This window comes from Burkholderia sp. Ax-1724 (genome assembly GCF_011752995.1).
GTDB lineage: Bacteria > Pseudomonadota > Gammaproteobacteria > Burkholderiales > Burkholderiaceae > Paraburkholderia.
This window is the reverse complement of the sequence record NZ_VWWL01000011.1, coordinates 112,526-215,595: the sequence shown is the minus strand read 5'-3', so window position 1 is coordinate 215,595 and position 103,070 is coordinate 112,526. Positions and strand designations below refer to the sequence as shown.

Below are 103,070 nucleotides of genomic sequence, written 5' to 3'. Positions count from 1 at the left end.
GCTCATCAGGACGAGGTACGGAGCGGCAAAGCTCCACTCCTCGTCCGATACATCTGTTGGGTACGGTTTGCGTTCTGGCATTGCGCCAGGTTACCAGGTTTGGCACAAAGTGCCTAACACGCTCTAGATTTTTCCAAGAACGAAGATACGTCAGATTCATGTACTGATGCCAAGTTGCCTCCAAACGCGATGGATCTGTCCAATGCAGCGCTGCGCCCGCAGTCCCCATTGACGTGCAGCATCTGACGTTTTGCTTTCCAAAATCACATGCCCGTTGGAGACGGTTGCAATTACAGTTGGTTCGTAATCTGCTATCACTCGGATATGGTAGCCTTCACGCAGAATATTTGCCAACTCGCTGAGTGCTTGCCTAGCAGACTGCACTAACTGGCTTGCCTGTCCGTCAGACAATATGTTGCGCTTTTTCAGCTTGGATGCCTCTTGCTGAATCCTTTCTTGGACTTTCCCGATCAGCAGATCAGGCAGTTCCTTATGCTTGAATTGCTTTATTTCTGGATGGCCGATACGAACCATTTGACGCGTAGAGAGGTAGACAGAATAATAATAACGATTGAATGCGCTCCGCCCAAAGAGATTCGCATCCCTCTCGTCCTTGACCGAGATCGCCTGTATCGTCAATGCTTCCGCTACACGCTCCATTCGTTACCTTTTAATACTCCAGACTGGTACCGTAACGACCTACATTGCACCCCTATACCTTCAGTGCCATCAAGATAGCGGGCTTTATCTAGTTAACTTGGTCCTCACGTACTGATTCCATCGGCATAGGAAGTGTGCCACAGAGCGCCAACGGCGTGAATTGAATTCCGGCGGCAACCAACTTCCCCACTATCATATTCTTCATTGATGTTGGAGCATGACGCTAGTTCACTCAAGGTCGTGACCGTTAGGCTCTTGGCGCAGTCGATGCAAGTGGCTTTAGTGAAATATCGGCTAAAGCCGAACTGCTCTCGGCGGACGGTCGGGTTGGATGATGGGACCATTCAGTTATCCACAATTGTGCTCCCCGTTCGAGGCAGACTGAATTTCTCCATCTACCTCAACAAACATTTAACTTTCGAGATAGAAGGAAACCAACGTCTCCTGCCTTATACTTACCAAGTCGCCGGGAAACACCCGGCGACCGGGTTTAGCAGCCCGTCGTTCCAACCGCACACCCGCTCAGGCGGGTGTGCGTCTAACCCTGCACGTCTATATCTCAATGGGCGGGCTATGGTTGAGGAGCCGCAAGGCTCGCCGGATTGTTGGAACGCCGGTCTGCTAACTCGATCATGTGCCCGCTCACCCGTCTCAAAAAAAGCGGTTGTCCAGGCATCCCCATGAAGCAACAGGGAGATCGCACAATGACCAGGTCCGTCAAAAATCGACCAGCTTCGCGTCCGCCCGTCGACGCACTCCAGTACGAAAAGCTCGCTCTTTCCGCATTCGATCTGTGCGACCGGCAGGTAGCTCAAATGGATACGCTCATCACACTCGTATCTTCGATATGTAGTAATCCTGCCATTACGCGCGACGAAAGACGGCGTCGTCAGAAGCTTCTCGAATTGCTGCTGGACACAGCGGAGCAGTATCAAATGGAACTCGAATTCGACCGCGAACTGTTCCAGGTGATCGCGCTCGATGCGAAGGGTGTCCCGCTCAGCCGCATCACCGCACAGCATGCGACGAACTTGCTGACCGAGGCATCGCAGAGAGCGAAAGCGCCTATCGCTTGTGCAAAAGGATCGCGCGGCAGGAATGCATCCGCGAAAACCACGGTCACGTTGACTGCAGACGCCGGACAACAACCGATAACCGGCCCACACTAGAGCGTGTTAGGCACTTTGTGCCAAACCTGGTAACCTGGCGCAATGCCAGAACGCAAACCGTACCCAACAGATGTATCGGACGAGGAGTGGAGCTTTGCCGCTCCGTACCTCGTCCTGATGAGCGAAGATGCGCCGCAGCGCCGATATGAACTGCGCGAAATGTTCAACGCATTGCGCTGGATAGCGCGAGCGGGTGCATCGTGGCGCATGCTGCCGACCAACTTCCCGCCGTGGGAGCTGGTCTACCAGCAAACACAGCGCTGGCTCAACGCGGGTTGCTTCGAGGCGATGGTCAGCGATTTGCGTTCGGTGCTGCGCGTGGCACAGGAGCGCCAGGGCCAGCCCAGCGCGGTGATTCTGGATGGACGCACGTTGCAGTCCACGTGCGAAAGCGGACCGCGCGCGGGCTATGACGGTCACAAGCGCAAGCGAGGCAGCAAAGTCCATATGGCCGTCGACACGCTGGGCCTGCTGCTCGCGGTGCACATTACGCCGGCCAGCGAGCAGGAGCGTGCACAGGTGGGCGAGCTTGCGCGTCAGGTTCAGCATGTCACCGGTCAGACGGTAAAACTCGCCTTTGCTGACCAGGGCTATACGGGCGACACGGCGGCGCAGGCAGCCCGCGACGAAGGCATGGAGTTGCAGGTCATCAAACTGCCCGAGGCGAAGAAAGGCTTCGTGCTGTTGCCGCGTCGCTGGGTGGTCGAGCGCAGCTTCGGATGGCTCAATCGCTTCCGGCGACTGGCACGCGACTACGAACGCCTGCCCGAAACCCTGGCAGGCTTGCATTTCGTCGTCTTCGCTATGCTCATGCTTGTTCATGCCGTGCCCATTATCCAAAGTGCCTAACACGCTCTAGACGATCGCATCAGGCCGAAGCAGATCGAATCAAATCGCGCAAAGCCGATGAGCGCCAAAGCAATTCCTTAGTACAACGGAGCCGATGGTAGTAATCGCTACGATCGGCTCCGCACGTGCTGCGCATAATCGACAAGGCCATGCGAGCGTCTGACGCCGCAAGTATCCGTACATCGCCACCCAACAAGCCATACCCGAAGCTCACGCCGAAAATAAACGCAGAAAAATCCCCACCGAACCGCCTCAATCATCCGGCAACGCCGACTTACTCCGCCGCTTGCGCGGCTTCGGCTCTACCCCCACACGCGGATCGCGAGCCAGCACGAGCTCCGTCATCCTCTCCACAGTACTTTCAAACGCCAGATCATCCTGCGGCACATAAAGCCATTTCCCGAGCACCGGATGCGGCCGCAACGCGGGTATATCGGCGATGAGCGCGGCATGGCGTTCGTGCGATGTACAGACCAGCAGACCATTCCAGGGTTTGTCGCGATCGGCGGCGATCAGACACAACAGGCCGTCGATATAAGCGGCGTCACAGCCGAACATCCGCCGGCGGACGTAGGTCGGATTGCGCTCGAATGCGTCGAAGATCCAGAGGAGCGAATTGCTGATCGAAGAGGGCATCGACGGAAAGTCTCTAGTGGAGGAGGCGAAGCCAAGTTTACGCAAATTCGCGCGGTCTGGCAGCGGCACCGATCGACAATCGAGCAAGCGCGGCTAGGTATGATGTGCCCAACCTCGGCGACCATATCGGAACTCGCACAAACCAGACCATGCAAGCTCACACCGACGCCACCACTGCCTATACGAAGCGTTTCGACGCCGTCCTTGCCTATATCGACGCGAATCTCGAGGGCGATCTGTCGGTCGACGCGCTGAGTCGCATCGCGAACTTCTCGAAGTTTCATTTTCATCGACAGTTCGCCGCGTATGTCGGCGTGCCGGTCGTGCGCTACGTGCAGCTGATGCGCTTGCGTCGAGCGGCCCGCCGCCTCGCCACGCAAGCGTCCTGCTCGGTGCTCGATGCCTCGTTCGACGCGGGCTTCGACAGTCCCGAAGCCTTCAGCCGTGCGTTCAAGCGTGTGTTCGGCGCGGCGCCGAGCGCGTTTCGGCGGCATCCGAAATGGCATGTCTGGAGTGCGAATTTCGTTGTTCCCTATCTTTCAAGGAAGCTGACCATGCAAGTGCAAATTGTCGATTTTGCTGAAACCCGCGTTGCCGCGCTCGAACATTGCGGCGCGCCAGGACTTGTCAACGAGAGCGTGCGCAAGTTTATCGACTGGCGTATGCAAAGCGGACAATCGCCGGTATCGTCGAGCAGGACTTTCGGCATCCCGCACAATAACCCGGATACGACGCCGGCCGAGGAATTCCGTTTCGATATCTGCGGAGAGATCGGCGAAGCGGTCGCGCCGAATGGCTATGGTGTGCGCGAACTGCTGATTCCGGCTGGCCGGTGCGCGGTGGTGCGGCATACGGGATCGACCGACCATATCGGCGAGACGATCTATCCGATCTATCGCGACTGGCTTCCTTCGAGTGGCGAAGAGTTGCGGGATCAGCCGCTGTTCTTTCAGTACTTGAGTGTGTATCCGGAGACGCCGTTGGATCAGTGGCAGACGGATATTTATATTCCGTTGGTGTGAGGGGCGGAGCCGACCTTGACGGGTCGGCTTCGATATTTTTCAAATTCTCGGTAAGTAGTTTAGGTGCTGCTCGAAGGAAAATTTCTATCACTTCGCCATGTTGTCTGTTTCAATAGGTTTGGGATCGAAGGCCAGCGACGAAAGACAATTCGGATTGCGCTCCTTGAAGCTGAAAGACAGATCCCCCCAATGGAGCGAGGTTGTGTATGAGGTGACTTCATCGAGTGATCTGCCGCGCGGACGGTCCGTAACTCTGAGGCTGCGGTAATGCGCGCGCACCATATCGAGCGTAATACAGCTACCGCTAAGGTTAAGCACGAGAAAACCGGGGTGTCCTGCCCGATACCGGATACGTAAATCTACATTGCTGATTACAACATCGTCAGCCAGATTGACCGGTCCGCCTGTGTAGAACTGAAATGCGGTGTTCTGAATAGGGCTCTTGCTGTTATCTTTCACGACAAGATGAGTCGCGAGGACGTTCTCAATCTTATCTGTGGTGAAGGGAGCCTGTTGCGTTAGCGTATCGATAGCCTGCCATAGCGTCCTCGACGATTGCGTCGTCCGCGAATCCTTTTCGTACTGTCCAGTGGTCGATCCACATCCGGCAAACCAGATTGTCAGGCTGAACATGGCAATCGTCTTGAACGAGCTATGTGAGCAGAGCGGATTTCTATAATTAAAAAACATCTGGTAAGTACGTTAGGATTGAGCTCAAGGGTAAATTTCTCTATTGTGCAATGTTGTCCGCATCGTACTTCGGGTTGAGGACAACATATGCCAAGCAATTGCGATTACGTTCCAGGAACCCGAACGACAGTTTTCCCCATTCCAGGAAAGCCGAATACGATGTGGCCTCATCGAGCGAATGCCCATGAGGGTGTTCGGTGATTCTAAGGTCGCGATAGTGCTCTCGAACTGCATCGAGAGTGGTGCAACTGCCACCAAGATTGAGTACGAGAAAACCGGGGTGCCCAGGACGGTGCCGGATGCGTAAATCTACGTTACTGATAGTGATGCCATCCGCTAACCTGACGGGGCTACCTGTGTAGAACTGGAATGCAGTGTTCTGAATCGGGTTCTTGCTGGTATCTCCCTTGACGAGATGAGTCGAGAGGGCGTTCTCAACCTTGTTTCTGCTAAATGGGATTTGCTGCGCTAGCGTATCAATAGCTATCCACAATGTCATAGATGGTTGCGCGACCTGTGAATCCATCCGGTGTGATTCAACTGTTTGAACGCATCCAGCGGACAATATTGTCAAGCCGAGTACGGTAAGTGTCTTGAGAAAGATGGTTGAAAAACGAATGAACATTAGCAATACCGGCTTCTCGTAGTTCAGTTAGCTTGCGTCAATCGAAGAGATTGACGACGAAGTTCAGCGTAAAGCAGATATCGACCTCGTTAAATCAGATTGCAGGTACATTTCCTGTGCTGAAGGCGGACCTCTATCGACGAGTTGCCGAAGGCCATGCGCAGTTCTTGATTCATGTTGACTCTATGTTGAGTTCATCGAACTCAACGGCAACTTCTAGGACAACTGTTGAAGGGACGTATACAACGTGTTCGGCGTGTCGACCTAGTCTTCTTTGCTGGTCGCGAGCGTATCGACGTACCGGTCGTGACATCGGCCGAATTGTTCCAATGCTTTTACGATTGCCATATGGTTTTGCCTTGGAGAATCTTGAGCGCTGGTTTGGGCTCCGGTGCACCGCTTAAAGCGTAAGAGCGACTCGCTCATACGCGAGGCAGGCCGTGTTCCCAACCCCGCGTTTTGCCATGGTTGCTCACTTCATCATGTTGCCCGCTTCGATAGGCTTGGGATCAAAAGACAATGATGAAAGACAATTTGGATTGCGCTCCAGAAAACTAAATGACAATCTCCCCCACGATGGGAAGGTCGAGTATCCTGTAAAGGCATACGTTGAATCGGGGCGAGGTGGATATGTTAGTTTGAGGTCACTATAGTGTGAACGTACCTCATCAAGACTGACACATCTCCCCTTCATGTTGAGTACAAGAAAGCCAGGATGTCCTGCCTTGCGCCGGATACGTAAATCCACGTTGCTGATTACAGCACCATCAGTCAGATTGACGGGACCGCCTATATAGAACAGAAATGCCGTGTTCTGAATAGGACTCTCACTGGTATCCTTCTCAGCAAGATGAGCCGATAGTACGTTTTCGACATTATTTTTGCTAAATGGAATATGCTGAGCGAGTGCATCGATGGTTTGCCACAGTGTCATAGATGTTTGCATAATTTGAGAATTTTTCCTGTGGTCTTGGGTCATTTTTGCACACCCAGTGAGCCCAATTGCGAGGCAAAGCATTGCAGACGTCCAGAAAAAATTATCTGAACGGGTGGGAATTTTCATACCAGCTTCCATAGTAGTCGACGTAGGTCTGTCGTGTGTTCGAGGTGGTTTCGTTGCCGAATGCAGCTCCGATTGCATCCAGACAGGTAGCAGTGTTCCCATCTTTCAGGAACTGATCATAAGCTTGACTGTAGGCAGCATGGTTGACTCCAAGTATTCCGATGTCTGGACCACCGTGTTCAAGAATTTCGCGTTCAGTCCGAATATTGTTCATGGTCGCCGCCGCCTCGTCCTTTAGCGTTCCGCTTACGTAAGCGGCTTTTGATGAGTAATCTGGTTTGTACGAGTACATCGCATGCCCAACTTCGTGGGAGAGGGTTTCTGTCAATGTCCTGGGATTATTTTTGAGAGTAGAGTCTAGCCAGATAAAGCTATTTGATCGATCGGTATCTGAGCCTTTGCCCGCCTCCCTATAGTTTATCTGCCACCCCGCATCCCCCAACTTCTTCAAATCCGCCTGCAAACCCGGAGACATGCCAACCAGTTTGTCAACATCCTCACCCACTTCGTTAGCCATAAAATCAGCCACAGGCGATGGTGCCACCGGACCACGCGACGCATTGCCGTAGGATGTGACAGCACGCGAGATGGAAAGAGCCACGGCCTGTTCTTCAGGCACAGCGGATCTTCCTCTCCCCATCACCTGCTCACGCCTCCTCCGCGCGTTCTCGATGTACCGTCCAACCGCCTCCCGTGGCGGAATAAAAATCAGCTGACCGCTTCTGAGTTTCTCATGTACTGCCCGGGCGACCTCATGATTGCTCATAATATGGATAAGCAATGTGTGATCGGTGCTTCTCAACAGATGCCGCAGCTGGTGCATGTCCGCACAATTCGTTGTCCACGAATCAGGATCGAACCACTTCACGAAGTCTTCATGCGCAATTCTCAATACCTCCTTTATTTCATCCTGTTCCTCGCGCGTAAGCTGCTTACGGCCCCAAATCAACCAGGAGTCGAAGGAGAAGTCTGACTTCTCGTATATGTACAAAGTTTCTTGTCTGAAAAACATTAGGAGTCCGGTGCGTATGCCTGAATAGAAGCGCAGATCGTATCAGATAGAAGCGCGCTAAAAAATAGCGTTGAACGAAAACCTTTACAAACTGTTAAACCTGTCCGAATATTGATGCGGCATCGAATGCCGGTCACTACGTTGAGAATCAGATTCGGCATCCAGAACTTCGCGACATAAAGCCGAATAAGGTCACAGCTGTGATTCAACCTCAAATAAGAATCTCACCAACAAAAAACCACACGCACGAGTATTGGCAATCCGCTTGGGTCATCCTGTCGAGCATCGAGTCGACATTCACTATCAGGACTAAATCAGCCCGAAAACCCGGTATAACGCAGTCGGATGTACCATTCGAGGGTTCTCCTTGGAATTCCCCTAAGCAACCCGAATCCCTCGTTCATCCGTCTTTAACGCGGCCAGCCGCCAGGAACATCCACCGAACCACCGGAGGTACCGACGTGAAATACCGCACGCTATTACTGCCGCTCGCTTTAGCCGCCTGCGCGCATTCGCCTGAAGCGACGAATCCGGCTCCATCATCGTTCGCCTCGTCCGCCGCTGTGGCGAGCACGACATCGACCAGCGGCACTACCATCCTCGGGCGGTACCATTGGCAACTTAACAACGCGATCGACAGCCAGGGCACGCACATCGATGCGCTGTTCGTGAGACCGGACCAGCCAGTGCAACTGGACTTCAGCGCTGACCGGCTGAACGTGGTGAATAGCTGCAATAACCTGGGCGCCGCGTACAGCATCCGGAAAGGCCGCATGCAAATCGGCTCGATGGCGAGCACGATGATGGCCTGCACCGATCCGAATCTCGCCGCACTCGACGACGCCATTTCGCAGCGCCTGCGCGGTAGTGTCAGCGTGAACCTGCTGGCTCGCGGCAATGTGCCCAGCCTGCAACTGGTCATGGATAACGGTGATACGCTGAGCTTTACCGGTGTGCCCACCGCGCAAACACGCTTCGGCGGTCCCGGCGAAACGGCCTTCCTCGAAGTCGCCCCGCAGACTGTGCCATGCAACCATCCGCTGATTCCGAACAGGCAATGTCTGCTGGTGCGTGAACGCCACTTCGACGAGCATGGGTTGTCCACCGGCACGCCTGGAGAATGGCAGCCGCTGAATCAGGATATCGAGGGTTATTCGCACACGCCGGGTATTCGCAACGTGCTGCGCGTGAAGCGCTTTACCGTCAATAACCCACCCGCCGATGGGTCGTCGGTCGCTTACGTGCTGGACATCGTCGTGGAGTCGGAAAAAGTCGAGCAGTAGCGCCATTCATATCAGGGAAATCCGCATGGAACTGTTATCCGTCGCTATCTTTGCAGGTGCATTGCTGCTCAACGCGGCGACTCCCGGCCCGAGCGTCGTCGCACTGGTCTCGCGCGTTATCGCGAGAGGATGGCGCGGTGTGATTCCTTTCGTTGCGGCGATGTGGATCGGCGAGGTGATCTGGCTCAGCATGGCAATGGCCGGGCTCACGATGCTGGCCCAGACCTTCCAGTTCATCTTTCACGCAATCAGATGGCTGGGCTGTGCTTACCTGTTCTGGCTCGCAATCCGGATGTGGCGGCAACCCGCAACGGAAGCCGAAGATACGCTGCCGCGCCGATCTTCCGCACTGTCGATGTTCGGTGCGGGCATGGCCGTTACCTTGGGTAATCCGAAGATCATGGTTTTCTATATTGCGTTGCTGCCTGCGTTGATCGATCTCCCGTCGGTGGGTGTGCGGCAGTGGGCGATTCTTGCGTCGGTCACTCTCGTGACGCTGGCCGCGATCGACCTGAGCTGGATATCTTTGGCCCATAAGGCGCGTTTTATTCTGCGTACGCCTCGCGCGGTTCGCTTTACCAATCGTGTTGGCGCATTTGCGCTCGGCGGTGCGGCGGTGGCTATTGCGAGCCGCAATTGAGCAAACCATAACGAGGTGAGGCAGGCAGATGCAAACCGAAATCAGAAATGCGACGCCGCAAGATATTCCCGTCGTGCGGCGAATCACCGAACGTGCCTACGCAGCGTGGTTACCGGTTCTCGGCTTCCATCCGCAGCCCGTTGTGGAAGATCACGCGCCACACATCGCGCGCGGTGAAGTGATGCTGGCGTGTGTGCATGACGAAGTCGCGGGTCTTATCGTCGTCGAATCCGGCGATGCACATGATCTGATTTTCAATGTCGCGGTAGACCCCGATCATGCCGGCAAGGGAATCGGCGCTCGCCTGATTGCGGAGGCCGAGCGGCGCGCCAAAGCGAACGGCAAGTCGAGCATGAAGCTCTACACGAATGCGTTGATGAGCAGGAACATCGCGCTCTATTCGAAACTCGGCTATGTTGAAACAGGGCGACGGCCGCACCCGTCGCGCACGAATTCCACAATCGTCGATATGGCGAAAGAACTTTGATCTGACGGCGCGATTTCTTTTCAACCGCATTCTGTTATGCGAGTGACGGGCGGTGAATTCAGTAGTTCTCTGTCGCCGTTGTATTGTCCGCGCCGCGCGAATGTTCTGTAGAAGAGGTGGCCGCAGTCGAATCAGACGCAGGTCCGGAGTCCAACTGAGAGGCCGCTTCAGCACCACCAGCCTGCCCCGGCCTCAACAACAAGCCACCCAGCACACCAGCCGTAGCCGCAAAAACCGCTCCAAACAGAAATGCCACGTGATACCCGCTATTGAGCGCGGCCGCCGCGCTCGCCGTGGCCTGCATCGCTTCACTGCGCGCCGCGGCGAGACTCGCGAGCACCGCGAGTCCAAGCGCTCCGCCCATCATGAAAGACGTGTTGACGATACCCGATGCGAGACCCGAGTCGGCCGCATCGACGTCGCTCATCGCGGCAAGCAGCAGCGGATTGAACGCGATGCCCGCGCCGAAGCCGAGCAGGATCATGCCGGGCAGCACGTCGGGCACGAAGCCGCCGTCCACGGGCGCACGCGCGAATAGCGCGAGGCCGCACGCGGCGACGAGCAGGCCAACCGCGAGCGGACGACGTAGCCCGAAGCGCATCACGACGCGCGCCGAGAGTCCGAGAGAGAAAAATCCCATGATCAGGTTGGCGGGCAGAAACGCGAGCCCGACCTGCAATGGTCGATAGCCGAGCACGCGTTGCAGGTACAGCGCGGAGATGAAGAACCACGCGAACATCGCCGCGGCCCACAACACGCCGACCACGTTGGCGGTCGCGACATTGCGCAGACGCAGGAGGCCGAGCGGCATCAACGGATGCTCGACTTTCGCTTCGATCGCAAGGAACGCGCCGAGTAGCGCGAGCGCGGCGCATAGCAGGCCGAGCGTTTGCAGCGAGGCCCATCCCGCTTCGTTGCCGTTCACGACCGCGTAGACGGCAAGCATCAGCGATACGGTGACGGTGACCGCACCGGCCACGTCGAGCCGCTCGCCGTGCGCGTGTCCGCGTGCGGCGGGCAGCAGCGCGAGGCACAGTGCATACACGGCGATGCCGATCGGCAGATTGACGAGGAAGATCCAGTGCCAGCTCAAGAGGTTCGTCAGCAAGCCGCCGAGCAGCACGCCGATGCTGCCGCCGCCCGCGCAGACGAAGCCGTACACGCCCATCGCTTTCGCGCGTTCGCCGGGTTCGGTGAACAGATTCATGATTAGCGACAGCGATACCGCCGAGACGATCGCCCCGCCCAAGCCTTGCACGGCGCGCGCGGCGACCAGCAGCACTTGCGAGTTCGCCATGCCGCACGCGAGCGAAGCGAGCGTGAAGAGCGTAATGCCGCTGAGAAACAGCTTGCGATGCCCGTATAGATCGCCGAGCCGTCCGCCGAGCAGCAGGCAGCCGCCGAACGTGAGCATGTACGCGTTGACGACCCACACGAGCGAGGTCTCGCTAAAGCCGAGATCGGCCGCGATGGAGGGCAGTGCGACGTTCACGATGGTGGTGTCGAGCACGATCATCAGTACGCCGAGGCATAGAACGATTAGCGCGAGCCAGCGTTGTCGGCCGTGAATGGCATGGGTCATGCGGGCGCTCCTGTGGCGCGGTGGATCGGGTTTGCAGCGAGTCGGCCGGGGGCTGTCGGATGCCGGACGGGGCCGCGAGCAGGGGTAATGCGTCGGCGGTCGTAGTTTGGCGATATTTGCTGGCCAGGTTCAAAGGGCCGAACCCTGCGGTCGTTTGTCGATTGTAAGGGGATGGTCGAGTCTAGCCTGATGAGTTATGCGACACAACTACGAAATGATGGGCGGGGTGTCGGGGTGATTGCGGAGGGAGAATGCTACGCTTGCCGCCGTGTTCGAGTACACGCTTCGCGCTCGTACTGTCAATGTTGACGCATCGTTATTGATGCGAGAAGTCGCCACAATAGATGGGAATTTTCAGCGTATTCCGATTGTGGCAGATTGCCTTATTCGTCGAGAATCGGCTGGAGTGGAAGGTAAGACTTTCCGCTTCGGCATTTCAATGTCGGAAGTTCCGTGAACAATCAAGACGACCAATCCATAACGAAGTCCACTTATGAAATTAAGCTCTCTGGCAAAGTGGTGGATACCCATATTCCTGTTCGGGTTCGTCATTCTCCGACTCGCCACCCACACGACCGACCTCAGTGCGAGCGAATGCATTAGACGCATGTCCGAAAACCGCCACTACATCGCAGAGCGATGCCTGCTTCAATGGAGAGGCGGCAACAATCCGGACTACGTCGGCCGAGTCTACGACGCCGGCTCAGGCGAGTTACTCGTGCGCAGAACCTTCAGCACGCCAGTTCCCGAACTGGTTTGGCTGAATAACGACGCGGTTTCTTTTTCTCGTGGCGGCGACAACACATCGTTTGTGAAGCTGCCGCCGTCGCTTTATGACCGGCTCGACGCGAAACTTTCCTTGCGCGTGTTCTGAGTCAAGTAACAGCGACGTCGGCGGCCACCACTCACACCTTCGACTTCCCACCCATCAACCGATTCGAAGGCAACGTTTCATCGAGCAACTTCCGCGCACTCTCGATTCCCGCCACCGGCAACCCCTCAGGATCAAGCAATCCCACCTGCACCAGCACCGAAGCCTGATCCCAATAGATGTGCTCGTTATAGAGCTTGTCGCCGCGGAAGCACACCACCGCGAGCATCGGCACTTCGAAGTACTTGCCGGTCGGCGCAACGCCCGGCAGCAGCCAGTCGATTTCGCAGCTATGCGTGCAACTGAAAATGAATTCGTCGACAATGCGGTCCGCGCCGATCGTGCGCGAAATCGGAATCAGCCTGGTATCGGGCGGATTCGAGTTGACGAAGTGATGCGTGTAGAAGCGTTTGAGATTGTCGTGGCCGACACCGCCCGTCATCGTTGGCACATGATTGACATACGGTTGCGCGACCATCGTCGGCATGACCGCATCGACGTCGCGCGTCGCGAACTCGTGATAGCAATGCGCTTCCCACAGCGCGTTGAGATCGTAGACGGGGCCGAGCACCTTGCGCAGCAGCGCGAGCGTGCGCGAGTACGCCATCATTGCGGCGGGCTTGTCGTATTGCTTGCGCGCCGGCGCCGCGAACGCGTGATCGCAGCCGGGGTACAGGTATTGCTCGATGTGCGGCCGCGTGCGCAATGCCGCGCCGATGCGCTCGCGCGTTTCAGGCGGGCAATGCGCGTCGTTCTCGGGGAAGTGAAACACCATCGGGCAGTGGATCGACGGCACTTCGTTCAGATGGGCGTCGAGGCCCACGCCGTAGTAACTGACCGCACAGTCGACGTCGGTGCGCGCTGCGGCGAGAAACGCGAGCTTGCCGCCGAGGCAGTAGCCGACTACGCCGACCTTACCCGCCTGTTCGGGCAGCCCGCGTAACGTGGCGATGGTGGCGGCGATGTCCTTGACCGCGAGGTCGGCGTCGAACTGGCCGAGATAGCCGAGCGCCTGTTGCATGTCGGTTTCGCCGTAGCCGAGGTCGATGCCCGGCTTGATGCGCCAGAACAGGTCCGGCACGAGCACAACGTAACCTTCTTCAGCGTAGCGGTCGGCGGTCGCTTTCATCGAGTCGTTGACGCCGAAAATTTCCTGCGGCAGCACGAGCCCGGGGCCGGAGCCCTGCGCGGGCCGCGCGACATAAGCGTTGAAACAGCCGCCGTCTTCGGCGACGACTTCGATGAAAGAGCCTGTCATGCGATTTCGATCCCATGAAGTGGGTTACGTCATCGTACGCAACTCGAAACGTTTGAGCTTGCCGGTTTCGGTGCGCGGCAGTGCGCCGACGAAAGTGATGACACGGGGATATTTATAAGGCGCCACGCTATTCTTCACGAAATCCTGTAGTTGCGCGACCGTTTTGTCATCGGCGGTATAGCCGGGGTTCAGCACGACGAATGCCTTGACGATCTGTCCGCGCGTTTCGTCGGGGATGCCGATCACGCCGCATTCGGCCACCGCTTCATGTTGCAGCAGCACGCTTTCCACTTCGGGTCCGGAGATGTTGTAGCCGGCCGAGACGATCATGTCGTCGGCGCGCGCCTGGTAGAACACGTAGCCGTCCGTGTCGAGATAGACCGAATCGCCGGGCAGATTCCAGCCGTCGCGCACGAAGCGCAGTTGCCGGTCGTCGGCGAGATAGCGGCAGCCGGTCGGGCCACGCACCGCGAGCTTGCCGATCGTGCCGGGCGGCACCGGCCGCATGTCGTCGTCTACCGCTTGCACGACGTAGCCGGGCACCGCGCGGCCGATCGCGTTCGCGCGAATCTCGTCGCCCTGCGCCGCAATGAAAATATGGATCAGCTCGGTGCCGCCGATGCCGTCGATCATGTCGATCCCGGTCGCGTCATGCCATAGCCGGCGTGTCGAATCGGGCAGCGCTTCGCCGGCCGACACGGTTTTCTTCAGCGTCGACACGTTGTGTTGCGCGACGAGCGGCGCCATTTGCCGATAAAAAGTCGGTGCCGTGAACATGACCGTTGCGCCGAAACGTTCGACGAGCACGAGCAGGGTTTCGGGCGCGAGCTTTTCGACGAGCACCGTCGAGGCGCCGACGCGCAGCGGAAAGCACAGCAATCCGCCGAGGCCGAACGTAAACGCGAGCGGCGGCGTACCGCAGAAGATGTCGTTCGAAGACGGCTTCAGCACATGGCGCGGAAACAGATCGCACATCGCGATCACGTCGCGATGGAAATGCATGCAGCCCTTCGGCGCGCCGGTCGTGCCGCTCGTGAACGCGATCAGGCAGACGTCGTCGGCGGCCGTATCGCATGCGGTGAAGTGCGCGGGCTTGCTGGCCGCGAGCGTGTCGAGCGAATCGGCGGAGTCGTCGTGAAAGCGGCGCGTTTGCGTGAGCGTCGGGCAGTAGAACTCGTCGGCGGGATCGGTGCAGCGCGCGAGTTCGCCGGTCAGGCGCGCATCGCATAGCGCGGCGCTGATCCGCGCTTTTACGATAATCTGCTTCAGTTCTTTCGCGCGCAGCAGCGGCATGGTCGGCACGACGACGAGCCCGGCCTTCAGCGCCGCGAACATCGCCACGGCCATCTGCAAGGTATTCGGTCCGCGCAGCAGCACGCGGTTGCCCGGCTGCAAACCCATTTCATCGACGAGCACATGGGCGCTGCGATTCACGAGCGCGAGCAGTTCGCCGTAGGTCGTCGCGTGCGGCTTGCCGTCCACGTCGGACCAGATGGCCGGCCGGTCGCGATAACCGGCTTCGATGGTCCGTTCGAGCAGTTCGGTCGCGCAGTTCAGCCGCGCCGGATAGTCCACGTCCGGGTTGTCGAGCAGAAAGACGGGCCATTGATCCTGCGGCGGAAGATTGTCGCGCGCGAAAGTATCGACGTGTGCTGACGGTTCCATCATGGTCTCCCGGTGTCGTTGAGCCGGTTAATGCACTGCGTTTGGCGTGTGGGGCGGCGCGGCTTTCAATGAGGAATCATGGCGGTGGCCTCGATCTCGACCTTGGCGCGATCCTCGATCAGCGCAACGACCTGCACCGCGCTCATCGCAATGTCGTAATCGCCGATCAGTTCGCGAAACGCGCGGCCGATGTCCTTCAGCGCCGCGAGGTATTCGCGCTTGTCGGTGACGTACCACGTCATGCGCACGAGGTGCTCGGGCTTGCCGCCCGCTTCGCGCAGCACGGCGAGCAGGTTCTTGATCGCCTGCACCGCTTGCGCGGCGAAGTCGTCGGTATGGAACTGGGCCTGTTCGTCCCAGCCGATCTGACCGGCGATGAACACCTGCGTGCCGGTGGCCGCGACGCCGTTCGCATAGCCGCGTGGTTTGATCCAGCCGGCGGGAAGGAGAGCTTTTTTCATGAGCGTTGCGCCTCGGTGCGCTTCGATGGATGGGACGATGGAGCGTATGCCGCGAGCGCGCTCGCGATGTCGTCGGGAATCCCGATGGATTTGCCGGTCTCGAACGACATCGTCACGAGCACCTGTTTTGCGCGAAAGCGCGTTTCGCCGTTGCAGTGACCGACGATGTCGAGGCCGATCGAACTGCGGCCGATCACGGTGACGCTCAGCGTCAGCGTGATCGTCTCGCCCATCTGGCTCGGCCGCGAGAATTCGCAATCGAGCTTGACGATCGGCAGGCCGATGCGGCGCTGGCCGATCATGTGCGCGTAGTCGATCAGCAGGCCCTCGTTGAACCAGTCTTCGACAAGCGCATTGGTCATCACGAGATACTGCGGAAAGAACACGATGCCGGCCGGATCGCAGTGCGAAAAGCGGATGCGTACGGGTCTTTCGAACGAAGCGCTCATTGGGCGTGCTCCCCGGCGACGGCAACGGTGGCGGCGTACGCTTTCAGCAGATCGCGGCCGACGATCAATTGCTGCACTTCGGTCGCGCCTTCGTAGATGCGCAGCGCGCGAATCTCGCGATATAGCATCTCGACCGCGGTGCCGCTTTGCACGCCCATGCCACCGTAAAGCTGCACGGCGGCGTCGATCACCTGCTGCGCGCCTTCGCTCGAGTGCCACTTCGCGAGCGCCGCTTCGCGCGTGACGTTCTCGCCCTGATCGCGCAGCCACGCGGCGCGATAGACGAGCAGCGCACTGCTGTCGATGGTCAGCGCCATCTGCGCGAGCTTGGCCTGTGTGAGCTGGAAGTCGCCGAGCGTCTGGCCGAACATCTTGCGCGACGACGCGCGTGCGAGACCCTCGGCCATTGCATGACGCGCGAAGCCGAGCGAGGCCGCCGCGACCGACGTGCGGAAAATATCGAGCGTGCGCATTGCGAGCTTGAAGCCTTCGCCGGGCACGCCGAGCATCTGGCTCTTCGGCACGCGCGCGTTCGTGAAGCGCAGGCGCGCGAGCGGATGCGGCGCGATCACGTCGATACGCTCGGCAATGTCGAGCCCCGGCGTATCGGCATCGACCACGAACGCGCTGATGCCGCGTGCGCCTGGTGCTTCGCCGGTGCGCGCGAACACGACGTAGAAGTCTGCGATGCCGCCGTTCGAGATCCACGTCTTCTCGCCGTCGAGCACGTAGGCGTCGCCGTCTTCGCGAGCGGCGAGCGCCATCGCGGCGACGTCGGAGCCCGCTTGCGGCTCCGACAACGCGAATGCGGCGATGGCCGTGCCGTTCGCGACGCGCGGCAGATAGCGCGACTTCTGCTCATGCGTGCCGCCGAGCGAGATCGCGCCCGAGCCGAGCCCTTGCATGGCGAGCGCGAAGTCCGCGAGACCGGAATGCTTCGCGAGCGTTTCGCGCAGCAGGCAGACGGCGCGCGTGTCGATCGTGTCGCCGTGGCCGCCGTATGCAACGCCGCCGACGCCGTATTTCAGCCAGCCCGCCGCGCCGAGTTCGCGCACGAGACGGCGGCAGGTCGCATCGGTATCCTGATGATCGTCATGCGCGAGATTGGCGCGGCACCATGCTTCGATGCGGGCGGCCAGTTCGCGATGACGCGGCTCGAAGAACGGCCACGCGAGTGCGCTGTGCATGTCGATCTTATGGTCCTGAGTGGCGGCGCTCAACTCAATCTCCTTCGAACACGGGGCGCGACTTCGCCGCGAACGCGTTGTACGCGCGCTCGAAATCGCGCGTGCTCATGCAGATCGCCTGCGCCTGTGCTTCCGATTCGATGGCTTCGTCGATGCTCATGCTCCATTCCTGATGCAGCATCTTCTTCGTCATGCCGTGCGCGAAGGTCGGGCCTGCGGCGAGATCGGCGGCGAGCTTCTGTGCTTCTTCGAGCAGCGCCGCCGGCTCGCAGAGGCGGTTGTAGAAGCCCCACGCATGGCCTTCGTCGCCGCTTGCCGAGCGCCCCGTGAACAGCAGTTCGGCGGCGCGCCCCTGGCCGACGATGCGCGGCAGCATCGCGCAGGCGCCCATGTCGCAGCCCGCGAGGCCGACGCGCGTGAACAGGAACGCAAGCTTGCTGCGCGCGGTGGCGAGGCGCATGTCCGAGGCCATCGCGAGAATGGCGCCGGCGCCCGCGCAAACGCCGTCGATGGCGGCGATGATCGGCTGCGGGCAATGGCGCATGGCCTTGACGAGATCGCCGGTCATGCGCGTGAACAGCAGCAGTTCGGGCATCGGCAGATCGATCAGCGGCGCGATGATGTCGTGTACGTCGCCGCCGGAACAGAAGTTCTCGCCCGCGCCGTGGAGCACGACCGTCTTCACGTCGGTGGCGTAGGCAAGCTGGCGGAACAGGTCGCGCAACTCCGCATACGATTCGAACGTGAGCGGGTTCTTGCGCTCGGGGCGGTTCAGCGTGATCGTCGCGACTTTGCCCGTCACCGACCAGCCGAAGTGTTTCGCTTCGTATCCGGCGAGCGTGAGACGGTTGCCGGCCAGCAGCGCGTCGGCGTTGGATCGTGTCATGTGTGTGTCCCCTGCAAGGTAATGGCGGCGGGTCGGTATGGGTCAGTTCTTGAGACTGTCGAGCAGATGTTGCTTCAGTTTGCCGAGGCGGTCATGCGTGCGCATCTTTTCGTCGATGCTCAGGCCACCGAACATTTCGACGACCCATTGCTCATGCGCGGCCGCCATGCGGTCGAACGCCTTGCGGCCGGCGGGCGTGAGGCACACGCTGATCGAGCGGCGGTCGTTCGGATCGGCGCTGCGCAAGACGAGCCCTTCTTTTTCGAGCTGATCGGTAATGCCGGTGACGTTGCCGCCCGTCACCATCATGCGGCGCGACAGTTCGGTCATCTTCAGGCCTTCGGGATGGCGTTCGAGTTGCGCCATCAGATCGAAACGCGGCAACGTCGTGTCGAATTCGTTGCGCAGGCGTTTGCGCAATTCGGCCTGCACGAGATTCGTCGTGGTCAGCATGCGCAGCCAGAGACGCAGACCCATGTGGCTGTCCGCGCCCGTACTCATTTCGAGGTCCACGACGTTCTCCGCGGGTTGGGCGACACCTTTGCGCGACGGCTTCTTTTCTACGGCTGCGGCGGTGGCCGCCGCGGGCTTGCCTGCGTGTGTCGATTTGCTCACATCACTTCTCCGCCGGAGATCGAAATGGATTGGCCCGTGATCGCGTCCGAGCCGGGCTGGCACAGCCACAGCACCGAGTTGGCAACCTGCTCGGGACTGACGAAGCGGCGCTGCGGGTTCGAGCGCAGCAGCGCTTCGCGTGCCTGCTCTTCGGTGCGCGAAGTTTTGCTCGTAATCTGTTCGAGCGAAGCGTGCAGCAGTTCGGTTTCCGTATAACCGGGACACACCGCATTGACCGTGATGCCGCGCGTCGCGACTTCGAGCGCGAGCGAGCGCGTGAGGCCGATCACGCCGTGTTTCGCCGCGCAATACGCGGCCACGTAGGCATAGCCGATCTGCCCCGCGGTACTCGCGACGTTGACGATGCGCCCGTACCCACGTTCGAGCATGCCCGGCAACACCGCACGCGTGCCGAGAAAAACGCCGGTGAGGTTCACGTCGAGCATGCGCTGCCAGAGCGCCATGTCGGTATGCGCGAACGGCGCGGCCTGCGCCTGCCCCGCGTTGTTGACGAGCATATCGACCGCGCCCGCTTCGTGGAACGCACGCGCAACCGAGTCTTCCTGCGTCACGTCCACGCTGATACAGGCCACGTTGCCGAGTGCCGCGCATCGTTCGCGCTGCGCTTCGAGCCGTTGCGCGTTGCGGCCCATCAGCGTGACGCGCGCGCCCGCGCGTAGCAGCGCCTCGGCGACCGCCGCGCCGATGCCGCTGCCGCCGCCCGTGACGACGGCATGCTGTCCAGTGAGCCATGAGGTTGGCGTGTTCACGTCGTTCCTTCCGCGCGCTGGGCGCGTTGTTGTGCGGTGAGGCCCGCGTTCGCGATGGCCTGCGCGCGTTCGCGTTCGAGATTGCGTTCGAGCTGGACCTTGGCTGCCGTGTAGGGCTTCGGCCACGCGACGTCGAGATAGCCGATCTTCGCGGCTTCGTTCAGCGTCCACGCCGGATTCGCGAGATGCGGACGCGCGATCGCGCAGAGGTCCGCGCGGCCCGCCGCGATGATGCTGTTCACGTGGTCCGCTTCCGAGATCGCGCCGACCGCGATCGTCGCGATGCCGGCCTCGTTGCGCACGCGATCGGCGAACGGCGTCTGGAACATGCGGCCATACACGGGCTTTTCTTCCTTGCTGACCTGGCCCGACGAGACGTCGATCATGTCCGCGCCCGCTGCCTTGAAGGCCTCGGCGATCTTCACGGCGTCGTCGGGCGTATTGCCGCCTTCGACCCAGTCGTGCGCGGAAATACGCACCGAAATCGGCTTTTCTTGCGGCCATATCGCGCGTATCGCCTTGAACACACGCAGCGGATAACGCAGACGGTTTTCGAGCGAACCGCCGTATTCGTCGGTGCGCCGATTTGTGAGCGGCGACAGGAAGCTCGACAGGAAATAGCCGTGCGCGCAGTGCAGTTCGAGCCAGTCGAAGCCGGCTTCGACCGACATGCGCGTTGCCTCGACGAATTGCGCCTCGATCTCGCGCAGTTCCTCACGCGTGGCTTCGCGCGAATGCTGGCTGATGCCGCGCAAGTACTGTTGCGGCGATGCCGAGATAAGCGGCCAGTTGCCTTCGGCGAGCGGCTGATCGATGCCTTCCCACGCAACGCGCGTCGAACCTTTTGCGCCCGAGTGGCCGAGTTGAATGCCGATCTTCGCATCGGACTGGCTATGCACAAGATCGACGATGCGCTTCCATGCGGCCAGATGCGCGGGCGCGTACATGCCGGGGCATGCGGGCGTGATACGCGCTTCGGGCGACACGCAGGTCATTTCCGTCATGACGAGCGCGGCGCCGCCCATCGCGCGCGCGCCGAGATGCATGAGGTGATAGTCGCCGGGCACGCCGTCGACGGCCGAGTACTGCGCCATCGGCGAGACTACGACGCGGTTTTTCAGCGTGACGCCGCGCACCGTGAACGGCGTGAACATCGGCGGAATGGAGTGCTTTTCCGGCGCGTGCTCGATGCCGGAACGCTGCGCGAGCCAGTCTTCGAAGCCCGACAGATAGTGCGCGTCGCGCTCGCGCAGGTTCTCGTGCGAGATGCGCTGCGAGCGCGTGAGCAGCGAATACGCGAACTGTTCCGGCTCGAACGACGTATAGCGGTCGACGTGTTCGAACCACTCCGTCGAATTGCGCGCGGCGTTCTGAATCCGCAGTACGTCGATGCTGCGCACTTCGGTGTAGTGCGCGAGCGCAGCGGCGAGGTCGCCGGGATGCGCGCTCATGCTGTTGGCGAGCTCGATGGCGTCTTCGAGCGCGAGCTTGGTGCCCGAGCCGATCGAGAAGTGTGCGGTGTGCGCGGCGTCGCCCATCAGCACGACCGGGGTTTGCGTGCCGTTCGCGTTCGCGCGCCAGTGCACCCACTCCTTGTTGACGACGCGCGGGAAGCGAATCCATTGCGACGAGCCGCGCAAGTGCGCGGCGTTCGACATCAGCGCATGGCCGTCGAGGTACTTCGCGAACAGCTTCTCGCAGAATGCGATGCTGTCTTCCTTGCTCATGTCGTCGAGACCGGCGGCGCGCCATACGCGCTCGGGCGTCTCGACGATGAAGGTCGAGGTTTGATCGTCGAAGCGATAGGCGTGGGCCTGAAACCAGCCGAATTCGGTTTCTTCGAACGCGAACGTGAAGGCGTCGAAGAGCTTTTTCGTGCCGAGCCAAACGAAGCGGCAGTCGCGCACGTCGATGTCGGGCTCGTAAGTGGCCGCGTACTTTTGCCGGACCATGCTGTTCAGGCCGTCGCATGCGATGACGAGGTCGGCGTCGTAGGCGGTGTCGTCCATGACCTGCGTTTCGAACACGAGCTTCACGCCGAGTTCTTCGCAGCGCGCTTGCAGGATATTGAGCAGACGTTTGCGGCCGATGCCGCAGAAGCCGTGACCCGACGAGCGAACCGTCCGGCCGCGGAAATGAATTTCGATGTCGTCCCAGTGATTGAACGCGTCGAGAATCGCCTCGGCGCTCGGGGCGTCGGCCGCGCGCAGATTGCCGAGCGTCTGGTCGGAGAATACGACGCCCCAGCCGAACGTATCGTAGGGGCGGTTGCGCTCGACGACCGTGACGTCATAGCCCGGGTTGCGTTTTTTCATCAATAGACCGAAGTACAACCCGGCCGGGCCGCCACCGATACAGACGATGCGCATGCTGGTTCCCCAAAAAATGGACTCTGCGGTGAGATTAATTTAGGTTTTGATAGTTTAGATGTCAAGTAAATTTCGAGGAGAAGGGCAAGGACCTGAAAGACAAACACCCCGAAAGCCGGACCTATGTCCAGCCTTCGGGGTGCGGTTCAGCTCGAAGCGCGTGCTCGCCTTGCGCCTATGCGCGCCTCGCTGTCATTCGCGATAACTGTTACTGGCCGGCCGGCGACGCGACGGACGGGGTCGCCAGCGTGTTGTGGCTCCCGTACGCGTTGCCGCCGGACGTCGTGCTGCTCATGCTCTTCTGCACGTTCGAGTTCTGCGAGCCGGTGCCCATGCCGCTGTCCGAGCCAGTGGCGCCGGGCGTGCCGTAGCCGCTCGTCTGCTGCGGGGCGGCCGGCGATACGACCGAGGGGGTGGCGAGCGTGTTGTGGCTCTGTGCGTATGCGCCGCCCGACAGCGCAAGTGCGGCGACGGCCGCGATTGACATGCTGATTGCCTTGTTCATGATTCGTGCCTCCACGATTGGACTGGAATGTCGACGCAGCCGATCGTCATCGGCTTGATCGTGAATCGAGCAATTATCGTGACTGGTGCTCTTATTCACCTTGAGACGAGGTGCGTCGTGCAGAGCGTTTCGTTTGTACCTGGCAGAGCCGCCGCCCCGTTCAGCCGCGTCCGCCCTATGCGATTCCGTCGCGGGACAGATGCGGGAGACGCCGCGTGACCGGAATCGACGCGAACGAATTGATGCAACCAGCATGCACCATCGAATCGATCGAGATCGTGATGACTGGCGGCTGCGGCGACATGACTGCTCGATACCAGGAACAATGGAAAACATCGAATGGATCGATTTCCTGAAGCGCTTGCAACAGTATAGGCGAAGCAGCGATTTCGCGGCGCCGGTGCCGCCGCAGTGCCGGCAAAGCATGCTTCGATGGTTGACCGGACCCAGTTGACCCGTGTTTGCGCCGCGCAGTCGACGGCCGCTTATGCGGCGCATTGATCGACCCCGCCGCAATCCAGTTCGTGGAGACAATGGGCGAAACGAAGCCCCTCACTTGAGCAGACCGACGTAATGGGCCCGTGGCCGAAGCAGCGTCCCGTCGGCGATCTGCTCGATGGCATGCGCCATCCAGCCCACGCTGCGGCCGATCGCGAACATCGAGAACACCGAGTCGTCCGGCAAGCCGCAGTACCTGGCCAGCGCGGTGAGCGCGATGTCGATCGTCGGCGCGAGGCTGCTCGTCCGATGCACGTATGCGGTCAGTTCGCGCACATCGTCGGGGGCGTCGAACGCGGCCAGCAGGTCCGCCGCACGCGGATCGCCCTGCGGATACAGCTCGTGACCGAAGCCGGGCAGCGGGCCGTGAGTGGCCCTCCAGTGCTCGACGGCCGTGGCGACACCGTGTTCGCGCACTTCGCCGAGCAATGCCTGCACGCGGGCCGGGGCGCCGCCATGCAGCGGTCCCGACAACGCGGCCAGGCCCGCCAGCATGCAGGCGCCGAGCGATGCGCCCGTCGATGCGGTCACGCGCGCGGCAAACGCCGAGGTCGTCAGCTCCTGGTCCGCCAGCCACACCAGCGCGCGGCGCAGCAGATCCGCCTGCGCTTCGCAGCGCCACGCACGCGCGATGCGCAGATGCAGGGGACCGTCGCCGTTCAGCGCGACGAAGCTGCTGGCGAGCCGGCCCACCAGGCTGGCCGCTTCGTCGTGCAGACGCCGCGGATCCGTCGTGAGATTCGAACCCGGGTTGGCGGCCGCGAGCGAGATCGATACATACGCTCGCGCGAGTGGCGTGGTGTCCGGCGTAGCCGGCAGCGCGTCGCGCAGCGTCGGAAAAAGCGGCGAGTGCTCGCAGTCCCACAGGCATTGCGCGGCGTCTTCGAGCGTGGCCCGCGCGGCGAGTTCGAGCGCATCGGTGCCGCGGTAATAGAGCCGCCCGCGCTCGATCGTGGAAATGCGCGTGTTGATGATGGGCTCGCCCCACGCCATCGTGCTCGCGGCAATATTCTTGTGGGCACGCCCGAGATTGCGTTTCTTCATCAGCGCGGCGACATCCGACGCGCTATAGAGCTTGCGGCTCACATGCTCCGGGTCCCAGCGCACTTCGATGCGCCCGCGGCTGACATACGCATACAGGGTCTGCTTGCGCACACCCAGCGCGCGGCAGGCCTCCTCCTGAGTCATCCAGCTTTGCACGTTGATTGTCTCAATCAAGATTGACGCCCGGTGGCAGCGTGCGTCAAATTCGCTCCACACGTTCGCATGCGCCCGTCGCGCACGAGCGCGGATACCGGCAATCATAGCGCGCCGCCGCCCCCGAGCCGTCGTGGCGGCGCGGCCGCGCCAACAGGAGACAACGATGTTCACGCAAAGGACGGGTGGCTATGCCGCGACGGACGCGGTTCGCGTCACGCGCACCCGCTTCACGATTCTGGCGGTGATTCTGCTGCTCGCGACGGTCGCTTATGCCGATCGCGCGATCCTCTCGATCGCCGGCCCGGGCATCGCCAAAGAGTTCGGGCTCGACCATGTGCAGCTCGGCTATGTGCTGTCGGCGTTCAGCTGGGCCTATGTGGTCGGGCAGATTCCCGGCGGCTTGCTGCTCGATCGCCTCGGCACCAAGACCATGTATGGCGCCACGCTTGTTCTCTGGTCCATCGCGACGATACTCGTCGGCTTGATTGGCCATGTGACCACGGACCTCTCGGTCGCACTCGGCTTGCTGTTCGCGCTGCGCTTCGCACTCGGGCTGATCGAGGCGCCCAGTTTTCCGGCCAATAGCCGCGTGGCGGTCATGTGGTTTCCGAAAGAAGAACGCGGGCTGGCTACCTCGCTGTTTGCGTCCGCATCGTATTTCGCAGTAGCGATTTTCTCGCCGCTGGCCGGCTGGCTTACCGCGAAGTTCGGCTGGCCCGCGCCGTTCTTCGCGCTCGGGTTGATCGGCATCGCGTCCGCCGGGGTGTGGGCCGTCGTGATGCACGAACCGGGCAAGCACCCGCGCGTATCGCAAGCCGAACTCGACCGGCTCGTCGCGGGAGGCGCGATGATCGACATCGACTCGGCCCACGAGCGTCTTTCGCGTCCCGTGATGTCGGGCAAGGCGCTGCGCATGCTGCTCGGCAATCGCATGCTCTGGTGCTCGTACATCGGCCAGTATTGCGTGATTGCGCTGAGCTATTTCTTCATCACCTGGTTTCCGATCTATCTGGTGCAGGCGCGTGGCATGAACGTCATGCAGGCGGGGCTCGCGACGATGCTGCCGGCCGTGTCGGGTTTTCTCGGCGGCATTGCGGGCGGCGTAATTTCGGACTGGCTGATCCGCAAGGGCTGGAGCGTGTCGTGGGCGCGCAAGACGCCGTATATCGTCGGCATGGCGGTCGGCTGCTGCATCGTGTTCTCGGCGTTTACGGAAAGCAATACCGCCATCGTTCTGCTGATGACGCTCGCGTTCTTCGGCAAGGGCGCGGCGGCGGGCGCGGGCACGTGGGCCATCGTCAGCGATACGGCGCCGCGCGAGGCCGTGGGTCTCGCGGGTGCGATCTTCAACTGCGTCGGCAATATCGGCGGTATCGTCACGCCGATCGTGTTCGGCTATATCGTGCAGGCCACCGGCGGCTATACCGCCGGACTTTATTTTGTTGCGGCACACTGCCTGATCGCCGCCGTGGTGTATCTCGTGTTCATGGGCCGCATCGAGCGCGTGAAGGTGAACTGAGCGCGGCGAAACGCACGCGCATCGCAACGTATAACGGATTGATCCATCATGTCGAAACCCATCATTCTCAATGCCGCCGAGTTGCCGGCGCGCACCCAGGCGGAACTCGCCTCGCTCTTTACCGTGCTGGACCTGCCGCAGCAAGCGGACGAAGCCGCCGCGCTGCTCGCGCGACACGGCGCCTCGATTCGCGGCATTGCGCTGCGCAAGACGAAGATCGACGCGGCGTTTCTCGCTGCACTGCCCGCGCTGGAGATCATCGCGAGCTATAGCGCCGGGCTCGACAATCTCGACGTTCAAAGCGCGCAGGTGCGCGGCATTCGCATCGAGAACGCGTCGCGCGTCCTGGCCGAGGACGTTGCCAATACCGCGATCGGTCTCGCGCTCGCCGTCACGCGCGATCTCGTGCAGGCGGATGCCTACGTTCGTTCCGGCCAATGGCCCGAGCAGGGCGCGCTGCCTCTCGGCCGCTCGATCTCGCGCATGAGGATCGGCATCGTCGGGCTCGGCACGATCGGCGCGGCGATTGCGAAGCGCCTGCAGGCATTCGGTTCACGGCTTGCGTACTATGGCCCGAACCGCAAGCCGGTCGATCTGCCGTATTACGACGACGTGGCGCGCCTCGCGGCGGATAGCGACATGCTTATCCTGACCTGTCCGCTCTCGCCGCAAACGCATCATCTGGTCGACGCGCGAGTGATCGACGCGCTGGGGCCGCAGGGCTTTCTCGTCAACATCGCGCGCGGGCCGGTGGTCGACGAGGCGGCACTGATCGCGGCGCTCGCGGACAAGCGGATCGCGGGCGCGGCGCTCGACGTGTTCGAGCACGAACCGCATGTGCCTCGTGCGCTGATCGACGATCCGCGTGTCGTGCTCACGCCGCATATCGGTTCGGCTACCGAAGAAACGCGCACGGGCATGGCGGATAACGTTGTCGATATGCTTGCGAGCCACTTCGGCATTGCCGGTCCGCGCAGCACGTCGACGCGTGTGGCCGAGGCCGGGAATGCGGCGCCGGCGGTGCCGGCACTCTGAACGTAGATAAAGGGCGTCGCGGAAGAGTCTTCGCGGCGCCTGTTTGGTTGAATGCCTCTCTGGGGCGTGCAGCCGCCAGTCACCCGCGATCTAGCGATAGTTCACAAAGTCGATGATGTCGTTGAGGAACCACGGCAGGATCAATTGGGTGTCGGAATAGCTGGTGCCGACCGTGAGTCTCGGCGGTCGCGAGGCGCCATCGCCGGGCCTGGCGCCCTCGGGCGTGTGCAGGATGTAGCTATTCGCATGGGCCGGGCTCGACCACCCAGCCTGATCGCTCGCGGACGACGACGTCGAGGTGCAACCGGCAGTGAGTACGAAAAGAACTGCTGCGAAGCAAAGGGACTTCATGGTGGTTTGAACTCCAGCAACACGACTTTGGCGATGTGCCGATGGCGAATCCAGTGCGGATCAATTCGCCGTGGTGAATCGATTGTGCCAAAAGCGGCGCTGTACGTGTCGAAAACCCTTGTGTCGTCCGGCATCCCGAGCGGGTCTGCCGATAGATGGTCCCAGTCGTGACGCGCAGTTCTTTCGGTGCGATGCTTGCCATATGAGTCAGCGTGGGTCCGCGATCGTTTCTCGCTTCACGTGCGTGACTTTTCCGCCCGAAAAGATCAGGTAACTCACGACGGCGAGAGTGCAGACCGCGATGCCGCCATAGAGCATGAGCCACTCGAAGCCATGGACGAGCGCGCCGCGGCTGATGGCCGCAAATCCGTCGCTGGACAAAGCCGGCCATTGCGCCGCCGCCGCGGGATGCAGGTCGCCGATGGCGATGCGGTTTGCCATGGCGTCCCACGAGATGTCGAGCGGCGCCGCGGGCAGCGCATCTTGCAGACGATGCGCAACGCCCTTGACGAGAAGGAGCCCCATCATCGCGATGTTGATGGCGAGCGTAATCATGCGGGCGCTCATGTCGATGCCCGATGCCATGCCGGCGCGCGTGCCCGAAGCCGAACCGGTCGTCGTATTGGTGACCGGCGTATTGGTGATGCCGAGTCCCGCGCCGGCAACGAAGCAGCCCGGAAGAATCGCGAGCGCGCTCGTGTGATCGAAAGCACTGCCCATACGCATCAGAAAGAACCCGAGTCCGATCGTGAACAGGCCTGCGGGAATGACAATAGCCGGCGAATAGCGCAATGCCAGACGCTCGCCTATCGGCGGGAATACGAGAGTCGGCAATGTATAGGCCAATAGAAACAGTCCCGCCACCATGGGGCTTGCGCCCAGTGCATGCTGGAAATAGATCGGCAGATAGATGATGAACGGCCAGAAGCTGAAGTTCATGCCGACCGAGCCGAGCAGCGCACCCGAGAAATTGCGGATTCGGAACACGGAGAAATCGAACATCGGATGCGCACTGCGCATTTCCGCCACGAAGAACGCCACGAGACTCGCAGTACTCGCGACGAAAATCGCGATGCCCGAGCGACTCGTGAAGCCGATATCGGCCCCCTGCGTAATAAACGAAACGAAGCCGAATACGGCGCCCGACAACGTCACCATGCCGGCGACGTCGAGCTTGCTCGCGTGCGGGTCGCGCGACTCGCGCACGCCGGGTACCGCGAGTACCAACGTCACGATGGAAATGAGCACGTGAACCCAGAAGACCCATTGCCAACTCGATAGTGCGACGATCGCGCTGCCGATCAACGGCCCGAAGCCCAAACCGATACCGAGGATGATGCCCCACGCGCTGAATGCCCGGGCGCGTTCGGCGCCTTGCGGAAACTGATGCGACAGCACGGCGACGAGACAGATGAGCATCGCGCCGCCGCTGGCGCCCTGCAGAAAACGGCTCGCGATCAGCACGGGCGCACTCGATGCGAGTCCGCACCACAGCGAGGCGATGCCGAACAACACGATCGAGACAATGAACATGCGCTTGCGGCCGAAGCGATCCGCGAGCGTTCCGGTTGCCATGAGTACGGTCGTACACGCGATGGTGTACGCGTTCATGATCCACTGCATCTGCTTGAAATCGGCGTGCAGCACGCCTTCCAGTGTCGGCAATATGGCCGGCACGCTCGAAATTTCGAGGCCGAACATCATCGCCGCGAGACACACGGCGAATAGCGCGAGGATATTTCGTCGAGCATCGGACGGAAGGCATTGCTTCGTGGCTGCTTGCGGTTCGAGGTCGCATACCTGCATGTTTGACTCCAAAGGGTGGCGCGCCATTGCGATGGCATGGCGGTGAACGACCCAATCCAGTTTAGGGGAATAAGATTCCCTTATTGGTCCATTAAATTCCCATGATAGATTCCTGTTTGGAACCAATGAAGGGGCATCCAATGACAGATAATCTGGACGGCGTGGCGACGTTCGTGCAGGTGGTCGAAGCCGGCAGCTTTGCGCTGGCGGCCGAGCGCATGAACCTCACGCGCTCGGCGGTCGGTAAGGCGATTAGCCGGCTGGAAGCGCGGCTCGGTGTGCGGCTGCTTCATCGCAGCACGCGCAGTCAGACTCTCACGGCTGAAGGGCAGGCCTATTACGAGGGATGCGTGCGGGCACTCGCGGAACTCGATGTTGCCGAGGCCGCGCTCGATCATGGCCGGGCTGAGCCTGCCGGCAGGTTGCGAGTGAGCGTGCCCGAAGCGTTCGGGCATTTTTGCGTCGCGCCGATTCTGCTCGATCTCGTGCGGCAGTATCCGAAGTTGCAGATCGATCTTTCGTTTACCGATCGCTTCACGGATCTCATCGAAGAAGGCTTCGATCTTGCCGTGCGAATAGGCGAGTTGCGCGACAGCAGCACACTCGCGGCGCGGCGGCTCGGTACGCAGCACGTTGTGATCGGCGCGTCGCCCGCGTATCTCGAGCGCTACGGAACGCCAACCTGTATCGAGCAACTGGAGAACCACGTCGGCATTGCGCTCTCGCGTGCCGGCGCAGTTGCTCCATGGAACGCAAAAGACGCGGACGGCAGCGCGCAGCCGGTACGTATCCGCTCGCGTGTCAGCATGGACGACATTCAGGCGATTGCGGCGGCGGCAATCGACGGCTACGGACTGGCGTGGCTACCGTGCTGGCTGTTGACGCGTTACGCGAAAAGCGGGGCGCTGGTGCCGGTTCTCGATAACTATCGGGTCCGCTCTCAGGAGGTCTATGCGATTTGGCCGAAAGCGCGTCATTTGCGGGCGAAAACGCGGGTTGCCATCGATGCGTTGAAGGAGAAAGTACCGGAGATGATTGGGGAGTAGTGCGGCAGTGTTCGACCGTTCATATTATAATTTCATGTCGCTTACATGAAACTGCCGTAAGCCAATTGCGCAGTGCCGGGTGTCATGCACTGCTTCGCATCTTCCGCGGTCTTCTCGAATGCAACGATCGATTCGCCTGCCCGCTGCGATGTGGCGGCAGCGAGCGGTTTCGCTATGGCTGCGAGCGGGGTTTGTCACGGCAGGGGTTGCCACGGCATTTCGCAGCGACGCGATAAAACGACAAGGCAATAAGACAGGCACGCCGGTGGCTAGCCCATGCGTTGCGTAATAACAGTGTTATTTGAAATATGACCACGCCCATTGAGACCATCCAACCGCGCGATTCCGCGCGTTTCTTTACGCAACCCAAAGTACTCGTTATCCTCGCGACCGTATGCTGCCTGCTGTGGGGCAGCTCGTATCCGGCAATCAAAATCGGCTATTCGCTGCTCGGCATTACGCAAGGCGACATTCCGTCGAAACTGGTTTTCGCTGGCTACCGGTTCGTTCTTGCGGGACTGTTTCTGCTGATTCTCGCTGCACTATCGAAGAAGTCGCTTTTCAATTTGACCCGCCGCAACGCGGGACAGTTGATGCTGCTGGGCGTTACGCAAACGGCCATTCAATATGTGTTCTTCTATATCGGCCTTGCATACACCACTGGAGTGCGCGGCTCGATCCTGAATTCGACGACGACCTTCTTCAGCGTGCTGCTCGCTCACTTTATCTATAAGAACGACAAGATCTCGCCGCGCAAGGCGGTTGGGTGCCTGTTGGGATTCGTGGGCGTCATGGTGGTCAATTTCAGCGATAGCTCGTTCGAGTTTGCGTTTACGCTGCTCGGCGAAGGCTTTATCGTGATCGCCGCATTCGTGCTGTCGGCCGCGTCGATCTACGGCAAGCGTATTTCGCAGGGCATGGACGTCATGGTCATGACGGGCTACCAGCTCGGGTTTGGCGGCGTCGTGCTCGTCGTGGCAGGTTATGCGACAGGCGGTACGCTGAGCGGATTCACGGTGGAATCGGCGGCGCTGCTCGGCTACCTGGCGCTTCTCTCCTCGGTGGCTTTTTCGTTGTGGAGTTTGCTGCTCAAATACAACCAGGTCGGCAGAGTGACCGTGTTCAACTTCCTCGTGCCGGTGTTCGGTACTGCGTTGTCCGCGATATGTTTGAACGAGAACATCATGGAGTTGAAGAATCTGCTTGCGCTCGTTCTCGTTTGCAGCGGGATATGGCTGGTTACGCGTGCGCCGCAAGTGCGTTCCGTGTATGCGAAGACGGGTGGTGCGCGGGGGTGTCGGGAGAGTTGAGGCTCAGCGTGATGGGTGTGCGAGCCGCGGCAAGTACACCCATGCCTTTTAACGTCGACACGTAACAACGCGTTCCGCTATCGCCCCCACTTGCAACCGCGTCCCGCCGATTTCGATGTCGAGTAGACGCGCTTCCACCAGCCGATAACTCCCCTGAGACAGCGCATCGCGGACACTCGTGCAGTCCGGCCCGATGTCGAGTCTGCCGAGCAATGGCAGTAGCCACGACATCAACGTGAGCAGCAGCTTACGTGTGCCACAAATGAAATTGTTTCTTACGTTGGTGATATGCAAACCGGCGGCGAATGCCAATGTGCTGACTGTACGGGTGCGACGTAGAGGAGGACCAGGAGGGACGGAAAGAAAACCGCATGGGGGATGACCGAAGATGGGCCTCCCGCTATTTCCAGAAGGATGTACAGCAGTATTCCTTGTGCTATTCCGACTGCTATGCGATACGCAAAGAGACTCGCGATGGGCGGCGCGGTTTCTCCCCGAACAGCTTCGGGATTCGCTTCGTTCATGTAGTTTTTCCTGTCTGCGTCAACAGGCTATGAGCGGTACTGGATGAAAAACCCGTTCTATGTTCGCAATAAGCGCTGCAGATTCGCATCCACGGCTACTTGACGGCGCCATGTATTCAGACTCCAAGGTATCACGTCTTACAACGGGAGTACTGAGTGAGCAGCCATATCTCGCGCACGGGACGCAGCGAACCTTTTCAGAGTCAGCAACAGGCAATTCGGCAACAGGCAATCGACACACCGTCGCCTACTCAAGCGGCATCGCCTGCCCGCACACCTTCGCTTCAAGGGCTTTCTCCGCTGTCTCGACCCGTGTCGAGCGCTCAAGGCAACATGGCACAGCCAATTCGCCGCTCCAATCTTAGGGAAGTCGGGGCCGCGGCGTCACCGGAAGTATCGCGCCAGCAGTTCATGATGAAACTGGTCCATCAAGGCGTTGAGGATTACACCCGGGCACTGGTCGCTTATCCGAGAACTCGGACAGGCATAACACAAGTTGCCGACCACAGTGAGCCGTTGATCAGAACGCTTAAAAAGCTGGCAGATACGCTAAAAATCGCTATGGGGGAGGCAAAGAAGAACCTCAAGTCCAATACGAACGAGCGATCATCCGCCGGTCTGTTAAAGCGCTTTAGCGAGGAGCTGGAGGACCTCAATCGCGAATGCCAGAGTGCGTCCGATCTTGTGAAAGATCTCGGGGACGTGCTAAATAAGTTCAACCCTTATCTCCGGAAAATGGCAGGGGGGGTATCCCTCGTTCTTAATCCTAATGAGCCTGAAACGCAGAAATTTTTCGAGAAAAATATTAAGGATATCTCCGGGAAGATAGCCAGGAGCCGTGCATGCTTCGATACGATACTCGCGGGCATTGACCGGGACATGCCATCGTTGCGAGACGTGAAGATTGACGGTAATTCCCTGGATGAGACCTGGAAATGGGCTCTCAAGAAAACGCGGGACAGCCATATAAAGGAACTGCTGTACTTGGGGAGAATGGCTGATACAGTGGGCAAGACGTTAGTCTCTACGTGCGTCAGTGAGCTACTTGGCAGATTCGGTCAATTGGGCGAGGTGATCAATAGAACGACCCGAGCCGAAGATCGACGTACAGGGAACATAGGCGGTGGGTACGATGACAGGTTTGCTGCCCTGTTGCGGGAATCGTCCAATGTCGGCAGCCAGTACGCCACCTTTGCAAAGTCCATGGACGAAAATCTCCGGTGGATCGATGGACTACGCGGTAAGCCCGGCATCTTCGATTCTATAGTACTGGACGAACACCGCCATCTGATCAATGCGGGTATGCCCATCGACACCAAAGCTGTCATTCTGTTCGACAATATTCGTAAGTCTCTCCGGTACAGGAATCAAGGCGAGAGGATTGCGAACACCGCTGACCCCGCAGTGACCGCACAGTTTGACGAGGTATCAGTCAGCACGATGGTTCGCATCAGCGTCGAGTTGCTCCATAACGTTTCACATTGCCTCACGGCATTTCCAGATAGCGATCCTTTAGCATACTGTCGCCGCGAAGACGCGATGCGCCAACCCGTGCTCGACGCGGTCGCACTACACTGCGGCGAAATCGAAACCGACCTGGAGTGGCTGCGCAACAGCATGAAAAGCGATAGCCCTCGATCTGCTAGCAGCAACGAAGTTGACGCCGCGTATGAGCAGCTACAGGTCGCAGTATCGCGCGTCCGGCGGAATCTGCAGTGGAACATCGCCACTGCCAACGCGATGAGGACGTCGCTGGCTAGAGACCCCAAGTATGCGCGCATGGTCACCGCGGCACTTGTTACCCCCAGCGAAGTTGCGGTGCACGATTACACGGCGAAGTATCTAAAGGGCTTGGCGGTGCCCGCGCCTCCTGAGGTGAAAATCCCGGAGATCGACTGGGACGACGAGCCGTCGAGCCGGATCGCCGCGAATAGCGGCAAAGGCAAAGGCAAGGGCAAGGGCAAGGGCAAGAAGACTGTGCGCCAGCAGCAGGCAATCGCCGAGAGCAAGCGAAACCAGGCGGCACGGGAGGTTGCCCGCGAGCAGGAGCTTGCTGCGGCGAAGGAGTCGCTGATTCAACTGTGCGCGACTCCATTCGACGTCAAAAGGGTACGACAGTATGCTGCTTCGCTTGCAAATCTCGCGCGCACCGAGGCTGATGCGAGCGGCCTGAAGCTGCTGAGTGGCTTCGGCATCTACGGCAAATTCATGCGCGCGGCAGACGCGCTCGACAAAGGGCGTCAGGATGTGCTCGCCCGGATCGCCACGATCGATAAGCTAATCGAAACGCTCACCGATCCGGATGAGAATGGGCAAGCGGCCCTCGATGCAAAGCGTATGGCGCTGCCTGTTCGCATAGCGTTGACGCAGGATGTCAACAAGTTGTCGGGAGGTATCGCCGCATTGCGCAACGAGGCCGCCGTCCAGCAAAAGCGCCGCAATCTGAAGCTGTTCGCGCAGAAGCCTTCGCGCGAACTGTTCCAGTGGCTCCAGAAACATGATCGCAATAGCCTCGTATCAGTGAGCCAAACGATCCGCCGAAAGCGACTGGCGGGGATCGCGCCGAACGGCGAGCCCCATCCACACGGCGACTTCCTCGACGAATACGTGATCACGCTAAGGGACGCGCAGCGTATTGCCTACCTCGATCCCGGGGAAGACAAGCCGCGCATCAAGACTGTCACGACAGTGCCACTGCATGTGCACTACCGCTCGGAAACCGCGACCCGTCCGGAAGCGTGCCACTTCAAGAATGAGCCGCAAAGCAAGGTGGGCGGTGGGGACGCGTACCGCTCGGACGATGGCGTTGCGTTGATGGAGCGCGTGTTGGAAGACGTTAGCAAGATGGCCAACGTAGGGGCTGAACCGCGCCCGATTGGGTGACGGTTCCAACTCCTGACGCTGTGTTGTTCGTCTAGGGGGTAGAACCTGTCGAACATGAATTTGATCGATGCGTTGTTTCCGAAAAAATAGCTATAGTCGACAGTATTAACGTCAGGATTATCGTATTTCTGCGGTTTTCCGAATCTACGGACTACATCGTCGAATGAAAGCGTACCCATTGCCAGGGCCAGTCCGGCTCGAAGAAGACGAAAAGTCGCTCCTGTTCCTGCACAGACATGAGTTTCGAAATATCCTGCATTTCACTGTGCTCCGTTGTCAGTGGACCGGTCTGTGCTCGAAGGGGCGGGGTGCTCATGAGCAAAAGCATAAGGAGCGCTGCACTCGTCTTCCGCATGCGTGTAAAACCCCTAGTGACTGGCTTGCATAAAATAGGCACGGACTATATCCCTACGGCAATTGGACACACTGCAATTTATGGATCGGATCAAGCCAATCGCTCCGGGCGATACTCACCGGCCCACATCCAGCGCACGTCAGCAGGCGGCATGTCGAGTCGCAGATATGGCTTGAACCTGTCGCCAGCGCGTACCACGGCCTTGCCAACTATTCCCGCTTGCATCCAGCTTTCCCATAGGCCTGTTTCAGGGCACACCATGCCGGTGCGCAGGTTCATCATGCCGTATTTCTGGCGCTTGGCGAGGCGGCGTTGTTCCAGTTCCTCGGGCCTCAGATAGACCCGATCAATTGCAATACTGCGCAGATCGCGCGGATTTTGCAGGCTTCGGAATTCGGGACCGTCGTGCCCGTATTTCCCTTTATACGTCACCGTGACATACACGTCGTATGGGGAATCGGGTGGTAGCAGTTGACGATAGACAAAATCGACAATATCGGGGTCCCCCCCAATGATCACGCCCCGAGGCGAAAAGTAGGAGCCTTGCTCGTTACGCACACCATCAATCGACTCTCCTCTGACTACGCGATGCAGGTTCAGCCTGGCCTCATAGCCCTCCTTCGGAATGTCGGTCGTCATCAGGCTGTCAATATCAATCATGACTGTTTTGACACTCGGCTTTCCGTCAACAAGTAGTAGTTTGTCGAACCGGAAATCAACCGTCACGTTCTTCTGAAGGAAGTATGTATATTCAACAATGATGTCTTCAGGCGAGCTATATGACACTGGCTTTCCGAATCGACGGACTATATCGTCGAATGAAAGCGTACCTGTAGCCCAGGCCAGCCCGGCTTCGAAGAAGGGAAACAGTTGCGCCTGCTCCTGCACGGACATGGGTTTCGGAATGTCCTGCATGTCACTCTCCTTGACTGGCAATGGGCTGCTCTGTGCCCGAAGAATCGGGATGCTCATGAGCAAAGGCATAAGGAGCACTGCACTCATCTTCCGCATGCGTATAAATCCCATAGTGACCGGCTTGCATGAAATAGGCACCTGCCATATCTCCACAATAAAAGGCATCGTTTTCCCAGGGACGGCCGCGGTAGTCCTCTGAGCATCTGTTAGGCTCGGCCACCATGCTGTCGATCATGATCGGAGTGCCGCCGTAACCTGATTTCTGTAGAAGATCGACTGCCAGTTCCCTGACCTTTTCGAATTCACTTTCCAGTGACTGCGTGCTGGACAGATGGCCTGGCGGCCTAACCCTGCCAGTACGCCAGAGATTGAGTACCCAGACATACTGCGCGATGGCTATACGTTTGATACTCGCCAGCATCAAGGGATCGTCAGGTATGGTGGTTTTTCTGGCGAGCTCAACTGCGACAAGTCCATCATCGCTATCTGCGACTACAGCACCCGGCCACTGATCGATCCGTGTATCAGGGAAATTATCCGGATGTTGCTGCGCCATCGCGTAGCTCCAGAACCATTGCTGGCAATGTCGCGACTCGTGGTAAATCGTATCGACAAATGCCTTGAGCGTTCTGAAGCGCAGATAGCGTTGACCCGCATCCTCGTCCGCTAACCGGCTCATAAGAATGAGGTCTTTGAGATCATTGAGATGCAGGAGCAGGCTCCAGTTCGCGGAATCAAAAAAGCCCTGCTCGGGTGCCGAACCCGCCGACACATCGAGTTTTATCTGCGAGGGAACGGCCTGAGCGGGAATACCGCCGTCTTGCGATTGATCCGTCATTGCCTTGACGATAAGCGGCTTTATCAGACTGAGTAGATATTTTTGTCCATCATCGTCAACCGGCCACCTGAGCACCTTCTCCGGCACCCCCTTACCAAAGAAAGTATTCCCCCACTGGATCTTCTCGAACAGTAACTCCACCGCAAACGCGTAATCCCTGGCAACCGGAAACATAAGCTTCCCCTTGCGCTCCGGATCCAGATCAGAAAAGCGCATCCCCCAGCGCTCGGCCGAGCAGAGTGCGTAGGTCGGGATTCTGCCGGCGCTGGTGAGGCCTGGCTGATTGATCTCCACGATATGGTTGCCGACTTTGTGTGTGCGTCTAGCGGGCATTCCTGGCTTTCTCCTATAAATCGGATTTCGTTCCGGCATCCCGGACCAATATCGACCGATGCGTCGAGGCGACCGCGCCACACGCGCGTAGCAGGCTGACGGATGCAATCCGCACGCTGTCGCTCATCGCAACGGATGTTTCGCCGCGTCCATTACTGATCCCTTCGATCACCTGTCCGTCTGCAAGCTCGATCCGGTAACGCTGGTTCGTCATCACCCACCCCGAAACCTGTTCCACAAGCTTGAAATGCTCCGCCACCTTCGCCTGCCCGATATCCGTCATCGGCACGACAAACGGCACCGCCACCGGCGTATCGTTCAGATAACTCGCCGCATGAACCCGATGCCCGCCGTCGGTGTAGACGCTGTACCCCTGCGCATTGATCACGACCTTCGTGCCGGCCGCATGGAACACGATCTCCTTTCCGGCAATCAGATTGATCGATTCCGCCCGGCTGATGATGTTCACCACGCGCTGCGCAATGACCTCGATGTCATCGTGTTGCGCCTCGATCTGCACCTTGCCGGACGCTGCCTTGAGCCGGATGCCGAGGTTCTGCGCGAACACCCGCACGCCATTGACCGCCGACGCCAGCAGCGATCTCGCCGCGGCGATGCTGACGTGTCCGCCGGCCGTGAGCGCGAGATGTTCGCCACTCGCCACGTGGGTGCTTTCCGCGGCCGCGAGACTGATACCCGCGGCGCTGGCCAGCACCATGTCCGGCCTCGCCAGTTGCGGAAACGGCTGCTCCGCATCCGCCCCGCGCGCTACGCCACCGCGGATCGCCTCGTTCTGCATCCTGATCGCTTTCGACACCTCGCCCTGGCTGGCCTGCGGCTCCTGCACCTCGTACTGCCGGGCGAGACCCGCCAGGTTCTCGTGGATATCGCGCGCCTGCGCGAGCCGGGCCACCGTCTCGCCCATGTCCTTCGCCGGTGCGTTCGCACCGCTGCGCGCCTCGGTGGTGATCAGCAGGCCCCGGTTGGCCCGCGCGACACCCCATGCGTCGGTCGCGAGTTCCCAGCCGATGCCGCGCGCCTGCTGGCGGCCTGCCTCGCGCACGATGCGCGTGTTGTAGCCGAGCACGAGACGCGACTGCGCGTGATCGCTGGCGAGTTGCGCCTGGAGCTGGCCCGGCGTGTCGTCGAGCACGACGTGATTGGACTGGCCGGTGGCGCCGCCTTCGAGATCGCGGCTGAGCGTGCCCGAGAGCGCCTGGTTGGCCGGCAGCTTCCACGGCGGCGGGTTCCAGCCGTTGACCATGCGGCCCGATACGTACGGTTTGTCCGGGTCGCCCTCGTGGTAGCCGACCGTGACTTCCTGACCGGTACGGGGCAGGTGGATCGCACCGAAACCATTGCCTTGCCACGGCGAGGACACGCGCACCCAGCAACTGGCGCTGGCGTCCTTCGGGCTGAGACGGTCCCACATGAAGTGGACCTTGACGCGCGCGTAGCCGTCGACCCAGAGCGGCTGGTTCTCCGGACTCACCACGATGGCGGTTTCGCTGGCGCAGTGCGGCTTTTTCTTCGGACGGTTCCTGAAGAACGTATTCGCGGGTTGCAGCACGAAGTCGCTCACGCACTGGCGCGGTTCATCGTTCTCTCCCTCACCGGAAGACTGCGAATCCTGCTGCGCATTGCGGATATCGAGCGTGGTCGACACCACCAGGTATTCCGCGTTCACGTCCTGCTGCGGATGGTCGTCGAGCCAGAACGTCTTCCCGGTGATGAGCCCGCGCAGATTGCCCCGGCCCTTCAGGCGCAGGCCGTGGCGGCGCATGGCATCGACGCGCACGCTCGCGAGGTATCGCGCTTCATCCTCGTGACGGTTCCGTTCACCGGATAGTCCGGACTCCCCGGCGAGCGGCTGCGCGTAGTCGCCCCAGCCGTGCTGTTCGATGCTGTCGCAGGCGCTTTCGCTGTAGCTCGCGTATCCGCCCTCGAACCGAGCGCCGGGGCGCGTGTAGTCGTAATCGGTCAGGCTGACCTTGCCCGCCGTGATCCGGCGCGAGACCTTGAGCCGGTGGATATGCTCTTCATCGACCCGCCGGCTCTCGGGCGCGCGATAGCGGATGCGCCGGTACGCGTCGTCGTGCCGCTTGTGCGAGCCGGGGGAATCGCAGAGCACCAGCGTCAGGCCGTCGAACAGATAGTAGAGGCCCCATTCCCGCCAGAGGCGCGTGAGAAATGCGAAGTCGGATTCCCACATCTGGCGGACATAGTCGCGCTTCGGGTAGCTGCGTTCCGTGCCGGGGCCACCGAGTTCCATCACGACAGGATAGGGATAGCGCGCCTTGAGTATCGCAGAGGTGATATCCACGACGCTCATGTCCTGGAAGATCCGGCTCTCGCGGTTCTTCGTGGCGAGCCACAGCCACGGGCGCACGATGAAGCGGTAATAGGCGTGCCGGTCGTCGCTACCCATCTGCCTGACGCCAGTGATGAGGCCAGAGATCGTGCGGCTGCCGGTGGCGGCGGTTGCCGCGTCGCCGCCGCAGGCAATCGACACGTCGATCACCTGGCCGATCAGGCGATCGGGCACGACCTGTTGCCGCGCCTGCCATAGCGGAAGCGTCGGTCTTTCGATCGTCGCCACGTCGAGCGCGTACCGGTAGAGCCTGCCCAGGGCTTCGGTGCCGTGCAGACGCAACGGCGCGAGCAGCGGCTCATTGCCCCAGGTCGGCAGCGTGTCACAGAAGATAGCTAAAGTGCGGTCCCACGGTGGTTTGGACATGCGTGCATCGAGTGATGGGTCGAGCCCACAGTATCGAAAGCACCTATCCCACCGTCTATAGGAATTGGACTAATTTTTATCCTGAGCAGGCAAATTACTCAATCTGCATAGCTAATTGAGATAGGCCGGTTTGATCTGTTTAGTGATCCTGTACAGCAATACGAATTAATCCCGTTGAATCCGCTGCAAAGAGAAATACAAATAAAAAATCAGAAAAGAAACGGCGAATATGATTGAAGCCGAGGGCCATCCGGGGCGGGCCCGCGCAACCGTGCCGTACTGAATAACACTTCGGCGGTATTAAAAAAGAATGGCAGCCGTGAGCGAACCCGATAACAAATCGCCGCGAATATAAATTACTGCGCGCTTGCACGAACCTGAACAGGAACGACAGTTCTGCGTAAGCAGGGGAATAAACAAAGTGGCGAACAGGGCGGCAAGCAACGCAACCGGCAGAGCAGCGAACAGAACAGCAAATCTCCGCGAAAAGCGGAATCTGGCGCATCGAATCCTAAATATTGGTGATTCGAAGCATGTATTCACGCATTTGCGCACTCATCGTCCTCGGCGCCCGCCGTACGTGCACAACCCTACGGCGATTCGGCCCCGGTGCGAGCGTCGCTCCTGTTTATTACAATAAAGTTTAAATTTGAAAGGTAATTTAAGTAAATTGAAAGTAAAATTTCTTAAAGGTTCCCTGTCATAAAAAAAGAACATACGGACTCGATAATCCCGCTGCGTTAGAAAAATACGGATTTGTTCCGTTTGGGCGGAAAAAAGTTGTACATGCAAACCACCAGGGGTCCCATAATGCCGGTCAGTTCAACACCACGTACTACCCTTCTTTTAACCTCGATCGCGGCGGCCTGCGTGCTGGCAGCTTGCGGCGGCAACGACAATCCGTCGACGGCAAGCAACGGCGGCGGCAACAGCCCGACCCCGACGCAAACCACGACGTTCTCGGGCGTCGTGACCGCCGCGGCTTTCAAGCCGGGCAACGCATCGGGTAACCCGACGATCGCCGCCGGCTACTACGCGGGCGCGACGGTTTGCGTCGACGCGAACGGCAATGGCGTGTGCGATGCGTCGGAAACGAGCACGACGACCGACAGCAAGGGCCACTTCACGCTGAAGACCTCGGCGACCGGCCAGTTGATCGCCGACATCAGCACCAAGGCAACCAACACGGCAAGCGGCGCGGCCGTGCCGAGCCACCTGATCCTGCGTGCTTCGGCCGCGCAGATCGCCGACCAGGGCGCGGCTAACGTCGTCATCAGCCCGATGTCGAGCGAAGTGCAGCGTCTCGTCGAAGCGAACGGCAGCAGCTACGCCACCGAGAAGGCCAACCTCGCAACGCGCCTGAGCGGCCCGGCCCTCGGCGCATCGTCGGTGACGGTGAGCGCGACCGACGCGCTCGGCGACGTGAACACGCTCTCGGGCGCCGAACAGCAAGCGCTGCTGTTCGAAGACAACCAGCTCGAAAACCGCTACACGTACGCGACGACCAAGCTCGATCGCGGCGACATGTATCCGGACAACCTCGCGATGACGGGCGGCGATCCGTCGCTCATCGGCACCTCGGGCGTGATCCAGGCAACGGCCGTGAAGTCGTCGCAGACGCAGGCGAAGATCACGTACGCACAGGCGCAGCAGGCCGCGTTCAACGTCGAAGGCGTGCCGCGCTACGACAACGTGTTCGTGATCATGCTCGAAAACCACAGCGTGGGCCCGACGCCGGGCACGCCGGGCATTTTCGGTTCGACGAACGCACCGTTCATCAACCAGTTCCTGACCAGCAACAACCAGTTCACGACCTACTACGCGACCGGCAACCCGAGCGAGCCGAACTACACGGCACTCGGCGGCGCGGACGACTGGGGTATCGTCGACGACAACTGGTGGGGCTGCGGCGCGGGCACGAGCGGCGCGAACGCACCGACCGACGCGGCCTTCGCCGGCGGCACCGCTTCGGACGGCCAGCCGCTCGTCGCGACGACCGCACTGCCGCCGCAAGACACGAACCATCTGACGGGCCTGACGAGCGCGGCCTGTACGACGGTCGGTTCTTCCGCGAACCACAACGTCGCGGCGCCGAACCTCTTCACGCTGCTGTCGCAAGCGGGCATGACGTGGCGTACCTACAGCGAGTCGATGAACCCGGGTCAGGACCCGCGTTCGGACAGCATCGCCGAACCGACGATCTCGGCCGCCTACACGGGCCCGGGCGCGAACGGCACGGCCTACCCGATGCCTGGCGCGCTGTACAAGACCAAGCACAGCCCGGCAATGCCGTATCAGCTGGCGCGTAATCTGCCGGAGTTCTTCGCCGACAACCGCACGATCTTCGGCACGCAGTACCCGGCGTCCGCCCTGGCTACGTCGAAGGACTATTCGATCCCGACGAACTACAACTACGACCAGTTCAGCACCGACCTCGCGAACGGCGACGTGGGCAACCTGAACTTCATCATGCCCGACCAGTGCGACGACATGCACGGCACCGGCTCCGATCCGTCCTGCTCGAGCGGCAGCACCGCCATCGTGCAGCGCGGCGACGACTACGTGCGTCAGGTCGTGACGAAGATCCAGGCTTCGCCGCTGTGGACCAACAAGAAGCGCAAGGTCGCGATCGTCGTGATGTTCGACGAAGGCGAAGGCAGCTCGACCTCGTGCTGCGGCTGGAACCCGGTGACGTCGAACGTCAACCAGGCACCGCTCACGTTCTCGAACGGCAAGTACTCGCCGGTCACGACGACGCTGTACAACCAGGGCAACCATGGTCACGGCAACTCGGTGTTCGGCGTAGCAACGAACCAGGCGAGCGCGGGTGTGGTCGACAGCGACGAGTACAGCCACTTCTCGTTCGTGCGTACGATGCAGGACATGTTCCAGATCGGCGACCCGGCACAGCCGCAAACGTACCTTGCTCGCGCGAAGTACACCGAGTCGTTCATCGCCGCGAACGTGCTGAACCTGCCGGAACTCGCGGGCAGCGCGGATACGCACTTCGACTCGGTCCGTCCGATGAACCACGCGTACATCACGCCGGCGACCTACACGCAGAAGCTGAACCCGGTCGACGTGACGGGCACCTCGCTGGCTTCGCGCCAGGCGGGTCCTGACGCGAACCAGACCAACGTCTGGGCGCTGAGCAAGTAAGCGGTCGACCTAAGCGGCGGACCGACACACGCAGGGCGCAGCGCGCGCCCTGCGTGTGCAACCCGGCGCCGCAACGCTGCCTGCCGGACCACGGATCATGTGGTCCGGCAGTTTTCCATTCCGTTCGTCCCATTTCCACGCGGCCTTAAGTCGTACGCGCACTCAGCCAGGTCCTTCCACGGACCAAGCCAGGACCGCCCGGCAATCGGACTCAGGTAACACGATCAGGCTCAACACATCGATATGCGAAAAGTTTCTCTCGGCGTGCTTTGCGCGCTTTCCCTCGTATTGGCCGCCTGCGGCGGCGGGGGCAGCGATAGCGGCAGCAACGGCGGCAACGGATCGAGCCAGACCTCGGCGCCGGGCGGCGGCGAAACGGGTAGCGTTGCGCCGCCCGCCGCCGTCACGCTGAGCGCGGCGGCCCAAGTCGGCAAGCAACTGTTCTTCGATCAGAATCTGTCGGGCGGCAAGAACATGTCCTGCGCGACCTGCCATAGTCCGCAGTACGCGTACGGACCGCCGAACAGCCTGTCGGTGCAGCTCGGCTCCGATCCTTCGCTGGCCGGTCAGCGCGCGGTGCCCTCGCTGCGCTACAAGTCGATGACGCCGCCCTACAACGACGTCGCCGACAATCCCGACGGCATCACGCAGAACGCGCCGGGCGGCGGCTTCATGTGGGACGGCCGCGCGACGACGCTGGCGACCCAGGTCTCGCTGCCGCTGCTCAATCCGCTCGAAATGAACAACACGTCGGCCGCGAACGTGGTCAAGGTCGTGCAGGGCGCCTCGTATGCGCCGCTGTTCCAGCAGGCCTTCGGCTCGGGCGTGTTCGCCAACACCGACGCCGCGTTCGCCGACGTCGGCCTCGCGATCCAGGCCTACGAGACGGAAGACCCGAGCTTCGCGCCGTATTCGAGCAAGTTCGATCTGTTCGAATCGAACAAGGTGGGCGGCACGTTGACGGCGGCCGAGCTGCGCGGCCTCGAACTCTTCAACGACACCGACAAGGGCGCCGGCTGCGTGGCCTGCCACTACGCGGGCGCGAACTTCAACGGCTCGGTCGGTCTGATGACGGACTTCACGTATCAGGCGATCGGCGTGCCGCGCAACGACACGCAGATTCCCGACAACCCCGACCCGATCCCGAGCAACGCAACGACCTCGTACTACGACCTGGGTCTGTGCGGTCCGCTGAACAACCTCCACACGCCCGGCACCGCGACGAGCGGCGCGGGACCGGATTCGTTCACGGGCGTCAACGTGCCCGATCCGTATTGCGGCCGCTTCAAGGTGCCGACGCTGCGCAACGTCTCGACGCGCACCGCGTTCTTCCACAACGGCGTGTTCCATTCGCTCGTGCAGGTGCTGAACTTCTACAACACGCGCGACACGAACCCGGAATACTGGTATCCGAGCACCGGCGGCGATACGACCCACATGGTGCAGAACCCGTCGTTCGCGCTGTTCCCGAGCGCCGCATCGGGGGCGACGGCGACGCCGTTCAACGATCTGCCGGTCGCCTACCAGGGCAACATCGACGAAGAACTGCCGATGGGCCAGGGGCAAACCGACGCGGGCGGCACGACTGCGGCGGACGGCGCGCTGGCCCGCCCGGTCCACTCGACGCCGCAGCTGACGCAGCAGAACATCGCCGATCTGGTCTGCTTCCTGAACACGCTGACGGACGGCTATCAGCCGCCCGCCACGCCCCCCACGAGCGGCGCATGCGTGAACTGACGACGCATCGATGACGATCCGCGCGCGGCCGGCTTCTCGTGGAGCGGCCGCGCGCCGGCGTTCGGGCCGTCGTGCCTCGGACCGCCGGCACCGCTGCCGCGCGCGCATCGCCTGCCGCCTGCCGCACCTAGCCGTTCAATAAGCCATCCAACCTGAGCAACAACACCATGACGCGACGTACCACCGCCGTCCGCCTTGCCGGCGGCGCGCTTTCCCTGTTTGCCCTGACCTTCGTCGCCGGCTGCCATGACAAGAGCCAGGACGCCAATCAGGAAAACTTCACGGCCGCCATCAACGATTTCCTCGGCCAACGCGGTCACCTGTGCCTCGCCAAATACGACTGGCCGATCTACACCACCACCGACGATCGCACCGCGGGCACGCGCGACGCCGTGCAGATGCCGGTGCTCGAAAAGCTCGGCCTCGTGACGGGTAAGGACATGATGGTCGAGCGCGTCGACGCCGGCGGCAAGAAGATCACCGCGGCCGCGCGCCAGTACGAACTGACCGACGAAGGCAAGAAGTACTACCTGCACATTCCGGAAGTGGTCGCGACCGGCACGTCGCGCGTCACGCATCCGGCCGACTTCTGCGCGGCCACGCTGACGCTCGACAAGGTCGTGGGCTGGGAGCGGCCGATGCAGCTCGACGGCAAGACCGTCACGTCGGTGGTCTACACGTACAAGGTCGAGCCGGCGCCGTGGGCGAAGGACGCCGACGCGCAGCGCGTGTTTCCGATGGTCAAGCGTGTGATCGAAGGCGCGGGCACGATGCAGTTGCGCGAGGGCATGCACCTGACCTCGAAGGGCTGGGTCGCCGACGAGATTTTCCAGCGCTGAAGCGGAACGCGCAGGCGGCGCAACGTGCGGGCCGGGCGCGCTGCCCGGCACCTGGGGTGCCTCGAACCTGAAACGCTCAGGTCCGCCCGGCGCTCAGGCCTGCTGGCGCGGCACGAAGCGGCGCGCGCGCAGCCATTTCGTCGCGACCCACTTCTCGCCCGAGCGCAGCGGCGTGCTCGCATGCAGCGAACTCGGATCGGCAAGGCCGAAGCGGTTGCCGTATTCGAAGTAGAGCGCGTGACCGCGCTGCGGCGTCACCGACCAGCCGAGTTGCGGGAACACCGTTTCGCCGCCGTCTTCCACGTCGTTCAGATACATCAGCAGCGTGCCGACGCGCTGGCCGCTGCGCGCGATCGACTCGCGATTCGCCTCGTTGCCCGCGATCAGATAGTCGACGTGCGGCGTCGATTCGGCGCCTTCCTCGTAGTTCAGCATTTGCAGCCCCTCGCCGTTCTCGGCCGGCAGGCCCGTGAGTTCGGCGATGCGCGCTTCGAGGCGCGCGATCAGCGGCGTCTCGGCGAGGCGGAAAAACATCCCGTAGCTGCTGCGATGACCGGCCACGACGTTGCGGCCCGTCACCGGATCGACGACGGTCGAGCGGTCGAGGCGCGGCCGCGCGAGCGCAATCAGCTGCTCGCATTCGTCGGCGCTCAGAAAGTTGGCGAGATGCACGGCGGCGGGCCGTTGCAGGCGCGACAGCACGCGCACCTTGCGCTCGCCGAGCTGAAGCTGCGCGCCGTCGCGCACGCGCAGCGGTTCGGCTTCGTAGCTGAGCGGCGCGGCGCCCACTTCGAGCTTGTCGCCCGGCATCGGCGTGCCGTAGAGGAACGCGGCGGACACGGCGTTGACCATCGCCGCCGCGAGTTCGGCCGCGTTGTTGCGGCTGACCAGCTCGTTGACGATCGCTTGCGGCGCGACGCCGCGCGTGAGATTGGCGGCGATCCAGTCGCGCACTTCGGCGGGAAAATTGACGGTGATGGACATCGGGGTGACAGGCGCGCGGCCTGGAGGGTTATGTCGCGGAAAGAGGCGGGAAAGAAGCCGGGCTCGCATGATAGCGGTCGATTGTGACGCGCTTTAGACAGCGGAGCGGGTCCTGCCGGGGCGGCCCGGCCGTTTTTCGTTACCGCATATTGCAGCCGCGCGCGGCCGGCCACGGCCGATCGATCCCCTTCCACGCGGCCCCGAGCCCGCCTGTCCGGGCGCCGCGCGGGGCCGCGTTGCCTTTCACCGCGTCAACTGTTGCACCGCTGTAACTCAAGCGTTCGGCAGCCCGGCTACATTGGCGCCATGCGGGCATCGCGCTTGCGTGCCGTTGGCGCCTCGATACGCGGCCCGATACGCGGTCCCAAGCACGGCCCCGCTTCCTTACGTTCAGATAACAGCACGTCCAGAGGACTTCGACTGATGACAACGCGCGCAAACCATGGCACTTTTGCGCAGTCCCATCAGAGGACGACGTTTCCACCGATCATCGACGCTACTATCCGTCCACGGAGATCAACATGAGCGAAGCCGTGTCCCCGCCGCCGAAGCGCTCCCGACGCGGGCTCGTCATCTTCGTGGCGATCGTGCTCGTGCTGATCGCGCTGGTTGCGATGCATGTGCTGACGCGCAAGAAGCCCGCGCGCGAGAACACGGCCATCGTCGTTACGGTCGCGAGCGCGACGCTCGGCTCGATGCCGGTCACGCTGAGCGAGCTCGGCACGGTGACGCCCACCGCCACCGTGACCGTGCTGCCGCAACTGAGCGGCTACCTGACCGAGGTCGGCTATCACGAAGGCCAGGAAGTGCAGAAGGGCCAGTTCCTCGCGCAGATCGATCCGCGCCAGTACCAGATCAGCAAGCAGCAGGCGCAGGCGACGCTCGCCAAGGACCGCGCCTCGCTCGCCCAGGCGCGCGCCGATCTCGCGCGCTACACGCAGTTGAACGAGCGCAAGTCGATCGCGCAGCAGACCTTCGCCGATCAGCAGTTCCTCGTGCAGCAGGACGAGGCGGCCGTGCAGGCCGATCTCGCCAACATCGCGCAATTCGATCTCGATCTCGCCTATTGCCGCATCACCGCGCCGATCGCCGGCAAGGTCGGCCTGCGCCTCGTCGATCCGGGCAACTACGTGACCGCGTCGTCGTCGACGGGGATCGTCGTCATCACGGCGGTCAAGCCGACCACGGTGCAGTTCACGGTGCCGCAGGACGCGCTTGCCTCGATCGTGCAGCGCATGAACAGCGGCGCGAAATTGCCGGTCACCGCGTATTCGAGCGACAACGCGCGCGAGATCGCCACCGGCACGCTCTACGCGATCAGCAACCAGATGGCGACCGCGACCGGCACCGTGACCTTGCGGGCCACCTTCGCCAACGACGACGAGGCGCTGTTCCCGAACGAGTTCGTCAACGTGAAGCTGCTCGTCGATACGATGAGCAACGCCGTGCTCGTGCCGACCGCCGCGGTGCAGACCGGCGCGCCGGGCGACTACGTGTATCTGGTCAATGCGAACGGCACGGTGTCGGTGCACAAGGTGAAGCTCGGCCCGAGCGACGGCAGGAATACGGTGATCCTCTCCGGCCTCGCGGCGGGCAACCAGGTCGTGACGGACGGCACCGACCGGCTCAGCGACGGCGCGAAGATCGAGCCGGCCCATGCGAAGCCCGCGGCGGCGGGCGTGAACGGCGCGAGCGGCGCGGCTGGCGAGGGTGGCATGGGCGGTGCGGCGGCGAAGCCCGAGGCCGCTTCGGAGAGCGGCTTCAAGCGCCTCCTGCAGCGCGTTTTTCCGCCTGCCGCGAAGCCCGCTGCGCCGGCGTCGTCATCCGCCGCTTCGTCGTAACGGACCGCCGCGCCGATGAACATCTCGCGCCTCTTCATTCTCCGACCGGTCGCGACGCTGCTGCTGATGATCGCGCTCGTGCTCGTCGGGCTCGTCGCGATGCGCGTGCTGCCGGTCTCGTCGCTGCCGAACGTCGACTATCCGACGATCCAGGTGCAGACCTTCTATCCGGGCGCGAGCCCGAGCGTGATGGCGACCACCGTCACCGCGCCGCTCGAAGTGCAGCTCGGCGAAATTCCCGGCTTGCAGCAGATGACCTCGTATAGCTCGGACGGCGCCTCGGTCATCACGCTGCAGTTCGATCTCTCGCTGAACCTCGACATCGCCGAGCAGAACGTGCAGCAGGCGATCAACGCGTCGAACAGCTATCTGCCCTCGGGCCTGCCCGCACCGCCGACTTACGCGAAGGTCAATCCGGCCGACCAGCCGATCCTCACGCTCGCGGTCACCTCGAAGTCGATGTCGCTGACGCAGTTGCAGGACGTCGCCAACAACCGCCTCGGCACGAAGATTTCGGAAGTCTCGGGTGTCGGCGTCGTGACGACGAGCGGCGGCAACGTGCCGGCGATCCGCGTCGAGGCGGACCCGCACAAGCTCGCCGCCTACGGCCTCAATATCGACGATCTGCGCACGCTGCTCAGCTACGTCAACGTGAGCCAGCCGAAGGGCAATTTCGACGGCCCGGACCTCGACTACACGATCAACGGCAATGACCAGATCACCGATCCGAAGGACTATCTCGACACGGTGATCGCGTATCAGAACGGCTCGCCGGTGTTCCTGCGCGACGTCGCGCGCGTGAGCCAGGCGCCGCAGGACGTCGAGCGCGGCGCGTGGTACAACGGCTCGCCCGCGATCGTGCTGAACGTGCAGCGGCAACCGGGCGCGAACGTGATCGCGACCGTCAACCAGATCATGAAGGAGTTGCCGCAACTCGAATCGACGCTGCCGGCCGGCATGAAAGTGACCGTGGTGTCGGACAGCACCGGCGTGATTCGCGCCTCGGTCGCGGACGCCGCGTTCGAGCTGATTCTCGCGATCGTGCTGGTGGTCGCGGTGATCTTCGTGTTCCTGCGCAACGTGCCCGCCACGCTGATTCCGAGCGTCTCGGTGCCGGTCTCGCTGATCGGCACGCTGGCCGTGATGTACCAGCTGAACTACTCGATCGACAACCTCTCGCTGATGGCGCTCATCATCGCGACCGGCTTCGTGGTCGACGACTCGATCGTGATGATCGAGAACATCGTGCGCTATCTGGAAGAGGGCATGACGCCGCTCGAAGCCGCGCTCGAAGGCGCGGGGCAGATCGGCTTCACGATTCTCTCGCTGACCGTTTCGCTGATCGCGGTGCTGATTCCGCTGCTGTTCATGGGCGGCGTGATCGGGCGTCTGTTCAGCGAATTTGCGGTGACGCTCGCGGTCACGATCGTGATCTCGGCCATCGTCTCGCTGACGGTCGTGCCGATGCTGTGCGCGCGCATGCTGCGCGCGCAGGCCGAGCGGCATCCGAGCCGCTTCGAGCGCATCAGCGAGGGCCTGTTCGACAAAACGCTCGCCGCCTACGAGCGCGGCCTCGCGTGGGTGCTCGACCATCAGACGCTGACGCTGATGGTCGCGATCGGCACCGTCGTGCTGACCGGCCTCCTGTACGTGGTGATTCCGAAGGGCCTGTTCCCGGTGCAGGACGTCGGCGTGATCCAGGGCATCAGCGTGGCCGACAACTCGGTTTCGTACTCGGCGATGGTCAAGCGCCAGAGCGCGCTCGCCGAGGAGATCCTGAAGGACCCGGACGTGGTTTCGCTGACCTCGTACGTCGGCATCGACGGCATCAATGCGACGCTCAACAACGGCCGCTTCCTGATCAATCTGCGCGATCGCGACCAGCGTTCCGACACCGCGCAGGAAGTCGCGCGGCGGCTCGCGCAGGAAGTCGCGCAGGTGCCCGGCGTGAAGCTCTACATGCAGCCCGAGCAGGACCTGACGCTCGATACGACCGTCTCGCCGAACCAGTACAGCTTCGTATTGCGCGGACCGAGCCAGCAGGCGTTCCAGCAGTACGTGCCGGACCTCGTCGCGCGGCTGAAGCGCATTGCGTCTCTCGAAGACGTGCAGAGCGACCTCAATAGCGACGGCCTCAGCGTGAACGTCGAGGTCAACCGGCAACTGGCCGCGCGCTTCGGCATCACGCCCGCAACGATCGACAACGCGCTGTACGACGCGCTCGGCCAGCGCATCGTGTCGACGATCTTCGAGCAGTCGAACCAGTACCGCGTGATTCTCGTCGCCAAGCCGGAGACGCTGCCGAGCGTGCAATCGCTCGGCAATCTCTATCTGCCGAGTCAGACCAGCAGCACGGGGCAGGTGCCGTTGTCGGGCATCGCGAAGATCGAGATCAAAAAATCGCCGCTCGTCATCAGCCATCTCGCGCAGTTCCCCTCGGTGACGATCTCGTTCAATCTCGCGAAGGGCGCCTCGCTGAGCACGGCGGTCAAGGAGATTCACGCGGCCGAGCAGGCCGTGAACCTGCCGCCGTCGATCACCTCGTCGCTGCAAGGCGCAACCGCCGCGTTCGAGGATTCGCTTTCCAGCGAGGTCTATCTGCTGATCGCGGCGCTCGTCGCCGTGTATATCGTGCTCGGCGTGCTGTACGAGAGCTTCATCCATCCGGTCACGATTCTCTCGACGCTGCCCTCGGCCGGCATCGGCGCCTTGCTCGCACTGATGCTCGCGGGCAGCGATCTCGACGTGATCGGCATCATCGGCATCGTGCTGCTGATCGGCATCGTCAAGAAGAACGCGATCATGATGGTGGACTTCGCGCTCGACGCCGAACGCAATCACGGCAAGCCGCCGCGCGAGGCGATTTTCCAGGCGTCGCTGCTGCGCTTCCGCCCGATCCTGATGACCACGCTCGCGGCGATGCTCGGCGCGCTGCCGATGCTGCTCGGCACCGGCACGGGGTCGGAACTGCGCCGGCCGCTCGGTCTCGCGATCATCGGCGGCCTGACGCTGAGCCAGATGCTGACGCTGTTCACCACGCCGGTGATCTATCTGTTCTTCGACCGCATGGCGGCGCGCGTGAAGCGCTGGCGCGCCGCGCGCAACCCGCGCGGCGGCAACGACGGCAGCGAGTCCGGTGAGCCGCCGCCCGCGGGCGGCACCGAGGGCGCGCCGTGAACATCCCGGCGCTCTTCATCCGGCGGCCGGTGGCGACCACGCTGCTCGCCATCGCGATTCTGATCTCCGGCACGCTCGCGTATTTCCGCCTGCCGGTCGCGCCGCTGCCGAACATCGCGTTTCCGGTGATCGTCGTGCAGGCGAACATGGCGGGCGCGAGCCCGGACATCATGGCGGCGACGGTGGCCGAGCCGCTCGAGAGGCGGCTCGCGACGATGGCCGACGTCGAGGAGCTGACCTCGATCAACTACGTCGGCTCGTCGCTGATCGTCGTCGAGTTCGGCCTGAAGCGCGACATCAACGGCGCGGCGCGCGACGTCGAAGCGGCGATCCAGGCCGCGCGCGCCGATCTGCCGACCACCTTGCGCAGCAATCCGAGCTATCGCCAGTACAACCCGGCCGACGCGCCGATCATGGTGCTGTCGCTGACTTCGGACACGCTGACCAAGGCGCAGCTTTACGATTCCGCCGATTCGGTGATCCAGCAGCAGCTCTCGCAGGTACAGGGCGTCGGCCAGATCACGCTCGGCGGCGGCGCGTTGCCGAGCGTGCGCGTCGAGTTGCAGCCGGGCAAGCTCAACAGCTACGGCATCGGCATGGAAGACGTGCGCGCGGCGATCAGCGCGGCCAATGCCGACAGCGCCAAGGGCCATCTCGACGTCGGCGCTCAGCGCTATGTCGTCACGTCGAACGATCAGATCACGAAGGCGGCGCCGTATCGCGACCTCGTGGTCGCTTATCGCGACGGCGCGCCGGTGCAGTTGCGCGACGTCGCCGAGGTGCGCGACTCGAACGAAAACATCCGCAATGCGGGGCTCTTCAACGGCAAGTCGGCGATTCTCGTGATCGTCTATCCGATGCCGGGCAGCAACGTCGTGAGCACCGTGCGGCAGATCCGCAGCGTGCTGCCGTCGATCGAGGCGACGTTGCCGAGCAGCGTGCACGTGGGCGTCGCGATCGATCGCTCGGAGTCGGTCACGTCGTCGGTCGGCGATACCGAGCGCACCCTGTTCATCGCGATGCTGCTGGTGGTCGGCGTCGTGTTTATCTTCCTGCAGTCGCCGCGCGCGACGCTGGTGCCGGCCGTGGCGCTGCCACTGTCGATCATCGGCAGCTTCGGGCCGATGTATCTGCTCGGCTATAGCATCGACAATCTTTCGCTGATGGCGCTGACGATCGGCACCGGCTTCGTCGTCGACGACGCGGTCGTCGTGCTCGAAAACGTCGTGCGCCATATGGAGCTGGGGCTGAGTCCGAAAGAGGCCGCGCTGAAGGGCGCGGGCGAGGTCGGCTTCACGGTGATCTCGATGAGCCTCTCGCTGATCGCGGTGTTTCTGCCGATCATCCTGTTTCCGGGCATCGTCGGGCTGATGTTCCACGAGTTTGCGATCACGCTGTCGATCGCGATCGTCATCTCGCTCGTGATCTCGCTGACGGTCACGCCCGCGATGTGCGCGTACGTGCTGAGCCGCGAGAACGCCGGCCATTCGAAAGCGCGCTGGGCGCGGTGGATCGAACGGCAATTCGAGCGCTTCAAGGCGCTCTACGCTCGCTCGCTGACGGCCGTGCTCGATCATGCGCGGCTCGTCATCCTGCTGCTGTTCGCGCTGCTGATCGGCAACGTGTTCCTGCTGAAACTGGTGCCGGCCACCTTCTTTCCCGAGCAGGACACCGGCATCCTGATCGGCCAGATCATCGCCGACCAGAGCATCTCGTTCCCGGCCATGCAGAAGAAGCTCGCGCAGTTGCAGGCGATCGTGCAGAAAGACCCGGCGGTGCTGTCGGTCGCGGGCTTCACGGGCGGCCGCGCGCTCAATAGCGCGAACGTGTTCATCGAACTGAAGCCGCTGTCGGAGCGCCACGCGACGGCCACCGAGGTCGTGAACCGGCTGCGGCCCAAGCTCAACGAAGTGTCGGGCGCGCGGCTCTTCCTGCAGGCGCAGCAGGACCTGCGCATCGGCGGCCGGCAGTCGGCGGCCGAGTATCAGTACACGCTGACGAGCGACGATTCCGCGGCGCTCTTCAAGTGGACGCCGAAGCTCGTCACCGCGCTCGCGAAGACGCATGGACAACTGCTCGACGTGAACTCGGACCTGCAGCAGAACGGCCTGCAAACCTATGTGAAGATCAATCGCGCGACGGCGGCGCGCTACGGCTTCGCGCCGAACCAGGTCGACAACGTGCTGTACGACGCGTTCGGCCAGCGCACCGTGTCGACGATCTACAACCCGCTCAACCAGTACTTCGTCGTGATGGAAGTCGCGCCCGAGTACTGGCAGTATCCGCAGGCGCTCGACCATATCTATCTGAGCACGGCCTCGGGCAACCCGGCCGGCACGGCCGCCACGCAGATGCCGGGCGCCACGGTGTCGGCGGCGAGCGCGCAGAGCGGCAGCGCCTCATCCAACACCAACGCGCGCAATGCGAATGCGCAGTCGAACGCGACGAACAACAGCATCGCCAACAGCAAGGGCGGCAGTTCGACCGGCAGCGCGGACAGCACGGCCGCCGAAACGATGGTGCCGCTCTCGGCGATGGCCTCGTATTCGAACAGCCACACGGCGACCCAGGTGAATCACCAGAGCGGCCTCGTGGCCGCGACGATCTCGTTCAACCTGTCGCCCGGCGGTTCGCTGAGCCAGGCGGGGCAGACGATCGAGAGCACGAGCCGCGAGATCGGCATGCCCGCGAGCATTCACGGCGCGTTCGCGGGCGCGGCGGCGGCCTATTCGCAGTCGGTCGGCACGGTGCCGCTGCTCGTGATCGCGGCGCTCGGCGTCGTGTATATCGTGCTCGGCGTGCTGTACGAAAGCTCGATCCATCCGCTGACGATTCTCTCGACGCTGCCGTCGGCGGGCATCGGCGCGACGCTCGCCTTGCTGATCTTCAACACGCCGTTCTCGGTGATCGCGCTGATCGGCATCATTCTGCTGATCGGCATCGTCAAGAAGAACGGCATCATGATGGTCGACGTCGCGATCCAGTTGCAGCGCCAGGAGCGCATGCCCGCGCGCGACGCGATCCACGCGGCCGCGCTGATCCGCCTGCGGCCGATCATGATGACGACGTTCGCGGCCGTGCTCGGCGCGGTGCCGCTCGCGGTCGGCATGGGCCAGGGCGGCTCGCTGCGTCAGCCGCTCGGTATCACGGTGATGGGCGGCTTGCTCCTGAGCCAGGTGTTTACGCTGTACACGACGCCGGTGATCTATCTGTACCTCGACCGCCTGCGCGCGCGGCTCGTCAGATGGTCCGACGGCCTGCGCTGGAACCGCGACGCGAAGCCGGGGCAACCGGATACGAAGGCATGACCATGAAGATTTTCATCACACGTTTGGGTGCGCGGGATTCGGCGCAGCGTGCGCGTAGCGCGAGCCGTGCTTCGGCCCGTGGCGGCGATGTCGGCCGCGCCGGTTCATGGCGTTGGCCGTCCGCCGCGACGCTCGCCGTTACGCTGCTCGCGCTGCTGAATGCCGGCTGCATGGTCGGCCCCGACTATCACCGGCCGCAGGTGCGCGTGCCCGCTACCTATGCCGAACTGCCGGGCTGGACCCAGGCCGAGCCCAACGCGGGCGCGCCGAAGGGTACGTGGTGGACCGCGTTCAACGATCCGCTGATCGACGAACTCGAACCGCTTGTCGCGGTATCGAACCAGACCGTGCGCGCGGACTACGCGAACTACCAGGAAGCGCTTGCCGAAGTGCGCGCCGCGCACGCGAGCCTGTTCCCGACGCTCGGCGCGACCGGCTCGGCCACGCGCGAGCGCGCCTCGGCCACGACGCTGAACGGCACGGCGACGCGCATCGCCAACGCGGGCTCGCTCGAAGGCAACGTCAGCTGGGCGCCGGACCTGTGGGGCCAGGTGCGCCGCACGGTCGAGGAGAACGCGGCGAACGCCCAGGCCACCGAAGCGACGCTCGCGAATGCGACGCTCTCCGAGCAGGTGGCGCTCGCGACCGCGATCATCGAACTGCGCACGAGCGACGCGAACATCGACCTGTTGCAGCAGACCGTCGTCGCGTATCAGCACTTTCTCGACGTCGTCACCGAGCAGGACCGCGCGGGCACGATTGCGCCGAGCGACGTGATTACCGCGCGCACGCAGCTCAATACCGCGAAGTCCGATCTGATCGCGCTCGGCGTTGCGCGCGCGCAGTACGCGCATGCGATTGCGGTGCTGGTCGGCAAGAACCCGGAAGAACTGTCGATCGCTCACGATCCCGGGATGCCGGTGCTGCCGTCGGTGCCGGTCGGCGTGCCGTCGACGCTGCTCGAACGCCGGCCCGACATCGCCGCGGCCGAGCGCAAGATGGCCGCGCAGAACGCGGCGATCGGCGTCGCGGTGTCCGCGTATTACCCGGAGATTTCGCTCTCGGGCGCGGCCGGCTTCACGCAGTCGCCGCTGGCCGGTCTGCTCAAGGTGGCGAACTACGTGTGGTCGCTCGGCGCCAGCGCGAGCGAAACGCTGTTCGACGGCGGCCTGCGCAGCGCCGACGTCGATGCGGCGAAAGCGGCCTACGATTCGGCCGTGGCCAGTTATCGCGGCACGGTGTTGACGGCGTTCCAGAACGTCGAGGACGATCTGTCCGGCTTGCGCATTCTCGCGGAGCAGGCCGACGTGCTCGAAGCGGCCGTGCGCGACGCGAACCGCGGCGCGGAGATCGCCTTCAACGAGTACCAGGCCGGCACCGTCGACTACACGACGGTCGCGACCGCGCAGGCCACGCAACTGAGCACGCAGCAGACCGCGTTGAACGTGCAGGAGTCGCGGCTGTTGCATGCAGCGTCGTTGTTCGGCGATCTAGGGGGCGGGTGGTCGGCGGATCAGTTGCATGACCCGCGTGGCGGGAGTGCGCGCGCGGCGGCGCAAAGCGGGGAGGCGGGGGCGGCTTCTGCGGCGGCGGTTTCCTCTGCTGCTGCGGCTGCATCCGCTGCCGTGAGCAACGGTGGCGCGAATCCGCCATGACGGTGCATCCACGGGCGGGTTGGCCCGTCTGCCGGTAACACGACACGACAAAAGGCCGCGCGCCGTTGCGGATATCATGCGCGGCTTGTCTTATACGAAGGCACATGACGGCATACGAAGACATACGCAGCATCACACAAGGAGAAACAGGCGTGGCAGGCACCAACGAGCACGAAGTCGACGAGAACGACAGCCGCGACCCGGCCGCACCGCGCGGCGAGCTGGCGGCGCAACCCGGCGAACCGCCGTCCGGCAATATGACCGTGCTCGGGCTGTTCATGATTTTTGCGCGCATCGGTCTGACGAGTTTTGGCGGCGGCCTGAGCGGCTGGTTCCTGCGCGAGTTCGTGCACGACCGCCACCTGATCAGCGAGGACGAATTCCTCAACGGCCTCGCGCTGTCGCAGGCGTTGCCGGGCGTCAACGTGAAGAATCTGGCGATCTGGGTCGGCTATCGCCTGTTCGGCTGGCGCGGCGCGATTGCGGGGTTCTGCGGCATCATCCTGCCGCCGGCCGTGGTGATCGTTCTGCTCGGCGTGTTCTTCGCGGCCATCGCCTCGTTTCCGCTCACGCATGTCGCGCTCGCGGGTGCGGCAGCCGGCGCGATCGGCTTGTCGCTGTCGATGGCGATTACGGCGGCGCACCGTCTGCCGCGCCGCGTGTTCCCCTATCTCGTTCTGGTCGCGACGTTCGCGGCTGTCGCGCTGTTTCGCGTGTCGCTCGTGTGGACCGTGCTGATCGGCGGCGCGATCAGCATCGGCTATGAATATGTGCGCGCTGCGCGAGTCATGGATCGTGAGCCGTGAGTGGTAGTAGGCCGTGTCGTTATACACAATGTGTCTGCTGTGCCGTGGCATCGAAATAGCCGGTTGACTTTCAATGACATGGTGCAGCGTTTGTAAGCTGTTCGTGCTCCACGTTTGCAATCCGCTTCGCGCGTATGCCTTGATGTCTGCGGCAAAGTCCATCGCAGGCGGCAAGCCATAGCAAATGGTCCTGACGCCGTGTTTTCTGTCGCTTTTGCGAGGCACGATGGGTATTCCAGCGTACACAAATGTTGACATTTCGTTGTCCAGCGGAACCCCAAAATCATCCATCGCCCATTCCATATCACTGTAGGCACCTGTTAGCTTGGCAGCCCAAACAATGACAGAGGAATTCGGAATGTTGGATCAACAGGATTCCGACGGAGTGCGCGTGGTGCTCAGTGCGCCGCAATTGGCTGCGGTACTGGCTCGCCAGTCGATCAGCCAGTCGGAGATGTCTTTCAATCGGATCTGGGGCGGTCTTCAGATCGTGGGTGGCGTGCTGGAAATGGTCGGGGCTGGGGCGCTCTGCGTGCTGCCCGAACCGACCATGGCGAGCAAGGCGGGATAATGGGCAATATCAGAAGTAGTGCGCGTCCACACGACACAAGTCCAGAATTGGGCGAAGTCTTCAGGTAGTGGTGGTCCCCTCACACTGATGCAGCACGTTGCGGGTGATGTCGGCTATGGAATAGAGAGGCAGACAGGAAAACTGACACGGATGAATGAGGTTGTCGTTGTGCTGAAATATCAAACCTGCAATGGAATGCCATACTACATTCTCACAGCTTACGTCGGATGAAGGAAAAAGTTATGCTGTCGGATCGCTACCCAAACCTGTATCAGTTGTTTGGCGCATACTTTAATCAGGATTCTGATTTATGGGGAGACACGATTCCGGAGATTGTTTCGTGCTACAGAAGGGACTGCCAACGGGAAAATCACCTCGAAATGATCCGCGAGATAGACTCGTTCATAAGCGAGCACCCGAATGATCTGGATTCTGCATTTGAAAAGGATTACGGACAGGATCTTGACCCGATGTTATGGGGCCATACAACTGCTTCGTTTCTCGAAGAATTGAAACACCTTCTGAGTGAGCAATAATCCGCCGGTTGCCGCGGGCACCGAAGGGCCGCGGCAACCAGGCACCCTTATCTCGCAGGCCCCCGCTTCATAAGGGGCTTGCGAGATAGGTATAACGTCATGGCGTTAGCCGCAGCTCGGGCAGTCAAACTTAAGAAGAACTCATCACGTGTCCAGAACGCTCATCGCACTGTTTTCGGTTTTTGCTCCGCTGTCGATCGTGACCGTCGGCGGCGGCCAGGGTGTCGTCGCCGAGATTCAGCGACAGGTCGTCGACGTGCATCACTGGATGACGCATGCGCAATTCCTCAGCGACTTCGCGATTGCGCGGCTCGCGCCCGGCCCGGGATCGCTGCTCGCGACGCTGATCGGCTGGCAGGTCGGTGGACTCGGCGGCGCGGTCGTCGCGACGCTCGCGTTATTCGGGCCGACCGCGTTTCTGATGTACGCGGTCGTGCACGTGTGGAACCGCCACGAGGGCGCGCGCTGGCTCAACGCCTTGCAGGCCGGTTTGCGGCCCGTTGCGGCGGGCCTGATTCTCGCGGCCGTCTATGTGCTGGTCGAGCAGCTCGAAGGCGGCTGGATTGCATGGCTTACCGCCGCGATTGCCACGCTGCTCGTGATGAAAACGCGCATCAACGCCTTGGTGCTGATTGCGGGCGGCGCGGTCGTGTTCGTGCTTGCGCATTTCGCGGGGCTGCTTTGAGTTAAGGCGCGCGCGATTCAACGCCCGGAAAGAACCGCATCCTCTATTTCATAGCGCTCGTCGCCGATCGAAATCAGGTTGATGCCGGCGTTATTCCGGGTCAGCGTATTGCCCGGCATCGGTCGATCGCCTGCTTTCATGGCCGCGCCGAGTACTCGTCCGTGCGCGTTGAACAGGATCACGCGCGTATTGCCATCGGGCCAGTAGATTACGACGCTCGCGGAGTGATTGCCATGACGAACGACACCGTACTTGCACATGGTCTTCGTCTTGCCGCCGCCGCGCTCGCAGGGCAGCGTGCCGGTCGTGCTGAAATACATGTCCTTGTCCGGCGTCTGCGCGGGCCAGCTTCGATCGTCGGCGGCGGGACCGCCCTCGGTGGCAATCGAAATCAGCGTCACGCCATCTGTTTCTCCCACCACGCGCGCACGTCGATGGTCGAGAATCGCATGCACGTCGGCGCTATTGCGCAGGCCCGGACAGCCGACGAGCATTGCCGTATGGTCGAGATAGTTCGCGGTCGCGGACGATTCGCCGAGCCGCCGGCATACATCGCCCGCATGCGGATAGCCATCGCCGAGCACCACGAACGACGCGGGCCACGCAAAATGCTTCGCGTTTGTCGTCGTGTTTGTTGCTGTGTTTATTGCTGTGCTTGCCGCGGCGATTGCCGAAGCACTGCTCCAACTCAAAGCGGCCGCGACGAGCGCCGTCAGCGTGGCATTCGAAGCAAAAGTGGCAGCAAAAGACCGGCTCGCGCATTTCATCGACTGTCTCCTTGCGTCGCTCATTGCCGTGTCGAGCCGCTTGCCAACGCGGCCTGCGCGCGCTGCAACCACTCGCGGTTATGTTCCCGCGCGTGACGCGGCCAGTGCCGCGCATCCTGAACGATTTCCGCGTACAGACTCTCGGCGCGCTGGCGATCGGCGGCGTCGGCCTGCGTGGCCAGCCAGTCCGCGAACAGGCAGCGCGGCGCGACATCGCTCGCACAGGTGAGCGCCTGCTCGAAGGCGGCGCGCGTGCCCGGCGCACCGAGCGCGGCCAGCGTGCGCGCATACAGCAGCGCCGGCTCGCCCTGATTGCGCGCCTGCGGATTGCCCGAGAACAGATTCGCCAGCGTCGCGTCGGCGGCGGTGTAGTCGCGCAGCGCGAACTGCGAGCGCGCGAGACCGAGCAGCAAGACCGGATCGTTGGCGAAAGGTCCGTTTGCCGCCGCCTGGAAATGTTCGAGTGCCTCGCGCGCCTCGCCGGCCGCGAGCAAGGCCTCGCCGAGCCGCATGCGATGCTGTACGGTCGGCGCGCGATCGAAAGCGGCGCGCGCTTCACGCAGCGCGCGATTCGGGTCGACGAATTGCGTAATGGCCTGGGTTGCGACGCGCGCGCCACGCGAATGCCGCAGACCCGGCAGATAGATCGCGAACAAATAGACGATGCTGCCGAGCATTGGGAAAGCGAACAGAATGAACAACCAGTAAAGGCCTTGTCCATTGCGTATCGCGTGGACGGCGAAAAAAATCGCAATGATGACGTGAAGACCGATTCCGAAGAAATAGGGCATATCGATTCAACCTTGGAGCCTGAAGGAGCGCGAGGGCGCATGAGCCGACGCCTGAGCCACACATGGTGGCATATGGTGGCACACGGCCGCGCCGGATTTCGACCGCACAGTGTATTACAGCGCGGCCCATGCGTATCCCCCGCAGCTGCCGAGCTTAACCGGCGCGCAGATACGCGAACAGCAAGGACAGCGCCACGACGACGATGCCCGTCGCCACGACGAGGTGATTGGCCAGGAGTCGACGCATCGCAAGTCTCCTAAACGAAGCTGTAGCGTTCGGAATGGTAGCGCGTGCGCGGCACGTCCATCTGGCCGAGCGCGCGTTCGATCGCATCCATCATCGGGTCCGGTCCGCAGATGAAGTACTCGTGATCGGCATAGCCCGGCGGCAGATGGCGCCGGAACATGGCCGCATTGATGTGCCCGGTCTCGCCGCTCCAGCCCTCGGGCGGTTCCGCCAGCACGTAGACGACGCGCAGATCGAGCCTCGCCTGCAGCGCATCGAGTTCCTCGCGAAAGGTCAGCGAATCCTGGTTCCTGCCGCCGTACAGCAGCACGAGCGGCCGTGAGTCGCCGCGATCGGCGAGCGTGCGGATCATGCTCATCATCGGCGTAATGCCGATGCCGCCCGCGATCAGCACGTGCATGTCGGTCGGCTGGCCGATCGTGAACGCGCCGTACGGTCCGTCGAGATAGACGCGCTGGCCGGCCTCGATCGTCTTGACCTGGCTCGTGAAGTCGCCGAGATTGCGGATTGTCATTTCGACGCGGCCCTGCGCGGCTTCGGCGCTCGACGAAAACGAAAAAGGATGGCCGGTGATTCTGAACGGACTGCCCCATACGGTAAGCCAGCCGAATTGCCCCGGCTTGAAGCGGAAGCCCGCATGTCCGTCGGGCTGCATGACGAGCGTCGTGGTGTCGCCGCGTTCGCTGCGTACTTCGGTGATGCGATAAGGCCGACGCAACATGAAGAGCGGCTTGAAGAGCCGCACGTAGAGCAGCAGCGCGATCCAGAACAGCGTCATGCCGATCCACAGCGCGCGCTTGAGCGGATCGGCGAGATAGAAGCCCCAGCCGATCATGTGCAGCACGCCGCCGAAGATCGCGATCAGCGCGAGCGCGATATGCGACAGATGCCAGAGTTCGTAGGGGATTTTCAGTTGTTTGCGCCACAGCGCGGTAATCACGAGCACGATCACCGCGCCGATCGACAGCACCGCGAACCACGCGCCCCACGGTACTTCACCGAGCGATGCGGGCATGGCGAGCTTGTCGGAGCCGATCGCGAGCAGGATCAGCGGATGAACGACGACGAGGCCGACCGCGAGCAGCGAAACGCGCCGATGGAAATGGTAGATGACGTCCTCGCCCCACGGCTCGGTCACGTGACGAAAGCGCGCGGTGAGGCCGAATTGCAGACCCATCATCGCGAGGCCCGAATAGCCGAGCGCCACCGAGAACTCGGTGCCGAAGCCGCGCGCGGGCGGCAGCGTGCCGGCCAGCAGCGCGAACAGCGGGGCGAGAATGAACAGCAGATAGATGGCGGACCAGATGGTCTTGCGCGCGAGATCGTGAGACTGCATGAGTGCCTCTTTATGGGAGCGGCGAATTATGGGAGCGGCGAATTATGGGAGCGGCGAAACGGGAGAAACGGGCGGACCGCGCGGGCGGCGAAAGGGTCGCGGCGCGCTCGAACGTGGCCCGGAAGTGATGCTCACGGCGCGCTCGTAGCACGCTCGTGGCGTATTCGCCTTGCGTTCAGACGCACGTCGTGAGCAGCAGCGCGGGGCCGAACGTAATGACGGTCGCAACGAGCGCCGCGATCAACGTCCAGATGACGACGCTGTGCATGAACGAACTGATGGGCTCGGGTCCGGGGTCGTGCCGCGCGGCGGCGCGGTAGCGCCACAACCCGCCGATCGCGATCAGATGCAGCAGCAGCACGATTGCGAGACTCGCACGCAACGGACCAGCCGAACATGCGAACGCGCAGCCGATCGCATGCAGCGCATAGAGAATCACGAGCGCGAGGCACCAGATCGTGAAGCCGGCGGCGAGCCACCACACACGCCGCGGCGCAAGCGGGCGTCCGTTCATGGCTTTGCTCCGAGCATCGCGACGAGGCCGGGCAGAGCGAGCACGAGGCCGAGCGCGACGATGGCGGTCGCGAGCGTGTAATCGACCCACAGGCGCGTGAGGCGCAGGTCCGTGAGCCGTCGCGCGGAGATGAAGCCGGCGCCGAGGCGCAGCACGTTGCTGGCGAGGAACAGCAGCCCGACGCCCGCATGGATCGCGACGTAGGTGAGCAGCGCGGCGGCGGTCGCGCCGAGCGCATGCTCGCGCGGATTCGGCATCACGCCGTTGATGAGCATCACGTCGGCGACGAGCGCCACGCCCAGCGCGAGCGCGGTCAGCGCGATCGTGCCGTGCGGTTTGCGCTCCGCGGCGGCCGCGCGCAGCGAGCCGCGCGTCGCCGCCGTCGCGACCGCGAGCGCGGCGAGCGTGACGAACGCGAGCAGACGGCTCGGCTGTGGCGTGACGGCGGCCGGCCAGTTCGGCGCGGCGATCCACAGGTAGAACGTGCCGAACACGAGCGAGGTGAACAGCGTGCCGTTCGCGACGAGCGTGCAGACCAGCGCGAGCCACGACGGCGCGCCGGCTACCTCGGTATGCGGCGGTACGCTGACGCCGCGGCCCACGGGCAGCGCGCCGTAATCGCGCGCATGGCCGGCGCTTTGGCCCGCGTAGACGAAGAGGCCGAACGTCACGAACGCGAAGGCGAGCGACAGCCAGTAGAACTTGAACAGCATCGCCAGCACCGCCGCGCAGGTGACGGTCGCGGTAATGAGCGGCAGATAGGTCGGGCGCGGCAGCACGATCAGTTGCTCCGGCTCGCCCGAGGTCATATGCACGCCGAGCGCTTCCTGCCAGCCGTTGCGCGTGAAGCCGAGATAGCCTTCGCCGCGCGCGAGCGAGGCCGCGAGCCGGCTGGGGCCGACCTGTTCGGTGTGCGCGTCGACGTGCGGAATCGATGCGAATGCATAGGGCGCGGGCGGAATCGGCATGGCCCATTCGAGCGTGGTCGATTCCCACGGATTACGCCGCACCCGCCGGCCGAAACGCAGCTGCACGAGGATGTCGATCGCGACGAGGGCGAAGCCGATTGTCATGACGAAGCTACCCACCGACGACAGCAGATTGAGCCCGTTCCAGCCTTCGTCGCCGCTATAGGTGAAGATGCGCCGCGGCATGCCGAGCAGGCCGGTCAGGTGCATCATGAAGAACGTCATGTTGAAGCCGATGAACACGAGCCAGAACGCCGGTATCGAGAGCTTGTGCACGGCGGTGCGGCCGGTCAGCAGCGGCAGCCAGTAGTAGAACGCGGCCAGCATCGGAAACGCGAGCGCGCCGGCCACCACGTAATGCATGTGTGCGACGACGAAGTAGGTGTCGTGTGCCTGCCAGTCGAACGGCACCATCGCGAGCATCACGCCGGTCAGGCCGCCGCAGGTGAACACGAAGAAGAAGCCGAAGATGTACAGCATCGGCACGTCCCAGCGCGGCCGGCCGTGCGACAGCGTGGCGAGCCACGCGAAGAACTGGATCGCGGTAGGCACCGCGACGATTGCCGAGCCGGCCGAGAAGAACGCGAGCGCGAGATGCGGAATGCCCACCGTGAACATATGGTGGACCCAGATACCGAAGCTCAGGAACGCGAGCGCGATGATCGCGACGACAATCGCCTTGTAGCCGACGAGCTTTCTTCTCGCGAAGACCGGGATCATGGTCGAGAGCACGCCTGCCATCGGCAGGAAGATGATGTAGACGTCGGGGTGGCCGAACAGCCAGAACAGATGCTGCCAGAGCAGCGGGTCGCCGCCGCGCGTCGGATCGAAGAACGGCAGGTTGAAGGCGCGTTCCACTTCGAGCAGGATCGAGCCGAGAATCAGCGGCGGAAATGCGACGATCATCATCATCGCGGTCACGAGGATGTACCACGCGAAGATCGGCATGCGGTCGAGCGACATGCCCGGCGCGCGCATCTTCAGGATCGAGACGACGATCTCCATCGCGAGCGAGAGCGCCGAGATCTCGACGAAGGTGATGCCGAGCAGCCATACGTCGGCGTTCAGCCCCGGTGTGTAGACATGCGAACTCAGCGGCGTGTACATGAACCAGCCGCCGTCCGGCGCGCTGCGCAGAATGAGCGAGACGATCAGGATGGTGCCGCCGAACAGATAGCACCAGTAGCCGTACGCGGTGAGACGCGGAAACGCGAAGTCGCGCGTGCCGAGAATTTTCGGCGTGAGATAGACCGCGAAACTTTCCACCATCGGAATCGCGAACAGGAACAGCATCATCGACCCATGCATCGTGAAGACCTGGTTGTAGGTCTCGACGTCCATAAAGGCCGCGTGCGGCGTGGCGAGCTGTACGCGCGTGAGCATGCCGAGAATGCCCGCGATCGCGAAGAACACGAACGAGGTCATCATCATGCGCATGCCGAGCACGCTATGGTTGACCGCGGCGAGTCTCTGCACGCCAGGCCCGGTGGCCCAGATCGCGGCAAGCTGACGGTGCAGCCGCAACGCGCTCATGCCCTGCGATTGCGGTTCGATGGGCACGCTCATTTCCTTATCTCCCCGGTGGCGGCGCTTCTGACGGCGGCGGAAAAGTCTTCGGAACGATCGACGATCACGCTGAAATGCATGCCCGCGTGGCCGATGCCGCAAAACTCGTTGCATTGTCCGGAGTACTCGCCCGGCTGATCGGCTTCGATGCGCAGGCGGTTTTCATGACCGGGCAGCGCGTCGATCTTGCCGGCGAAGCGCGGAATCCAGAACGCGTGCACGACGTCCCGGCTCGTGACGACGATATCGACCGGCGTGCCCGCCGGCAGATGCAGCACGTTCTCGGTTTCGACGTTGCCTTCGTCCGGATAGCGGAAGGTCCAGCGCCATTGCTGCGCGATCGCTTCGATGCGCATGGGCGCATGCGCGCGCAACGGCAGCAGCAGTTCGCCCGCATAGAGCGCATAGCCGATCAGCGGCAGCAGAACCACGGCGGGCAGCACGAGGCCGCCGAGCACGATCCAGCGCGCGGGCGACACGCGCGAGCCCCAGCCCGGATGACGGATCACGAGGTAGAACAGCACGAGCACCAGCGCGAACAGCAGCGCCGAGCCTGCCAGCATGACCCACCATAGTCCGGCGATGGACGCCGCCGCGGGACCGGAGGGTTCGAGCGTCGACAGCGGACCGGCGCAGCCGCATAACGCCGCGATCAATCCCGCTTGGACCATCAACCGCAAACGGCTATGATAGTTCGCACGATTAAGCATTCGACGCGAGGAACTTTCATCATGGCAAAACAAGGCAATTCCGGATCCGAAAGCAGAAGCGAAGTCCTGCTGGAACTGTTGCGGCTCGATGCGGGCTCGGCCGTTGCACTCGTCGGTCATCCTATCCACGTGATGATGGTGCATTTCCCGATCGCGTTCGTCGTCGCGACGCTGGGCGTCGACGTGCTCTACTGGTGGACGGGCGATCCGTTCTGGGTGCGTGCCGGTTTGTGGGCGGCTGGCTTCGCATTCTGGAGCGGCGTGGCCGCGAGCTTCGTCGGCACGGCCGAGTTGTTGCTCGTGCGCGGCATCCGTCTCAGGGAAGCGAGCTGGTCGCACGCGGTCGCCGCGATGACGCTCGTCGCAATCGCGGGCGCGAACTGGGGCGTGCGGCTGTTCTACCCCGAGCAGATCCTGCCGCATGGTCTCGCGCTGTCGGTGCTCGCCTCGGTGATGACGGGCTTCGCCGGCTGGCATGGGGGCAAGCTCGTGTTCGATCATGGCGTGGGTATTCTGGTTTCGCCGAAGGAGTGATGCAGCCAGCGGCCAAGTCCGCCGGGCTCGAACAGATGCGGGGCAAGCAGGTTCGAGTCGATGTGCGGCTTGGCCAGCACGATCCAGATGATCGCGACGATCACGACCACGTACGCGACGCTCAGCACGATCAACGATGCGCGGCTGAAACGGCCGTCGGGCAGAAACACGTCATGCAGCACGAGGCCGGCCACGACGTGCAGCATCGCCATGATGCCGACCAGCACCATCTTCAGCGAGAACCATTCGACGAAGGTGGCCTGCAGAAAAATCAACGCTGTGCCGCTCGCAATCGCGACGAAGGCGGCAGGCGAAGTCAGTTCCACATAGACCATGCGCGTGATGCGGTGCAGGCGATCGAGCTCGGTGCCTTCCGTTTGCGCGCCGCGTTGCCAGAACAGGAACGGCAACACGATCAGGCCGCCCGACCATAGCGCAATCGCGGCGAGATGAATGAATTTCAGAAGGGTCGTCACAGTGCGGGCTCTCTGACGTGCAGGCTGGACCAGGCAAGCCGAAGTCCCGCGATGAAGTAGGGGATCATTCCGAGTACCCACATCAGCAGTCCTGCGAGTTGCTGGTCGGCGAGCGGCGTGAGCCCCCATGCGGCCGTGGTTGCGAAGTGCGCGACATAGAGCGGCACCGGCGCGAACACGATCAATGCGCCGAGCAGGCCCATATGTCCTATCGTCGCGACAAGCGCCATCAGTGCCGCGCCGGTCGGCACCGATGGCGAGAAGATGCTGCGCCACATGAACCATGCGCTGCCGAGCAGCGTGAGTTGCATGAGCCAGTAGGCCGGCACCGTGGAGAGCCCCCACGCATAGGGGCCGGGTGCATGCCAGAGCCAGATGAACACCGCATGCGCGGCGACTACCGGCACGAGCGGTGGACAGGCGAGGCGCGGCAATGGAAACGCGAGGGCGAGCAGCGGCGCAATAGCCGCGATCAGAATGATGTGGTGAGTGACGCGCGCCGAGAACAAGGCCGACGACAGCGCGCATAGCGGCGAGACGAATACGACGACCATCAGCGCAATGGCCGCCCAGGCCGCGCGTGCATTGTCGGAGCGGCCGCTCGCCACCACGAAGGCGAGCGCGGCGAGTGCCACGAGCAACAGCGGGTCCGTATTCCAGCGTAGCCACACGCTGCCGGGGACAGCGGCGGGGCCACAATAGGCGACCAGAAAATATGGCATGGCGCAATATCTTCAGCTAGTCCAGGTTTCGCACCTCACGTTGAACGCGCGGAATAAGAAACTGGAGAATGGTTGGGATGGCTGATGATCTTATTGATTGCCCATGTACTGTAGCGTAAATAATCTGTTTAGGGTCGGCTATCTGGACGTCATTGCTTTTTGCATTGCATAAAAGATTGTGAATTTTTCATGCGGAATGTGAATTATGAAAAAAATCGGTTCTATGCAATGACATCGATATACGTGCGATGGTGCGACGCAATACGGCCATGCTGATAGACGGAGTGGGTCGAGTGCTCGTGGGCGCGCGATCTATTCGCGTGCTTCCGGATCAATTGAATTGATTTGAATGGTGGCGTTGAAATTGCACCACCATTGGCATTGGAGCCGTATTGATGAGAATAGGATAGGGGGCGTGGTGAATGGGCGTCTTTACGATAATGTTGCTATTCGTTCTTTACAGCCGTGGGCGTTCCAGTTGTATCCATTGCCGCACGGAGTCTCGTTGCCATTGATCGTTTGCATAGTCCTTCAATCTTTGCGGCACCGGGTCGCCGTTCAATACGAGGCGATTCAACATAAGCGCGAGATCCGTATCGGCAATGCACCACTCGCCGAAGAGATTAGACGAATCGTGCGGAAGCAGCGCTTCGACTGCTGCGAATAATTTTTGTGCCGCATCTTCGGCGGTCGCGGAAAGCGGGCCGCCACGCACTCCGTAAAAGATGACTTCGGTCGAGCGTTCCTGGCGGATCGGCAATAGATCACTGCGCAGCCATGCCTGCACCTGGCGCGCTCGCGCGCGCAGATGGCGGTCTTGCGGGTAGACCGGCGTTTGCGGAAAAGTCTCGTCGAGGTATTCGGTAATCGCCGACGATTCGGATAACGCGAAAGCGTCGTGGATCAACGTTGGTACGCGTTGTGTCAGCGAGCGGGCGGCATACTCTGCCTGACGATTCGCGTTGCTTGCGAGATCGACCGTGGAAAGATCGAACGGCAATTGCTTCTCGCGAAGCGTGACGAAAACGGACATCGCATACGGGCTGGCGAATTGGACATCCGTGTAGAGGCGCAGATGCGGTTGCAAAGTACTCTCCATCGTTGTGGTGTTGTCTTGCGTATCGAGCTTGGGGGGGGGGGCGTTTCCCTCGGAGAAGTCCAAGCTTCAATACTAAACCGTTCTTACATCGGGCATCGCGCCTCGGGACATCCAGCTGGCTTCGGATCTGTTTTTGAAAAATCTCCGCATAGGGGCTTCAAAAAAATAATTTTGTTGCTACAATGGCGCCCCTCTGCCCAGGTGGCGAAGGGGTAGACGCACTCAAAGCGCTGTCTAGGCCTTGGCTGACGGGGCTGTCAGCGGTAAAGGGTCCAGTGCGTCCCGAGTTGTATGCAGTGCCGACGTGGTGAAATTGGTAGACACGCTATCTTGAGGGGGTAGTGGCGAAAGCTGTGCGAGTTCGAGTCTCGCCGTCGGCACCAAAGTCATGTTCCGTAGCCAGCCGCGCTGCGGGCTACTAGCAGTTCTTCTTCCGCAGCTATCTGCTGCACGCTCCCCGTTCAAAGACCCGTTGAATCAGACGACGACGCCCGAGGGTAGTCTTGCGACGTGGTCATAAATTTCTCCCGGCCGCGTGAACCATACTTTGTCGCGATTCGCATGATTGACGATGTATTTCAAAGCTCGTTTGATTGCGCGTAATCGATACGGCTGGCCGACAATCATGGTGTGCAAGGCGACGCCACATACCAACGGATGCTCTTCCGATTGTTCAAGCATTTCCTCGAACTGATCGACGATCATGCGCTCGAACTCCTCAGCGGAGTGGTGACGGACCAGTACCTGGGGCGAGTCGTTGATTTCAAACGGATACGGTAGCGACAGAATCGGGCCCGAGCGCGTTTGCATCCAGATCGGCTGATCGTCACCGGGCCAGTCCATCAGGAACTTGTAGCCGCTTTCGCGTAACAGATCGGGCGTCTGGTGGCTGACCGACATCCATGGACTCATCCAGCCTCGGACTTCCTGCTTCGCGTGGTGCTGAATCTGCTCGCGCACATGTTGCAGGAGCCTGATTTCGTCCTGCTCCCACATCTGCCCCTGACGCTCCGAATTGGTTCGTCCGTGTCCGATGATCTCGTCACCGCGAGTCCTGATCGCTTCGACAATTTGTGGTGCATAGTCGAAAACCGCGGTGTTCATCAGATGGCATGCCGGCAAACCCAATTCGTCGAGTAACTTGAAAATGCGCCATACGCCGATCCGGTTTCCGTAATCGCACCATGTGAAGGCTCGATGGTCGAGGCCAGGCAATGGCGTAGAAAGCGAATGGCTGAGGCCCGTTCCGAATGCGAAGTGCTCGATATTCAGGCCGATATAGAATGCCAGTCGTTTCCCCTCGGGCCATGAATAGTTCTGGCGTTCGACAATGGGCGAGTAGCTGTAACGATTATGGTGTGGCAGTTGCATAAGTGATTGGGTAGCCGTAGTTCATTGATCAATGACGATTCGCCATTCTTCTGCGTTCCAGTCGGCTGATAAGGCGAACCAGCGGGATCAACAGCAGCAGATACAACAGGGCGGCCAAAATAATCGGCGACGGGTTGTAAAGCAAAGCCTGCGCATTTTGGGCGACCTGCAATAGCTCGGGCAGCGCGACTGCGCTCGCGATCGTTGTGAGCTTGATGATTTCGAGTGAATTGCTGACCAGATCCGGCATTACATTGCGCACCGCCTGCGGAATCTGCACATAGAAGAGCGCCTGCATGAAAGAGAGCCCCGTGGAGCGGGCGGCCTCGACTTGTCCCTTGGGGAGCGATTCGAGCCCGGCGCGAAATACCTCACCGTAATAGCAGGAGTTGTTCAATGTGAAGCACAGCACGACCGCGACGATCTTCGGGATATTGAGGTTGAGGAAGGGAAGCCCGAAGTAGATGACCATCAGCAGCACGAGTGGCGGAATGGATCGGAAGATGTCGATATAGACCACCAGTACGGCGCGCAGTAGCGGGTTCCTGGCATTCGTATATAGAACCGCCACTCCGAGCCCGGAGATCAGGCCAAATGGAATCACCAGAATCGACAGGAGCACTGTCATCCAGAGTCCCTGCAGCAATATCGGAGCGACGCTGCGATAGATGTCCAGATTGAAAAAATTGTCCAGAATTCCCTGCATGGGGTTCCTCGTCTATTCAGCGGAAGCGCCGTTCCAGATAGCGGCCGACCAGTACCACGGGCAAGAAGATCGCGAGGCTGCCGATGGCGCACATCATCAACGGAGTCGCATTGCCCGCGCTGCTGGTCGCGGACTGCGCATTGTTGAGTACCTCGGCAAGACCGACCACCGCTCCCAGCGCCGTTCCCTTGACGATGGCGATGACCCGATTGGTCAAAGGCGGTACCGTGAGTTTCAGCGCGTGCGGCCATACGACATACCACATCGTCTGCATCCAGCTCATTCCGGTCGAGCGGCCCGCTTCCATCAATCCCTTGGGGGTTGCGCGCAATCCCGCCCAGAAGATTTCTTCGGCAAAGGCAGCCAGAACGAGCGATAGCGCCAACCAGGTGGCCGCGAACGCGGACATGGATATGCCGATGTACGGGAACGCAAAGAACAGCAGAATGATGCCGACGAGCGGCGGGAGCGAGCGAAGCACATCGGCGAATACGATGATGGCGACATTGACCGCGCGCACGCCGGCAGCCCGCATGAATGCAAGCAGGAACCCGATGGTGAGGCCCGTAGCGACCACCGCAACGCCCACCTTCACCGTGACCCACATGCCGGACAGTATGAAAAGGTAGTATTTCCCGATCACGTCGGGATTTAAGAACGTAAATATCAGCCCTTGAATATTCATCGGTGTCTCAAAGCCGGAATCGAAACCTGAACGGACATCAATGCCGCGATGTCACGCTCGATATAAAGGCCTGGGTGCGCTCATGCCGCGGCTGCTCGAAGATCTGTTGCGGTGTACCTTGCTCCAGCACGACGCCGCCGTCCATGAACACGACCCGGTCGGCCGCCGCCCTGGCGAAGCCCATCTCATGGCTGACCACGATCATCGTCATGCCCATGGTCTTGAGCTTGCGCATGGCTTCCAGCACGCTGCTGACCAGTTCCGGATCGAGCGCGCTGGTGGGTTCGTCGAACAGCACGATCTTGGGATGCAACGCAATCGAGCGCGCAATCCCGACGCGTTGCTGCTGCCCGCCCGAGAGCTGATCGGGATAGTAGCTGGCGCGCTCCAGCATGTTGACCTGAGACAACGCTTCCAGCGCACGCTGTTCCGCGGCCGCTTTAGGCAGCTTCTGCACCTTGCGCAAGGCGAGCATGATGTTGCTCAGTACCGTCATGTGAGGATAGAGATTGAAATGCTGAAAAACCATTCCGATCTTCTGTCTGACTGCATTCAGGTCGGTGCGAGGACGTGTGATGTCCTGGCCGTCGAAGTGAATGCTGCCCGAACTCACATGCTCCAGCACGTTGCAGCATCGCAGAAGGCTGCTCTTCCCGGAGCCGGACGGCCCAATGATGAACACCAGTTCTCCGGCGCGAATGTCGAGATTGATTCCCTTGAGCACAGGGTTGTCGCCATACGACTTGTGAAGATCGCGGATGCTCAGGATGGGCTGCGAGGCGTTGTTCAGCATGAAATACCTCTACTTGGCGCAGGATAGCTTGACCGGCGTGGCGTCGTAGCCGGGCATATTCGGAATCCCTTCTCCTGGGTACACGTTTTTCGTCGTGTCCGGTGCAAAGCCCAGCCATTTGACCGCGATTTGAGCCACGATGCCTTTTTGTTTGAGGCACTTCAATGCATTCGAGATCTGATTGCGGCGCGCGGCATCGTCCTTGCGAAATGCGAAGGCCCAGGCTTGTCCGGTCTTGATGAGAAGCGTCGATTGAAGCTGGGGATTGTGTTTGGCCGCCCATGCCTGCGCGGGCACGCCCGCCATGTTTGCATCGGCTCTGCCCGAGACCACCGCCTGAATCGCATCGGCATTGGTCGGGAAAACGTTGAATTCAAAACCATATTTCGCATGGTTCTCCTGCGACCATTGCTCGTATGGCGATCCCCGATTGACCGCCAGCCGCATACCCTTCAGTTGTGCCAGCGAGGTGATCGGCGTCGCGCCTTTCTTTTGCAGCACCAGGTAGTCGGAATCCAGATAGGGCTCCGAGAACAGCATCGCGTTGGCACGTTCAGGCGTGGCGGTGACGGCCCCGAGGATGAAGTCGTACTTCTTTGCGTTGAGTGCGGGAATCAGCGCCGAAAACTGCGTGCCTTCAACCTCTATCTTATCGCCCAGTTCTTTTTCCAGCGCGTGCCCCAGATCGATCGAGAATCCTTCGAGCTGACCTTGCAAGTTGCGAAAAACGAGCGGGGCATAGGTGTCGTCAACCCCGGTGTGCAGGGTCTCGGCCTGTGCCGGTGCGATCGACATCGTCAATGCCGCGATGCAGGCCAGCATTCCCGCCCGTTTAACACCCAATCCGTATGCCATTTCTTTGTCTCCTCAAAAGTTGTTCCTGCCCGACAAGGTCGATCGTTAGCACTGCAATGGCAGCCCTTTATAGATCGAACAATTTTCTGAACAATAAACCTCGGCCATCGCGCCCCAGGCCATCAGGCACGGGGCGCTCGGGTTGCACCAGCCATTCCGACGGTCCGCACGCCAGAAACGTGCCGTCTCCCGGTTTCGCCAATAGCTGTCCGCCATTGACGACGACCTTTCCCCGGCAGATCGTTGTTTCCGGCCATCCCTGCACCTGCATGCCTTCGTATGGCGTGTAGCCCACGCGATCGTGCAGCATCTCGCTAGTGATGGTCACGTGGCGATCCGTGTCCCAGATCACGAGGTCGGCATCGCTACCGACCCGGATGACGCCTTTCCTTGGATAAAGCCCGTAGGCTTTGGCCGGATTGGCCGCGGTCAATGCAACGTAGCGCTCCAGTGAAATGCGGCCTTTGCCGACACCCTCGGAAAAGAGCAGAGGCAGACGTGTTTCCAGACCCGGAACGCCGTTGGCGATTTCGGAGAAGCGAGTCTCGGCGCCATTCGGGAGCTTCCCGCTGCTGTCGAAGCGATAGGGCGCATGATCGGACGAAAATACGCTGAGCGTCCCGCTGGCGAGACCCGCCCATACCGCTTCCCGCGATACGCCATCTCTCGGCGGCGGCGCGCAGCAGAACTTGGCGCCTTCCAGTCCGGGCAAATCCAGGTCTTCGCGGGACAGAACCAGGTATTGCGGGCAGGTTTCGGCATATACCGGCGCGCCCATTGTCTGCGCCGCATGAATGACCTGGACGGCCTCGATACCGCCGACATGCACGATGAGCAATGGCGCGCCAGCCAGCCGCGCCAATGACACGGCGCGATAAGTGGCTTCGGTTTCCGCGAGGGGATCGTGTGCCACCTCGTGATATTTAGGCGCGGTCAGGCCTCGTTCGAGCAGCCGGGCCGTCAGCCAGCGCACCATGTCGTTGCTTTCCGCGTGCACCATGACCAGGGCGCCGTGCTGGTTGGCCGAGGCGAAAACATCGAGTATCTGGGTGTCGTTCAGCCTGACCGCGTCATACGTCATGTACACCTTGAACGACGTTATGCCGCGGGATACGGCGATCGGTACTTCCCGGGTCAGAACGTCATCGGATGCGTCGGTCAGGATTGCATGGAACGCATAGTCGATCACCGCCTTGGGTGTGGCGCGAGCCGCGTAATCGTCGATGGCGGCAAGCAATGATTCGCCACGCCGCTGCATGGCAAAAGGAATCACGGTTGTCGTGCCGCCGAACGCGGCGGAAACCGTTCCGCTGTAGAAGTCGTCCGCTCCCATGATACCCATGCCGGACATCTGCTCGATGTGACAGTGACTGTCTATGCCGCCGGGCAGAATCAGCTTTCCGCCGACATCGAAATCCTGCCGACCGGGACATAGGTCCGGGGCCAGCGCGACAATCTGTTCGCCACGAATTCCAATGTCGAGGCGATGCGTTCCATCGCCGGTGTGCACGAGACCACCGCGCAGCGTAAGGTCGAATTCAATCGTCATCAATGAATCCCTGGTCGTTGTCAGGCTGTTGAAATTCGCTGTGAGATATGACTTAAAGAACCTATTCAACAGTCCTGCTGGAAAATGCCGGATCGATATACCGGCTGAGCAATTCGGCCGCAGCCAGCAGCAGGCGATCCTGACCAAATCGCCCCACCAGTTGCAACCCGAACGGCATGCCGTTCGCGGACCGGCCAAATGGAATGACGATGGTCGGCAGATGCAAGAGGGTCCATAAAGCGCCCAGTCGTGGCGAGCCGGAATAGTCGAGGCCTTCTTCCGCGGAGCCTTCCGTCGCCGGGTAGATCAGCACGTCGTTGTCCTGGAACAGTTCATCGACCGAGTATCTGGCGCGCTCGACGGCGCTGCGCAGCTGCAGATAAAGGTCCTGGTCGATCTGTTCCGCGACCGCGAGGCGGTTGCGCAGAATGTCGCTCATCAGTTCGGCGTGGTTCTGGCGTTCATGCGCGAGTGAATGAGCCGCTTCATAGACGAAGATTTTTTCCTGTCCGGCAATCAGACTCTCCAGATCGGCGTCGAGGCTCAATTCGCGAACCGGCTGATTTGCCCGCATCAGAGCCTGCTGAAGTCGCGTCAGCGTATCGAAGAACGATTGCTCGACGCCGTTCCACTGTGATGATCTGCAAATGGCAAAGCGCGGTGTGCCGCAGCGAACGATTTCCGAGTCGAAGTCGGGATCATTGAACGTGAGCAGATAGGCATCGCGAATCGTGCGGGTCAACAATCCAATCGTGTCCAGAGATTGACTCGTGGGTTTCAGGCCCGCACGGTTGAACAGGTCGAACGTGGGCTTGAACCCCACCACTCCACAATACGATGCCGGTCGGGCAATCGATCCGGTCGTTTGCGTACCCAGTGCGAAAGGCACCATGAAATCGGCGACTGCCGCAGCCGATCCGCTGGACGATCCCCCGGGAGTATGGGTGAGACGAAGCGGATTGCGCGTCATGGCGGGCTTGCGCGTCGCGAATTCGCTGGTGGCCGCTTTGCCGACGAGAATCCCGCCCATGCCCCGGAATTGCGACACGCATGCCGAATCGGCTTGCGGGCGATGTCCGGCATAGATTGGGGAACCGTATTCAGTCGGAAAGTCGGCGGTTTCGATGATGTCCTTTACAACGAACGGTATCCCATGCAGGTGAGGGCGATACGCCTGCCTGTCCATCTTGCGTGCATCGTGAAGCGCCTTGTCCGGGTCGACGGTGACAAGAGCCTGCACGACCGGGTTGCGATCCTGAATGCGCTCCAGGCACGACCGTACGAGTTGCTCGGAAGTGAGCGAGCCGGCCGCCAATTGCTGCGCGGCGGCGGAAACAGTGAGCAGATGAGCTTCGTGGATCAATTTTTTTGCCGGAAGTCAACTTGAGTGGCGGATTATAGGTAGGCCATAAATCTACGTCTAATTCTTAATTGACAGTCGATTGATTCGTATTAAGCTATCAATCGAGTCTCGCCGGATCAGCCGACTCGGGGGCGAAGAGGCCACCCCGCGGGCCACACCGCGCGTAAGTTCGTCTTCCTTCTACTCATCACCCATGTACGATCTGATTCATCTGAAGACATTTGTCGTGCTGGCGGAAGAGCTGCATTTCCGCCGGGCCGCCGAGCGCCTGCATATCACTCAGCCCCCGCTCAGCCAGCGGTTGAAGCAGCTCGAAGACTTTCTTGATGTACGCCTGCTGGAGCGCACGACGCGATCGGTCGAACTCACCAATGCGGGCAAGGTTTTTCTGGAAGGCGCACGCGAGGTGCTGAGGCGGCTCGAAACGCTCGACTTGCAGACGAAGCTCGCGTCGACAGGCAATGCGGGAAAACTGCGCATCGGCTTCGTTCCGAGCGCCGCCTATATCTTCCTGCCGATGGTGTTGCAAAAGTACAAGGCACTTCATCCGATGGTGGATATCCAGCTGGACGAAATGCCGTATCTGCGCATCCTCGATCAATTGAAGAATCAAAATATCGATGTCGCGTTGCTGCGAACCTCGACGCAGGAGAAAGCGGTGAGCAATATCGTCGCAATGAGGGAGTCGCTCATTGTCGCCATCCCGCGCAGCCATCGATTGGCGAAGAGCAAGGTGGTCCGCGTTACGGACCTGCATCAGGAGCCATTCATCGCGTTTTCCGGGCGCGACTCGCCTTATTTCTCCGAGAAGATTGGCAACATCCTGTTGCAGCACCGGGTGCAACCGAGGATCGTTCAATATTCGCTATTGCCGACCATTCTCTCTTTTGTGGAAGCGGGAATCGGACTCGCGATCGTGCCGGAATCGGTCAGTCGAATCGCGAATCCGAATGCCGTCTACAAGAAACTGCTTGGCTTGCAGGATCGCGATGCGGTGGATCTGACCGCGGCGTGGCGCAGAGATCATAAATCGATTCTGCTGGCTAACTTCATTGAGATTATTCGCGAGGTGAGTCTCGTCAGTCGTCGGCGAAAACCGGGGGGAAAGGAAGTGTTCTGAGTGAACGGAGTATGGGATTCCTGTTTTACGTCGTCGGTCTGACTACCACCGTCCCTACCGAACCTCGATATCGCCGCGTGCACTATCCCGCGGGTTATCTGTCGTGCGACGCCTGCGCGGATCATAGTCGAACTCGAGGCGCGCAGGCGTTGACTGCAATCTTGAAACCAAAATCATCCACGGCCCATTCCATACGTCGCGATTGATTGGTAGTTTGACTGGTTCAATTAATTTTACGCGAATGAACAAAGTTTTCGTCGTTCTGAAATACGAAACCTATAACGGCATGCCTATACATTCTTACCGCCTACATCGAATGAGAGAGAAATGAGTTCTTCAGAGCGCTATCCAGAAATGGACCACATTTTTAGTGTGTATTTCGGCCAGGACTTCGACCTGTTTGGAGAAACTGTTCCGGAAATTGTCGTGTGTTATAAGAAAGACAGTCCTTACCACTATAAAGAATTGAATCGCGAAATAGACTCGTTCAGGAGCGAACACCCGAACGACCTGGAGGCAGCATTCAATCAGTCGTTCAGGGATGGGTTTCGTCCCGAAGGGGCGGGCTACACGACCGCCTCTTTCCTTGAGGAATTGAAGCGGCTTCTGAGCGAGTAACCGCACCTACCACGCCGGGCCCAACATCGGTTTGCCGATACCCGGCGGCCCACCATCAGCACACTACCATTCAAAACTCACCCCGATACGCAAACAACCCCGGCAGTCCCCCGCTCATCACAAATAGAACCTTCTGCCCCGCAGCATACTTCCCACTCGTCACTCCTTCCACCAGTCCCGCGAACGCCTTCCCGCTATATACGGGGTCGAGCAGAAGACCTTCCGTCGACGCCAGCAAACGAACGGCAGCACGCATGCCATCCGTGGGGATGCCGTACCCCTGGCCGAGTTGCGCTTCATCGATCGAAACGTCGCTCTGGTTCACGCGCAGATTGGGATCGATAAGCTGAAGCGTTTGATTCGCTTTATCGAGCGTCGTGGCGTGCGCGTGAGCGGCATCGCCATAGACCGTGAATCCGGTAATACGCGACGGGTCCAGGCCGAGTGCGACAAAACCCGCAATCAGTCCTGCATGCATGCCGCCGCTTCCATTGGGTATCACGATGCGATCGAAAGACAACTCCGCCGCGCGCGATTGATCCACGATCTCAGCCGCGCAATCCGCATAGCCGAGACAACCGACGGGACTCGATCCACCCAGCGGACACACATAGACATTGCGGCCTTGCGCGCGCAATGCGTTCGCACGTTGTTCGGCGAATTGCAGCGCATTCGCGGAACCGGGCAGATCATGCACATGCGCGCCGAATAGCGAATCGAGCAGGACGTTGCCGTTCTCCATGTAGTCGTGATCGGATCGCGGCACGGTGCGCGTCAGCACCAGTTCGCATTGGAGTCCGACACGCGCTGCCGCGGCCGCCGTGAGTCGTGCGTGATTCGACTGGCGGGCGCCGACGGTCATGATGGTATCCGCGCCGACGGCCAGGGCTTCTCCAATCAGGAATTCGAGCTTCCTCAATTTGTTGCCACCGCCGCCGAGACCGGTCAGGTCTTCTCTTTTGACGTAGAGGTTCGCGCCGCCAAGATGGGCGCTCAGGCGCGGGAGATGCTGGATCGGCGTCGGACCTTCGAGAAGCTCGCGGCGTGGGAATCGCGAAAGATCGAGCCTGGCGAGTCCGGTGAGGGGAGTGGAGTTCATGGTCTTTCAGAAATCGTTCGATTGAGCGGCATGTTGAGCCACGCGATCGGTGCGCCGCGTGGCCCGTTACCCGAACCTTAATGCACGAGAGCTCGTATCGCGGCTAGCAGTCTTTCGATCTCCGTATCGGTGGTCAGATAGCTGACGGATGCGCGCGCGACCTGCTGAAGCCCTCTGTGTGTCATATCCAGCGGCGTGTAACTCACGCCGTTACTGCTGATCGCAATGCCTTGCGCGGCGAGCGAACTCCGTACCGATGCCGCATCGAGACCCGCGACGTTGAACGACACGAGACCAGATCGTTCGGTACCCTGATCGAGTACCGACACGCCAGGAATATCCGCGAGTTGCAGGCGCAATCGTTGAGCGATCTGATCGATCTGTGCGCGAATGGTATCGATGCCGATTTCGAGCGCTTCGTGTAGCGCATTCGCCAATCCGCAGTGTAGAGCGAACGCCGTTTCCGACAATTCGAAGCGTGCCGCGTCGTCTCGCAGCACGGGTTCGCCGTGGGCATCGAGCGGTGCCGAATGTATGTCGACGAATGCAGGCATCAGGCGCGAGAGAAAATCCTGCCTCACATACAGCAGTCCTGTACCTCTTGGACCGCGCAAGGCTTTACGGCCTGCACCGGCCAGCATATCGCAGCCCAGTTCAGCCACGTCGACGGGAACCTGCCCCACGGCCTGCGCCGCGTCGATGAGGTAGGGAATGCCGTGGCGTCGCGCTACCCGGCCGATCGCCGCGGCCGGGTTGATGAGTCCGCCGTTCGCGGGCAGCCAGGTCAGTGCGATCAGGCGCACTCTGTCATCGAGCATGGCTTCGAGCGCGTGAGGATCGACCATGCCGCTCGAATCGGACGGAATCGGTTCGATCGAGGCACCGGCCCGTTGCGCGGCGTAGTGCATCGAGGCGAGATTGCCGCCCCATTCGTGCCGCCCGACGAGAATGCGCTGCCCCGGTTGCCACGGCCCCAATGCGGCGAACGCAATCCCCCAGCTAGTGGACCCGCCCGTGGTCAGCGCGATTTCATTAGGCTGTGCGTTGAACAGTTGCGCCGCGAGCGCGCGTGCTCGCGCGGACTGTTCTCTGCCTGTCGCGCCGGCTTCCATCGGCCCGGCCGTGGCTTCGCGCATCAGGTGCGCGTGAATGGCTTCCAGTGTGGCAGCCGACGGCAACGATGCGCCGGCGTGATTGAAGTGTGTCGTGGTGGACGCGCCGGGAGTGCGGGCACGCAGCGCATCTATTGCGGCAGACGAGAGCGGAGAGGACATGGCGGTTTCGATCGGGTGAGTTGAGTTCGCGCTTCCTGCAAAGTGCCGAGGATAGCCCGAAACCCGCCCTCTCCGCTAATTCCATTAGCCCTTCCAGGCCTCTCCATCCGGAAACGCGTGCTTTTCGAGCGACTCCGCGAATATCTCGATGCTATAGCCCGGCTTTTGCGGCGGCATATAGCGGCCATTGCGAATGACGACCGGATCGACGAAATGCTCGTGCAGATGATCGACGTATTCGAGTACCCGGTTTTCGAGCGAACCCGACACGCAGATATAGTCGAACAGCGAAATATGCTGCACGTACTCGCACAATCCGACGCCGCCCGCATGCGGGCACACCGGCACGCCGAACTTCGCGGCCATCAGCAGCACGACGATGACTTCGTTGAGTCCGCCGAGCCGGCAGCTATCGACCTGGCAGAAGTCGATGGCTTGCGCCTGCAGCAATTGCTTGAACATCACGCGGTTGTGGCAATGCTCGCCGGTAGCGACGCCGATCGAGCCGAGCCGCTTGCGAATCGCCGCGTGGCCGAGAATGTCGTCGGGACTCGTGGGCTCTTCGATCCACCACGGGTCGAATTCCGCGAGGCGCCGCATGTTCGCGACCGCTTCATCGACGTCCCATACCTGATTCGCGTCCATCATCAGCTTCAGGTTCTCGCCGATTTCCTCGCGCAGAATGCGCGCGCGCCGGACGTCCTCGTCGAGATCGCCGCCCACCTTCTGCTTGAAATGCGTCCAGCCCTGCGCGACGCCTTCGCGCGCAAGGCGGCGAATCTTCTCGTCGTCGTAACCGAGCCAGCCGGCCGATGTCGTATAGGCCGGGTAGCCGTGCGCGACCATTTCTTTTTCGCGCTCGCCTTTGGTTTTCGCGTGACGGTGCAGCATGGCGAGTGCTTCATAAGGCGTGATCGCATCCGTCACGTAGCGAAAGTCGAGACAGCGCACGAGTTCTTCGGGACTCATGTCGACGAGCAGTTTCCATACGGGCTTGCCGACCGATTTCGCCCACAGGTCCCACACCGCATTGACGACTGCCGCGGTCGCCAGATGAATCGCGCCTTTATCGGGGCCGATCCAGCGCAATTGGCTATCCGACGTCAACGCGCGCCAGAAAGCCCCCATATTCGCGGCGATATCTTCGAGCTTCTTGCCGGCGATGAGCGGCGTCAGCGCATTGACCGCCGTCACGCAGATCTCGTTGCCGCGCCCGATCGTAAACGTGAGGCCATGACCCGTGAGACCGGGCGAGTCGGTTTCGAGCGTGACGTAGGTGGCGGAATAGTCCGGCGCGGAATTCATCGCATCGGAGCCGTCGAGAGAGCGTGAAGTGGGAAAGCGAATGTCCCGAACGGACAGTCTTGTGATCGTGGTCATCTGAGTACTCTCCGGGAGCGATGGCTAGCGGTTTTCGCCTGCGGGGCAGGCGGGTCGGCTTTTTGCGCACGCGGCGCACGCACTACTCGTACGCGTATCGAGGCAGGGCGACCACTATTTGGACCATGGCGGACCCAGGCATTTGTACGCGTTGACAACACTGCATTCGCTTCCTAGCATGCTAGCATGTCTTCTCGAAATCAAGAGCGTCGTGAGTTCTTCAGCCGATCCAGAGACTGTCGCCAGCAATCCGTATGTCGCACTGCAAAAGATCAGGGGCGGCGAGCGCGGCAGCTTGACCGACGCGGTCGAAGCGGCGTTGCGGGAAGCGATTCTGACGCTGGCGCTGGAACCCGGCATGATGATCGACAAGATCGCGGTCTGCGAGCGGATGGGCGTGTCGCGCTTTCCCGTTTCTTCCGCGTTGGCGAGGCTGGCGCATGCGGGCCTCGTCGAGGTGTTGCCGCAGCGCGGCACGCGCGTCAAACCGATCGCGCTCGACGACATTCGCCAGCATCTGTTTATCCGCAGCGCACTGGAAGTCGAAACGGTGCGCGGCGTTGCGTCGATGCGCGATCGGGCCACGCTCGATGCGCTGGCAAGCAATCTCGACAGGCAGCGCAGTGTGGCCGGCAGCGGCGAACGTCTTGCGTTTCACGAGCTCGATCTGGCTTTCCATGAAATCCTGCTCGACGCGGTGAAGCTGCCGCGAGTGAAGGAAATCGTCGCGGTGTCGCGCAATGCGCTGGATCGCGCGCGGCAATTGCTGGCGAGTCCCGAGCGGCTCATGCATACGCTCGAAGAGCACGAAAAGATTTTCGAGGCTATCGGCGCCGGCAATGGCGATGCGGCCGCGAAAGCGATGCACGATCATCTCGACCAGGTGGTCGCCGAGTTGCACCGGTCCGCGAAAGCAAGGCCGGATCTTTTCGAGCCGTAATGAAAGCCGTCTTGAACGCGGTCATCAAAGTGCTGGTGATACAGGTAGCCGTCGGCGAGTCCGCACCATGAACCCACTCATTTCAGTCAACAAGCTGTGCAAGAGCTTTCCTGGCGTCAGAGCGCTTCATGACGTTCGCTTCGAACTCATGGCCGGCGAGGTTCATGCATTGATGGGCGAGAACGGCGCGGGCAAATCGACGTTGATGAAAATTCTCGCTGGCGTCTACACGCGCGATTCGGGCGAAATTCTCTACGACGGCAAGCCGGTCGATTTTCAGGGTCCGCGCGACGCGCAGGCGGTCGGCATTGGCATCATTCATCAGGAACTGCAACTGATGAATCATCTGAGCGTCGCGCAGAACATCTTTATTGGCCGCGAGCCGCGCAAGCACCTGGGGCTCTTTCTCGACGAAGACAAACTCAATGCACAGGCTCGCGAGATTCTCGCGCGCATGCATGTCAATCTCGATCCGCGCACGATGGTCGGCTCGCTCACGGTGGCGAGCCAGCAGATGGTCGAGATCGCGAAGGCACTGTCTTTCGACTCGCGCGTGCTGATCATGGACGAACCCACGTCCGCGCTCAACGACGCCGAGATTGCGGAACTGTTCCGCATCATTCGGCAATTGAAGGAGCGCGGAGTCGGCATCGTCTATATCTCACACAAGATGGACGAGCTGAAACAGATCACCGACCGTGTGACCGTGATGCGCGACGGCGAATACGTCGCGACCGTGCCGACCGAAGGCACGAGCGTCGAAACGATCATCGGCATGATGGTCGGCAGAACGCTCGCCGAGATGCCGCCGGTCGAAAGCGCTTTGGTGCGCGGCGAGGTCGCGCTCGAAGTGAGAAATCTCGTCGCGGGGCCGCTCGTGCGCGACGTGAGTTTCGCGTTGCGCCAGGGCGAAATACTCGGCTTTGCCGGCTTGATGGGCGCGGGCCGTACCGAAGTGGCGCGCGCGGTGTTCGGTGCCGATCCGGTCGAGTCCGGCGAAATTCTCGTGAAAGGCGTGAAAGCGTCGATCAGAAAGCCGAGCGATGCGGTGAAGCGCGGCATCGGCTATTTGTCGGAAGACCGTAAGCGCTTCGGTCTCGCGACCGGCATGGACGTCGAATCGAACATCGTGATGTCCGATCTCGGCAAGTTCCTGTCGTTCAATATGTTTCTGCGCCGTGCGCAGATACGCAAACGCGCCCAGCACTTCATCAAGCTGCTCGCGATTCGCACGCCATCGGCCACACAGCAGGTACGGCTTCTCTCGGGCGGCAATCAGCAGAAGATCGTGATTGCGAAATGGCTCGAACGCGATTGCGACGTGCTGTTCTTCGACGAACCGACGCGCGGCATCGACGTCGGCGCGAAAAGCGAAATCTACAAGCTGCTGCGCTCGCTTGCCGCACAAGGCAAGGCGATCGTGATGATTTCCTCGGAATTGCCCGAAGTGCTGCGCATGAGCGACCGCATCGTCGTGATGTGCGAAGGCCGCATTACCGGCGAACTCTCCGCCAGCGAAGCGACGCAGGAGCGCATCATGCATCTCGCGACGCAGCGCGAAACCCTGAAAGCGGCACCAGCCTGAAGAGGTCCACGACATGACATTGCGAACGGATACCGCGGCGCTCGACGGTGAAGGCCGGTCTTCCGGCCTGCGGGCCCGCATCTTCGCGCCCACCGCGTTGCAGAAACTGCTCGCGTTCGCGAGCCTGATTCTGCTGCTGGTTTTCTTCAGCTTCGCGTCGCCCGCTTTCATGCAGATGGACAACATCCTCGGCATTCTGCAGGCGACCGCGGTGAACGGCGTGCTCGCGATTGCCGCGACGTTCGTCATCATCACGGGCGGCATCGATCTTTCGGTCGGCACGTTAATGACGTTTACCGCCGTGATTTGCGGCGTGTTTCTCACCAATTGGCATTTGCCGATGTGGATCGGCGTACTCGCTGCCATCGTCACGGGCGCAATTTGCGGTACGGTATCGGGCACGCTGACCGCGAAGATGAAGATTCCGCCGTTCATCGCGACGCTCGGCATGATGATGCTGCTGAAAGGACTTTCGCTCGTCGTCTCCGCCGACAAACCGATCTATTTCACCGACACCGAGAACTTCTACCGTATTTCGCAGGATTCGCTGATCGGCTATGTGCTGCCGAGCGTGCCGATTCCGAATGCGGTGCTGATCCTGTTCTTCCTCGCGATTGCGAGTTCGATCGTGCTCAATCGCACGGCACTCGGCCGCTACACGTTCGCACTCGGCAGCAACGAAGAAGCGGTACGGCTTTCGGGCGTCAACGTCGATCGCTGGAAGATCGCGATCTACGGCGTGGGCGGCGCGATTTGCGGCATTGCGGGTCTGCTGATCGCGTCGCGTCTGAACTCCGCGCAACCGGCGCTCGGCCAAGGCTACGAGCTCGATGCGATCGCCGCGGTCGTGATCGGCGGAACGTCGCTGAGCGGCGGCTCGGGCACGATTCTCGGCACGATCATCGGCGCTTTCATCATGAGCGTGCTGACCAACGGCTTGCGCATCATGTCGGTCGCGCAGGAATGGCAGATCGTCGTGACGGGTCTCATCATCATTCTCGCGGTCTATGCGGACATCCTGCGGCGCAGCAGGAGAAGCTGAACCCGCCGATAGAGGAAACACAGCAAACGCAAACACAACAAACGCAAACGCAGCAAACACAGGAATCGCAGGAGCAAGAGAGAGAGGGGAGCACGTGGAGGCTCCCTCAACGGCTGCAGGTTGATAGCCCATCCTTAGGAGGAGGCCCCATGTTGAAGAGAAGACTCATCGGTATTGTGGTCGGTGTCGGCGCGCTCGTCGGTGGAAGTGCTCTCGCGTATGCGGACGAGCCTTATATTCCGCTCATTTCGAAGGGCTTCCAGCATCAGTTCTGGCAGGCCGTGAAAGCAGGCGCCGAACAGTCCGCGAAAGCGAACAACGTCAGGATGACGTTCGAGGGACCGGAAACGGAGGCGATGGTCGACAAGCAGATCGACATGCTCTCGGCCGCGCTCGCGAAGAAGCCGCAGGCGCTCGGCATCGCGGCGCTCGACAGCAAGGCCGCGATTCCGCTGCTCAAACGCGCGCAGAACGACAAGATTCCGGTCATCGCATTCGACTCCGGTGTCGACAGCGATATTCCGCTCACCACGTGCGCGACCGACAACATTGCGGCCGCCGCGCTCGCCGCCGACAAGATGGCCGCGCTGATCGGCGACGCGGGAGAGGTCGGCGTGATCGTGCATGACCAGACGAGTCGTACCGGGGTCGACCGGCGCGACGGTTTCCTCAACCAGATCAAGTCGAAGCATCCGAACATCAAGATCGTCTCCGTGCAATACGGTGCCGGCGATCACCTGAAGTCGGCGGAAATCGCCAAGGCGATGATTCAGGCCAACCCGAACCTGAAAGGCATTTTCGGCGCCAATGAAGGCTCGGCGGAAGGTGCCGCGATCGGCGTCAAGGAATCGGGCAAGAAGCTCGTGCTGATCGGCTTCGACTCCGGCAAGGAGCAGAAGGACAACATCATGTCGGGCCTGATGGCGGGCGCGATTACGCAGAACCCGGTCGGCATCGGCAAATGCGTGGTCGATTCGGCGGTCAAGGCGCTGCATGGCGAAAAGCTGCCGAAGAAGATCGACACGGGTTTCTACTGGTATGACAAGACCAATATGAACGATCCGAAGATTGCGGCAGTGCTTTACGACTGAGTTGCGCCGGCACGGCAATCGACGTGCGATCGTCAAAGAGGAAGAGCGATGCTCTTCCTCTTTTTTATTGGGTATTCGTCATGTCTGTTATTCGCAACGCCTGGAGTGCCTCGCGCATGGTGCATTGCGTGACGCCAAACGTTTGCGAGGACGTTCGAATTCTCCGTTGAACCGTTGTGCACGTGCTCGTCATTTGTGCAGCGCTTTCAATCGGTGTGTGGGCCAGTCATTTCCCGCCATTTGCGGAATTAATCTGATATTTTACGTTTGTGCAACCATTGCACGTCCGTGTGGCCCCACTAACCGATAGATGCGCAGGTCATGGCTTTTACCGAACCAAGGTCTCCATTTTTCAGGTGGGTCGTCTCTTGCGCTCAGAACCTGAGCCCGGAGAACCGGCAGGTTTTACTTGCTAATCTGTTTACGCGAACCGCTTCGATCGTCTTCGCGTCGATCTGCGAAATCAGCGTTTGCGCCACCGCGTACTATCTTTATCCGATTCCTCTCTACGCCGTCTGGGGCATTGCCGTCGTCGCATTGCTGGGCGCGCGGCTCGTGCTGATCTGGCTGTGCCGCACGCGTTCCGCGCAAGGTCTGCCCACGCCGACTTCCGCGTTTCTGTTGGCGAGTCTGCTGTGGAGCATGCTATTCGGCATCGGTACATTACTGTGCAATATCAGCGGGAATCCCACGCTGTTTCTGCTCGGCAACGTGTGCGCGGTTGGGGTGATCGGCGGCCTGGCCGGACGCAATGCGGGTACGCCGCGCCTCGCGCTATTGCAGATCGTTTTCATTCTTGGTTTCCTGAGCGTGGGCGCGGCACTCTCGCCGGGCAGCGGCAAGCTCGTGCTGCTGTTTCAGGCGCCGTTTTGCGCGGCCGGCTTTTTCACGGTGGCGTTGCGCAGCAATCGCGATACCGTGGCGTTGCTGCTCGCGCGCGAAAACAGTCATCGTCTTGCGCGGCAGGACAGCCTCACCGGTTTGCCGAATCGCGCGCGTCTCAGCGAACTGCTGCTCGAGCGCACCAGCAAGGGCTCGCCCGAGGACCAGGCATTCGCGGTGCTGCTGATCGATCTGGACGGCTTCAAGGCGATCAACGACAGTCTCGGCCACGCGGCGGGCGACCAGATTCTTCAGGAAGCGGCGAGGCGTCTGCGCGAGCTGCTGCCGGGCGGCGATCAGGTGGGCCGTCTCGCGGGCGACGAGTTCGTGGCGATTGCGGACGGCGCTGCACAGATTCGCGACGTAAAGGTGCTTGCCGATCGTATCGTCAGAACGCTCGCGCGGCCGTTCGCGTTGAGCGATGCGCTCGTGCATATCGGCGCGAGCGTCGGCATTGCGCTTTATCCGCAGCATGCACAGACGGGTCCGCAATTGCTGATTTGCGCCGATCGCGCGTTGTATGCGGTCAAGCGCAGCGGCAAGAGCTCGTTCACGATCTTCGACAGGGAGAAGCATGTCTCCGACGAAAGCCTGAGCCTCTTGCGCAGCGATCTCGAAGGCGCGTTGAAATCGTTCAGCGGTTTGCGCATCGAGTATCAGCCGATCGTCGACCTGAGTAGCGGCGCGGTGTCGGGCCGCGAGGCGCTGATTCGCTGGACGCATCCGACGCGCGGCGAGCTGTCGCCGTCCGCGTTCATTCCGACCGCCGAACGCACCGGGCTGATTCTCGCGCTGGGCGAATGGGTGCTGCTGCAATCGTGCATGGAAGCGGCGAGGTGGTGCGACCAGGTGATCGTCGCGGTTAACGTGTCGCCGGTGCAGTTGCGCGAGGAATCGTTCGCGTCGAAGGTATTGGCGATACTTCGCAAGACGAAGCTGCCGGCCACGCGGCTCAATCTCGAGGTGACCGAAACCGCGCTATTGAACGATGATGCGGTCACTCGCCGCAACATCGCGAGGCTGCGTTCGCTCGGCATCGGACTCGCGCTCGACGATTTCGGCACCGGCTTCTCGACGATGTCGACGCTCGTGCGCTTCTCGTTCGACAAGCTGAAGATCGACAGTTCGTTCGTCAAGGAGTCGGTGCACGGGCGCGAATCGGCGGCCGTGGTGCGCGGCATCGTTGCACTGGCGCGTGAAATAGGCATGTCGACCACGGCCGAAGGCATCGAAACCGAGGAGCAACTGAGCTTCGTGCGCGTATGCGGATGCACGCACGCGCAGGGCTATCTGCTCGGCAGGCCGGTGCGTGGCGATGCAATCGAGCAGAGCGAGTTGGCGCTCGAAGCACCCGATGTTGCGCCTGCTACGGCACCTGCTACCGCGCCTGTTACTGACAAGACAGAAAGCGCCGGCTTCTGAAAGCCGCCAGCGGAAATCGACATGTCTTCTCCATTGCAATTCCAGCTCAGAATTACCGCGTCGCGCGAATGGGCAGAGGCGTTGCGCGCCGATCCGTCCAGCGCATCGAGGCCGGCGCTGCGTGACGTTCTGCGCACGCACAACGCGACGCTGAAGTGCCAGTTCGATGCATTCGCCGACTACGTGAGCGAAGCGGAAAGAATCGGCATCGAGCACTATCCGCTTTATCAATGGACCCGGCAGACGATAGAGAACCCCGAGAAAAAAGCGAAGTATCTGCGATCGTTCACGCTGTATGTCAACGGCGAGGAAGTCTACGACCAGGCTGTGACAGACGCGCTCGAAGGCGAGTTGTCGACGCTCGTCGACGGGAGCCGCATCGTGCGCGTTTCGCGCTTCGACACGAATCCTGCGAACAATCCGCAGCCGCCCTCAAGCTGACGATTGTGTTACATCGGTACAGTCCCGTCACCGTCAAGCCGCTTAACATTTGACGACAGCACGCGAGCTTCGTGAGACGATGCAGTTTCACCAACTTTTGTGGGAGCGCGACATGGGACTTCTGGACGAAGTAGGCAAGATTGCAGGTGCGGTTGCCGCCGTCGAAGCAGCGGAGAAAGTCGATCCGGAAGCGGGTCTGCTGACGAAAGGCATTGCCGCTGTCGCTGGTTTTGAAGGCGCCGGCAAGCTGGAATCGCTGGTCGAGAAGAAAGAAGACGAGAAGCAGGACGACGCCAGCAACGCTCAGGCTTCCGACGATACGAGTTCGCAGACCTGAGCGAATTCACGGTTGCCGGCTGCATGCAGGTCGTCTGGTTGCATCGTGCGCCGGCAACCCCACGCTGATTAAGCTAGTCTGATTTAACGGTCGCCCGGCCGTTACGAATTTTTCAGAACGCCTTCATTCATATCGAAACGAGCTTTCGTTTCGCAATCCGATTCTTCCATTCCTTCGTTTTTCCGGTCCGATGTTTTCATCGGGCTGTCATCGCTACGCCGCTACGATGGTTCGTCACATGCGTCCGCGCTCGCACCGCGGTGCGTTGTTTTGCGCTGGCATTCTTCCACCACCTCACAACAACACCGGACATGTCGAACAAGAAAATCGTCAAGGCAGCGCCCGCCGACGAGCAGGGCGCATCGATCGTTTCGCGTCGAGGATTCCTGAAGTTCGCCGGCGCATCGAGTCTCGCAACCGCCGCGGGCGCGCTTTCGTCGGCGGCGCGCGGCGCAAACGGTACCGCACCCGACGGCACACCCGAGCAGGTGCATCTGACCTGGGGCAACGACCCGACGAGCGAAGTCACGGTGTCGTGGTCGTCGCTCGCGGCCGCAAGCAATCCGCAGGTGCGCCTGAGCGGGCTGAACGGCGCGGACCGGCAACGGCACACCGTGCATGCGGTGCAGAGCACCTATACCGACGGCATCAACGGCGAGGTCGTCTTCAGCTATCACGCCCGCCTGCGCGATCTGAAGGCCGATACGCATTACCAGTACGAAGTGACGGCCGACAACGACAGCAATGCGTCGCAGCCCTTTAGCGCGAGTTTCCGCACCGCGCCGCATGGCCGCACGCCGTTTCGCTGGACCAGTTACGGCGATCTCGCGACGCCGAATACGAACTGGGTATTGTCGTCGCCGCAAAGCCGCTTCGCGGTGCAGGCCGTCGAGCGCTTTCAGCCGCTGTTTCACCTGCTCAACGGCGACCTCTGCTACGCGAACCTGAATCCGATGCAGCAGCCCGAGGTGTGGCGCGACTTCGGCAACAATGCACAGACGTCCGCGTCGAACCGGCCGTGGATGCCGTGCCCCGGCAATCACGAACTCGAATTCAACAACGGCGAGCAGGGGCTGGCGTCGTATCTGTCGCGCTATACGCTGCCCGACAATCACACGCGTTTTCAGGGCCGCTGGTACAGCTTTCGCGTCGGCGCGGTGCTGTTCGTTTCGCTCGACGCGGACGACGTCATCTATCAGGATGGCGCGGCATTCGTTGCGGGGCCCACGCCATTGACGCCGGTGGCGAGCACCGGCAATCCGCCGATTCCGGCCGGCACCTCGCTCTACGTGCGCGGCTATAGCAACGGCGAGCAGACACGCTGGCTCGAAAACGTCTTGCAGCGCGCCGCACATGACGGCGACATCGACTGGATCGTCGTGCAGATGCATCAGGACGCGCTCAGTTCGTCGAAGACCGGCAACGGCTCGGACAAGGGCATTCGCGAAGCGTGGCTACCGCTCTTCGATCGCTATGGCGTGGACCTCGTGCTGTGCGGCCACGATCACGACTACGAGCGCAGTTATCCGGTGCGCGGTTGCAATCACCACAAGGGCACCGACATCGCGACGGGCCGGCCGGTCGATACGTTGCAGCCGAAGCCGGTCATGTCGGCGGTTTCGCATGGCGAGTCGACGTTCGATACGAGCCACGGCACGATTCACCTGATTCTCGGCGGTGGCGGCACGAGCGCGCCGCTCGATGTGTATGGCGTCGATGCCGGCACGGGTCTGCCGCAAGCGCGCATTTTCACGAAGCCGAATCGCCCGGCTCCGTCGACGACGACAACGGGCGCGTTCGTGCGCGCCAACGCGGATGCGGTCGAAGACGCGATCTGGTCCGCGCAGCGCGACACCGGCACCGGCTACGGTATCGCGGTGTTCGATTACGATCCGGGCGAGCATGGCGGGGAGACCACGATTACGATGAACTACTACCATGCGCCCGGCGCGGATCAAACGCCGACCGCCGACTACGAACTGTTCGAAACGATCGAGCTGAAGAAGAAACGGCACAAATAAGAAAGCGCATATCGTTCGGTAATCCGTAGCAATCCCGCAGCAGCAAGGGCCGCTCATTTCGAGCGGCCCTTGTTTTTTCGCGTTCAGCGCATGCCCTGCAAAAACGCGAATTCATTTTGTTACACGTCTTACTGGCGCTCGGCTCTGTGGTTACAAAAGCCTTTCGAATGCGCCGTTATACTCGGCACCGTCTCATCAAAACAAAAGACCTGCTATGTCGAAGAGAATCATCCAGATGGTTGCCGTGGCCGCCTTGAGCGCCGCAGCGTCGTTGCCGGTCATGGCCGGCGATATGAACAACATGCTCGGCGGCGCGCTGGGCGGTGTGGCCGGTGCCGCACTTGGCGGTGCAGTGGGCGGCAGCACGGGCGCGGTGATCGGTGGCGCGGTCGGCGGCGGTGCCGGTGGCGCCGTAACGTCGAATCGCCGCGAGCGCACGGGCGCGATTATCGGCGGCGCGCTGGGCGGCGGTGCGGGCACCGCGGCCGGCAACGCAATGGGCGGCCGCGGCGGTGGACTGATCGGCGCGGCGGTCGGTGGCGGTGCAGGTTCGGCGCTCGGTGGCAATATCTCGCGCTCGAACTCCTACGAGCGCGATTATTCGCGCGGCTACCATTCGGGCAAGCGTCATCACAAGCGCCGCCGTTACGACTGATACGCTGGCCTCGCGCTTTCGCGCGACAGGTCCCGTCTCGCGACGCATGCTTCCGGTCCGGCGAAATCGGCAAGGTGCTGAATCGCCGGGCGGCGCTGCATGACGTTGCGATAAAAACCTCGCAACGTCATTCAGCGCCCTTCAGCTTCCATCACGCATGCAAGATCAGCTTCTGAATCCGCCAGTTCAATAGCTCCGCGACGAATAGCGTGTTCTCGGCGGGACACGCCATCTGATGAATCCAGCCGAACTGCTTCGGCTGCTTGCCCGATTGGCCGAGCACGCCGAGTACCTTGCCGTCGAGCGTCATCTTGTAGATGCGGCCGGGAAACGCATCGGCGCTATAGAGCACCTGGTGCGGTCCCGGCGAGATGCAGATGGCCCACGGCGAGCCTGGCGCGAACGTGCCCGCGGCGATATCGGCTTCGCTCGGCATGTTGCCGATCGCGGGGCGCGCATCCGGCGGTACCGGCACGTCGATCGTGAACTGGCGCAGGAACGTGCCTTCGGTATCGAACACCTGAATGCGCCGGTTGCTGCGATCGGCCACATAGACGTGGTCGTTTGCGTCGACGGCAATACTGTGCGGCGTATGGAATTGCCCCGGACCCGTGCCGCGATCGCCCCACGACTTGAGCCAGTTGCCGTCGCGATCGACCTTGGCGACGCGCGAGTTGATATAGCCGTCGCTGATATAGGCGTTGCCCGCTTTGTCCCACGCGACGTCGGTCACCTGGCGAAAGCGTCCGGGCTCGGCCGGCAGCGGCGGATTCGGATGCTTGAGCGGCGCGGTGTCCTCGTCCGACGCTTCCTGCTTGCGGCCGAACACCATGGCAACGCGTCCGTCCGGCGTGAACTTGATCACCATGTCGGAGCCTTTGTCCGTGACCCAGATGTTGTCGTGCCGGTCAACCTTGACCGAATGCGCGAACGACCACGCATAGAGGTTATGGCCGATCTCGCGCACGAAGCGTCCGTCGGGCGCGAATTCGAGCAGTTGAGCCGCGGCCGCGCCATAGGCGGGGCCCGTGCTGTTGCCGCGCGACAGCACGAAGATGTGTCCGCGCGAATTGAGCGTGACGCCCGAGCATTCGCCGAAATACATGTCGGCCGGCAGGCGTACGGGATTGGCAATCGAGTCGTAGGCGATGGAAGGAACGGTTGGTGTGTCCGCAAATACCGAGGGCATGGCGAGCCCCGCGGCACTGCCGGCAATCAGGCTCATGAAAGTCCTGCGGCTCATTGCCCGATGCTCCGCGATGCCGCAGCATGGACAGAACATGCCATATTGCTCGCTCATTCATCGTCTCCTTGATTGTCCGTTCGACCTGGGCCGACTCGCACCCGAAGTGTGCAAAGGCAATCGTAGTGCACAAAACGCTTAATAGCTAAGGCGTCTTGTGTTGCATGAGGAGAGGGCTTGGGTTGTGAGCGTTCATGTGCGACGACGTCATGGCTTCGCGGCGGCTCTTTGCTACTATGTAGCACCGCGACTGCTTTGAACCATCACACAAGGAGATTCGAATGAGCAAGGGTTATTGGGTGTCGTCGTACCGCAAAACGAACGACCCGCAGAAACTGGCTGCCTACGCGCAATTGGCCCCGGCCGCGGTGGCCGCGGCAGGCGGCAAGTTTCTCGTGCGCGGGGTGGCGGACGAGGCGCGCGAGCAAGGCCTCACGGAGCGCACGGTCGTGATCGAATTCCCGACGTACGAGCAGGCCGTCGCCGCTTACGACAGCGAGGAGTACAAGAAGGCGCTGGCCGCATTGGGCGATGGCGTCGAGCGCGATTTGCGCATCGTGCGCGGCGTCGACTGACGCGCAGCGCGCAAGCCAGACGAATCAGCCGCACGAGTTGCCTGCGCCGCAACACGTGCGGCAGCGCGAGGTCTATCTCGTCGCTACCCCATCAGCGCTACTTCACTGCGCCCAGCGCCAGCCCCTTCACGAGATAGCGCTGCAACCACGCGAACACGACCGACACCGGCAAGGTCGCGCACAAGGTTGCCGCCATCACGAGATGCCATTCGACGACGTACTTGCCCGCGACCATATCGGTCACCTGCACGGTCAGCGTCTTGTTCTCCGGTGAGCGGATCAGCGTATAGACCACCGCGAACTCGTTCCATGCATTGATGAACGTGAAGATCGCGGTCACGACGATGGCCGGCACCGCCAGCGGCAGAAACACCTTGAATACCGCGCGGGTGCGGCTGCAGCCTTCGAGCCATGCCGATTCTTCCAGGTCCTGCGGCACGGTCTGAAAGTACGACGACAGCATCCACACCGCGAACGCGATATTGAACGCCGCATACGACACGATCACGCCGATCTTCGAATCGACCAGATTGCCGTCGCCCCACGGAATCATTGCGGCAAGGCGGAACAGGCCGACCACGAGCAGGATCGGCGAGAGCATCTGCGTGACGAGCAGGAACTGGCGGTACAGGCCGCGTCCGCGAAACGGAAAACGCGCGAGCGCGTAAGCGGCGGGCAGGCTTACCGCGAGTGCGAGCGAGGTCGACAGCAAACTGATGATCGTGCTGTTGCGCAGCGCGACGCCGAAGTTGGCCGCTTCCCACATGTCGACGAAATTGCTCCACTGCCAGTGCACCGGCAGCCAGCGCGCCGGGTACACGAAGATCTCCGAAGCCGGTTTTACGGCGGTGAAGAACATCACCGCGAACGGAAACAGCACGACGATCACGAGCGGCGAGAGCGCGAGCCAGCACCACAGCGAGCGCTTTGTCCGGGCACTGAGACTCATGACGGCGCTCCTTCTTTCGCGCGTTGCAGACGCAGATAGGCAATCGAGAACACGAACAGCATGACGAGCATGATGAGCGACACGGCGGCCGCCTCGCCGGGGCGTCCGAGCCGGAACCCCAGTTCGTACAGGTACGTGACGAGAATGTGCGTGCCGTTGTCGGGGCCGCCCTGGGTCATGACCCAGATGATCGGAAACGAGTTGAACACGTAGATCACGTTGAGCAGGATCGCCATGTTGATGAATGGGCGCAGGAGCGGCATCGTCAACAGGCGGAACTGCTGCCATGCGCTCGCGCCGTCGATGCGCGCGGCTTCGTAGATATCGCCCGGCACCGAGGAGAGGCCGCCGAGGAAGATCGTCACCGTAAACGGAATCGACACGAGAATGCCGACCGCGATTTCCACCGGAAACGCGAGTTCGGGCGTGGCGAGCCAATGTATCGGGCCGCCGATCAAACCGAGCCGCTGCAACGTGACGTTGACCATGCCGTAGTCGTCGTTGAAGGCCCAGCGCCATACGACGGCGGTCATCGTCAGCGAGACGGACCACGGCAGCATCACGATGGTGCGGGCGATGCCGCGACCGTGAAAGTCCTGATTCAGAATCAGCGCGACCGGCACCGAGATCGCGACGGTGCCGCCCACCACGCACACGGTCCAGACAATCGTGCGGCGCACGGAAGAAAGAAACACCGGGTCCTGGAACACGTTGATGAAATTCTGCAGACCGGTGAAGTCGCGAATCGCGCCGAAGCGCGACACCTCGTGCAGCGATTGCCACACGATGTTGAAAATCGGGTAGCTGATGATGAACAGCGCGAGCACGAGGCTCGGCGCGATCAGCAACCAGGGCGCGTGCGCGCGCGGAGAAACGGAACGGCTCATGCGTGCTCGATCGTAAGACGCGCCCGCGTTACACGGCGGGCGCGACGGAATGGGCCGGAGAGTACATCAGTCAATCGGACTGTTGGGTGAAGCCGTGCCGAAGCGGACTCGCGCGCCGTCGTGGCAACGGCGGCGCGCGTTCCGGATTCTACCCGTCAACGCCCGATTATTCCGAACGACGATGCCTCAGTGACCAAGCGACTTGTTCGCCTGCGCCGCCGCGGCATTCAGCGCGTCGGCCGGTTGCGCCTTGCCGAGGTAGATCGCCTGCATCGCGTCGGTTACGGCCTTCGCGGTGTCTTCCCAACCCGTTACGGTCGGCGCGAAGTGAGCGGTCGGCAGCAACGCGACAAATGCTTTGGTATCCGGATCGTTGAATGCCGGGTCCGCTGCTTCGGCCTTCGTGGTCGGCAGGAAGCCCTCGGTCGTCGTGAACTCGACGCGCGGTTCCTTCGTGAACAGATAGTCGAGGAACTTCCACGCGCTCTTCTTCACTTTCGAATTCTTGAACATCACGATCGAATCGGTGACCGCGTATGTCGCGTGCGTCGTGCCCATCGGCACCGGATCGATGCCGTACTTGAGGTTCGGTGCTTCCTTCTTGATCTGCTTGGCGAGGAACGGCGCCGAGATCACCATCGCGACGCGGCCCTGCTTGAAGAGGTTCTGCACGTCTTCGCGGCTATAGCCGGTCACGCCCGGTTGCGTGAGCCCCTGGTCGATCATCGTCTTGTAGAGCGTGGCGGCCTTGATGCCGGCCGGCGAATTGAACGCGGCCTTGCCGTCCTTGCCGACCACGTCGCCGCCGTTGGTCCACAGCGCGTAGTAATAGTAGACGTCGGTTTCGATTTCCTTGCCTTGCAGACCGAAGCCGGCAATGCCTTGCGCCTTCAGTTTCTTCGACGCATCGATCACGTCGTTCCAGCTCTTCGGGCCGTCGGGATAGCCGACCTTCGCGAGCAGGTCCTTGTTGTAGTAGAGCGCGCGAGCCGAAGCGGCAATCGGCAGGCCGTAGGTCTTGCCGTTGATCTGGCCAGGAGCCAGGAACGGCCCGATGAAGCGGTTCTTGAAGTTCGCGTCCATGTAGCCGTCGAGCGGCTCGGCCACGTCGTCCTTCACGAAGTCGAGCAGCCAGCGCGTGCCGACGATCGCGAGGTCGGCGTTGGCGCCGCCGGAAATGTCCGTTTGCAGCTTCTGTTGCAGCGTGTCCCAGTTCACGTCTTCGATCTTGATGGTCGTGCCGGGGTTGGCCTTCTCGAAGTTGCGCGCCATTTTCTCGAAGTACGGCGCGGTGGCATCGCTGTAGTGGGCGACGGTCACGCGGACCGTGTCGGCGTGGGCCGCCACGGCGATACCTGCAAACGCGAGCGCCACGGCGACTTTGCCTAGCGCGAGGGAAGCACGGGCATGCAACGACATTTCTCTCTCCTGTGGGTGGTTTGCCGCCGTCACCGGCCGCCTTGGGTTGATTGTTTGAAAAAATCCTACATGACGAAAAATGGCTTGTCACGTAGGGTCTGCGATATTTCTTTTACCCCGGGTTTGTGCATAAGATGCTGTAAAGCATGGGGTATTCTGCATTGCGTGATGACACGAAAACCCATTCTTCGGGATCACCACGAGCGTGGCTCGCATCAGGCTTGTAGGAAATTTACAGAGTGGTCCGCGGCTCGGGTGGCACGGGCGGGGCGTGGACGAGTGAGGTCGAGATGAATCGTGTGGTGTTGGTGACAGGGGCGTGCGGCGGGATCGGCAGCGTGTTGTGCAGGCGCTTCGTGGCGGAGGGCGACACGGTGCTCGCGCTCGACATCGACGCGGCCGCGCTGCAAGCGCTGAGCGCGCAACTCGGCAAGGACAACGTCACGCCGGTCGCGGTCGATCTCGGCGACGCCGCTGCGGTGCAGCAGGCGGTGGCCGCGGCGGTCGCGACGCGTGGGCCAGTCGACGTGCTGGTCGCGAACGCGGGCGCGGCGCTCGGCACGACGCTCGCGACGACCGATGCCGCGAGCTGGCAGCGCGACGTGCATCTGAATCTGAACGGCACGTATCACACGGTGGAAGCGGTGCGTGCCTCGATGATCGAGCGGCAACGCGGCGCGCTCGTGCTGATCGGCTCGGTGAACGGACTCGCGGCGCTTGGCCATCCCGCGTATAGCGCGGCGAAGGCCGGGCTCGTCAGTTATACGAAAGCACTCGCCATCGAACTGGGCCGCTACGGCATTCGCGCGAACATCGTGTGTCCGGGCACGGTGAAGACGCAGGCGTGGCAGGCGCGGGTCGATAAAAACCCGCAGGTGTTCGAGGACCTGAAAAAGTGGTACCCGTTGCGCGACTTCGCGACGCCCGACGATATCGCCGACGCGGTGCTGTTTCTCGCCTCGCCGATGGCGCGCGTGATTACCGGCGTCGCGCTGCCGGTGGACGGCGGGTTGATGGCGGGCAACCGTTTGATGGCCGAGGAACTGACGCTCGAATCGTTTTGAGCCGGCGCCTTGAGCGCATGGGTAACGACGCAGGCAAGACAACACGCAGCAAGACAATGAGGACAGCATGGCAGCAGTGCAACTGAGCGGCATCTTCAAGCGCTATGGCGACACGCAGGTCGTGCACGGCATCGATCTCGACATCGACGACGGCGAGTTCGTCGTGCTGGTCGGTCCGTCGGGCTGCGGCAAGAGCACGCTGATGCGGATGGTGGCGGGGCTCGAAGAGATCAGCGGCGGCGATCTGATGATCGGCGGCACGCGTGCGAATACGCTCGCGCCGCAGCAGCGCAATATCTCGATGGTGTTCCAGAGCTATGCGCTCTATCCGCATCTGTCGGTCTACGACAACATCGCATTCGGTCCGCGGATTCGTAAGGAATCCTCGGCGAGATTCAAGCCGCGCATCGACGCCGCCGCGAAGATGCTGAATCTCAGCGGCTATCTGGACCGCTTGCCGCGCGCGCTGTCGGGCGGCCAGCGGCAACGCGTGGCGATGGGCCGCGCGGTGGTGCGCGAGCCGTCGCTGTTCCTGTTCGACGAACCGCTGTCGAATCTCGACGCGAAACTACGCGTGCAGATGCGCACCGAAATCAAGGCGCTGCATCAGCGGCTGAAGAATACGGTGATCTACGTCACGCACGATCAGATCGAGGCAATGACGATGGCCGATCGCATCGTCGTGATGAACGCGGGGCGCATCGAGCAGATCGGCATGCCGCTCGAACTGTACGACCGGCCCGCGAATCTGTTCGTCGCGAGCTTTCTCGGTTCGCCGTCGATGAATTTCGCCGAGGGCGTGATCGTCAATCGCACGCAAGGCGCGGGTCTTGCGCTGAAACTCGCGGACGGCGGCGAGGTCGCGCTCGACGGCGCGCCGGCCTCGGCGGTGGTCGGCGCGAAGGTCACGCTCGGCGTGCGGCCCGAGCACATCGAAATCGCGACGCAAACGCCCGATGCCGAGCTCGATGTCGAAGTGATCGAGCCGACCGGCGCCGAAACACATCTGTATGGGAAAATCGGCGTCGTCACATGGTGCGTGACGACGCGCGAGCGCTCGAGGATCGAGCCCGGCCAGCGAGTCGCACTGCGCTTGCCGGCCGAATGCATTCATCTGTTCGATACGGAGAGTGGACGCAGGCTGGTCTGAACCGCGTGTTGCCGCCCGGGGCTCATTCGAGCCGAACCAGCCGCGAGCGACGCGGGTCCCTCTGTAACAGACCCTAAGGAACACCGGGTGTCCGCAGCGAACTTGATTCCCCATATCCGCGGCGCGCTTGCGAGTCTGCGGCCCGCCGAGCGCAAGGTCGCCGAGATGGTGCTCGCCGACGTCGACTTCGCGATGCGCGCGAGCATTACCGAACTCGCGCAACGCGCCGAGGTGTCCGAGCCTTCCGTCACGCGTTTTTGCCGCGCGATCGGCGCGCATGGTCTGCGCGACTTCAAGATGCAGCTCGCGCAGAGCGTGGCGGGCGGACTGCCGTACGCGTCGGCCACGGTCGCGCGCGACGACGACGTGCAGACCCTGATGGACAAGGTCGGCGAGGCGGCGATCGATGGCATCACGCACGCGCGTGGCGCGCTCGATCCGGCCGTGGTCGAAAGCGCGATTGCCGCGCTGTCGAGCGCGCGGCGCGTGTTTTTCTTCGGCGTGGGTTCGGGCTCGGGGCTCGTCGCGCAGGACGCGGCGCTGCGCTTTCTGCGTATCGACATCGCCTCGGCGTCGTTTACCGACGGTCATTTGCAGCGGCTTTACGCGGGCCTGATGGAACCCGGTGACGTGGCGTTCGCGATCTCGCATTCGGGGCGCAGCGTCGAGGTGAACGAGAGCATCCAGATCGCGAAGGAGCGCGGCGCGACGACGATCGCGCTGACCAACGTCGGTTCGCGGCTTGCCTGGCTCGTCGATATTCCACTGCTGCTGCGCGTGCCGAGCCCGATCGATCCGAATACGCCAGGCGTGTCGCGGCTCGTGCAGTTGTGCATCATGGATGCGCTGGCGATCGGCGTCGCCTTGAAGGCCGGTCCGCAGACGCTCGAAAAGATGCGCCACGCGAAAGCGAGGCTCGGGTCGCATGAGCCGGAGGGGGCGGGGTAGGTGTCGCTTGGCGGAAAAGCGCCTACGTCCCCCCACTTTCCACATCGTTCGCTGCCATCCACCCGAACCGTCGCGACAATCGCAGTGTGGCGGCGCGCAAGATCCGCGCAGGCTGGCCCGACGGTTCGCAATCGAAGCTGCCGCTTGTCCCCATTACCGCAAGCACGACGCAGATGCTGCCCGTGTGATCGAGCACGGGCGCGGCGAGCGTGTCGATGCCAGGCACCGGACGGCTCAATGCGGTATCGATGCCATGCGAGCGAATCTGCGCGAGACGTTGCGCGTAGCGGCTTTTTTGCGTGGCGATAGCCGTTGCGCTCGCGCCTGCGAGCCGCAGATGATCCTGGGCGAGCAGACCCACGCGCACGTCGTCGGCGACATACGCAGCAAACACGCGGCCAATCGTGGTATTGACGAGCGACATCACCGTGCCGACCCGCAAGCTCACATGCAATGGCCGTGCCGCTTCTTCGAGGCGCACGACGGTCGGCCCGAGCGGTCCGAGCACCGCCATCGCGACGCTCATGCCGGTCGAGGCCGCAAGATCGATGACTTCGGGCTCGGCCTCGCGCGTCGGCGAGAGGCGCTGCAAGCCGATCAAACCCAGTTCGAGCGCAAGCGGTCCGGCCTCGAAGCAGCCCGCCGCATCGCGGCTCAGCAGGCCGATTTTCAGCAGACTCACGAGGTGCGGAAACGCTTTCGCGGGCGGCATGCCGGCCGCGGCTGCGAGATCGCGCAGACTCAGCGGCCGCGCGGCGGTGGCGAGTGCGTTCAGCAGGTCGCCGGTGTTGTCGAGCGCTTGAATGCCGCGCTGCGGTTTGGCGTCGGCGGCGTCGGGAGAGAGCGGGGCGGAATCGGTCACGATGGAAAGCGGGCTATAGGGATGAGGCGAGTGCCAATGTCGAAGACGCGGAAGAAGACACCGCGAGTTCGGCGCCGATCTCGCTCGCCGTGGCGAGCAACGCATGCGCAAGCGGGCCGTCGGCAGCCACGTCGATCGCGCCGGTCGAGCCGATTACCGTCAGCGCGAGTAGAAGGCGGCCTTCGCCGTCGAGCACCGGCGCACTCAGACTGCTGATGCCGGGACTCGGCGCGTCGACACTGCTCTCGAGCCCGCGCGCGCGAATGCGTTCGAGCGTCGTCTCGAACGCGGCGCGTCCGGCGGGTGTCGTCATCGCGCGCTCGGCTGCGCCGGACTGATTCGCCCACATCGCGTCGAGCGTCTCGCGCGGCAGATACGCGCAAAACACGCGTCCCGTCGAGGTCGCCGGCAACGACATCACGGTGCCGATATGCAGATTGACGTGCAGCGGGAACCCCGCATGCTCGTAGCGGACGATGGTCGGCCCCTGCGGCGCGGCAATGCAGATTGCGACGCTAAAGCCGATTGCCTCGGCGAGCGCCGCGACGCGCGGCACGGCGGCGCGGAATGCGGGCTGGTTTTCGAGCCGCAGCAGACCGAGCCGCAGCGCGAGTGGCCCAGGCTCGTAACGGCCCGACAGTTCGTCGCGCTTGATGAGTCCCAGGCGGCTCAGGCTCACGAGGTAGGCATGTGCCTGGCCTGGCGCGATCTGCGCGGCACTCGCGAGATCGGACAGCGCAAGCGGAACGCGCGCGCTGGCGAGCGCGAGCAGCACGCGGCCGCTCACTTCGACACTTTGAATGCCGCGCTGCGGTTTGGCGGTTTCCGGCGCCGCGTTGTCGGCGCTGTCAGTGCTGTCGCTGCTCAGGCGTGAGCCTTTGCTCCTCGCGCGGCCTGTAATCGCTGTACCGTTCGCGCTTGCCGCCGATTTCGTCGCTTTGCTCACATTCGCGTTCGTCCGTAAAAAGCGCTTCATGTTAATCGAAGGATTGCCTTCTCCCAAGACCGCGCCGGGCAAGAGCTACCCGATAGGCGGCTTTCCAGGAGCCCAGTCGACCGGGTGTTCGAGCGAGACCTGCAAGCGGCCGCGCAACTCGGGATGTACCGAAGCCTGGTTGAGGACGGCCATGCCGCCAATCTGCCGTAAGGTTTCGTCGGTCAGCGGAGCAGTCGGGTCGTCGGAGCCAAGCGGCACATTCATTGCCGATCCGCGCGCGATCTGCCGATCGATGGCTCCCTGGATTTCGTCCCGGTACACGGTACACAGCTGGAGCTGTTGCGTTTCCTCGTTATAAAAAATCACGGTGGCACGAAGGCGTTGGGTCATTTCATCAACCTCTGCAGTGCTGGTAATTTGCGAATGCTGTTTGCTTGCACATGGATTCTGCGCGTCGCCGTTGGTTTGCGTATAGCGATACTTTTCGCTATTGACAAATAAAACGTGGCGGCCATACCATGCATTCACCCCGACACACCGGCGCAATGACCGAACACAAAGCGGGGCGAGACAAGCTTCCAATCCCGCTGGCCCTTCGGTCTTCCTGCCGATGCGCCACGCCGTCTCGCCTCGCCCCCATCCCCGACGGAGACAAGCATGGCAAAGGCATTTGCA

At 61.7% G+C, this 103,070-nt stretch carries 92 protein-coding genes and 1 tRNA gene (1 of these 93 cut by a window edge); 43 read left to right on the top strand and 50 right to left on the bottom strand.

Annotated elements, in window-relative coordinates; genetic code table 11:
* Nucleotides 1–156: 156 nt before the first annotated feature.
* Entirely contained in the window at nt 157–660 is a 504-nt protein-coding gene (locus tag F3J19_RS15660; protein ID WP_167042846.1) for a hypothetical protein, read from the bottom strand.
* 704 nt (nt 661–1,364) lie between these two features.
* Here F3J19_RS15660 and F3J19_RS15655 point away from each other — a divergent pair.
* Together F3J19_RS15655 and F3J19_RS15650 are read left to right on the top strand one after the other, a co-directional pair.
* A complete protein-coding gene (locus F3J19_RS15655) occupies nt 1,365–1,829 on the top strand; it encodes a hypothetical protein (protein ID WP_167042844.1) in 465 nt (154 codons plus the stop codon).
* A 42-nt stretch (nt 1,830–1,871) separates the two neighbouring features.
* A complete protein-coding gene (locus F3J19_RS15650; protein WP_167042842.1) occupies nt 1,872–2,678 on the top strand; it encodes an IS5 family transposase in 807 nt (268 codons plus the stop codon).
* A gap of 252 nt (nt 2,679–2,930) precedes the next feature.
* Here the strand turns inward: F3J19_RS15650 and F3J19_RS15645 are convergent, their stop codons facing one another.
* A complete protein-coding gene (locus F3J19_RS15645) occupies nt 2,931–3,314 on the bottom strand; it encodes a hypothetical protein (RefSeq protein WP_167042840.1) in 384 nt (127 codons plus the stop codon).
* A gap of 149 nt (nt 3,315–3,463) precedes the next feature.
* Here F3J19_RS15645 and F3J19_RS15640 point away from each other — a divergent pair, with 149 nt between their 5' ends.
* Nucleotides 3,464–4,336, top strand: a complete 873-nt coding sequence (locus F3J19_RS15640) for an AraC family transcriptional regulator (protein WP_167042838.1) — start codon at nt 3,464–3,466, stop codon at nt 4,334–4,336.
* An 87-nt stretch (nt 4,337–4,423) separates the two neighbouring features.
* Here F3J19_RS15640 and F3J19_RS15635 read toward each other — a convergent pair whose 3' ends face one another.
* From F3J19_RS15635 to F3J19_RS15620, 4 genes are all read right to left on the bottom strand, one after another.
* Entirely contained in the window at nt 4,424–4,969 is a 546-nt protein-coding gene (locus tag F3J19_RS15635; protein ID WP_240158973.1) for a hypothetical protein, read from the bottom strand.
* Nucleotides 4,970–5,066: 97 nt separating this feature from the next.
* Nucleotides 5,067–5,651 (bottom strand): hypothetical protein, encoded by a 585-nt coding sequence (locus tag F3J19_RS15630; protein ID WP_240158972.1) that lies wholly within the window; start codon nt 5,649–5,651, stop codon nt 5,067–5,069.
* Nucleotides 5,652–6,123: 472 nt separating this feature from the next.
* Entirely contained in the window at nt 6,124–6,714 is a 591-nt protein-coding gene (locus F3J19_RS15625; RefSeq protein WP_240158970.1) for a hypothetical protein, read from the bottom strand.
* Entirely contained in the window at nt 6,689–7,726 is a 1,038-nt protein-coding gene (locus F3J19_RS15620) for a hypothetical protein (RefSeq protein ID WP_167042836.1), read from the bottom strand. The genes F3J19_RS15625 and F3J19_RS15620 overlap by 26 nt, the downstream gene beginning before the upstream one ends.
* Before the next feature lie 461 nt (nt 7,727–8,187).
* Here F3J19_RS15620 and F3J19_RS15615 point away from each other — a divergent pair, with 461 nt between their 5' ends.
* Genes F3J19_RS15615 through F3J19_RS15605 form a run of 3 tightly spaced genes read left to right on the top strand, consistent with a single transcriptional unit; the run spans nt 8,188 to nt 10,136 of the window.
* Nucleotides 8,188–9,009, top strand: coding sequence for an META and DUF4377 domain-containing protein (locus F3J19_RS15615; RefSeq protein WP_167042834.1), 822 nt, complete (start codon nt 8,188–8,190; stop codon nt 9,007–9,009).
* Nucleotides 9,010–9,034: 25 nt separating this feature from the next.
* Nucleotides 9,035–9,649 (top strand): LysE family translocator, encoded by a 615-nt coding sequence (locus F3J19_RS15610; RefSeq protein ID WP_167042881.1) that lies wholly within the window; start codon nt 9,035–9,037, stop codon nt 9,647–9,649.
* A 28-nt stretch (nt 9,650–9,677) separates the two neighbouring features.
* Complete coding sequence (locus F3J19_RS15605; RefSeq protein WP_167042831.1) at nt 9,678–10,136, top strand: GNAT family N-acetyltransferase; 459 nt, start codon at nt 9,678–9,680, stop codon at nt 10,134–10,136.
* A 58-nt stretch (nt 10,137–10,194) separates the two neighbouring features.
* On the opposite strand, the gene F3J19_RS15600 is transcribed toward F3J19_RS15605, so the two are convergent.
* Nucleotides 10,195–11,718 carry an MFS transporter gene (locus tag F3J19_RS15600; RefSeq protein WP_167042829.1) on the bottom strand — a complete coding sequence of 508 codons (1,524 nt, stop codon included), beginning with the start codon at nt 11,716–11,718 and terminating at the stop codon, nt 10,195–10,197.
* 607 nt (nt 11,719–12,325) lie between these two features.
* Here F3J19_RS15600 and F3J19_RS15595 point away from each other — a divergent pair.
* Nucleotides 12,326–12,592: a hypothetical protein gene (locus F3J19_RS15595; RefSeq protein ID WP_167042827.1), complete on the top strand. Its 267-nt coding sequence runs from the start codon at nt 12,326–12,328 to the stop codon at nt 12,590–12,592.
* 31 nt (nt 12,593–12,623) lie between these two features.
* Here F3J19_RS15595 and F3J19_RS15590 read toward each other — a convergent pair whose 3' ends face one another.
* From F3J19_RS15590 to F3J19_RS15545, 10 genes are all read right to left on the bottom strand, one after another.
* Complete coding sequence (locus F3J19_RS15590; protein WP_167042825.1) at nt 12,624–13,847, bottom strand: dienelactone hydrolase family protein; 1,224 nt, start codon at nt 13,845–13,847, stop codon at nt 12,624–12,626.
* 24 nt (nt 13,848–13,871) lie between these two features.
* The gene (locus F3J19_RS15585; protein WP_167042879.1) at nt 13,872–15,512 is read right to left on the bottom strand and encodes an AMP-binding protein; all 1,641 of its coding nucleotides are present in this window, start codon (nt 15,510–15,512) and stop codon (nt 13,872–13,874) included.
* A gap of 65 nt (nt 15,513–15,577) precedes the next feature.
* Nucleotides 15,578–15,973 (bottom strand): RidA family protein, encoded by a 396-nt coding sequence (locus tag F3J19_RS15580; RefSeq protein WP_167042823.1) that lies wholly within the window; start codon nt 15,971–15,973, stop codon nt 15,578–15,580.
* Nucleotides 15,970–16,422, bottom strand: a complete 453-nt coding sequence (locus tag F3J19_RS15575; protein ID WP_167042821.1) for a thioesterase family protein — start codon at nt 16,420–16,422, stop codon at nt 15,970–15,972. Before F3J19_RS15575 ends, F3J19_RS15580 begins: the two co-directional genes overlap by 4 nt.
* Nucleotides 16,419–17,609 carry an acyl-CoA dehydrogenase family protein gene (locus F3J19_RS15570; protein WP_167042877.1) on the bottom strand — a complete coding sequence of 397 codons (1,191 nt, stop codon included), beginning with the start codon at nt 17,607–17,609 and terminating at the stop codon, nt 16,419–16,421. Before F3J19_RS15570 ends, F3J19_RS15575 begins: the two co-directional genes overlap by 4 nt.
* Nucleotides 17,610–17,643: 34 nt before the next feature.
* Nucleotides 17,644–18,495, bottom strand: coding sequence for an enoyl-CoA hydratase family protein (locus F3J19_RS15565; RefSeq protein WP_167042819.1), 852 nt, complete (start codon nt 18,493–18,495; stop codon nt 17,644–17,646).
* Nucleotides 18,496–18,537: 42 nt separating this feature from the next.
* The gene (locus tag F3J19_RS15560) at nt 18,538–19,110 is read right to left on the bottom strand and encodes a MarR family transcriptional regulator (RefSeq protein WP_167042817.1); all 573 of its coding nucleotides are present in this window, start codon (nt 19,108–19,110) and stop codon (nt 18,538–18,540) included.
* Nucleotides 19,107–19,880 (bottom strand): SDR family NAD(P)-dependent oxidoreductase, encoded by a 774-nt coding sequence (locus tag F3J19_RS15555; RefSeq protein WP_167042815.1) that lies wholly within the window; start codon nt 19,878–19,880, stop codon nt 19,107–19,109. Before F3J19_RS15555 ends, F3J19_RS15560 begins: the two co-directional genes overlap by 4 nt.
* Nucleotides 19,877–22,249, bottom strand: coding sequence for a bifunctional salicylyl-CoA 5-hydroxylase/oxidoreductase (locus F3J19_RS15550; protein ID WP_167042813.1), 2,373 nt, complete (start codon nt 22,247–22,249; stop codon nt 19,877–19,879). Before F3J19_RS15550 ends, F3J19_RS15555 begins: the two co-directional genes overlap by 4 nt.
* Nucleotides 22,250–22,457: 208 nt before the next feature.
* Nucleotides 22,458–22,754, bottom strand: coding sequence for a hypothetical protein (locus F3J19_RS15545; protein ID WP_167042811.1), 297 nt, complete (start codon nt 22,752–22,754; stop codon nt 22,458–22,460).
* Between the two features lie 215 nt (nt 22,755–22,969).
* Here F3J19_RS15545 and F3J19_RS15540 point away from each other — a divergent pair, with 215 nt between their 5' ends.
* Nucleotides 22,970–23,110 carry a hypothetical protein gene (locus F3J19_RS15540; protein WP_167042809.1) on the top strand — a complete coding sequence of 47 codons (141 nt, stop codon included), beginning with the start codon at nt 22,970–22,972 and terminating at the stop codon, nt 23,108–23,110.
* 196 nt (nt 23,111–23,306) lie between these two features.
* Here F3J19_RS15540 and F3J19_RS15535 read toward each other — a convergent pair whose 3' ends face one another.
* On the bottom strand, nt 23,307–24,440 hold the full coding sequence (locus F3J19_RS15535) for a citrate synthase family protein (protein WP_167042807.1): 1,134 nt from the start codon (nt 24,438–24,440) through the stop codon (nt 23,307–23,309).
* A 175-nt stretch (nt 24,441–24,615) separates the two neighbouring features.
* On the opposite strand from F3J19_RS15535, the gene F3J19_RS15530 reads away from it, so the two are divergent.
* The gene (locus F3J19_RS15530) at nt 24,616–25,971 is read left to right on the top strand and encodes an MFS transporter (protein WP_167042805.1); all 1,356 of its coding nucleotides are present in this window, start codon (nt 24,616–24,618) and stop codon (nt 25,969–25,971) included.
* A 48-nt stretch (nt 25,972–26,019) separates the two neighbouring features.
* Complete coding sequence (locus F3J19_RS15525; protein ID WP_167042803.1) at nt 26,020–27,006, top strand: 2-hydroxyacid dehydrogenase; 987 nt, start codon at nt 26,020–26,022, stop codon at nt 27,004–27,006.
* Between the two features lie 90 nt (nt 27,007–27,096).
* On the opposite strand, the gene F3J19_RS15520 is transcribed toward F3J19_RS15525, so the two are convergent.
* Nucleotides 27,097–27,357 (bottom strand): hypothetical protein, encoded by a 261-nt coding sequence (locus F3J19_RS15520; protein WP_167042801.1) that lies wholly within the window; start codon nt 27,355–27,357, stop codon nt 27,097–27,099.
* A gap of 207 nt (nt 27,358–27,564) precedes the next feature.
* Nucleotides 27,565–29,163, bottom strand: coding sequence for an MFS transporter (locus F3J19_RS15515; RefSeq protein WP_167042799.1), 1,599 nt, complete (start codon nt 29,161–29,163; stop codon nt 27,565–27,567).
* A gap of 140 nt (nt 29,164–29,303) precedes the next feature.
* Here F3J19_RS15515 and F3J19_RS15510 point away from each other — a divergent pair, with 140 nt between their 5' ends.
* The 3 genes from F3J19_RS15510 to F3J19_RS15500 all read left to right on the top strand — a co-directional run bounded on the left by F3J19_RS15510 (nt 29,304) and on the right by F3J19_RS15500 (nt 34,926).
* Entirely contained in the window at nt 29,304–30,209 is a 906-nt protein-coding gene (locus F3J19_RS15510) for a LysR family transcriptional regulator (protein ID WP_167042797.1), read from the top strand.
* 308 nt (nt 30,210–30,517) lie between these two features.
* Nucleotides 30,518–31,519, top strand: a complete 1,002-nt coding sequence (locus F3J19_RS15505; protein ID WP_167042795.1) for a DMT family transporter — start codon at nt 30,518–30,520, stop codon at nt 31,517–31,519.
* Nucleotides 31,520–32,199: 680 nt separating this feature from the next.
* Complete coding sequence (locus tag F3J19_RS15500; protein WP_167042793.1) at nt 32,200–34,926, top strand: hypothetical protein; 2,727 nt, start codon at nt 32,200–32,202, stop codon at nt 34,924–34,926.
* Nucleotides 34,927–35,371: 445 nt separating this feature from the next.
* Here F3J19_RS15500 and F3J19_RS15495 read toward each other — a convergent pair whose 3' ends face one another.
* The 3 genes from F3J19_RS15495 to tssI are packed head-to-tail and all read right to left on the bottom strand — an operon-like array spanning nt 35,372 to nt 40,104.
* Complete coding sequence (locus F3J19_RS15495; RefSeq protein WP_167042791.1) at nt 35,372–36,196, bottom strand: hypothetical protein; 825 nt, start codon at nt 36,194–36,196, stop codon at nt 35,372–35,374.
* A 1-nt stretch (nt 36,197) separates the two neighbouring features.
* On the bottom strand, nt 36,198–37,328 hold the full coding sequence (locus F3J19_RS15490) for a hypothetical protein (protein ID WP_167042789.1): 1,131 nt from the start codon (nt 37,326–37,328) through the stop codon (nt 36,198–36,200).
* 52 nt (nt 37,329–37,380) lie between these two features.
* Nucleotides 37,381–40,104: a type VI secretion system Vgr family protein gene (gene tssI / locus F3J19_RS15485; RefSeq protein ID WP_167042787.1), complete on the bottom strand. Its 2,724-nt coding sequence runs from the start codon at nt 40,102–40,104 to the stop codon at nt 37,381–37,383.
* Between the two features lie 810 nt (nt 40,105–40,914).
* Here tssI and F3J19_RS15480 point away from each other — a divergent pair.
* The 3 genes from F3J19_RS15480 to F3J19_RS15470 all read left to right on the top strand — a co-directional run bounded on the left by F3J19_RS15480 (nt 40,915) and on the right by F3J19_RS15470 (nt 45,839).
* Entirely contained in the window at nt 40,915–43,263 is a 2,349-nt protein-coding gene (locus F3J19_RS15480; RefSeq protein ID WP_167042785.1) for an alkaline phosphatase family protein, read from the top strand.
* Between the two features lie 243 nt (nt 43,264–43,506).
* A complete protein-coding gene (locus F3J19_RS15475; protein WP_167042783.1) occupies nt 43,507–45,000 on the top strand; it encodes a cytochrome c peroxidase in 1,494 nt (497 codons plus the stop codon).
* Between the two features lie 167 nt (nt 45,001–45,167).
* Entirely contained in the window at nt 45,168–45,839 is a 672-nt protein-coding gene (locus tag F3J19_RS15470; protein WP_167042781.1) for a hypothetical protein, read from the top strand.
* 93 nt (nt 45,840–45,932) lie between these two features.
* Here F3J19_RS15470 and F3J19_RS15465 read toward each other — a convergent pair whose 3' ends face one another.
* Complete coding sequence (locus F3J19_RS15465; protein ID WP_167042779.1) at nt 45,933–46,823, bottom strand: 2OG-Fe(II) oxygenase; 891 nt, start codon at nt 46,821–46,823, stop codon at nt 45,933–45,935.
* A 521-nt stretch (nt 46,824–47,344) separates the two neighbouring features.
* On the opposite strand from F3J19_RS15465, the gene F3J19_RS15460 reads away from it, so the two are divergent.
* From F3J19_RS15460 to F3J19_RS15425, 9 genes are all read left to right on the top strand, one after another.
* Nucleotides 47,345–48,664, top strand: coding sequence for an efflux RND transporter periplasmic adaptor subunit (locus F3J19_RS15460; protein ID WP_167042777.1), 1,320 nt, complete (start codon nt 47,345–47,347; stop codon nt 48,662–48,664).
* 15 nt (nt 48,665–48,679) lie between these two features.
* On the top strand, nt 48,680–51,841 hold the full coding sequence (locus tag F3J19_RS15455; RefSeq protein WP_167042775.1) for an efflux RND transporter permease subunit: 3,162 nt from the start codon (nt 48,680–48,682) through the stop codon (nt 51,839–51,841).
* Nucleotides 51,838–55,149, top strand: coding sequence for an efflux RND transporter permease subunit (locus tag F3J19_RS15450; RefSeq protein ID WP_167042773.1), 3,312 nt, complete (start codon nt 51,838–51,840; stop codon nt 55,147–55,149). The genes F3J19_RS15455 and F3J19_RS15450 overlap by 4 nt, the downstream gene beginning before the upstream one ends.
* Entirely contained in the window at nt 55,146–56,804 is a 1,659-nt protein-coding gene (locus tag F3J19_RS15445) for an efflux transporter outer membrane subunit (protein ID WP_275692066.1), read from the top strand. The genes F3J19_RS15450 and F3J19_RS15445 overlap by 4 nt, the downstream gene beginning before the upstream one ends.
* Before the next feature lie 257 nt (nt 56,805–57,061).
* Nucleotides 57,062–57,610 (top strand): chromate transporter, encoded by a 549-nt coding sequence (locus F3J19_RS15440; protein ID WP_167042873.1) that lies wholly within the window; start codon nt 57,062–57,064, stop codon nt 57,608–57,610.
* Nucleotides 57,611–57,968: 358 nt separating this feature from the next.
* Nucleotides 57,969–58,181, top strand: a complete 213-nt coding sequence (locus tag F3J19_RS33090) for a hypothetical protein (RefSeq protein ID WP_345891036.1) — start codon at nt 57,969–57,971, stop codon at nt 58,179–58,181.
* A gap of 6 nt (nt 58,182–58,187) precedes the next feature.
* Nucleotides 58,188–58,412 (top strand): RNase A-like domain-containing protein, encoded by a 225-nt coding sequence (locus tag F3J19_RS33085; RefSeq protein ID WP_345889848.1) that lies wholly within the window; start codon nt 58,188–58,190, stop codon nt 58,410–58,412.
* An 11-nt stretch (nt 58,413–58,423) separates the two neighbouring features.
* Nucleotides 58,424–58,717, top strand: a complete 294-nt coding sequence (locus tag F3J19_RS15430) for a contact-dependent growth inhibition system immunity protein (protein WP_167042771.1) — start codon at nt 58,424–58,426, stop codon at nt 58,715–58,717.
* A 148-nt stretch (nt 58,718–58,865) separates the two neighbouring features.
* Nucleotides 58,866–59,402: a chromate transporter gene (locus F3J19_RS15425; protein ID WP_167042769.1), complete on the top strand. Its 537-nt coding sequence runs from the start codon at nt 58,866–58,868 to the stop codon at nt 59,400–59,402.
* A 17-nt stretch (nt 59,403–59,419) separates the two neighbouring features.
* Here F3J19_RS15425 and F3J19_RS15420 read toward each other — a convergent pair whose 3' ends face one another.
* The 6 genes from F3J19_RS15420 to coxB all read right to left on the bottom strand — a co-directional run bounded on the left by F3J19_RS15420 (nt 59,420) and on the right by coxB (nt 66,262).
* Nucleotides 59,420–59,989: a hypothetical protein gene (locus F3J19_RS15420; protein ID WP_240158968.1), complete on the bottom strand. Its 570-nt coding sequence runs from the start codon at nt 59,987–59,989 to the stop codon at nt 59,420–59,422.
* Between the two features lie 200 nt (nt 59,990–60,189).
* The gene (locus F3J19_RS15415) at nt 60,190–60,960 is read right to left on the bottom strand and encodes a hypothetical protein (protein WP_167042764.1); all 771 of its coding nucleotides are present in this window, start codon (nt 60,958–60,960) and stop codon (nt 60,190–60,192) included.
* A 257-nt stretch (nt 60,961–61,217) separates the two neighbouring features.
* Nucleotides 61,218–62,543 carry a ferric reductase-like transmembrane domain-containing protein gene (locus F3J19_RS15410; RefSeq protein WP_167042762.1) on the bottom strand — a complete coding sequence of 442 codons (1,326 nt, stop codon included), beginning with the start codon at nt 62,541–62,543 and terminating at the stop codon, nt 61,218–61,220.
* A 175-nt stretch (nt 62,544–62,718) separates the two neighbouring features.
* A complete protein-coding gene (locus tag F3J19_RS15405; protein ID WP_167042760.1) occupies nt 62,719–63,057 on the bottom strand; it encodes a hypothetical protein in 339 nt (112 codons plus the stop codon).
* On the bottom strand, nt 63,054–65,591 hold the full coding sequence (gene ctaD / locus F3J19_RS15400; protein WP_167042758.1) for a cytochrome c oxidase subunit I: 2,538 nt from the start codon (nt 65,589–65,591) through the stop codon (nt 63,054–63,056). The genes F3J19_RS15405 and ctaD overlap by 4 nt, the downstream gene beginning before the upstream one ends.
* Nucleotides 65,588–66,262 (bottom strand): cytochrome c oxidase subunit II, encoded by a 675-nt coding sequence (coxB, locus tag F3J19_RS15395; protein WP_240158966.1) that lies wholly within the window; start codon nt 66,260–66,262, stop codon nt 65,588–65,590. The genes ctaD and coxB overlap by 4 nt, the downstream gene beginning before the upstream one ends.
* 60 nt (nt 66,263–66,322) lie before the next feature.
* On the opposite strand from coxB, the gene F3J19_RS15390 reads away from it, so the two are divergent.
* On the top strand, nt 66,323–66,835 hold the full coding sequence (locus tag F3J19_RS15390) for a DUF2231 domain-containing protein (RefSeq protein WP_167042756.1): 513 nt from the start codon (nt 66,323–66,325) through the stop codon (nt 66,833–66,835).
* Here F3J19_RS15390 and F3J19_RS15385 read toward each other — a convergent pair.
* From F3J19_RS15385 to yfcF, 3 genes are all read right to left on the bottom strand, one after another.
* Complete coding sequence (locus F3J19_RS15385; RefSeq protein WP_167042754.1) at nt 66,799–67,311, bottom strand: CopD family protein; 513 nt, start codon at nt 67,309–67,311, stop codon at nt 66,799–66,801. The two genes, F3J19_RS15390 and F3J19_RS15385, sit on opposite strands and share 37 nt — an antisense overlap.
* Nucleotides 67,308–68,033 (bottom strand): cytochrome c oxidase assembly protein, encoded by a 726-nt coding sequence (locus tag F3J19_RS15380; RefSeq protein WP_205192902.1) that lies wholly within the window; start codon nt 68,031–68,033, stop codon nt 67,308–67,310. The genes F3J19_RS15385 and F3J19_RS15380 overlap by 4 nt, the downstream gene beginning before the upstream one ends.
* Before the next feature lie 457 nt (nt 68,034–68,490).
* Entirely contained in the window at nt 68,491–69,132 is a 642-nt protein-coding gene (yfcF, locus tag F3J19_RS15375) for a glutathione transferase (RefSeq protein ID WP_167042867.1), read from the bottom strand.
* Between the two features lie 298 nt (nt 69,133–69,430).
* On the opposite strand from yfcF, the gene F3J19_RS15370 reads away from it, so the two are divergent.
* Nucleotides 69,431–69,515: transfer RNA gene (locus F3J19_RS15370), tRNA-Leu, on the top strand.
* Nucleotides 69,516–69,609: 94 nt separating this feature from the next.
* On the opposite strand, the gene F3J19_RS15365 is transcribed toward F3J19_RS15370, so the two are convergent.
* The 7 genes from F3J19_RS15365 to F3J19_RS15335 all read right to left on the bottom strand — a co-directional run bounded on the left by F3J19_RS15365 (nt 69,610) and on the right by F3J19_RS15335 (nt 76,454).
* A complete protein-coding gene (locus F3J19_RS15365) occupies nt 69,610–70,503 on the bottom strand; it encodes a polysaccharide deacetylase family protein (RefSeq protein WP_167042752.1) in 894 nt (297 codons plus the stop codon).
* A gap of 28 nt (nt 70,504–70,531) precedes the next feature.
* On the bottom strand, nt 70,532–71,209 hold the full coding sequence (locus F3J19_RS15360; protein WP_167042750.1) for an amino acid ABC transporter permease: 678 nt from the start codon (nt 71,207–71,209) through the stop codon (nt 70,532–70,534).
* 16 nt (nt 71,210–71,225) lie between these two features.
* Nucleotides 71,226–71,894, bottom strand: coding sequence for an ABC transporter permease subunit (locus F3J19_RS15355; RefSeq protein WP_205192900.1), 669 nt, complete (start codon nt 71,892–71,894; stop codon nt 71,226–71,228).
* 37 nt (nt 71,895–71,931) lie between these two features.
* The gene (locus F3J19_RS15350) at nt 71,932–72,687 is read right to left on the bottom strand and encodes an amino acid ABC transporter ATP-binding protein (protein ID WP_167042748.1); all 756 of its coding nucleotides are present in this window, start codon (nt 72,685–72,687) and stop codon (nt 71,932–71,934) included.
* 9 nt (nt 72,688–72,696) lie between these two features.
* Nucleotides 72,697–73,542, bottom strand: a complete 846-nt coding sequence (locus tag F3J19_RS15345; protein WP_167042746.1) for a transporter substrate-binding domain-containing protein — start codon at nt 73,540–73,542, stop codon at nt 72,697–72,699.
* A gap of 67 nt (nt 73,543–73,609) precedes the next feature.
* Nucleotides 73,610–75,091 (bottom strand): dihydropyrimidinase, encoded by a 1,482-nt coding sequence (gene hydA / locus F3J19_RS15340; protein ID WP_205192898.1) that lies wholly within the window; start codon nt 75,089–75,091, stop codon nt 73,610–73,612.
* A gap of 61 nt (nt 75,092–75,152) precedes the next feature.
* Nucleotides 75,153–76,454, bottom strand: coding sequence for an amidase (locus F3J19_RS15335; protein WP_167042744.1), 1,302 nt, complete (start codon nt 76,452–76,454; stop codon nt 75,153–75,155).
* A gap of 193 nt (nt 76,455–76,647) precedes the next feature.
* Here F3J19_RS15335 and F3J19_RS15330 point away from each other — a divergent pair, with 193 nt between their 5' ends.
* Entirely contained in the window at nt 76,648–77,574 is a 927-nt protein-coding gene (locus F3J19_RS15330; RefSeq protein WP_167042742.1) for a LysR substrate-binding domain-containing protein, read from the top strand.
* Nucleotides 77,575–77,901: 327 nt separating this feature from the next.
* Nucleotides 77,902–78,192, top strand: a complete 291-nt coding sequence (locus F3J19_RS15325) for a contact-dependent growth inhibition system immunity protein (RefSeq protein ID WP_167042740.1) — start codon at nt 77,902–77,904, stop codon at nt 78,190–78,192.
* 70 nt (nt 78,193–78,262) lie between these two features.
* Here the strand turns inward: F3J19_RS15325 and F3J19_RS15320 are convergent, their stop codons facing one another.
* The 3 genes from F3J19_RS15320 to F3J19_RS15310 form a co-directional block, all read right to left on the bottom strand.
* The gene (locus tag F3J19_RS15320; protein WP_167042738.1) at nt 78,263–79,291 is read right to left on the bottom strand and encodes a D-cysteine desulfhydrase family protein; all 1,029 of its coding nucleotides are present in this window, start codon (nt 79,289–79,291) and stop codon (nt 78,263–78,265) included.
* A 77-nt stretch (nt 79,292–79,368) separates the two neighbouring features.
* On the bottom strand, nt 79,369–80,565 hold the full coding sequence (locus tag F3J19_RS15315; RefSeq protein ID WP_167042736.1) for an aminotransferase class V-fold PLP-dependent enzyme: 1,197 nt from the start codon (nt 80,563–80,565) through the stop codon (nt 79,369–79,371).
* An 84-nt stretch (nt 80,566–80,649) separates the two neighbouring features.
* Nucleotides 80,650–81,945 (bottom strand): L-fuconate dehydratase, encoded by a 1,296-nt coding sequence (locus F3J19_RS15310; protein WP_167042734.1) that lies wholly within the window; start codon nt 81,943–81,945, stop codon nt 80,650–80,652.
* Between the two features lie 178 nt (nt 81,946–82,123).
* On the opposite strand from F3J19_RS15310, the gene F3J19_RS15305 reads away from it, so the two are divergent.
* The 9 genes from F3J19_RS15305 to F3J19_RS15265 all read left to right on the top strand — a co-directional run bounded on the left by F3J19_RS15305 (nt 82,124) and on the right by F3J19_RS15265 (nt 92,361).
* Complete coding sequence (locus tag F3J19_RS15305; protein ID WP_167042732.1) at nt 82,124–82,885, top strand: GntR family transcriptional regulator; 762 nt, start codon at nt 82,124–82,126, stop codon at nt 82,883–82,885.
* Between the two features lie 67 nt (nt 82,886–82,952).
* On the top strand, nt 82,953–84,470 hold the full coding sequence (locus F3J19_RS15300) for a sugar ABC transporter ATP-binding protein (protein WP_167042730.1): 1,518 nt from the start codon (nt 82,953–82,955) through the stop codon (nt 84,468–84,470).
* A gap of 13 nt (nt 84,471–84,483) precedes the next feature.
* A complete protein-coding gene (locus F3J19_RS15295; protein WP_167042728.1) occupies nt 84,484–85,512 on the top strand; it encodes an ABC transporter permease in 1,029 nt (342 codons plus the stop codon).
* Nucleotides 85,513–85,661: 149 nt separating this feature from the next.
* Complete coding sequence (locus tag F3J19_RS15290; protein ID WP_167042726.1) at nt 85,662–86,603, top strand: ABC transporter substrate-binding protein; 942 nt, start codon at nt 85,662–85,664, stop codon at nt 86,601–86,603.
* A gap of 321 nt (nt 86,604–86,924) precedes the next feature.
* Nucleotides 86,925–88,907, top strand: a complete 1,983-nt coding sequence (locus tag F3J19_RS15285; RefSeq protein ID WP_167042724.1) for an EAL domain-containing protein — start codon at nt 86,925–86,927, stop codon at nt 88,905–88,907.
* 21 nt (nt 88,908–88,928) lie between these two features.
* Nucleotides 88,929–89,348, top strand: a complete 420-nt coding sequence (locus tag F3J19_RS15280; RefSeq protein WP_167042722.1) for a hypothetical protein — start codon at nt 88,929–88,931, stop codon at nt 89,346–89,348.
* 112 nt (nt 89,349–89,460) lie between these two features.
* Nucleotides 89,461–89,685 (top strand): hypothetical protein, encoded by a 225-nt coding sequence (locus F3J19_RS15275; protein WP_167042860.1) that lies wholly within the window; start codon nt 89,461–89,463, stop codon nt 89,683–89,685.
* A gap of 311 nt (nt 89,686–89,996) precedes the next feature.
* Nucleotides 89,997–91,706 carry a metallophosphoesterase family protein gene (locus F3J19_RS15270; protein ID WP_167042719.1) on the top strand — a complete coding sequence of 570 codons (1,710 nt, stop codon included), beginning with the start codon at nt 89,997–89,999 and terminating at the stop codon, nt 91,704–91,706.
* Between the two features lie 214 nt (nt 91,707–91,920).
* The gene (locus F3J19_RS15265) at nt 91,921–92,361 is read left to right on the top strand and encodes a hypothetical protein (protein WP_167042717.1); all 441 of its coding nucleotides are present in this window, start codon (nt 91,921–91,923) and stop codon (nt 92,359–92,361) included.
* 151 nt (nt 92,362–92,512) lie between these two features.
* Here F3J19_RS15265 and F3J19_RS15260 read toward each other — a convergent pair whose 3' ends face one another.
* Nucleotides 92,513–93,661, bottom strand: coding sequence for a peptidyl-alpha-hydroxyglycine alpha-amidating lyase family protein (locus tag F3J19_RS15260; protein ID WP_167042715.1), 1,149 nt, complete (start codon nt 93,659–93,661; stop codon nt 92,513–92,515).
* Nucleotides 93,662–93,885: 224 nt separating this feature from the next.
* On the opposite strand from F3J19_RS15260, the gene F3J19_RS15255 reads away from it, so the two are divergent.
* Complete coding sequence (locus F3J19_RS15255; protein ID WP_167042713.1) at nt 93,886–94,179, top strand: DUF1330 domain-containing protein; 294 nt, start codon at nt 93,886–93,888, stop codon at nt 94,177–94,179.
* Nucleotides 94,180–94,276: 97 nt separating this feature from the next.
* Here F3J19_RS15255 and F3J19_RS15250 read toward each other — a convergent pair whose 3' ends face one another.
* From F3J19_RS15250 to F3J19_RS15240, 3 genes are all read right to left on the bottom strand, one after another.
* Nucleotides 94,277–95,128, bottom strand: coding sequence for a carbohydrate ABC transporter permease (locus F3J19_RS15250; RefSeq protein ID WP_167042711.1), 852 nt, complete (start codon nt 95,126–95,128; stop codon nt 94,277–94,279).
* A complete protein-coding gene (locus tag F3J19_RS15245; RefSeq protein WP_167042709.1) occupies nt 95,125–96,015 on the bottom strand; it encodes a sugar ABC transporter permease in 891 nt (296 codons plus the stop codon). Before F3J19_RS15245 ends, F3J19_RS15250 begins: the two co-directional genes overlap by 4 nt.
* 186 nt (nt 96,016–96,201) lie before the next feature.
* On the bottom strand, nt 96,202–97,434 hold the full coding sequence (locus tag F3J19_RS15240; protein WP_167042707.1) for a sugar ABC transporter substrate-binding protein: 1,233 nt from the start codon (nt 97,432–97,434) through the stop codon (nt 96,202–96,204).
* Nucleotides 97,435–97,724: 290 nt separating this feature from the next.
* Between F3J19_RS15240 and F3J19_RS15235 the strand changes: the two genes are divergently transcribed.
* The 3 genes from F3J19_RS15235 to F3J19_RS15225 all read left to right on the top strand — a co-directional run bounded on the left by F3J19_RS15235 (nt 97,725) and on the right by F3J19_RS15225 (nt 100,596).
* Nucleotides 97,725–98,498, top strand: a complete 774-nt coding sequence (locus F3J19_RS15235; RefSeq protein ID WP_167042705.1) for an SDR family oxidoreductase — start codon at nt 97,725–97,727, stop codon at nt 98,496–98,498.
* Between the two features lie 67 nt (nt 98,499–98,565).
* Nucleotides 98,566–99,648, top strand: coding sequence for a sn-glycerol-3-phosphate ABC transporter ATP-binding protein UgpC (gene ugpC, locus F3J19_RS15230; protein ID WP_167042703.1), 1,083 nt, complete (start codon nt 98,566–98,568; stop codon nt 99,646–99,648).
* An 87-nt stretch (nt 99,649–99,735) separates the two neighbouring features.
* Nucleotides 99,736–100,596, top strand: coding sequence for an SIS domain-containing protein (locus F3J19_RS15225; RefSeq protein WP_167042701.1), 861 nt, complete (start codon nt 99,736–99,738; stop codon nt 100,594–100,596).
* A 22-nt stretch (nt 100,597–100,618) separates the two neighbouring features.
* Here F3J19_RS15225 and F3J19_RS15220 read toward each other — a convergent pair whose 3' ends face one another.
* From F3J19_RS15220 to F3J19_RS15210, 3 genes are read right to left on the bottom strand one after another with little or no spacing between them, the layout of a single operon-like run.
* Entirely contained in the window at nt 100,619–101,458 is an 840-nt protein-coding gene (locus F3J19_RS15220) for an IclR family transcriptional regulator (RefSeq protein ID WP_345891035.1), read from the bottom strand.
* Nucleotides 101,459–101,471: 13 nt separating this feature from the next.
* Nucleotides 101,472–102,434: an IclR family transcriptional regulator gene (locus F3J19_RS15215; protein WP_167042697.1), complete on the bottom strand. Its 963-nt coding sequence runs from the start codon at nt 102,432–102,434 to the stop codon at nt 101,472–101,474.
* A 45-nt stretch (nt 102,435–102,479) separates the two neighbouring features.
* Nucleotides 102,480–102,923, bottom strand: coding sequence for a hypothetical protein (locus F3J19_RS15210; protein ID WP_240158965.1), 444 nt, complete (start codon nt 102,921–102,923; stop codon nt 102,480–102,482).
* Between the two features lie 129 nt (nt 102,924–103,052).
* Here F3J19_RS15210 and F3J19_RS15205 point away from each other — a divergent pair, with 129 nt between their 5' ends.
* Nucleotides 103,053–103,070: the start of an MBL fold metallo-hydrolase gene (locus F3J19_RS15205; protein ID WP_167042695.1), read on the top strand. The gene runs 942 nt beyond the window's last position; only the first 18 of its 960 coding nucleotides appear in the window; its start codon is at nt 103,053–103,055; its stop codon lies off the right edge, out of view.

Bases quoted from the DNA above. Each gene is read 5' to 3' on its own strand.
- F3J19_RS15660 (WP_167042846.1), bottom strand. From the start codon at position 660: ATGGAGCGTGTAGCGGAAGCATTGACGATACAGGCGATCTCGGTCAAG.
- F3J19_RS15655 (WP_167042844.1), top strand. From the start codon at position 1,365: ATGACCAGGTCCGTCAAAAATCGACCAGCTTCGCGTCCGCCCGTCGAC.
- F3J19_RS15650 (WP_167042842.1), top strand. From the start codon at position 1,872: ATGCCAGAACGCAAACCGTACCCAACAGATGTATCGGACGAGGAGTGG.
- F3J19_RS15645 (WP_167042840.1), bottom strand. From the start codon at position 3,314: ATGCCCTCTTCGATCAGCAATTCGCTCCTCTGGATCTTCGACGCATTC.
- F3J19_RS15640 (WP_167042838.1), top strand. From the start codon at position 3,464: ATGCAAGCTCACACCGACGCCACCACTGCCTATACGAAGCGTTTCGAC.
- F3J19_RS15635 (WP_240158973.1), bottom strand. From the start codon at position 4,969: ATGTTCAGCCTGACAATCTGGTTTGCCGGATGTGGATCGACCACTGGA.
- F3J19_RS15630 (WP_240158972.1), bottom strand. From the start codon at position 5,651: ATGTTCATTCGTTTTTCAACCATCTTTCTCAAGACACTTACCGTACTC.
- F3J19_RS15625 (WP_240158970.1), bottom strand. From the start codon at position 6,714: ATGAAAATTCCCACCCGTTCAGATAATTTTTTCTGGACGTCTGCAATG.
- F3J19_RS15620 (WP_167042836.1), bottom strand. From the start codon at position 7,726: ATGTTTTTCAGACAAGAAACTTTGTACATATACGAGAAGTCAGACTTC.
- F3J19_RS15610 (WP_167042881.1), top strand. From the start codon at position 9,035: ATGGAACTGTTATCCGTCGCTATCTTTGCAGGTGCATTGCTGCTCAAC.
- F3J19_RS15605 (WP_167042831.1), top strand. From the start codon at position 9,678: ATGCAAACCGAAATCAGAAATGCGACGCCGCAAGATATTCCCGTCGTG.
- F3J19_RS15600 (WP_167042829.1), bottom strand. From the start codon at position 11,718: ATGACCCATGCCATTCACGGCCGACAACGCTGGCTCGCGCTAATCGTT.
- F3J19_RS15595 (WP_167042827.1), top strand. From the start codon at position 12,326: ATGTCCGAAAACCGCCACTACATCGCAGAGCGATGCCTGCTTCAATGG.
- F3J19_RS15590 (WP_167042825.1), bottom strand. From the start codon at position 13,847: ATGACAGGCTCTTTCATCGAAGTCGTCGCCGAAGACGGCGGCTGTTTC.
- F3J19_RS15585 (WP_167042879.1), bottom strand. From the start codon at position 15,512: ATGGAACCGTCAGCACACGTCGATACTTTCGCGCGCGACAATCTTCCG.
- F3J19_RS15580 (WP_167042823.1), bottom strand. From the start codon at position 15,973: ATGAAAAAAGCTCTCCTTCCCGCCGGCTGGATCAAACCACGCGGCTAT.
- F3J19_RS15575 (WP_167042821.1), bottom strand. From the start codon at position 16,422: ATGAGCGCTTCGTTCGAAAGACCCGTACGCATCCGCTTTTCGCACTGC.
- F3J19_RS15570 (WP_167042877.1), bottom strand. From the start codon at position 17,609: ATGCACAGCGCACTCGCGTGGCCGTTCTTCGAGCCGCGTCATCGCGAA.
- F3J19_RS15565 (WP_167042819.1), bottom strand. From the start codon at position 18,495: ATGACACGATCCAACGCCGACGCGCTGCTGGCCGGCAACCGTCTCACG.
- F3J19_RS15550 (WP_167042813.1), bottom strand. From the start codon at position 22,249: ATGCGCATCGTCTGTATCGGTGGCGGCCCGGCCGGGTTGTACTTCGGT.
- F3J19_RS15545 (WP_167042811.1), bottom strand. From the start codon at position 22,754: ATGAACAAGGCAATCAGCATGTCAATCGCGGCCGTCGCCGCACTTGCG.
- F3J19_RS15535 (WP_167042807.1), bottom strand. From the start codon at position 24,440: ATGACTCAGGAGGAGGCCTGCCGCGCGCTGGGTGTGCGCAAGCAGACC.
- F3J19_RS15530 (WP_167042805.1), top strand. From the start codon at position 24,616: ATGTTCACGCAAAGGACGGGTGGCTATGCCGCGACGGACGCGGTTCGC.
- F3J19_RS15525 (WP_167042803.1), top strand. From the start codon at position 26,020: ATGTCGAAACCCATCATTCTCAATGCCGCCGAGTTGCCGGCGCGCACC.
- F3J19_RS15520 (WP_167042801.1), bottom strand. From the start codon at position 27,357: ATGAAGTCCCTTTGCTTCGCAGCAGTTCTTTTCGTACTCACTGCCGGT.
- F3J19_RS15515 (WP_167042799.1), bottom strand. From the start codon at position 29,163: ATGCAGGTATGCGACCTCGAACCGCAAGCAGCCACGAAGCAATGCCTT.
- F3J19_RS15510 (WP_167042797.1), top strand. From the start codon at position 29,304: ATGACAGATAATCTGGACGGCGTGGCGACGTTCGTGCAGGTGGTCGAA.
- F3J19_RS15505 (WP_167042795.1), top strand. From the start codon at position 30,518: ATGACCACGCCCATTGAGACCATCCAACCGCGCGATTCCGCGCGTTTC.
- F3J19_RS15495 (WP_167042791.1), bottom strand. From the start codon at position 36,196: ATGCAGGACATTCCGAAACCCATGTCCGTGCAGGAGCAGGCGCAACTG.
- tssI (WP_167042787.1), bottom strand. From the start codon at position 40,104: ATGTCCAAACCACCGTGGGACCGCACTTTAGCTATCTTCTGTGACACG.
- F3J19_RS15480 (WP_167042785.1), top strand. From the start codon at position 40,915: ATGCCGGTCAGTTCAACACCACGTACTACCCTTCTTTTAACCTCGATC.
- F3J19_RS15475 (WP_167042783.1), top strand. From the start codon at position 43,507: ATGCGAAAAGTTTCTCTCGGCGTGCTTTGCGCGCTTTCCCTCGTATTG.
- F3J19_RS15470 (WP_167042781.1), top strand. From the start codon at position 45,168: ATGACGCGACGTACCACCGCCGTCCGCCTTGCCGGCGGCGCGCTTTCC.
- F3J19_RS15465 (WP_167042779.1), bottom strand. From the start codon at position 46,823: ATGTCCATCACCGTCAATTTTCCCGCCGAAGTGCGCGACTGGATCGCC.
- F3J19_RS15460 (WP_167042777.1), top strand. From the start codon at position 47,345: ATGAGCGAAGCCGTGTCCCCGCCGCCGAAGCGCTCCCGACGCGGGCTC.
- F3J19_RS15455 (WP_167042775.1), top strand. From the start codon at position 48,680: ATGAACATCTCGCGCCTCTTCATTCTCCGACCGGTCGCGACGCTGCTG.
- F3J19_RS15445 (WP_275692066.1), top strand. From the start codon at position 55,146: ATGACCATGAAGATTTTCATCACACGTTTGGGTGCGCGGGATTCGGCG.
- F3J19_RS15440 (WP_167042873.1), top strand. From the start codon at position 57,062: ATGACCGTGCTCGGGCTGTTCATGATTTTTGCGCGCATCGGTCTGACG.
- F3J19_RS33090 (WP_345891036.1), top strand. From the start codon at position 57,969: ATGTTGGATCAACAGGATTCCGACGGAGTGCGCGTGGTGCTCAGTGCG.
- F3J19_RS15430 (WP_167042771.1), top strand. From the start codon at position 58,424: ATGCTGTCGGATCGCTACCCAAACCTGTATCAGTTGTTTGGCGCATAC.
- F3J19_RS15415 (WP_167042764.1), bottom strand. From the start codon at position 60,960: ATGCCCTATTTCTTCGGAATCGGTCTTCACGTCATCATTGCGATTTTT.
- F3J19_RS15410 (WP_167042762.1), bottom strand. From the start codon at position 62,543: ATGCAGTCTCACGATCTCGCGCGCAAGACCATCTGGTCCGCCATCTAT.
- F3J19_RS15405 (WP_167042760.1), bottom strand. From the start codon at position 63,057: ATGAACGGACGCCCGCTTGCGCCGCGGCGTGTGTGGTGGCTCGCCGCC.
- ctaD (WP_167042758.1), bottom strand. From the start codon at position 65,591: ATGAGCGTGCCCATCGAACCGCAATCGCAGGGCATGAGCGCGTTGCGG.
- coxB (WP_240158966.1), bottom strand. From the start codon at position 66,262: ATGGTCCAAGCGGGATTGATCGCGGCGTTATGCGGCTGCGCCGGTCCG.
- F3J19_RS15390 (WP_167042756.1), top strand. From the start codon at position 66,323: ATGGCAAAACAAGGCAATTCCGGATCCGAAAGCAGAAGCGAAGTCCTG.
- F3J19_RS15380 (WP_205192902.1), bottom strand. From the start codon at position 68,033: ATGCCATATTTTCTGGTCGCCTATTGTGGCCCCGCCGCTGTCCCCGGC.
- yfcF (WP_167042867.1), bottom strand. From the start codon at position 69,132: ATGGAGAGTACTTTGCAACCGCATCTGCGCCTCTACACGGATGTCCAA.
- F3J19_RS15365 (WP_167042752.1), bottom strand. From the start codon at position 70,503: ATGCAACTGCCACACCATAATCGTTACAGCTACTCGCCCATTGTCGAA.
- F3J19_RS15360 (WP_167042750.1), bottom strand. From the start codon at position 71,209: ATGCAGGGAATTCTGGACAATTTTTTCAATCTGGACATCTATCGCAGC.
- F3J19_RS15355 (WP_205192900.1), bottom strand. From the start codon at position 71,894: ATGAATATTCAAGGGCTGATATTTACGTTCTTAAATCCCGACGTGATC.
- F3J19_RS15350 (WP_167042748.1), bottom strand. From the start codon at position 72,687: ATGCTGAACAACGCCTCGCAGCCCATCCTGAGCATCCGCGATCTTCAC.
- F3J19_RS15345 (WP_167042746.1), bottom strand. From the start codon at position 73,542: ATGGCATACGGATTGGGTGTTAAACGGGCGGGAATGCTGGCCTGCATC.
- hydA (WP_205192898.1), bottom strand. From the start codon at position 75,091: ATGACGATTGAATTCGACCTTACGCTGCGCGGTGGTCTCGTGCACACC.
- F3J19_RS15330 (WP_167042742.1), top strand. From the start codon at position 76,648: ATGTACGATCTGATTCATCTGAAGACATTTGTCGTGCTGGCGGAAGAG.
- F3J19_RS15325 (WP_167042740.1), top strand. From the start codon at position 77,902: ATGAGTTCTTCAGAGCGCTATCCAGAAATGGACCACATTTTTAGTGTG.
- F3J19_RS15320 (WP_167042738.1), bottom strand. From the start codon at position 79,291: ATGAACTCCACTCCCCTCACCGGACTCGCCAGGCTCGATCTTTCGCGA.
- F3J19_RS15315 (WP_167042736.1), bottom strand. From the start codon at position 80,565: ATGTCCTCTCCGCTCTCGTCTGCCGCAATAGATGCGCTGCGTGCCCGC.
- F3J19_RS15310 (WP_167042734.1), bottom strand. From the start codon at position 81,945: ATGACCACGATCACAAGACTGTCCGTTCGGGACATTCGCTTTCCCACT.
- F3J19_RS15305 (WP_167042732.1), top strand. From the start codon at position 82,124: ATGCTAGCATGTCTTCTCGAAATCAAGAGCGTCGTGAGTTCTTCAGCC.
- F3J19_RS15300 (WP_167042730.1), top strand. From the start codon at position 82,953: ATGAACCCACTCATTTCAGTCAACAAGCTGTGCAAGAGCTTTCCTGGC.
- F3J19_RS15295 (WP_167042728.1), top strand. From the start codon at position 84,484: ATGACATTGCGAACGGATACCGCGGCGCTCGACGGTGAAGGCCGGTCT.
- F3J19_RS15290 (WP_167042726.1), top strand. From the start codon at position 85,662: ATGTTGAAGAGAAGACTCATCGGTATTGTGGTCGGTGTCGGCGCGCTC.
- F3J19_RS15285 (WP_167042724.1), top strand. From the start codon at position 86,925: ATGGCTTTTACCGAACCAAGGTCTCCATTTTTCAGGTGGGTCGTCTCT.
- F3J19_RS15280 (WP_167042722.1), top strand. From the start codon at position 88,929: ATGTCTTCTCCATTGCAATTCCAGCTCAGAATTACCGCGTCGCGCGAA.
- F3J19_RS15275 (WP_167042860.1), top strand. From the start codon at position 89,461: ATGGGACTTCTGGACGAAGTAGGCAAGATTGCAGGTGCGGTTGCCGCC.
- F3J19_RS15270 (WP_167042719.1), top strand. From the start codon at position 89,997: ATGTCGAACAAGAAAATCGTCAAGGCAGCGCCCGCCGACGAGCAGGGC.
- F3J19_RS15265 (WP_167042717.1), top strand. From the start codon at position 91,921: ATGTCGAAGAGAATCATCCAGATGGTTGCCGTGGCCGCCTTGAGCGCC.
- F3J19_RS15260 (WP_167042715.1), bottom strand. From the start codon at position 93,661: ATGAGCGAGCAATATGGCATGTTCTGTCCATGCTGCGGCATCGCGGAG.
- F3J19_RS15255 (WP_167042713.1), top strand. From the start codon at position 93,886: ATGAGCAAGGGTTATTGGGTGTCGTCGTACCGCAAAACGAACGACCCG.
- F3J19_RS15250 (WP_167042711.1), bottom strand. From the start codon at position 95,128: ATGAGTCTCAGTGCCCGGACAAAGCGCTCGCTGTGGTGCTGGCTCGCG.
- F3J19_RS15245 (WP_167042709.1), bottom strand. From the start codon at position 96,015: ATGAGCCGTTCCGTTTCTCCGCGCGCGCACGCGCCCTGGTTGCTGATC.
- F3J19_RS15240 (WP_167042707.1), bottom strand. From the start codon at position 97,434: ATGTCGTTGCATGCCCGTGCTTCCCTCGCGCTAGGCAAAGTCGCCGTG.
- F3J19_RS15235 (WP_167042705.1), top strand. From the start codon at position 97,725: ATGAATCGTGTGGTGTTGGTGACAGGGGCGTGCGGCGGGATCGGCAGC.
- ugpC (WP_167042703.1), top strand. From the start codon at position 98,566: ATGGCAGCAGTGCAACTGAGCGGCATCTTCAAGCGCTATGGCGACACG.
- F3J19_RS15215 (WP_167042697.1), bottom strand. From the start codon at position 102,434: ATGAAGCGCTTTTTACGGACGAACGCGAATGTGAGCAAAGCGACGAAA.